Here is a 113,735-nt window from a genome sequence, read left to right as displayed (position 1 = left end):
CGGTGTCCGCGGGCACTATCCGCCATGCTGGTAGCCATCAGTACCGAGGACGACACCCCGACCGAGAAGACCGCCGGCGACACGCCGGACGGTGCGTCGAGTGTGCTCGGAAAGAGCTGGGAGCTGATCTGGCGGACCATCGTCAAGTCCTGGGACGACGGCATCGTCGGGTGGTCTGCGCAGGCCGCGTTCTGGCAGGCGCTGTCGCTGCCGCCACTACTGCTGGGGGTGCTGGGCAGCCTCGGCTACATCGGCGGCTGGTTCGGGCCGGACACGATGCAGATCATCACCGAGCGGATCATCGCGTTCGCCGGAAACATCTTCACCGAGCAGGTGGTCGACGATCTCATCCGGCCGACGGTGGAGAACGTTCTGGGCCGCGGCCGCGCCGCGGTCATCTCGGTGAGCTTCCTGATGTCCCTGTGGGCGGGCTCGTCGGCGATGTCGTGCTTCGTGGCCGCCACCTGTACCGCGCACGATCAGCATCAGGTGCGTAATCCGGTGTGGCAGCGGATCTTCGCTCTGGTGATCTACGTGTTCTTCCTGATCACCGCGGTGCTGGTGCTCCCGCTGGTGGCGCTGGGCCCCACGTATCTGCGCCGGATCATTCCCCAGGACTGGACGGGCTTCGTCAACCCGCTGATCGACTGGGCGTACTTCCCGTTCGTCGGACTGCTGCTGATCGGCGCACTCGTCCTGCTGTACCGGTTCGCGCTGCCGTACCCGCTGCGCTGGGCGCGGCTGGTGCCGGGCGCGTTCCTGGCCGGGGTCTTCTTCTGGCTGGCGACCTATGTGCTGCGCGCCTACCTGACCGCTCTCGCCAACGTCGGCTACACCTACGGCGCGCTGGCCACGCCGATCGCATTCCTGCTGTTCGGATTCTTCCTCGGCTTCGCGATCGTCGTGGGCGCCGAGTTCAACGCGGCCATCGAGGAACTGTGGCCCACCGAGAACAACGGGGCCGTAGTGCGCACGTGGGTAGCCGAGCAGACCAGTGAGCTCACCGACACACTGCGCCGGCGTGCGATCCGGCGAGAGGATCCGCCTACTTCTTGAGGCGGGCGTGGATCTTCTTGCAGCGCTCGCAGACCGGGGATCCCGGCTTCGGGGACTTGGTGACCGGGAAGACCTCACCGCACAGCGCCACCACATGGTTGCCCATGACGGCGCTCTCGGCGATCTTGTCCTTCTTCACGTAGTGGAAGACCTTCGGTGTGTCGTCGTCGAGTTCTTCCCGTTCGTCGATCTCCGGGCGCTCGATGGTCTTGGTGCTCATGGGTCCATTCTGCCCCGAGTGCGGCACGGGCGAAAGCGCTCGGCGTGGGCGCGTGTGCGCCGGGCCCCGCGAAGTGGGACAGTGGAGACATGAGTGCGACGGGAGACGGTGACGGAACCATTCGGCATCCGGACGCCGACACGTTCCTGATCACCGGCGCGGGCACCAGCCTGGAGGACCAGCACAAGGCCCGCGTCCGGAAATACGTGCTGATCATGAGTTTCCGGATCCCGGCGCTGCTGATCGCCAGTCTCGTCTACGTGACCACCCACAACGCCTGGTGGGCGGTGGGCATCCTGCTGTTCTCCATTCCGCTGCCGTGGATCGCGGTGCTGATCGCCAACGACCGGCCCGCCCGCAAGCGCGGCGAGGTGCAGTACTACAAGTTCGGCGCCGGCCGCACCGTCGGTCCGGCCGAGCTGCCCGCCGAGGCGACCCCGCCGGCCTCGGAGACGGCCCCGGACCGGGTGATCGAGTCCCGCGTCGTCGACGGTGACGTCGAGGATTCCCGCGACTCCTGATTCCTCAGCGACTTCTCAGTCTCAGCGGGAACCTTCGGGCACCCGGACGCGTTGTACGGGGTGAATGCGAGATCCCCTGATCACGATCGACGACGCTGAGGAGGCCGACATGTCCGCCACCACCACAACCCGCCCCCGCCCCACCCCGGAGGATCTGGACGCGCAGTCGCCGTCCGCGGATCTGGTGCGCGTCTATCTCAACGGCATCGGCCGCACCGCCCTGCTCAACGCCGAGCAGGAGGTCGAACTGGCCAAGGCCATCGAGGCCGGCCTCTACGCGAATCACCTGCTGGAGACCCGCAAGCGCATCTCGCCCGCCCGCAAGCGCGACCTGCAGATCCTGGTCCGGCAGGGCGAGCAGGCCCGTGACCATCTGCTCGAGGCCAATCTGCGTCTGGTCGTCTCGCTCGCCAAGCGGTACACCGGCCGCGGCATGCCGCTCCTGGACCTCATCCAGGAGGGCAACCTGGGCCTGATCCGCGCGGTCGAGAAGTTCGACTACGCCAAGGGCTTCAAGTTCTCCACCTACGCCACCTGGTGGATCCGTCAGGCCATCAGCCGCGGCATGGCCGATCAGAGCCGCACCATCCGCCTGCCCGTCCATCTGGTCGAGCAGGTCAACAAGCTGGCCCGGATCCGCCGCGAGCTGCATCAGCAGCTGGGCCGCGAGGCCACCGACGACGAACTGGCCGCCGAGTCGGGGATCCCGGCCGAGAAGATCGCCGACCTGATGGACCACAGCCGTGACCCGGTGAGCCTGGACATGCCGGTCGGCAACGACGAAGAGGCCCCGCTGGGCGACTTCATCGAGGACGCCGAAGCCACTTCGGCGGAGAACGTGGTGATCTCGAGCCTGCTGCACTCGGACATCCGCTCGGTTCTCGGCACCCTCGACGAGCGTGAGCGTGCGGTCATCACCCTGCGCTTCGGTCTCGAGGACGGGCAGCCGCGCACGCTCGACCAGATCGGCCGCGAGTTCGGGCTGTCCCGGGAACGCGTCCGCCAGATCGAGCGCGACGTGATGGGCAAGCTCCGCCAGGGCGACCGCGCGGACAAGCTGCGCGCCTACGCCAGCTGACGCCTCCCCTCAGGGGGAGATCAACCGAGCCGACGCGGCCCGGTATCGGCCAAGGTCGGTACCGGGCCGATCGTGATGCGGGCCCGCAGCACCGAGGCGGCGTTCGCGGAGGCGAGCACCGGGTTGAGTTCCACTCCCCTGATCTCCGGGATCTGATCGACCAGCGCCGACACCCGGAGCAGCAGATCGGAGACGGCGTCGACGTCGGCGGGTTCGTCCCCGCCCAACAGCAGATCCGCCGCCCTCGGCTCGCCGATCAGGTCCCGCGCGTCCTCCACACTCAACGGGATCGCGCGATAGCTGCGGTCACCGAGACGATCGAAGACGGTGCCGGACAGGCCGAACGACATGACGGGCCCGAAGGACGAGGTCTCGGACACCTCGATGCTCAGGCCCAGACCCTTGGGCGCCATCTTCTGCACCTGCAGCACCGAGTCTCCGGTGAGCGCGCTGAGCTCGCTGAACGCGGTCACCACCGAGGTGGCGTCCGACAGGTCCAGGCGGGCGCCGTCCCGGTCCAGGCGGCCGATCCACTCCGGTGAGGTCGCCTTGACCGCGACCGGGAAACCCAGTTCGCGCGCCGCGGCGGACGCCTCGTGCATGGTGTGCACCTCCCGGAACGGCACCACGTCGACGCCGTACCAGCCGAGCAGGGTGGCCGCCTCCGGTGCACTCAGGTCGCGGACGTCCTCGCCCATCGCCTCGCGGACGAAGCTGCGTGCGTGCTCGATGTCGACCCCCGCGAGATCGACCTCGGGAACCTCGGGACGCTCCCGCCACTGCGCGTACCGCCACGACTGCCCGAGGGCGCGCGCCGCGCGTTCCGGTGTCGGATAGGACGGAATGGAGCCGCGCGCCGGCACGCCGGCGTCACCGTCCACCGACAGTCCGTCCGGAATGCCTTCGACGGCCAGGAACGTCGACACCACCGGTTTGGCCGGCTCGCCGGCACGGTCGGCGGCATGGCGGATGGCGCGTGCGTACTCGGCGGCATCGACGGCGACCGGCGGCACGAACACCACGATCACCGAGTCGACGGCCTCGTCGGCGAGCGCCCCGGACACGGCCGCGGCCAGATCGTGCGAGGACACCGTGGGGCCCAGGTCACGCAGCGAGGTGATGTCCAGACCCACGCTGCGGCCGGTGTAGGCCGCCAGGGAGGCGATGACCGACGAGTTGCCGATCACCGCGGTCCGCGGTCCGGCGGGCAGCGGCTGGTAGGCCAGTACGGTGGCGGTGTCGAACAGGTCGGACAGCGAGTCGACCTGCAGCACGCCCGCCTGGGCGAGCAGCATCTGCGCGATCCGGTCGTCGACCGCTCCGTGCCGTTCGCCGTACTCGCCGACCCGGGTCATGGCGCCGCGACCGGACTTGATCGCGACGATCGGCTTGCTCCGGGTCACGCGGCGGGCGATGCGGCTGAACTTGCGCGGGTTACCGAAACTCTCCAGGTAGAGCAGGATCACGTCGGTCGCGTCGTCGGTGTCCCAGTACTGCAGGACGTCGTTGCCCGACACGTCGGCGCGGTTGCCGGCCGAGACGAACGTCGACAGTCCGAGCTGGCGCTGCGCGGCGGTGTCGAGGATGGCGATGCCCAGAGCACCGGACTGGCAGAAGAAGCCCACCCGGCCGTGTGCGGGGATCCGCGGGGCGAGGGTGGCGTTCAGTGCGATCTCCGGGTCGTTGTTGGCGACACCGAGAGCGTTCGGCCCGACCAGCCGCATGCCGTGCGCCCGGACCTGCTCGGCGAGTCCCCGTTCGGCGGCCAGCCCCTCGTCTCCCTGGTCGGAGAAGCCCGAGGACACCACCACCAGGGTCTTGACGCCTTTGGCGAGACAGTCGTCGAGCACGTCGCCCATCTCGGCGGCCGGCACCGCGACCACCGCCAGATCGACCGGGTCGGGGATGTCGCTGACGCTCGCATAGGTGCGGATGCCGCGCACCGCGCGCGCCTGGCCGGGGCCGTTGACCGGGTAGACCGGACCGGTGAAGCCGGCGGCGATGATGTTCTCCAGCAGCACGTGGCCGACCTTCTTCGGGTCGACGGAGGCGCCGATGACCGCCACCGACTGGGGGCGCAGCAGGTTCGCGATGCTGCGGGCCTCCGAGGCGCGTTCGCGCGCGTTGCGCACCGCGGTGAGCGCATCGGTGGGGTCGATGGCGAACTCGACGTGCACCGTGCTGCCGTCGAAGGAACGCTCCACCTGGTAGCCGGCGGCCTTGAAGACGGCCACCATGTTCGGGTTCTCGGACAGCACCTCCGCCTCGAACTCGGTGAATCCGTTCTCCGCGGCGGCGCCGGCCAGATGCTCGAGCAGAATGGGGCCCAGGCCGCGCCCCTGATGGGCATCGGCGACGACGAACGCGACCTCCGCCGAGTGAGGTTTGCCGGCGGACGCCAGCCCTTCGTAGAGCCCCATGGCGATCACCTCGCCGCCCAGCCAGGCGAGGATCGCCACCCGGTTCTTGTAGTCGACGGTGGTCATCCGGACCACCTCGCGCGGCGGCAGCGTCGGGGTGGGCCCGAAGTAGCGCAGGTAGCGGGTGCGTTCGGAGAGGCCCTCGTGGAACTTGACCAGGGCGTCGGCGTCGGCCGGCGTGATCGGCCGCAGGTGCACGACTCCCCCGTCGGTGGCGAGCACGTCGGCCGCCCAGTGCGCCGGGAAGCGCGTGTCGGGCTCAGTCACGAGGGTCCTCCGGGTCCAGTCCGTGCAGCGGGAACACGGCGCGTCGCGTCGCGAGGATCGCACGGTCGGTCTGCTGTTGTGCGGCCGCCGAGATTCCGTCCGGCGGGCTGACGCCATCGTCTCCGGACCACGGCTGGTAATCAACATGACCGTTGTCACCCATCATCGCCACCGGTGGCCGCACGTAGTCCGGGTAGACCAGCGGGGTCAGTTCGGCGGCCGTCTCGAGCCACTTCTCCCCGACCGGCGTGGCCGGATCGACGTCGCGGTCCAGGACGGTCGCGATCAGGTGGGTCCAGGCGCGCGGCACCACGTTGATGGTGCCGTAGCCGCCTCCGCCGACGGCGATGAGACGGCCCTCGCCGTACTTGTCGGCGAGGTCGCGCAGCGCCCGCATCGCCGCCATCTGCCCGTCGACGGTCAAGGAGAGATCGGTCAGCGGATCGGCGACGTGACTGTCCACGCCGACCTGCGCGACGATGATCTGCGGTTTGAACGCCGCCAGCATCGACGGCACCACGGCGTGGAAGGCCCGCAGCCACAATCGGTCGGACGCGCCCGGCATCAACGCCAGATTCACCATCGATCCGGCGGCCTCGCCCTCTCCCACCTCGGTCGGCCAGCCGGTGCCCGGCCACAGCGTGGCCGGATGCTGGTGCACCGACACGGTCAGCACCCGCGGATCGTGCTCGAACATCTTCTGGACGCCGTCGCCGTGATGGGCGTCGACGTCGACGTAGGCGATCCGGTCGTAACCCTGCTCGAGTAGCCAGCTGATCGCGATGGCGCAGTCGTTGTAGATGCAGAAGCCGGCGGCGTGACCGGGCATCGCGTGGTGCATGCCGCCGCCGATGTTGACCGCGCGCCGCACCGCCCCGGAATGCACGGCCTGCGCGGCGGCCAGGCTGCCGCCCACCAGCATCGAGCCCGCCTCGTGCATGCCGGCGAAGACCGGGTTGTCGTCGCTGCCGAGCCCGAACAGTCGCTCGAGCATGGGGCCGGACAGCTGTGCGGTGCCCGATCCGACGGCGCGGACGGCGTCGATGTAGGCGGGCGTGTGCACCCGTTGCAGGACGGTGTCGTCGACGGGCAGCGGCTCGGTGGTGTCGACGCCGTCGAGGACGCCGAGGTCGGTGGCCAGCGCCATGGTCAGTGCCAGCCGGACCGGATTCATGGGGTGGCTGTAAGCCCACTTGTAGTCCATGAACCGGTCGCTCCAGATGACCGCTGCACTCACCGTGTCTCACTTTCCGATGCCACACCCGCACGCTAGTGCCTCGAATGTCACGCTATCCGGGTAACGTGGACTTCGCGTAGGGCATAACGGCCCGTGGGCTCGTGGCGTCGAAAGGACAGCAGGACCGTGAACGATCTTGTCGATACGACAGAGATGTACTTGCGCACGATCTACGACCTCGAAGAGGAAGGGATCGTCCCCCTGCGTGCCCGCATCGCCGAGCGCCTGGATCAGAGCGGCCCGACGGTCTCGCAGACCGTGGCCCGCATGGAACGCGACGGCCTGGTGCGCGTCGCCGGCGACCGGCATCTCGAACTCACCGATACCGGGCGCGCGCTGGCCGTCCAGGTGATGCGCAAGCACCGGCTGGCCGAGCGCCTCCTGGTGGACGTCATCGGCATGCCCTGGGACGAGGTCCACGACGAGGCCTGCCGGTGGGAGCACGTGATGAGCGAGAACGTCGAGCGACGTCTCCTCGAAGTGCTCGACAATCCGACCACCTCGCCGTACGGCAACCCGATTCCGGGTCTCGCCGAGCTCGGTGCCGCCGTTCCCGCCGCACCCGACACCTCGCAGCGTCTGGTCGAACTCGATCAGGGCGAGTCGGCCGTGATCATCCGTCGCATGGCCGAGCACGTGCAGGCCGACCCCGAGCTGCTCGGCGAGCTGCGCGAGGCCGGCGTGGTGCCGAACGCCCGTGTCAACGTGGTGGTGAGCCCCCGGTCGGTCACCATCAGCACGCCGGGCCACGACGGCCTGACCCTGTCGTCGGAGATGGCGCACGCCATCTTCGTCGAGACCGTCTGACCGGCTCCCGTCAGGCGACCGGTCCCCGGATCTGCGGCGGGAGAACCACGCCGAGATCCTCGGCGAGCCGGAACGAATACGTCATCACCTCGGCCAGTCGCGACGGGCGCATGCCGTGGATCAGTGCCGTGTTCAACTGCCTGGCCAGGTTGTAGTCCGGATCCAGATTCAGGGCGTGCCCGATGGCGACCGCTGCGAACGCTCCCTCGCCCGCCAGATACCGGGAATGCCCGAACAGGGTGGCCGCGGCGGCCCCGGCCCGTCCGGGCAGGCCGCGCGCCAGCCGGCACCACAGTCGTTCGGCGTCCTCGCGGAGCTCGGTGACCGCCAGCGCGAGGAGGATGTCCCGGGCGTGAACGGCGCTCAGGGCTTCGGCGAGGCCATCGGCGTCGTCGCAGGAGAGCGGAGTGTCACCGGCGAAGCGGATCCGCGCCAGGACGCGTCGCACCCGTGCCGCGTCTTCGGGGCCCGCCGGAGCCGGCGGAGCCTGCGGCTCCCGGCCGTGGCAGACGTCGTCGTCGCAGTGCGGCAGCGGCGCGAACGCCTCGGCGGAACGGCGCGCCAGGACTCCGTGACCGCCGTAGACAGCCCGCTTGAGGGCCACCGGCGTCAGCATCGGATCGGTCAGCACACCGCGGGGAGCGAGGTCGCCGAGGAACGGTGCCGGCGGGATCAGTTCACCGTGCCGCGGCCGCGGCTGCCAGTGCAGCCGCCAGGGCGCCCCGGTGACGAACCCGGCGAGTACGACGCCGGCCGACAGGCCTCCCGCCTCGGCGAACAGCCGGTCGACGAGTCCGAACAGCGGCAACGGGTCGATCGCCGCCGCCCAGACCCGGTCGTCGACGATCACCGCGACCATCCCGGACACCCCGTACCCGGCCACGATCACGCCCAGATCGGCCAGCTGCGCCCGCAGCGCCGGTGACGGTCCCCCGTCGGCCGTGAGCGTCAGGTCGATCCGCACCGTGGCCGTCAGCGCGTTGCCGTCGTCGAACGCCATCAGGACGAGGGACCGTTCGGGCACGAAGCCGAGGAGCCCGGGGACGGCAGCGAGCAGTGGTTCCGGGTCCAGGACCAGGGCGGAGCCGTCGGGCAGCGGATGCGGCGAGTGCGTCATGACACTCACCGTGCGCGCCGCCGTCCTCGTCGGGCAGGGGCGCCGGACGCCCCTGTGCAGGCCCGGAGGGACCGGTGCCGTCTGTGGATTCGGTGCTGGTGATCGGCGGGGGCGGGGTCTAGCCTGCCCGAGGGCGCCGTCAGTCGCGGTACGCGTTGAGCGCGGCGGACTTCTGCGAGATCCAGTCGACGTAGGCGAGTCCGATCGCCGATGCGATGAACGCCATGTGGATGATCGTCTGCCACATCAGCTTGTCGTTCGCGATGTTCGAGGCGTTGATGAACGACTTCAGCAGGTGGATCGACGAGATGCCGATGATCGACATCGCGAGCTTCACCTTCAGCACGTTCGGATTGACGTGCGAGAGCCATTCCGGCTTGTCCGGATGCTCGTCCATGTCGATCCGGGACACGAACGTCTCGTAGCCGCCGATGATGACCATGATCAGCAGATTCGCGATCATCACGACGTCCACCAGACCCAGGACCAGCAACATGACCTGCGTCTCGTCCCAGTGGTTGAAGTGCTGGACGAGGTGGACGAGTTCCTTCCAGAACACCACGACGTACACCGCCTGGGCGACGATCAGACCGAGGTAGAGCGGTGCCTGCAGCCAGCGGCTGACGAAGATGGCACCGCCGATCACCCGGATGAAGCCGTTGCGGCCGGTCGCCACCCGCTCGACGGGTTCGAGGTCGTCGGTCACCGGCGTCGCCGGGGTCGCGGGTTCGGCGGGGGTCGATTCACTCATAACGGGCGCCAGCCTACCCGTACCGGACATTTCCGGCTCAGGCGCGGCCGAACGCCTTCGTGCGCGCGGCGGCGAACAGGTCTTCCGCCTTCTGCGCCTCGTCCGGCGTCATGGTTCCGCCGGTCCGCCGGTCCTGGACGTAGACGCGGACGTCACCGCCCTGAGCCACCCACTCCTCGATCACGGTCGGCGGCCCCTGATCGCCGGTGGAAGCGAGGGTGCGCCGCAGGTGGACGGTCGGCACCGGATCGGTGGTCTCGGGTCCCTCCACGATGTCGGTGGTGACCGTCTGGGCGCCGGTCGCACCGGTCCGGAAGCTCGCGCAGTCGCGGGCGGCGCCCACGAACTCGTCGAACGACTCGGCGGTCTGCGTGACGGCGGAGGTCAGCGTGCTCATCCCGTCGGTGCCGCCCGGTCCGACCAGGACGACGGCGTTGCCGGTCTGGACTCCGGCGGGCGTGCACCGCGACGGATCCACGTCGCCGCTCAGCGGCCGCAGCGTGATGTCGGCCAGGATCCCCGGAACCTGCGCGGTCGGAATCCGGTTCGCCGGACCGAACGGGAAGTCTCCCGGCGCCAGCGCGCGGCCCGACAGGTCTTCGGGCGTCGACGACGACGAGAAGGCCGAACAACCGGCCAGAACGAGGACCGCGGCGAGGACCGCGATCGCAGAAGCAGCGACACGCATGCCTCGAACTCTGCCACCACCGGTGCCCCGATGCCGGGAATGACGCACCCGTCCCGGGCGTTACATGCATTGAGTGTCCCGATACGGGACAATGAAGCATCCCCACCGATGAAGGGAGAACCCCTATGGACGAGCAGTCGCCCGAGAACCGCTCGCTGTATGAGCTCGAGTTCCCCGGCCCCGCCGTCTCCGGCCCGCAGGGCGACGGACCGGTTCTGGTTCACGCCCTCGAGGGCTACGCCGACGCCGGCCACGCCGTCTCGCTGGCCGCCGGACACCTGCGCGGCGCGCTCGAGTCCGAGCTGGTCGCCACCTTCGATGCCGACGAGCTGATCGACTACCGGTCGCGCCGGCCCACCATCACCTTCAGCGGCGAGAAGTTCACCGATGTGGACATGCCGCAGCTGACGATGCACGCCGTCCGCGACAACGACGGCGTGCCGTTCCTCCTCCTCGGCGGATCCGAGCCGGATCTGCGCTGGGAGCAGTTCACGGCCGCGATCGCCGGTCTGGCCGAGCGGTTCGGTGTCAGCAAGGTGGTCGGTCTGAACTCGATCCCGATGCCGGTGCCGCACACCCGTCCGACGGGGATCATGGCGCACGGCAGCGACACCGAGAGCGCCGGCGATCTGAACCGCTGGGGCAACGAGATGAAGATGCCGGCGAGCGCCTCGATGCTGCTGGAACTGCGGCTGGGCGAGGCCGGATACCCGACGGTCGGCCTGTCGTCGTGCGTCCCGCACTACCTGGCGCAGAACGACTACCCGGATGCGTCTGCCGCGCTGTTGAGCTCGCTGGGCCGCGTCACCGGACTCAACCTGCCGGTGTCCGCCTTGGAGAACGCCGCCACCCGTATGCGGGAGCAGATCGACGAGGAGGTGGCCGGCAACACCGAGATCGGGACCGTGGTGACCGCCCTCGAGCAGCAGTACGACTCCTACATGGAGGCCAAGGCCGGCCGTGAGCTCCTGGCGGCGGACGGCGACCTGCCGTCCGGCGACGAGCTCGGCGCCGAGTTCGAGAAGTTCCTGGCCGAACACGCCGGCGAGTTCGACGACCTCGACGACGGCGGAACGCCCTGAGCGACGCCGCCCCGGACTCCCCGACCCCGCTGACGCCCACCTCCGACGAGGACCTCGCCTTCGAGCGTTTCGTCGGATGGTGGGCCGATCGCGGCATCGACCTGTATCCGCACCAGGAGGAGTCGCTGCTGGAGCTGGTGTCCGGCGACAACGTCATCCTCGCGACCCCGACCGGTTCGGGTAAATCGCTGGTGGCATCCGGCGCCGTCTACTTCGCGCGGTGCCGGGGTGTGCGCGCCTACTACACCGCACCGATCAAGGCGCTGGTCAGTGAGAAGTTCTTCGACCTCTGCAGCCAGTTCGGGGCCGAGAACGTCGGGCTGCTGACCGGCGATGCGAGTGTGAACACCGACGCTCCGATCATCTGTGCCACCGCCGAGATCGTCGCGAACATCGCCCTGCGTGACGGCCCCGACGCGGACATCGGCCTGCTGGTGGCCGATGAGTTCCACTACTACGGCGAAGCCGATCGCGGCTGGGCCTGGCAGGTACCGCTCATCGAGTGCCCGCACACCCAGTTCCTGCTGATGTCCGCGACTCTGGGCGACGTGTCGTTCTTCGTCGACGACCTGACCCGGCGTACCGGGCGACGGACCGTCGAGATCACCGGCGCACAGCGTCCCGTGCCACTCGAGTACCGGTACGCGATGACGCCGATCCACGAGACGATCGAGGAACTCGTGGCGTCCGGCCAGGCGCCCGTGTACGTCGTGCATTTCACGCAGGCGCAGGCCGTCGAGCGGGCCCAGGCACTGCTGTCGGCGACCCTGAGCACCAAGGCGGAGAAGGCCGCCGTCGTGGAGGCGATCGGCGACTTCGACTTCCGCACCGGCTTCGGCCAGACCCTGTCCAAACTGCTGCGCGCCGGCATCGGCGTCCACCATGCCGGCATGCTGCCGCGCTACCGGCGCCTCGTCGAACGACTCGCTCAGGCCGGACTGCTCAAGGTGGTGGCCGGTACCGACACTCTCGGAGTGGGCATCAACGTGCCGATCCGCACGGTGCTGTTCGCCGGGCTCACCAAGTTCGACGGCCACCGGGTGCGCCGCCTGCGGGCCCGCGAGTTCCATCAGATCGCCGGCCGCGCCGGCCGCGCCGGCTTCGATACCGTCGGTTACGTCGTCGCGCAGGCGCCGGAGCACGACGTCGAGAACGCGCGCCTGCTGGCGAAGGCCGGGGACGATCCGAAGAAGCTGCGCAAGATGGTCCGGAAGAAGCCTCCGGAGGGGTTCGTCGGCTGGGGTGAGCAGACGTTCACGACGCTCGTCGACGCCCCGGACGAGCAGTTGCGGTCGCATTTCCGGATGACCACCGCCATGCTCATGGAGGTCCTCGAGCGGTCCGGTGACTGCTTCGCGTCCCTGCGGCATCTGCTCGAGGAGAACCACGAGCCCCGCGCCCGCCAATTGCGCCACATCAAGCACACCATCGCGCTGTACCGCGACCTCGTCGAGACCGGCATCGTCACACGCCGCGATACCCCGGCGGCGGACGGGAAACGCGTGGAGCTGGCGGTCGATCTGCCGGAGAACTTCGCGTTGACCAATCCGCTGTCCGCGTTCGCGGTGGCGGCGTTCGACCTGCTCGATCCGGCCTCGTCGACGTTCACTCTGGACGTCGTGTCCGTGCTCGAGTCGACCCTCGAGGATCCGCGACCGGTCCTGATGGCGCAGCGTAAGGCGGCGCGCGATGCCGCGATCGCCGAGATGAAACTCGACGGCGTCGAGTACGAGGAGCGGATGGAGCGTCTCGAGGAGATCAGCTGGCCGCAGCCGCTGGCCGAGGAGATCGGCTTCGCCTACGAGACGTATCGGCGCGGCCATCCGTGGCTCGCCAACACGCCGCCGTCACCCAAGTCGGTGCTGCGGTACATGCTGGAACGGAAGCTGACGTTCGCCGAGCTCGTCAGCGAGTTCGGCCTGCAGCGCAGCGAGGGCGTGGTGCTGCGGTATCTGACCGACTGCTATCGCGCGCTGCGCAGCGGGCTGCCGATGTCTGCGGTCACCGACGAGATCGAGGACGTGACCGACGATCTGGGCGATCTGATCCGCGGCGTCGACTCCAGCCTGCTCGACGAGTGGGAAGAGCTCACGGCACCAGGGACTTCGGCAGCGGGCTGACCTCCCCGGAGGCCAGCACCAGCTCGGCGATCTCGGCGGCCAGCTCCGTATACGCCGGCCCACGCCCCGACGACTCCCGATAGACCAGCCCGATCCGGCGTCCCGGACGCGGCTTGGTGAACTCGGCGGTATCGAGCTCGCCCGACGCGGTCTCGACGTCGACGGCGGTCCGCGGGATCAGGGTCACCCCCAATCCGCCTTCGACACATTGGACGGCGGTGGTCAGGGAGGCCGCTCGCGTCTGGCGCAGATCCGGGCTCACCCCGGCCGTCTGGCACACTTCGAGCGCCTGGTCGCGCAGGCAGTGGCCTTCGTCGAGCAGCAGCAGCGGCAGATCCGCGAGCATGGACGGGGCCAGCTTCTGGCGGCCCGCCAGCGGGTGCGCGGCGGGGAGCGCGAGAACGAAGTCCTCGTCGTACATGCCGATCTCGCCGAGACCCGGCGCGTTGGTCGGCAACGCCAGCACTGCGGCGTCGAGGGAACCTTCCCGCAACTGGTCGAGCAGCCGGCCGGTCTGGTCCTCCACCACCCGCAATTCGAGATCCGGATGTCGGTGGCCCAGTCCGCGCAGCACAGCGGGAAGGATGTACGGGGCGATCGTCGGAATCAGGCCGAGACGCAGACTCCCGCTGAGCGGATCACCGCCGCCGGCCGCTTCCGCGAGGACGTTGTCGACGGCGTCGCACACGGCCATCGCCGACGGAAGCAGGCGGCGGCCTTCGGCGGTGAGCATCACCCGGCGCGTCGTACGTTCCACCAGTTGGAGCCCGAGGCCCGCCTCGAGACCGGCGAGAGCCTGGGACAGCGACGGCTGGCTGACGCCGACCTCGTCGGCGGCCATGCCGAAGTGCAGCTTCTTCGCGACGGCGACGAAGGCCCGGAGACCGCCGATGGAGGGCTGATAACTCTGATCGACCATGCCTATGAATGTACACCGACCAAATGGGAATCGTGCGGACATCTACCACTTCCAGCGACGATGCCGATTCGTCACCCAGAGGGCCTTCTATGCAGTTCAGGGCATAAAGTCCCGGTTCCCACAATCGATAACTATCATAGGTGTTATCGATCAATAGAGTGCGTGTCATCACGTTTGTTTTTCACCATGTGTACGGCAGAATGGTTGTTACCACCGGGTAGCACCGCCCGGTACGACTACACAGTTGAACCACAACAAGGAGTGAGTGACATGGCGCTGCTGACCATCGGCGATCAGTTCCCCGAGTACAACCTGACTGCTGTCATCGGCGGTGACCTGTCGAAGGTCGACGCTCAGCAGCCGGACGACTACTTCACCACCGTCACCAGTGACGACTACAAGGGTCAGTGGCGCATCGTGTTCTTCTGGCCGAAGGACTTCACCTTCGTCTGCCCGACCGAGATCGCCGCCTTCGGCAAGCTGAACGACGAGTTCGCCGACCGCGACGCCCAGGTCCTCGGCGTGTCCGTCGACAACGAGTTCGTCCACTTCCAGTGGCGTGCGCAGCACGAGGACCTCAAGACCCTTCCCTTCCCGATGCTCTCGGACCTCAAGCGTGAGCTGGTCGAGGCCACCGGCGTTCTGAACGCCGACGGCGTCGCCGACCGTGCCACCTTCATCATCGACCCGAACAACGAGATCCAGTTCGTGTCGGTCACCGCCGGCAGCGTCGGCCGCAACGTCGACGAGGTCCTCCGCGTCCTCGACGCCCTCCAGTCCGACGAGCTGTGCGCCTGCAACTGGAAGAAGGGTGACCCGACCATCGACGCCGGCGAGCTGCTCAACGAGGCCGTCTGACGATGAGCATCGACAACCTCAAGGACGCCCTTCCCGACTACGCGAAGGACCTCAAGCTCAACCTCGGTTCGCTGAGCCGCACGACGGCTCTCGACGAGGAGCAGCTGTGGGGCACCCTGCTCGCCACGGCGGCCGCCACGCGCAACGCCACCGTGCTGAAGGAGATCGCCGACGAGGCCGCCGACAACCTGTCGGAGGAGGCCTACAACGCCGCCCTCGGTGCCGCCTCGATCATGGGCATGAACAACGTGTTCTACCGTGGCCGCGGCTACCTCGACGGCCGGTACGACGACCAGCGTGTCGGCCTGCGGATGAACATCATCGGCAACCCCGGCGTGGAGAAGAAGAACTTCGAGCTGTGGTCGATGGCCGTCTCGGCCATCAACGGCTGCGAGCACTGCGTCGGCGCCCACGAGGCCGTCGTGCGCGAGGCCGGTCTCGACAAGGAGGCCGTGTTCGAGGCCCTCAAGACCGCGTCGATCGTCCAGGGAGTCGGTCAGGCGATCACCATCGCCGAGGCGCTCAACTGAATTGAGACGTCAGGGCACCAACCCTGAACCGCAACGTGCCCCGTCCGGCGATCCCGGACGGGGCACAGTGCATCTCGCTCACGGGGGGCAGCCCGCTCACGGGGGCGGGTTCAGGACAAGGCGGCGGCGAAGCGGCTCGCGAGCTCGTCGACCTCGTCGGTGCCCATGACGAAGGCCGGAGACACCTGCAGGGCGCCCTGACCGGCTGCACGGGTGGCGACACCCTGTTCGCGAAGCTTCAGGACCATCGCGGGGGCGGTGGCCGGGTCGGCGAGCTGGACGGCGGTGACGGCGCCGAGCCCGGTGCGGACCTCGGAGACCGCATCCAGGTCGGCGAGCGGAGCGAAGGCCTTCGCCAGGTCGCCTTCCAGGCGCGCCGCCTCACCCAGCAGGTTTTCGCGCTCGAGGATGTCGAAGTTGGCCATCGCCGCCGCAGCCGCACCGTTGTGGCCGCCGTAGGTGTAGCCGTGACGCCACCAGACGCCGCCGGCGAAGAAGGGCTCGGCGATGTGCGGTGCGGCGATCATCGCGCCCATCGGCACGTAGCCGCTGGTCAGGCCCTTCGCGGACGTGATCATGTCGGGTGCGAGGTCGAATCGGCCGGACGCGAACCACTCACCGGCGCCGATACGGCCGTAGCCGGTGACGACCTCGTCGGCGACGAACAGGACGTCGTGGTCGCGGCAGATCTCCCGCACCTCACGCAGGTAGCCGTCCGGCGGCAGGTAGACGCCACCGGCGCCGATGATCGGCTCGGCGAAGAACGCGGCGATGTTGTCGGCGCCGATCCGCTCGATCAGGCCCAGCAGACTCTTCGCATCGTCCCAGTCGACCGTCTCGGTGTCGGGCATGAAGGTCTCCCCGTAGCCCTCCTTGTTCGGTGCGATGCCCGCCAGCGACGTGCCGGCGACGTGCATGCCGTGGTAGGCCTTGCTGCGGCCGACGACGATCTTCTTCTCCGGCCGCCCCTGCTCCACCCAGTACCGGCGGGCCAGTTTGACCGCCGTCTCCACCGAGTCGCTGCCGCCGGAGGTGAACATCACCTTGGATCCGGGCACCGGGGCCTTCTCGGCCAGGCGCTCGGCGAGCGCGATGGTCACGTCCGAGGCGTAGTCGCCGAAGTTCGAGAAGTGCGCCACCGTGGACAGCTGCTTGGCGACCGCGTCGGCGATCTCGGTGCGTCCGTGGCCGACGTTGGTGAACCACAGGCCCGCGGTCGCATCCAGGTATTCGTTGCCGTCGGCGTCGTAGACCTTGGTGCCTTCACCCTTGGTGATGACGAACGGTCCGGACGCGGTGACCGCGCCCATGTCGGCGAAGCCGTGCCAGAGAGAAGAAGCCATGCACTCAATATGACATGTCAGCCGCCACTCGGCGTGTCTGGGGGCGACCAGTAACCACGCATCAGTTCCGTCGCCCACGGGGGCTGCCGCAACCGGCCACGCGGCCCGAACTCCGTCATGTACGGCTTCACGTCCACCACGGGTGTGCCGTCCACCGCATCCAGGCCTTCGACCTCGATCGTCAGATCGTGCACTCGGAGCAGGCGGCACACCGAGACTCCGAGGCGGTTGGGCCGGTTCTTACCCCGTTGCGCGAAGATCCCGACCGACGGCCAGTCCATATTGCCGCGCGGACGACGTGCGCCGTACTCGATCTTCTCCGTCGACACCCGGTCGAAGAAGTAGACGACCTCCACATGACTGAAGCTGTCGAGCTCTCGCAGAGCGTCTGGCGTGAACCGGTCGCCGTCGAGGGTGATGCACGCGGTCTCCGCGTCCCATCCGTCATCGGTCACCTCACTGCGACTGCTGTGCACGGAGCCGATCGGTGTCAGGGTGATGTCCACCCGGCCAGTATCGCACCGCGATCAACTGCGGAAGCGGTCCTTCAGACGCGGATCCTGCTCCCACCACAGCCCGGTCGGGTCGGCATCGCCTGCGGCGGCGGAGTCGTCGATCAGTCCGTCGACCCGCTGCTGGGTCCGGGCGTCCTCACGGCGCAGCGCGGTCATCAGGATGATCAGGAACGGGATGCCGATGACGTCGGCGAGGATCCACAGCATCCCGGCACCGACCGTCTGCGACAGCCGCAGCTGATCGTGATCGGTGTAGCCCCGGCCGGCGTAGTAGCCGACGTACAGGATCGGCGCGAACCACACGACGATGCCGAGGATGCCGTCGCCGATGGATTCGACCACCGTCACCATCAGCGACAGTCCCTGCGGCCACCGGCGCGGTACCGGATCGGCCTGGATCCGCGTCCAGAAGTAGACGCATCCGAGGAGAAGCAGGACCACCCGGGTGACGACGTCCAGCCCGGGGTGACGCATCGCCGCCACATTCCATCCGGTGAAGAACAGTGCCCACGGAGCCGCCAGCAGCAGGCCGGACACGACGACCGGGTGGGTCAGTGCCCGCACGGTGCCGCTGGACAGGACCGCGATCGCCTCACCGACCCGGGCGACGGGCAACGCCTGGCCCAGCACCGTCAACGGCGTGCCCGACGCCAGCGCCAGCGGAACCAGATACAGCAGGACGGTGACCTGCAGAGCCCGCACCCAGAACAGATCAGCCGCATAGTGCGCCACCGGTCCGCAGCTCAGAACCAGCAGGACCAGGCAGCCCGACTGGAACGACACCCGCCGCGCCCACGGGACCGCCCCACCGCGTCGGCGCCGGCGGCTCGCGAACAGATACGCCGCCGACAGCAGCACGGCGACGACGCCGAGCGGGTCGACGGTCCAGTCGCTCACCCAGGCGGAGGCGGGAACGGTGATGCTCACCCCGGCGACCGTACGCCGATCGGCACGCACCTCGGCGGCCCGGGACGCGACGATAGACTCGGAGGATCATGACCGGGCCCACCCTCACCTTTCCACCGGAGCTTCCGGTCAGCGCCTGCCGCGACGAGATCGCCGAGGCGATCGAGAAGCATCAGGTGGTGGTGATCGCCGGTGAGACCGGGTCCGGCAAGACCACGCAGTTGCCGAAGATCTGTCTCTCGATCGGCCGCACCTCCATCGGGCACACGCAGCCCAGGCGTATCGCCGCGACCTCGGTGGCGCGCCGGATCGCCGATGAGACGAACACCGAGATCGGCGACCTGGTCGGCTACAGCGTCCGCTTCTCCGACGAGACGAGTGCACAGACACGGATCAAGGTGATGACCGACGGCATCCTGCTGCGTGAGATCACCGGTGATCCCCTCCTGCGCCGGTACGACACGATCATCATCGACGAGGCCCACGAACGCAGTCTCAACATCGACTTCCTTCTCGGCTATCTCAAACGGCTCCTGCCCCGGCGCCCCGATCTCAAGCTGATCATCACCTCGGCCACCATCGAGCCGGATCGGTTCGCGAAACACTTCGCGAACCCCGACGACGAGGTCCCGATCCTCGAGGTCTCCGGCCGGACCTATCCGGTCGAGATCCGGTACCGGCCCCTCGATCACGACGACGCCGACTCCGGCGATCTCGACCAGATCGCCGCCATCGACGCGGCCGTCACCGAACTGTGGACCGGCGCCGGGCGCGGCGACATCCTGGTCTTCCTGCCCACCGAACGGGACATCCGCGACACCGCCGATGCCCTGCGGCGCCGGCACAGCGAAGCGGAGGTCGTTCCGTTGTACGCGCGGCTGTCGGTGTCCGAGCAGCAGAAGATCTTCACGCCCTCCGACGGGCGGCGGATCGTGCTGGCCACCAACGTCGCCGAGACGTCCCTGACGGTGCCGGGTATCCGCTACGTGATCGACACCGGTACCGCCCGCATCTCGCGCTATTCGACACGCACCAAGGTCACGCGCCTGCCGATCGAGAAGGTCTCCCAGGCCAGCGCACGTCAGCGTGCCGGCCGTTGCGGTCGCGTCGCACCCGGAATCTGCATCCGCCTGTATTCGGAGGACGACTTCGATGCGCGCCCCGAATACACCGATCCGGAGATTCTGCGCACCAACCTGGCCGCCGTCATCCTCTCGATGATCTCGCTGCGCCTCGGCGACGTGGCCGACTTCCCGTTCGTGCAGCCTCCGGAGGCGCGGGCCGTCAAGGACGGCATGGCCTTGCTCTCCGAGCTCGGAGCGGTGACCGGCATCGACTCGGCCGACGCCCGCCTCACTCCGGTCGGCACCAGCCTGGCCCGGTTGCCGATCGATCCGCGCCTCGGTCGGATGCTGGTCGCCGGACGGGACAACGGCTGCCTGGACGACATGCTGGTGATCGTCGCCGCCCTCTCGCTCCCCGACGTCCGGGAGTTTCCGGCCGACAGACGCGAGGCCGCGCAGGCCGCACATCGCGAGTACGCCGTCCCCGGTTCGGAGTTCCTCAGCCGCCTGCGGCTCTGGCAGCACCTCCAGGACACCCGGGACGACCTGTCCGGGAACCGGTTCCGGCGCTGGTGCTCGGACAACTACCTCCACTATCTGCGTATCCGCGAATGGTGGGACCTGCATCGTCAGTTGCGGCGCACCGTCAAGGATCTCAAGTGGACGGTCTCATCGAGCGGAGGGTCCGGCGACGCCGACGCGATCCATCGCAGTGTCCTCGCCGGGCTGCTCACCAACATCGGTGCCAAGCAAGGCGACACGAAGGAGTTTCTCGGCACCCGGGGAACCCGGTTCCTGCTCTTCCCGGGCTCGGAACTGGCCAAGAAGCCGCCGGCGTTCGTGATGGCGGCCGAGCTGATCGAGACCTCTCGGTTGTTCGCGCACACCGTGGCCGCGATCGACCCGGAGTGGGTCGAGCAGATCGCTCCCGACCTGGTCACCCGCACCTACAGCGAGCCGGCGTGGTCGTCGCGCCGGGGCGCGGTGATGGCGAACGAGAAGGTCAGCCTCTACGGTGTGCCGCTGGTGGCCGCACGCCGCGTCAACTACGGGCAGATCGATCCCGTCGCGTCGCGCGAGATCTTCATCCAGGCCGCTCTCGTGGAGGGTCGCTGGCGGACTCGGCACGAGTTCTACGCCCACAACGCACGTCTGCTCCAGGACGCCGAGGACCTCGAACACCGTGCGCGCCGCAACCTCCGCCTGTCCGACCAGGACCTGTTCGACTTCTACGACGCGCGCATCGGCCCGAACGTGGTCTCCACCCGCCACTTCGACTCGTGGTGGAAGAAGGAGAGCCGGACGAACCCGACGCTGCTGCATCTGGACGACGCCGGCAGCGACGCACCCGATGTGCCGGTGGCCGCGGACTTTCCGCCCGCCTGGCAGCAGGGTCAGACACGTCTTGAGCTCCGCTACCACTTCGAACCGGGTGTCCGGGACGACGGCGTGACGGTTCTCATCCCGCGCCCCCTGCTCGACCACGTCCATGCCGGCGGCTTCGACTGGCTGGTGCCGGGTCTGCGGTCCGAACTGGCGACCGCTCTGATCAAGTCGTTGCCGAAGGGTCTGCGCAAGTCGATGTCCCCGGCACAGCGATACGCCGACCTCGCACTGTCGGGGCTCACTCCGCGATCCGAGCCGTTGCGCACCGGTCTGGCTCGCGAGCTCTCGAGGATCACCCGTATATCCCTGGCTCCCTCCGATTTCCGCGCGGACCAGTTGCCGGCGCACCTGCGCATGCACTTCGCGGTCGTCGATGAGAAGGGCGAGATCATCGCCCGGGACGATCGGCTCGATGCGCTGCGTGACGCGCTCGGCGGGGGCGAGCGTCCCGCGACGGCGGCGCCGATGCACACCGCGTGGACGGCCGACGGCATCGGCGTGCTGCCCGACAGCGTCGACGAGGTGGTCGCGGGGCAGCAGGTGGTCACGTTCCCGACACTGGAAGACTTCCCCGACGGCGTCCGGGTGGTGAGCGTGACCGGACCCGCCGCCCGCGACGCCGGAATCCGCGCCGGCGTCCAGCGGCTCCTGGAACTGTCCATCGCCCCGCTGAACCGCAAGATCGCGTCGAATCTGCCCCCGGTCAAGCGGCTCGCACTCAGCCAGAGCCCGTACCGCCGCGACGACGATCTGTTCGCCGACTGCACCCGGCGCGCCATCGCCGACGCCCTGGAGGCCGAGCCGGACGTCGCCGGGATCCGTACGCCGAAGCAGTTCGCGGCGTTGGCCGAACGGCTCTCCCCTCGGGTACGCGCCGCGGCCCCCGACTACTTCGATCTGGCGGTCGAGGCCCTCGGTGAGTCCTCCGCGGTGCGCCGCGCGGTCGACGACCACAGCGGCACCCTGGCCGCCGACGACGTCGCCGACCAGCTCGCCGACCTGATCTTCGACGGATTCGTCGGGGTCACGCCGCTGCGGCGAATGCGGAGTCTGCCGCGGTATCTGACCGCCGCACGCCTCCGGCTGGAGGCACTGCCGGGTTCCGCGGACCGGGACCGCGCCGGAACCGACGCCGTGGACCGGGTGATCACCCACTGGAATCAGCGCTTGACCCAGGTCCCGGACAGTCGTCAGGACGCCCTCAACGAGCAGGCACACTGGATGGTCGAGGAGTTGCGGGTGAGTCTGTTCGCTCAGCAGTTGGGAACCGACGGACCGGTGTCGGAGAAACGTGTGCTCAAGGCGCTGGACGCCTTCAGCTGATCGGCACCTCGCGGGCCTGGCGGTCCTTGCGGAGATCATCGATCTCACGCTGGAAGTCGTCGGCCGACTCGAACGACCGATACACCGACGCGAAGCGCAGGTAGGCGACCTCATCGAGATCGCGCAGCGGACCCAGGATGGCCAGACCCACTTCGTTGCTCGGAACCTCGGCCGAGCCGGACGCGCGCACGGTGTCCTCCACGGCCTCGGCGAGCTTGGCGAGCTTGTCCTCGTCGACCTGCCGGCCCTGGCACGCGCGGCGCACGCCCTTCATCACCTTCTCGCGACTGAACGGCTCGGTGACACCGTTGCGCTTGACCACGGCGAGCACCGCGGATTCCACGGTCGTGAAGCGTCGTCCGCATTCGGCGCACGCCCGGCGGCGTCGGATCGAGAGGCCGTCGTCGGAGGCACGTGAATCGACCACTCGGGTGTCTTCGTTCTTGCAGAACGGGCAGCGCATGCCCCCACGATACCCGGCGCACCCGGGCACCGATCGCAGGCGGTTCACCGGTAGTCCGGCACCACGAGGGCCTGTCCCGGACGCAGTCCGGCGGTCTGGAGGTCGTTGAGGTCGCGGACCGTCTCGATCACCGTGGCGGCCGGCAGCTCCGGCGCGATCCGCTGAGCCAGCGACGTCAGCGACTCGCCGCTGCGGACGTGCACCACCTGCGTGGCCGCGGGCGCACCGGTCGCCGCCTTCTCGTAGCCGTTGCCGACCACGGTGAAGAAGCCGACCAGCACCGCCAGACCGAGGCCGGCGAGGAGGCCGAGCGCCCAGGCCCGCCGACGGGTGACGACGGCGGCCGACGGCCGTTCGACTCCGTTCGAACGCAGACCCGGCTCGCCCGCAGTGTTCGACGTCTCCGTTCGAACATCCGAACGGTTCCGCGTCGTCTCCACCAGGCCACGCCGATGGGTGCGGGGGCTGCGTCCGGTCGGACGGCAGTCCGTCGCCGGCACCGCCGGGGTGCGCGGACGACGCGGCGTCACGATGGGAACATCGCAGGTCATCACGTTCTCCGGCGCCACGGCAGCACGGTTCGGCTTGCGGTTCGGGCGGCGGATCTCCAGCAGCTCGGTCATCACGATCTCCATTCGTTCGTCTGTTCGAAGAACCTATGTTCGATAGTTAACACCACACCTCCGACAAAGTCAGCAACACGTCGAACAAATGTTTGATTTCTGTGACCTAGTCGACTAACTTGGGGATCACCGAACCGAAAGGAACCGCGATGGACCGGACACCGGATAGCAGTTCGCACGGCAGCTCGCACGACTTCTCCGAGGCGTCGACCGCGACACTCGAGGCGTCGCTCACCGATCGCCAGCGCGAGGTGCTGGAGTTCATCCGCGCCTCCGTGCGTGAGCGCGGCTATCCGCCGAGCATCCGCGAGATCGGTGAAGCCGTCGGCCTCACGTCCACCTCATCGGTGGCACATCAGCTGCGCACGCTCGAACGACGCGGTCTGCTCAAGCGGGATCCGCATCGTCCGCGCGCGGTGAACGTCCGCGACGATCAGCGGACACCGCCGACCGGCGGCGCGGCCCTGGCCGAACCGGACGAGCAGATGCCCTCGCCGGCCTACGTTCCCGTGCTCGGCCGGATCGCCGCCGGTGGCCCGATCCTGGCCGAGGAGGCCGTGGAGGACGTGTTCCCGCTGCCCAAGGAACTGGTCGGCGAAGGATCGCTGTTCCTGCTGCGCGTGGTCGGCGAGTCGATGATCGACGCCGCCATCTGCGACGGCGACTGGGTGGTGGTCCGTCAGCAGAACGTGGCCGAGAACGGCGACATCGTCGCGGCGATGATCGACGGCGAGGCGACGGTCAAGACGTTCAAGCGCAAGGACGGCCACGTGTGGCTGATGCCGCACAACGAGCACTTCTCCCCCATCCCCGGTGACGACGCCGCCGTTCTGGGCAAGGTCGTGACGGTGATGCGGCGCGTCTAGCCGCCCAGTACCGCCCGCGCGGCGTCGCGGGCGGCGGCCGGGCTGGTCGCCGCGAGTGCGGCCGCAGCGGCCTGCGTGCACTGATCGAGGGTCACCGTGCTCAGTTTCAGACCTACCGCCGGGGCGGCTTTGGGCGCGGCGGACAGCGAGGTCACCCCGAGTCCGACGAGGACGCAGGCCAGGTTCGGATCGGCTGCGGCCTCACCGCACACGCCCACCTGCTTGTTCTGATCGGCGCCTGCGGCACCGACGCGTTCGATCAGGGCGAGGACGGCCGGCTGCCACGGGTCGGTGAGCGCGGCCAGTTCCGGCGACATCCGGTCCGCCGCCATCGTGTACTGGGTCAGGTCGTTGGTGCCGATGGACACGAAGTCCACCTGGTCGAGGATCGCCGACGCGTTGACCGCCGCCGACGGCACTTCGACCATCACCCCGGGAACCAGTCCACGGGCGCGGACCATCGCCGCGAACTCGGCGGCCTCGTCGACGGTCGCGATCATCGGCGCCATCACCCACGGAACCGCCTCGGCGCCCTGTGCAGCGGCCTGCAGCGCATCGAGCTGGTGTTCCCGGATCTCGGGGTGGTCGAGGGCAATGCGGTTGCCGCGCACGCCCATCGCAGGGTTGGCCTCGTCCGGATGCGTCACGAACTTCAGCGGCTTGTCCGAGCCCGCGTCCAGGGTCCGGATCACCACCTTCTGTCCGCTGAACGCGTCGATGACCTCGCGGTAGAGGGTGGTCTGCTCCTCGACGGACGGTTCGTCCGGGCGGTCGAGGAAGGCGAGCTCGGTGCGGAAGAGGCCGACACCCTCCAGGATTCCCGGCTCGGCGGCGGTCCGCGCCGAGGCCCCGTCGGCGACGTTCGCCAGGATGAGGACCGGGTGACCGTCGGCGGTCCGGCCCGGGCCGCGCCAGTCGGCCGCAGCCTGCGCCTGGCGACGGGCGTCGTCGACCGCGCCGGCGATCTTCTCCGGATCCGGTTCGGCACCGACCACACCGCGGGTGCCGTCGACGAAGGCCGGCACCCCGGTCGCGATGCGGTCCAGGTCGGCCACGGCCACCACACACGGGATCCCGAGTTGGCGCGCGATGATCGCGGTGTGACTGGTCGGCCCGCCGAGACGGGTGGCGAGCGCGATCACGACCGCCGGGTCGAGTCCGGCGGTGTCGGCGGGTGCGAGGTCGTCGGCGCACACGATGGACGGGACGTCGGGGTTCGGGATCCCCGGTTCGGGCAGGCCGAGGAGCTCGGACATCACCCGATCGCGCACGTCGTACAGATCCGTGACCCGCTCGGCGAAGAGCCCACCGGCCTGACGGAACTGGTCGGCGAACTGATCGATGGCGCCGGCGACGGCGGCCGGGGCGGGCGTGCCGCCGTCGATCAGCTTCTTGGCGGCGCGCGTCCAGCCGCGGTCCTTGGCGAGCGACGAGGTCGCGGCGAGCACCTCGGCCGAGGCTCCGGTGCTCTTGGACGCGCGGTCGGACAGACGCCCCGCCACGGTGGCCGAGGCGGCGTCCACCCGCTCCTTCTCCGCGTCGCGCTGATCCTCCGGCACGTCCGCCGCGCCGGCGACGTCGAAGTCCGGACGGTCTCCGGGTCTGATCACCGGGCCGTAGGCGAGGCCGTCGACCACCGCTGTACCGGTCACCACCGTCGTGGCGCCGAAGTCGTTCTCGTCGGTGCTTGTCATCGCTCCACCCTCGCTCATGTGACAGAGATTACTGAAAGCTCTTGACCAGTCAACACAGACACAGGTAAACAAAGACATAACCAAAGGTTCGCGGACCCGTGTCGCGCTCCTCCGAACACTACTCAGGACGGCGTCGTGTACGCAGAGGAACGCCAGCAGGCCATCGCCGACGAGGTCCGCGCTCGCGGCCGCGTTTCGGTCGCGGACCTGGCTGTTCGCTTCGACGTCACCGGAGAGACGGTGCGCCGTGATCTGGGTCTGCTCGCCCGCGCCGGTGTGCTGCAACGCGTGCACGGCGGGGCCGTCCGGCCGGATGTGGGATCGGTCGCGGTCGAAGCGGATCTGACCGAACGTGAACTCACCTGGCACGACGAGAAGGTCGCCATCGGCGCGGCCGCGCAACGCCTTCTGCCACCGTCGGGCGGCTCGGTCCTGTTCGACGCCGGAACCACCACCTACCAGGCGGCGGCCGCCGTCACCGGTGACCGGGAACTGAACGTGGTGACCAACGCCGTACCGATCGCCGCCGAACTGTCCCGTCTGCCGTCGTGCGAGGTGGTCCTCACCGGCGGCCGGATCCGCGGCAAGACCCAGGCCGCCGTCGGGCCCGACACCGTCGCGGCCCTGGCCCGGCTCCGGGTGTCCGTCGCGTTCATCGGCACCAACGGATTCAGTCTGCAGCACGGGCTGTCGACGCCCGACCCCGACGAAGCGGCCGCCAAACGCGCGATGATCGGCGCCGCCAACCACGTCGTGGTGCTCGCCGACTCGACCAAGATCAACCGGGAGGACCTCGTGAGTTTCGGCACGCTGCCCGACATCGGGACGCTGGTCACCGACGCCGGCATCGACCCCGCGTTCGCCGCGCAGCTGCGCGCACACGACATCGAGGTGGTGATCGCATGATCGTCACCGTCACCGCCAACCCCAGCATCGACCGCACGATCCAGCTCGAGGGCCCGCTGACCCGGGGCGCGGTGCTGCGAGCCGCGTCTGTGACCGATCAGCCGGGCGGCAAGGGCATCAACGTCGCCCGGGTGGTGACCGGAGCCGGTCTCGACGCGCTCGCGCTCCTGCCCGCCCGCACCGGAGACCCGCTGCTGACCCGTCTCGATGCGGCGGGACTGCCCTACCGCACGGTGGAACTCGACGACGACGTGCGCACCAACATCACTCTCGCCGAACCCGACGGCACCACCACCAAGGTCAACGAGCCCGGCGCCGCACTGACCGCCGACCGCATCGACGCCCTGGCCGACCTGGTACTCGACGCAGCGGCCGGAGCCCGATGGGTGGCCCTGTGCGGTTCGATTCCGCCCGGCATGCACGACGACTGGTACGCCGTCCTCACCGACCGTCTGCACCGCGCGGGACTCCAGGTGGCCGCCGACACCTCCGGTGCACCGCTCGCCGCACTCGGCGAGGCGCGTGCGGATCTGCTGAAGCCGAACGCCGTCGAGCTCGCCGGGCTCACCGGCCAGGACGGCGACGCGATGGAGGCCGCGGCGGCGGCCGGCGACCCCGCGCCCGCCGCGGCCGCCGCACAGGCCCTCGCCGACCGCACCGGGGGTGAAGTCCTCACGACCCTCGGCGGTGCCGGCGCCCTGCTCACCACTCCGGACGGCACCTGGCAGGCGTTCGCGCCGCCGGTGACGGTCCGCAGCACCGTCGGAGCCGGCGATTCGTCGCTCGCCGGCTACCTGATCGCCTCGCTGCGCGGCGACGGCCCCGACGAGCGGCTGCGCACCGCGGTCGCCTACGGCTCGGCGGCCGCAGCACTGCCCGGAACCACCCCGCCCGATCCCCACCACCTCGACCTGGCCGGCACCACCGTGCGCCGACTGTCCTGACCGCCGGAGACAAAGGAGTCACCATGCCGGACCCGATCATCACACCCGACCTCGTCCTCCTGGACGTCGACGCCGGTGACGACGCCACCGCCGTCATCAACCGGCTCGCCGACACCCTCGGTGACCACGGCCGTTGCAGCGATCCCGCTCAGCTGGCCGGCGCCGCACTCGAACGCGAGGCCAAATCACCGACCGGACTTCCCAGCGGCCTGGCCATTCCGCATGCGCGCGTCGACTCGGTGCCGACCGCTTCGCTCGGCATGGCCCGACTGTCGAAGAAGGTGGACTTCTCCGGACCGGACGGGCCGGCCGATCTGGTGTTCCTGATCGCCGCCCCGGCCGATGGCGGATCCGCGCACATGAAGCTGCTGAGTTCGCTGGCTCGGTCCCTGGTCAAGCCCGATTTCGTACAGGCGCTGCGCGACGCGCCCGATGCGCAGACCGTCGTCGACCTGGTCGGCGAGGCCGTCGATCCGCAATCCGCGAAGGACACGTCCACCGCCACGTCGGCCGCTGCCACGTCGTCCGCCGCCGCGACTGCGGCCACCACCGGCGATACCCCCGCCGGCGCCCGCAGCATCCTGGCGATCACCGCGTGCCCGACCGGTATCGCCCACACCTACATGGCCGCCGACGCACTGAAGCTGGCGGCCGAGAAGGCCAGGGTCGGATTCGCCGTCGAAACGCAGGGTTCGTCGGGTACCACACCGTTCACCGCCCAGGAGATCGCCGATGCCGACGCCGTCATCTTCGCCACCGACGTGGGGGTGAAGGGACGCGAACGATTCGCCGGCAAACCGGTCATCGAGTCCGGCGTCAAACGCGCCATCAACGAGCCGGACGCCATGATCTCCGAGGCGGTGGCCGCCGCCGGCGATCCCGACGCGCACCGCGTCTCCGGCGACGCATCCGCAGCGTCGACGGCTGCCGACGAGAGTGGCATCGGGTACGGCGGCCGCCTGAAGCAGGCACTGCTGACCGGTGTCAGCTACATGATCCCGTTCGTCGCGGCCGGTGGTCTGCTCATGGCGCTCGGCTTCCTGTTCGGCGGCTACGAGATCGCCAACACCACCGTGTGTGACGGCGCCAGCGTGCCGGCCGGCTGCGGAAAGATCACCGGCACCAACGGGTCGATGAACGACGCCTACTTCTACGCGCTCAACAACACCCTCTGGCATCTGCCGCCGGGCGGGATCATGCAGTACCTCGGCGCCGTGTTCTTCGCGATCGGCAGCCTGGCGATGGCGTTCATGGTTCCGGTTCTGGCCGGCTACATCGCCTTCGCCATCGCCGACCGGCCCGGCATCGCCCCCGGGTTCGTCGCCGGCGCCGTGTCCCTGGCCGTCGGTGCCGGCTTCATCGGCGGCCTGATCGGCGGCCTCATCGCCGGTGTCGTCGCCCTCTGGTTCACCAGACTGAAGCTGCCGCGCTGGGCGGCGGGCCTGATGCCGGTGGTGATCATTCCGCTCGGTGCCTCCCTGATCGTCGGCGGCGTCATGTACATGCTGCTGGGCCGTCCCCTGGGCGCCCTGAACGACGCGATGACCGACGGCCTGAACAGCATGAACGGCGGATCCAAGATCGCACTCGGCGTGGTGCTCGGCCTGATGATGTGCTTCGACCTGGGCGGTCCGGTGAACAAGGCGGCCTACGCGTTCGCCGTCGCCGGCCTCGGGCTGGCCAACGCCGCCACCCCGCAGTGGGAGATCATGGCAGCCGTGATGGCCGCCGGCATGGTGCCGCCGCTCGCGCTGGCTCTCGCCTCCACCGTGCTCCGCCCGAGCGTCTTCACCGAACCCGAACGCGAGAACGGCAAGGCGGCCTGGCTGCTGGGCGCCTCCTTCATCTCCGAGGGCGCCATCCCGTTCGCCGCGGCCGACCCCCTCCGGGTGATTCCGCCGATGATGCTCGGCGGCGCCGTGACCGGCGGTCTCGCCATGGCTCTGGGCACCCAGCTGCGCGCACCGCACGGCGGCGTCTTCGTGATGTTCGCGATGAACGGCACCTGGTGGAAGTTCCTCATCGCGCTGGCCGCCGGCGTCGTCGTCGGCGCAGTCGGCGTGGTGATCACCAAGCAGCTCGGCCGGACCGCCGCCGACGAGGAGGCCGTCAACGACGAGATGACTGCGATCGCCGCGACCGCGTAATAGATTCGGGGGCGGAGATCGCGCCCGACCGATGAACGAACCCCTCCACAGATCCCTCCCGAAAGGTGAATCCATGCCCAGCAAGACCGTGACCGTCGGCTCCTCCGTCGGCCTGCACGCCCGTCCCGCCGCGATCATCGCCGAAGCGGCCGCCGACCTCGACTCCGATGTGACCCTGTCCGTCGACGGCGGCGACCCGGTGGACGCCGGCAGCGCCCTGATGATCATGACCCTGGGCGCGGAGAAGGGCACCCAGGTGACCGTCGAGGGCGACGACCAGGCCGCCGTCGATCAGATCGCCGCGCTCGTCGAGAAGGATCTCGACGCCGAGTAGACCCTCGTCAGTGGCTGCGGGCCGTCAGCATCGACTTGTCGGTGCCGGCGGCCTGCTGCACGAGGTCGACGGCCGGGGTCCCCGAACCCTTCAAGTCCACACCCCGGATGTCCAGGCAGTAGTTCGTATCGACACGCAGGGCGGCGGTGCGGCCGTGGCCCTGACCGTCGGCATCCGACTTCGTCTCGTTGAGCTGCCACGTGCCGGGCGTCGATGACGCGTCCGAGTCGCAGGAGCGGACCGATCCCAGCACGCCGTGCAGCTCGGCGGGATCGGATTCCTCCGACGACTTGAGCACCGCATCCGCCGAGCGGGTCTCGGACGTCGGCAGCAGCATGAACGACGGCTCGCCGTCGTAGGTGACCGATTCGGACTTCCAGCCGTCCGGCGCCTTCACGGTCACGACCACGTCGTGTCCCAGGCTGTAGTCGACCCCCTTCGACGACCAGGGCTTGAGGATGAGCAGGGTCGCCAGCACGGCGAGCACGATGACGGCCGCCGCTCCCAAGCCGATCCAGAGTCCGGTCTTCGAGGTGCCCTGCTGCGGAGCCTGCGGCGCGTACTGGGGGTAGGCGCCGGGTGCGCCGGGAGCCATCGGGACCCCCGGCAGCGGCTGACCGAACGGCTGCGGTGCGACAGGCTGCTGGGCGACAGGCTGCTGGCCGAACGGCTGCTGTGCGAACGGCTGCTGGGGTGTGAACGGCTGGTGCGGCGGACCGCCCACCGGCGGGACAGGCGGCTGCTGGCCGACGCCGGGCTGCGGAGGCTGCTGGCCGAACGGCTGCTGACCGCCCACCGGAATCTGCGAGTAGTCGGGCTGTCGACCGGGAATCGGGACCTGCGTGGGCGCCGGTTCGCCGGCGCCCGGATTCTGCGGGTCAGCGGGGTTCGTCACGGTCATACCTTCCGTCGGGTTCACTCGGAAGCATAAACGGCGTGGTCGCCGGACCGGTCAGACGACCGTCAGATCCGCGTATTCGGCGGCCATCGCCGCCGGCAGCCGCACCCGGACGCGGGTGCCGTCCGCAGTGTGCTCGGTCTCCAGCACGTGGGCGTGCTGGTGCAGGCGGCTCATCACCTCACCCCGCGCGAACGGCACCTGCAGCACGGTGTCGACGTCGTCTTCCTCGACGAAGTCGGTGATCCGGGTGAACAGCTCGTCCAGGCCTTCACCGGAGCGCGCCGACACGAAGACCGCGTCGGGGTACTCGCCGCGCAACGCCGTCATGCGGGTCGCGTCGACGGCGTCGATCTTGTTGATGACCAGGAGTTCGGGCGGCGGTACGGCACCCTCCTCGGTGTACACCTCGCCGAGTACCTGCCGCACCGCGGAGATCTGTTTGCCGGGGAACGCATCGCTGCCGTCGACCACGTGGATCAGCAGGTCCGCATCCACCGCCTCCTCCAGCGTCGAGCGGAACGCTTCGACCAGCTGGGTGGGCAGGTGCCGGACGAAGCCGACGGTGTCGGTGAACACCACGTCATGGCCGTCGGCGAGGCGCGCGCGGCGCGTCGTCGGATCCAGGGTGGCGAAGAGCGCGTCCTGCACCAGGACACCCGAGCCGGTCATCGCGTTGACCAGGCTCGACTTGCCGGCGTTCGTGTAGCCGACGACGGTCAGCGCCGGCACCCCGCCTCGGCGGCGCGCGTTCCGCTTGACCACCCGGGCGGTCTTCATGCCGCGGATCTCCTTGCGGAGTTTGGCCATCCGTTCGCGGATACGACGGCGATCGGTCTCGATCTTGGTCTCACCGGGACCGCGCAGACCGACGCCGCCGTTGCTGCCGGCACGGCCGCCGGCCTGCCGGGACATCGACTCACCCCAGCCGCGCAGGCGAGGAAGCATGTACTCCATCTGAGCCAGCGACACCTGGGCTTTGCCTTCGCGGGACGTGGCGTGCTGGGCGAAGATGTCGAGGATCAGTGCGGTCCGGTCGATGACCTTCACCTTGACGATCTTCTCCAGCGCCGTCAGCTGGGCAGGCGTGAGCTCACCGTCGCAGATCACCGTGTCGGCGCCGGTGGCCACGACGATCTCCCGCAGCTCGTCGGCCTTGCCCGAACCCAGATAGGTGGCCGAGTCGGGTTTGCTGCGCCGCTGGATGAGGGCGTCGAGCACCTCCGAGCCGGCGGTTTCGGCGAGTGCGGCGAGTTCGGCCATGCTGGCCTGGGCCTCCGCCGAGGTGCCGGACGTCCAGACGCCGACCAGGACCACCCGCTCGAGGCGCAGCTGGCGGTATTCGACCTCGGTGACGTCGGAGAGTTCGGTGGACAGTCCCGCGACGCGCTGCAGTGAGGCGCGGTCGTCGAGCTGGAGTTCGCCGGTGGTCGGCGCGGCCGAGACGTGCGGATGTTCGGCGCCGGGTTCGTGGAGTTCAGTCATACGCCCTCCATCATGCCCGGTCCCCGGGCCGCGGCGCACCTCGATTTCCGCCGGGGCCTGTTCGCTAGCCGCCGAGGAAGCCGTCGATCAGTTCGCCGCGGGCCACCAGCCGGGACGGGCCGCGCAGGAACGTGCCGCCGGGTTCCACGGTGACGGTGACCTCACCGCCGGGGACGGTGATCGAGACGGTGCCGGCGGCACGCCCGATACCGTGCAGGGCCGCGGTGGCACCGGCCACCAGACCGGTCCCGCACGAGCGGGTCTCCCCCACACCGCGTTCGAAGACCCGCAGCTGCGCGGTGAAGGCGTCGCCGTCGGGCCGCAGCGGCGTCAGGATCTCCACGTTCGCGCCGTGCGGGAAGGCCGCCGGATCGAGGACCGGAGGCGCGGACAGGTCGAGGCCGGCGAGGGTGCCGGCGTCCAGTCCGTCCACGACGCACGCGAGATGGGGGTTGCCCACGTCGACGGCCTCGCCGGTCAGTTCGCGGCCGGCGACGGTGACCGTGGACGGCCCGTCCAGCCGGGCGGCCCCCATCGCGACGGTCACGTCGGCGGCACTGTCGTCGAAGGAGTGCACGACGACCGGCCGGGCGCCGGCCCGCGAACCGACGGTGAACTCGTCGGAGGCGACGAGACCGGCCGACCGGCAGTAGTGGGCGAAGACGCGGACACCGTTGCCGCACATCTCGGCGATCGAACCGTCACCGTTCCGGTAGTCCATGAACCAGTCGTCGGCGCGGACGCCCTCGGGAAGGGCGGTGAGGACACCGGCGTCGACGAGGGCGCCGGACCGCGCCACGCGCAGCAGACCGTCGGCACCGAGTCCGCGACGGCGGTCGCACAGCGCACGGACGACCTCGTCGTCGATCTCGAGTGTCGCGTCCGGGTCCGGCAGAATCACGAAATCGTTCTGGGTGCCGTGCCCCTTCACGAAACGCCCCGGGGTCGGCGTGGTCGTCACCGTCATGCCTCCAGGCTACTCAGCGCGTTCTCGGTCAGTCTCGGGTCGGCGGCGTCGAGCCACACCGCGCGATGGTCGCGGCGGAACCACGACCGTTGCCGGCGGACGTACCGGCGGGTGCCGATGACCGTCAGTTCGCGGGCCCGTTCGAGGTCGTACTCTCCGTCGAGGTGGGCCAGCACCTGCGCATAGCCGATCGCCCGCGAGGCGGTCTGTCCATCGCGGAGACCCTGCTCGCACAGACCGGCGACCTCGTCGACCAGACCACCGGAGAACATGGCGTCCGTCCGTCGTTCGATCCGTTCGTCCAGTTCACCGGTCTCCCGGTCGAGGGCGAGGATCCGGGTACCCCAGCGCGGCTCCCCGATCTCCGGTGCCGAAGCGGCGAAGGGCCGGCCGGTGAGTTCCACGACCTCCAGGGCACGCACGATCCGGCGACCGTCGGTGTTGAGGATGATCTGCGCGGCCGCGGAGTCGACGGCGGCGAGCTCACCGTGCAGGGCGAGCGGGCCGATCTGCGCGAGCCGCTCCTCGTACTTGGATCGGACCTGCGGATCGGTCGCCGGGAACGACCACTCGTCGAGCAGTCCCTGGATGTAGAGCATCGAGCCGCCGACGATGATCGGAGTCCGGCCGGCGGCGAGGATCTCCTCCACATCGCGAGCGGCGGCCCGCTGGTAGCGGGCGACGGTGGCCGTCTCGGTGACGTCCAGGACGTCGAGCTGGTGGTGCGGGATTCCGCGCCGCTCGGCGACCGGCAGTTTCGCGGTGCCGATGTCCATGCCGCGATACTGCTGCATGGCATCGATGTTGACGATCTCGCCGTGGCACCGTTCGGCGAGATCGAGGGCCAGATCCGATTTCCCGGACGCGGTCGGACCGATCACCGCGACGGGGACGGGTGCGGTCACGACCGGCCCCGCAGGGTGACCACCGTATAGCCGACGCCGAACGGCGCGGCGGCGTAGTGGACGTCCACCCGCGTCATCGGGCACACCTCGAGGATCCCGGCGAGGACCTGCCAGGCGGCACGCGAGGTGACGCCGTCGGCGCGGCAGGCGTCGACGGACAGTCCCGCCAGGCCGGCGGGATCACCGGAGGCGACGGCCTGGTCGACGGTGCGCTGCAGAACCCAGGCACTCTCCCGCTCCCCACCGCCGGGCGCCTTGGGGTGCAGAGCGTTGGCGCCGTCGGCGACGACGAGCAGCCCGATCGGTTCGCCGACGGGCAGGTTCTGCGCCGTCCGCCGGCCCAGGGCCAGACAGTCGGCGGGGTCCAGGTCGGGGTCGACGACCACGGGATCCACCCGATCGGGTGCCGGACTCACCTGGCCGGCCAGCCACGCGGCGATCAGCATCGACGCCGGCATCCGCCCACCGGCGGCGTCCGGCCCGGGCAGACGCACCGGCAGCGGCACCCCGAACCGCCCGAAGTCACCGGACGTCGCCACGCCGGTGATCGTGCCGGGATCGCCGACGCCCAGAGCGATCCAGTGCCGGGACGCCGCGGCCAGGGATCGGCCGGCGGCCAGCACCGACGCGCGAACGTCGTCGGTGTCGTACGCCTCCGGACCCGCCAGCTCCGGAACGAGCAGGGGTGCACCGGGGATCACCGCGACCTGTGTCAACACGCCCTCGACGCTACCGGCGACGGTGGGCAATGTCCGCGCTCGCCCCCGCGGCCGGGGCCGCCGGTGCTTGAATGAACAGCGGTAGACAAGAACGCCCAGCGTTCCGGCAGCCGTGTCGCGCGGCGCGCAGAAAAGGATTTCGCCATGAGCAACCCCGCAGCCCCCAAACCGGGTCCGCGTCCCGGCCCCCGACCGGGTCCGCGCCCCGGACCCGCCCCCGTCGCCGTCCACCACGTCGACGTCGGCGATCCGCACGAGTTCGGACGGATCGACGAGGACGGTGCGGTCTGGCTGAAGACCTCCTCGGGCGAACGGCAGATCGGTTCGTGGCAGGCCGGTACCACCGAGGAGGGGCTGCAGCACTTCGCGCGCAAGTTCGCGGACATGGCGACCGAGACCGAGGTCCTCGAAGAGCGCCTCGACGCCCGGTCGGGAGATCCGCGCAAGACGCAGGCCGCGGCCCAGCATCTCCTCGACGAATTGCCGACCGCCCAGGCCATCGGCGACGTCGACGGACTGACCGAGCGACTCACCGTGATCGTGCAGCGCGCCGAGACCCAGGCCGGCGAGGTCAAGGCCGAACGGGATGCCGCCCGCACCGAGGCCATCGCCCGCAAAGAGGCCCTGGCCACCGAGGCCGAGACGATCGCCGAGGAGACCACCTCATGGAAGAGCGGCGGCGACCGGCTGCGCGCCATCCTCGAGGAGTGGAAGACCATCAAAGGCATCGACCGCAAGACCGACGATGCTCTCTGGAAGCGCTACTCCCGCGCCCGGGACGCCTTCAACCGGCGGCGCGGCGCCCATTTCGCCGAGCTGGACCGGGAACGGGCCGGTGTGAAGGCCCGCAAGGAGGAGCTGATCGAGCAGGCCGAGGCCTTGTCGTCGTCGACGGACTGGGCCGAGACCACGGTCAGATACCGCGAACTGATGGCCGAGTGGAAGGCCGCCGGCCGTGCACCCCGGGATGCCGACGAAGCGCTGTGGAAGCGGTTCAAGGCCGCCCAGGACGTGTTCTTCTCCGCCCGCAACGCCGTCAACTCCGAGCGTGACGCCGAGTTCGCGAAGAACGCCGAAGCGAAGTCGGCGCTGCTCGACGAGTACGAGAAGTCCATCGATCCGGGTACCGACCTGGAGGCCGCCCGGGCGGCGTTCCGCACGTTCCGGGATCGCTGGGAAGAGCTCGGCAAGGTGCCCCGCGAACAGATGCGTCCGCTCGACGCCCGGGCTCGAGCGCTGGAGAAGCGTATCCGCGATGCGGAGGCCGCCGACTGGTCGCGGACCGATCCGGAAGCCCTGGCCCGCGCCCAGCAGTTCGCCGAGCGCGCCGCCAAGCTGACCGAACAGGCCGACCGGGCCGAGGCGGCCGGCAAGGCGAAGGATGCCGCGTCGCTCCGCGAGCAGGCCGCTCAGTGGAACGAGTGGGCGCAGGCCGCGCAGTCCGCGATCGCCGACCGCTGATCGCGTCCGGCGGTCAGGAGTCCGTGTCGCGGTCGCGGTCGGTGGGCTCCCCGAGCCGCTGCTGCAGGGCCAGGCCGAAGGCCTCCGCGCTGGCGGCGTGACGGCGTCGTTCGGCCTCCAGGGCCAGGTGGTAGCTGCTCCGCGCCCACACGACCCGGGACCAGTGGAAGGTCATCACGATGGCCACCAGGAAGCCCAGGATCAGTCCGGCGCCGGCACCGCTGGGCGGCTGCACCCCGCCGACGCCGATGGTGTTCCGGGTCCAGATCGCCAGCATGCCGGCGACCGAGGCGATCGCCGAACCGCTCAGCGCGATCCAGGCCACCACCCACCGCCGGCTGAGCAGCGCGAACGCGGAGAAGCCGATCACGAACACCACCAGCAGCCAGACGAAGATCTGCGACGGCAGGGCGATCCGCTGGGCGTGGGCGCGCGCGGTCATGGTCAGCACGTCCAGTCCGGTCGCGTCACCGGCGTGAGGCAGTATCAGCGACAGCATGGCGGCCAGGATGCCGACCGCCACGACCAGAGCGCGGGCACCGGGATCGATCTCCCCCGCCACCTTGCGTTCGGCCTTGCGCAGCTCCTTCTCGTACGCCCGCAGTGTTTCGCGGTCGCCGGCGCGGGAGTGGTCGTCGCTCATGGGGTACTCGTCTCCGTCGTGGGTCATGGTTCCTCGTCTCACCCACACCCGCCGCTGCCGCAGGCGTTCACGGGCTCGGGCAGGTCGCGTCGTCCGAGAGTGGGCAGGCCCAGTCCGACGCCCACCGGGGCGGTGGTCGGCGTGCTGCCCTGTTCGTAGGCGTCGCCGGCGCGGGTACGGCGGTGACCGGTGATCGGTCCGTCGGCGATGAGGTGGTGGGGGGCGCCCTCGGTGATCGTGGTCGTCACGATGTCACCGGGACGGATCGCCGCGGCCGCCGCCCCGTCGGCGCGGAAGTGGACCAGGCGCCCGTCGCGGGCACGGCCGGTCAGGCGGCCGGTCGCCGCGCTCTTGCGTCCCTCGTCGGCGACGACCAGGAGTTCGGCGTCGGTGCCGACCAGTTCCTGATTGGCTTCCAGGCAGATGCGTTCCTGCAGTGCGATGAGGCGCTGATAGCGATCCTTGACGACCTCAGGGGGCACCTGGTCGTCCATCGTCGCGGCCGGGGTGCCGGGTCGCGGCGAGTACTGGAAGGTGAAGGCGCTGGAGAACCGGGCGCGCTGCACCACGTCGAGCGTCTCGGCGAAGTCCTCCTCGGTCTCGCCTGGGAACCCGACGATGATGTCGGTGGTGATCGCCGCATGCGGCATCGCCTCGCGGACCCGGTCGAGGATGCCCAGGAACCTGGTCTTGCGGTAGCTGCGCCGCATCGCGCGCAGGACGCGATCCGAGCCGGACTGGAGCGGCATGTGCAGTTGCGGGCACACGTTCGGTGTCTGGGCCATCGCCTCGATCACGTCGTCGGTGAACTCGGCGGGATGCGGTGAGGTGAACCGGACCCGTTCGAGCCCGTCGATCTCGCCGCACGCGCGCAGCAGTTCGGCGAATGCGCCACGGTTCCGGTCGATCTCCGGATCGGCGAACGACATGCCGTAGGCGTTGACGTTCTGGCCGAGCAGGGTCACCTCCAGGACGCCCTGGTCCACGAGTGCCTGCACTTCGGCCAGGACGTCACCCGGCCGGCGGTCGACCTCCTTGCCTCGCAGCGACGGCACGATGCAGAACGTGCAGGTGTTGTTGCAGCCGACGGACACCGACACCCAGCCGGAGTACGCCGATTCGCGTTTGGCCGGCAGCGTCGACGGGAAGTTCTCCAGCGAGTCGAGGATCTCGACCTGGGCAGCGTCGTTGTGCCGGGCCCGTTCGAGCAGGACCGGCAGCGACCCGATGTTGTGGGTGCCGAAGACGACGTCCACCCACGGAGCCTTGGACAGAACGGTGTCCTTGTCCTTCTGCGCCAGGCAGCCTCCGACCGCGATCTGCATGCCCGGGCGACGGCTCTTGACCGGCGCGAGGTGCGACAGGTTGCCGTACAGCTTGTTGTCGGCGTTCTCGCGGATCGCGCACGTGTTGAAGACCACCAGGTCGGCGTCGTCGCCGTCCTGGGCGCGGACGTAACCGGCGTCCTCGAGGAGACCGGAGATGCGTTCGGAATCATGCACGTTCATCTGGCACCCGTAGGTGCGCACCGCGTACGACCGCGCCCCTTCCGGTGTGCGCTCTTCGATCCCGTTCGTCACCCTTCCAGGGTACGGCGGCACGCAAATCGGCTGTCCGGCCACCGGGTGTTGCGATTGCGTCAATGGTTTCGACGTCCCTGAGACATCGGCGATATGTCTGACTAGGGTTCGGTGCCATGACAGCTTCGAGCGATACCCCGATGATCGCCATGACGGACGTGCAGAAGCATTACGGCGATCTGCATGTCCTCAAGGACATCACCCTGCAGATCCCGAAAGGCCAGGTCGTGGTGGTTCTCGGACCGTCCGGATCCGGTAAGTCCACGCTGTGCCGAACCATCAACCGGCTCGAACCGATCGACTCCGGCGAGATCCGCATCGAGGGCGAACTGCTGCCGTCGGAGGGCAAGGACCTGGCACGTCTGCGCGCCGATGTGGGCATGGTCTTCCAGTCGTTCAATCTGTTCGCCCACAAGACGATCCTGCAGAACGTGACCCTGGGTCCGATCAAGGTCCGCAAGGAGAGCAAGGCCGACGCCGAGAAGAAGGCGGTCGAGCTGCTCGACCGTGTCGGCGTGGCGACGCAGAAGGACAAGTATCCCGCGCAGCTCTCCGGCGGGCAGCAGCAGCGCGTGGCGATCGCCCGGTCCCTGGCGATGTCGCCGAAGGTGATGCTGTTCGACGAGCCGACCTCGGCCCTGGACCCCGAGATGGTCAGTGAGGTCCTCGACGTGATGGTGTCCCTCGCCAAGGAGGGCATGACGATGGTGGTGGTGACCCACGAGATGGGCTTCGCCCGCAAGGCCGCCGACCGCATCCTGTTCATGGCCGACGGTGCGATCGTCGAAGACACCGATCCGGAGAGCTTCTTCTCGAACCCGGAGTCCGACCGCGCCAAGGACTTCCTGTCGAAGATCCTGGGGCACTGACATGCGTCTGAGGAGTCTGATCGCGGCGACGGTCGCGCTCGCCGCCGTCGCACCGGCGCTCAGCGCCTGTGGCAGTTCGCAGCCCCGGAACCTGCTCGAGGACATCCGAGCCGGTCACGTCGTGCTGGGCACCAAGTACGACCAGCCCGGTCTGGGCCTGCAGAATCCCGGCGGCGAGATCACCGGCTTCGACGCCGACGTCAACCGGTTCATCGTCGGGCACATCGCCGGACAGTTGGGGGTGCCCGAGCCGGCGATCACGTGGAAGGAGACGCCCTCCGCGCAGCGGGAGACGTTCATCCGCAACGGTGAGGTCGACACGATCGCCGCCACCTACTCGATCACCACGAGCCGCGCGAAGGAGGTCGACTTCGCCGGACCGTATTTCATCACCTATCAGGGGCTGATGGCGCGCAAGGACGATTCGAGCCTGAACCAGCTGACCGACCTGGAGAACGGCCGCAAACTCTGTTCCGCGGCCGGCTCGACCTCCGCGCAGAATGTGAAGGCACAGTTGCCGGGCGTGCAGCTCCAGCAGTACGACTCCTATTCGTCGTGTGTGGAGGGTGTCCGCCGCAGCAAGGTGGACGCGCTCACCACCGACGAGACGATTCTGGCCGGGTATTCGAGCCGGTGGGCCGACGAGTTCAAGCTGGTGCCGATGACGTACCCGCACGACACCTGCGTCAAGGATGCCCTGGAAGACCGCCGGCACCCCGTTCTCGACGGAGTACTACGGCGTCGGCATGGCCAAGAACTATCCGGACGCGGTGGCCGCGGTCAACGACGCGCTGCGCGCCATGATGACGGTGCCCGCCGGTGCGGCCCGCTCCCCGTGGGAGGACGCTCTCCGGAAGAACCTGGGCGATCAGGCCGTCGACGAGTGGGCCGCTCGGGCCGCCGCCCCGGGTTCGCTGTACAAGTTCACGCCGGAGCCGGGGAATCTGAGCTTCCTCGATTCCGAGCCGACGCCGTGCCCGGCAGGAGGTGGCAAATGAGCGAGCTCTGGAGTGACATGGGGCCGCAGCTGTGGCCCGCGTTCTGGATGACCATTCAGTTGACGTTCTGGTCGGCGATCGGCTCGCTGATCCTGGGCGTGGTCCTGGCCGGCATGAAGGTGTCGCCGGTGCCGGTGATGCGCTGGTTCGCCACCGCCTACGTCAACATCGTGCGCAACACGCCGCTCACCCTGATCGTCCTGATCTGTTCGATGGGCCTGTACCAGCAGCTCGGTCTGGCCCTGGCCAAGGAGGGGCCCGACTTCATCGCGAGCAACAACTTCCGGCTCGCCGTCCTGGGCTTCATCCTCTACACGTCGACGTTCGTCTGTGAGACGTTGCGCGCCGGGTTCAACACGGTGCCGATCGGTCAGGCGGAGGCCGCCCGGTCGATCGGTCTGGGCTTCACCCAGACCTTCGGGACGATCGTGTTGCCGCAGGCGTTGCGGGCCGTGATCGCACCGATGGGCTCGGTGCTGATCGCTCTGACGAAGAACACCACGATCGCCTCGGTGATCGGTGTGGCCGAGGCGTCGCTGCTGATGAAGGAAGAGCTGGAGAACTACTCGGCCGAGATCCTGGCGATCTTCGCGATCATCGCCGCCGGATTCATGATCATCACGCTCCTCGAGGGCGCCGCCTTCGGCTGGGCGGCCAAGCGATGGACGGTGAAGCGATGAGTACACAGGCAACGGTCCTCTACGACGCTCCGGGGCCGAAGGCGACGATCCGCAACAGGATCATCGCGGGCGTGTTCACGGTCGCGATCGTGGCGCTGATCGCCTGGATCGTGACGATTCTGGCTCGCAACGGGCAGATGACCTCCGAGAAGTGGTCACCGTTCGTGAAGCCGAGCACCTGGACCACCTGGTTGCTGCCCGGCCTGCTGGGCACGCTCGCCGCGGCGGCGTTGTCGATCGTGCTCGCGATCATCCTGGGCACAGTGCTGGGCATCGGGCGACTCTCCGACCACCGCTGGGTGCGCACGATCAGCGGTCTGCTGGTGGAGGTCTTCCGCTCCATTCCGGTGCTGGTGCTGATGTTCTTCGCGTACTACCTGTTCGCGCACTACGCGGTCTTCCCGTCGCAGTGGCTGGCGTTCGCCGCGGTGGTGTTCGGTCTGACCATCTACAACGGCTCGGTGATCGCGGAGATCCTCCGTGCCGGTATCAAGTCGCTGCCGAAGGGGCAGACCGAGGCCGCGCAGTCGATCGGCTTGCGCAAGACGCAGACGATGATGCTGGTGCTGCTCCCCCAGGCGGTGACCGCCATGCTGCCGGCGTTGATCGCGCAGATGGTGATCGCGTTGAAGGACAGCGCCCTGGGCTACGCCTTCGGCTATGTGGAAGTGGTCCGGTCCGGTTTGAAGTCGGCGTCGTTCTACGGAAACTATCTGCCGGCGCTGCTGGTGGTGGCGGCGATCATGATCGTCATCAACTTCGCGCTCACCGGCCTGGCGAACTATCTGGAGAAGCGATTGCGTGAAGGGCGCCGCAAGACCGAGGCGCCCGATCCGGATGTCGCCGACCTGAAGGCGATGGCCAACGTTCCCGGGTTCAGCGGCAGCGCCCACGCCCCCGGCAAGCCGAATCTGTGACGGTCGGGGTCAGGTGCGGCGGGCGTCGCCGATGACCTCGGCGACCACACCGGAGATCACGTCGGCCGGATAGCCACGGCGTCCGAGGACGCCGGCGAGACGGCGATAGGCCTTGGTCCGGTCGGCGTGGTCGTTGAGGTCGAGGTTCGCGGTCCGCAGCTTCTTGGCGGCCAGTTCGAGTGCCTGGGCGCGTTCGTCGGCGGGATCGATCCCGGAGAGCGCCTCGTCCACCGTGTGGTCCGCGACGCCTTTTGTCCGGAGTTCACGGCGCAGCGCGACCCGTCCCCGACCGGAATGGCGGGATCGGGACTGCACCCATTCGTGGGCGAATTCGGCGTCGTCGAGCAGGCCGGCCGCGTCGAGCCGCACCAGCACGTCGGCGACCTCGTCGGTCTCGAATCCGCGGCGCAGCAGCCGCTCGGCCATCTCGGAACGACTGCGCGCCCGAACGCCCAGGAGCCGCAGTGCGGCATCCCAGGCGCTCGGACCCTCGGTCATGGCTCCGGTCAGAACTCGACCGGAGCTGCGACGGGCTCGTCGAGCCCGGTCAGATCCGGTCCGACACCCAGCTTGCTCTTGATCTTGAGTTCGATCTCGGCCGCGATGTCCGGGTTCTCGAGCAGGAAGTTGCGGGCGTTCTCCTTGCCCTGACCCAGCTGGTCGCCTTCATAGGTGAACCAGGAGCCGGACTTGCGGATGAAGCCCTCGGCGACGCCGAGGTCGATCAGCGAGCCCTCCCGGCTGATGCCGTGGCCGTACAGGATGTCGAACTCGGCCTGCTTGAACGGCGGGGCCACCTTGTTCTTGACGACCTTGACGCGGGTGCGGTTGCCGACCGCGTCGGTGCCGTCCTTGAGCGTCTCGATGCGGCGCACGTCCAGGCGGACCGACGCGTAGAACTTGAGCGCCTTGCCACCGGTGGTGGTCTCCGGCGAGCCGAACATGACGCCGATCTTCTCGCGCAGCTGGTTGATGAAGATGGCGGTGGTGTTCGAGTTGTTCAGGCCCGAGGTCATCTTGCGGAGCGCCTGGCTCATCAGTCGGGCCTGCAGGCCGACATGGCTGTCGCCCATCTCGCCCTCGATCTCGGCCTTGGGCACCAGGGCGGCCACCGAGTCGATGACCAGGATGTCCAGTGCGCCGGAGCGGATCAGCATGTCCGCGATCTCCAGTGCCTGCTCACCGGTGTCCGGCTGCGACACGAGCAGGGCGTCGACGTCGACGCCCAGCTTGGCGGCGTACTCGGGATCGAGCGCGTGCTCGGCGTCGATGAAGGCGGCGACGCCTCCGGCGGCCTGGGCGTTGGCGACCGCGTGCAGGGCGACGGTGGTCTTACCCGACGATTCCGGGCCGTAGATCTCCACGACGCGGCCACGGGGCAGACCGCCCACGCCGAGGGCGATGTCGAGGGCGACGCTGCCGGTCGGAATGACCTCCATCGGCGGGCGATCGTCCTCGCCCAGTCGCATGACCGAGCCCTTGCCGTAGTTCTTCTCGATCTGTGCGAGAGCCAGGTCGAGTGCCTTCTCGCGATCCGCTGACAGTGCCATGGTGTCTCCTACGTTCTGCTGATTGCCGGGTGTGCCCACACCGTAGAAGCCGCCTACGACAATCGAGCTGATCCGGGTTCGGGCGGGGTCGCCCTGGTATGTATTTGACGCACCGAATCGGTGTTCGGTTCCATCCCAGGTTGACCGAACGGATGTTCGATTGCAAGCGACACGCCGACGCGTGTCGCCGACGAAGCCGCGGTCCGCCGGACTACCAGCGTTCGGGCGGCACGTCGAAGTCGCGGCAGAGCGCACGCCATACGATCCGCGGGTCCACGCCGTCGTCGATGGCCTGCGCACCGGTGCGCCCACCGAGGTCGACGATCACGTGGTCGACCAGCATGGCGTCGGCGGTGCGCTGCCCGAACTCGAGATGCATCATCTCGGTGAACTCGGTCAGTCTCATTCCCATGTCGTCGCTCCTCGCCTGTCGTCGAGGACTCGATGCACGAGTTCGACCGGATCCTCGGTCGCCGCCGCCGTGTCCCCCACTCGCCGTGCGGCGGCGCGATACGCATCGTCGCCGAGGACCCGTGTCACCGCGTCGGCGACGGCGTCGGCGGTCACCGGCCGGACCGGTACGCCGGCACCGGCCCGCTGCACGCGGCACGCCAGTTCCCACTGGTCGCCACCGCCCGGCACGGTCACGACGGGAACACCGGCGCTCAACGCCTTGGCGAGCATGCCGTGACCCGATCCGCAGATCGCCAGATCGGCGTCGGCGAGGGCGAGATCCTGACGGCCGGGCCCGGTCACCAGGCCGTCGGGCACCGCCCCGCCGGCCGACGGCGGTTGCAGCGCCGACCACACGACGCGGACGGGGCCGCCACGCTGCAGCGCGGCCAGCGCCGCGAGCGCCGCGGGGCCGAGATCGCCGGATCCGGTCTGCGCCGTCGACGGGCACACCAGGACGAGCGGTCCGGGGCCCGGCGGGATCGCGAACTCGGCGTCGGTGGGTTCGAAGAACAGCGGCCCGACCAGGTGCGTGTGCGGCGGCCAGTCGGGGCGCGGCACCTCCAGCCCCGGGAGGGTGGCGACGAACCGCGCGGCCGGCGACGGGTCGGGGGTCAGCCCGATCCCCCGGCGTGCCGCGCGGCGCTGGGCCCGGCCACGAGCCCGGGCGGGCGCGCTCAGCGCGCGCAGCGACAGGTCGCGCAGACGTCCACGCACGCCGGTGCCGGCTTCCAGACCGGCACCGATCGGCGGGAGTGCGCGCGACTGGTCGTAGAGCGGGTGCGGAGACAGCTCGATCCACGGGATGCCGGCGAGTTCTGCGGCCCATCCCCCGGCGACGGTGATGACGTCGCCGATCACCAGGTCGACGTCGTCGACCGCGATGCGGGGCGCCAGTTCGACGGCCATGCGGGCGGCACGGCTGCTCAGCTTGGCACCGGCGTCGGTGTCGTCTTCGTCGTCCCGCACCGCCAGACCGGGCAGTTCCCGGACGGTCAGGCCCCGCCGGGCGGCGACGTCGGTCCAGCCGGTACCGGTGTAGACGACGGTCTCGTGTCCCGCGGACTGCAATGCGGCCGCCAAGCCGAGCGCCGGGAAGGCATGTCCGGCGTCCGAGCCCGCGACCAGGGCGATACGGCTCAGTTCTCGGCGGCCTTGGTCTTCTTCGCGGCGGCGGCCGTCGTGCCGCCGGCCTCCACCTGCGCCTGGGCGGCACCGGTCGGCAGCTGATTCATGTCGGCGCGAATCTGTTCGAGACGTGCATGGCCGGCCATCTGTACGTTGGCCTGCTCGATCTCGGCCATGCGGCCGTGCACCGAGTTCTGCGCCAGTTCGGCCGACCCGAGGGCGTTGGCGTAGCGCTGCTCGATCTTCTCGCGCACCTGATCCAGGCTCGGGGTGTTGCCGGGCGCGGACAGCTCACTCACCTGGTTGAGGGACTTGCTGACCTGCTCCTGCATCTTGGCCTGCTCGAGCTGGCTGAGCAGTTTGGTCCGCTCGGCGAGCGTGCCCTGCAGGGCGGTCGCGTTCCGTTCGACGGCGGCCTTGGCCTGCTCCGCCGCAGTCAGCGACTGGTCGTGCAGAACCTTCAGGTCCTCCACGTTCTGCTCGGCCGTCACCAGCTGAGCCGCGAAGGCCTCGGCCGCATTGGTGTACTCGGTGGCCTTCTTGGTGTCTCCGGCGGCCGCGGCCTGATCGGAGAGGGTCAGTGCCTGCCGGACGTTGCCCTGGAGCTTCTCGATCTCCTCGAGCTGCCGATTGAGCCGCATCTCCAACTGCCGCTGATTGCCGATGACGGCGGCGGCCTGCTGGGACAGTGCCTGATGCTGACGCTGCGCGTCTTCGACGGCCTGCTGGATCTGGATCCGCGGGTCCGCCTTCTGGTCGATCGTGTCGTTGCCCCAGGCGGTCAGGTACTTCCACGCCTTCACGAACGGATTGGCCATGCCTTCTTCTTCCTTGACCTCAGGCCGCGACCAGCTCGGCCGCGGCAGTCGCGTCGGCGGGGATCACGTCGATGACGACCGGCGACAACGCCCGGCCGACCTCGGTGAGCACGTCGCCGATGGGGACGTCGAGGGCGTCGCAGATGGCGGCGAGCAGTTCGCTCGACGCCTCCTTCTGGCCGCGCTCGACCTCGGACAGGTAGCCCAGCGACACCCGCGCCGAGGTGGACACCTCACGCAGGGTGCGTCCCTGGTCCGTACGGACACGACGCAGTTGATCGCCGATGGCTTCACGCAAGAGAATCGCCACGCCTGTTCCTCCTTCAAGGGTCGTCGTGCCCGCGGCGGGCCGCGCCGACTCCTGTGTCGTCGACACTAGTCGAATTCGGCGCGGTGCGCCGCAGGCACCACTACGGTAAACTCCCCGTACTCGCGGCTTGTTCCCGCCGGGGAAAAGAATTTCAGTCCTCGCCCGCTCCGCGGCGCAGGACCAGGGCCCGGTAGACGTAATCGAGGCCGGTCACGACGGTGACGGCGACCGCCGCGTACATCAGCACCATGGCGACGGTGTGCACCGCTCCGCCGATCGGCAGGATCAGCAGTCCGATGGCGATCGACTGCAGCATGGTCTTGAGTTTGCCGCCCTGAGATGCGGCGATCACGCCGTGCCGCACCACCCAGAACCGCAGGAGCGTCACACCGATCTCGCGCACCAGGACGACCACCGTCATCCACCACGGCAGCAGTCCGAGGATCGACAGCCCCAGGAGGGCGGCGCCGATGAGCGCCTTGTCCGCGATCGGGTCGGCCAGTTTGCCGAAGTCGGTGACCAGACCGCGCGACCGCGCGATCCTGCCGTCGAGCTGATCGGTGACGGCGGCGACCGCGAAGACCACGAACGCCGCGATCCGCCACGGCGTCGAGTGGCCGGAGTCGACGAACAGGAGCACCACGAAGACGGGCACCAGGACGATCCGGAAGACGGTGAGCGCGTTCGCCACGTTGACCACGGGCACGACGGCGCCGGAGCCGGTCGCATCGCGCACGGATTCACTCACGCCCTCAGCCTATCTGCCGCACCACCCGCCCGGTGACCGTGGGCACGAGACGGGTGAGGACTATTGTGGTCTTCCATGTCCGCCGAGCCCGCCGCCACACCCTCCGCCGACGCCTCCGGTGTCACGGTGCGCCGCGCCCGGACCTCCGACGTCCCGCGGATCAAGGAGCTCATCGACATCTACGCCGGCAAGATCCTGCTCGGCAAGAACCTGGTCACGCTCTATGAGAGCGTCCAGGAGTTCTGGGTGGCGGCGGACTCGGACGGCGACGTCGTCGGCTGCGGTGCACTGCACGTCATGTGGGCCGACCTCGGCGAGGTGCGCACGGTGGCCGTGCACCCGGACGTGTCCGGTCAGGGCGTCGGGCACCGGATCGTCTCGCAGCTGCTCCGTGTGGCTCACGAACTCGAACTCGAGCGGGTGTTCGTGCTGACCTTCGAGGTCGACTTCTTCAGCCGGCACGGCTTCACCGAGATCGAGGGGACGCCGGTCTCCCATGAGGTGTACGAGGAGATGTGCCGCTCGTACGACACCGGTGTCGCCGAGTTCCTGGATCTGAGCTTCGTGAAGCCGAACACGCTGGGCAACACCCGCATGCTCGCCGTCCTGCGACCCTGACCGCCCGATCCCCGAGGAGCACGACCATGCCGACGTTCGCCGTCGAATACACCTACGACCCGGCTGCCGCCGCCCTCCGGGACGAACACCGTCCCGCGCATCGCCGATTCCTCGGCGAGGGCCACGAGGCCGGCCGGGTGCTGCTGTCCGGTCCGTACGCCGACGGCACCGGGGCGCTGCTGATGATCGCCGCCGACGACGAACAGGCCGTCGCCGACTACCTCGCGACCGACCCGTTCGCTCTGGTCGGGGCGATCGGCGCCACGCGCATCACCGCCTGGACGCAGGTGTACGGCCCGTTCTGACCGGATCTCCGGCGACTACGTCGCCCGGCGTTCCCGCCGGCGCGTGACGACCAGGCTGGCCACCGTCGTCACCACCAGCGTGACGCCGATGAACCCGAGACTGACCGGTGTCGAGATCTCCGGGACCGGCACGTGGTGGCCGCCGTTGATGAAGCCCAGCGTGTTCTCGTGCAGGGCGTGCAGCACCAGCTTCACGCCGATGAACGCCAGGATCAGCGAGAGTCCGTACGACAGGTAGATCAGCTTGTCGAGGAGTCCGCCGATCAGGAAGTACAGCTGGCGCAGGCCCATCAAGGCGAAGGCGTTGGCCGCGAACACCAGATACGGCTCCTGGGTGAGGCCGTAGATCGCCGGGATCGAGTCGAGGGCGAACAGGACGTCGGTGAAGCCGATGACGACCAGCACGATCATCAGCGGCGTCGCCATCGCGCGTCCGCCGACGCGGGTGAACAGGCGGTCGCCGTCGTAGGTGTCGGTGGTGCGCAGGAAGCGCTTGGCGAAGCGCTCGACCCGGCCCTCCCGCTCGCGTTCGTGCTCCACCGGTTCGTCGCTCTCGGTCAGGAGTTTGACGGCGGTGAGGATCAGGAACAGACCGAACAGGTAGAACACCCAGCTGTAGGCGGCGATGGCCGCGGCGCCGACGGCGATGAAGACGCCGCGCAGCACCAGCGCCATCACGATGCCCAGCAGCAGCACCTTCTGCTGGTAGACGCGCGGTACCGCGAACTTCGCCATGATGATGACGAAGACGAACAGGTTGTCCACCGAGAGCGCCTTCTCGGTGACGTAGCCGGCGAAGAACTCACCGGAATAGGTGCCGCCCCACTGCCACCACACGAACAGTCCGAAGACGACGGCGATGCCGATGTAGACGAGAGTCCAGAATCCGGACTCGCGGAGCGTGGGTTCGTGCGGCACCCGGACGTGGGTGACGAAGTCGAAGACGAACAGGGCGGCGATCACTCCGACGGTGATCAGCCAGGTGAGTACGGAGACGTCCATGGATATCCTTCAGCGCGCATAGCAGCGGTGCTGAAGGTCTCTCCCACCCGGCCCGGAGCGTCTCCGGGCGGGCCGGCGTCCCGGGCTCCGCGGCGACCGGACGATCGGCGTCCGGGGTTCGCGGCGCCGTACTGACGAGACGCCGTCGAGGGGATACTCCCCTTCAATCGCGTCTCACTCTACCGGATGCGGCGTGGCTCAGCGCGGAGTGACGGTGACGGTGAAGGCGATCGGCGCGATCCCGTCCGCACTCAACGTCACCGCGGTGCTTCCGGGTGCCACCGCGTTGATCCCCGGGTTGAAGGTCGCGGTCTGATCGACCCGTCCCGCGGTGAACGTCGCCACCGCGGTATCTGCGACGTCACCCCGATAGGCGTCGACGGGACGATCCACGTTGATGTTCAGCACCTGTCCGACCTTGAGTCCGACGGTCCGGCCGGGAAGGTCGCCGACGCTCATCGTGACCGGAGCGATCACGTTCCCACCCACCGGCTCGTCTTTCGCCTCGTCGTGGCTCGAGCACGCCGCGATCGAGGCGGCCAGTCCCGTCGCGACCAGGATGGTCGCCGTCTTCTTCAGCATGACTCCAGTATCCCCTGCCCCCGGCGCCGCCGGGTTCAGAACGGGTCCGCGTCGTCGACGTCGTCGGGTGCGCCGCTGGTGCCGCCGCCGGTGATCGACGCGATCACCCCGGCCAGGTCCTCCGGCTTGACCAGCACTTCGCGGGCCTTGCTGCCCTCGCTGGGGCCGACCACGCCGCGGGTCTCCATCAGGTCCATCAGCCGGCCGGCCTTGGCGAAGCCGACACGCAGCTTGCGCTGCAGCATCGAGGTCGAACCGAACTGGCTGGAGACGACGAGTTCGATCGCCTGCAGAAGATCGTCCAGATCGTTGCCGATGTCGGCGTCGATCTCCTTCTTGTCGCCGGCTTTGGCGGTGGTGACGCCGTCGACGAACTCCGGCTCGGCCTGTTCCTTGGTGAACTCGACGACCGCGTTGATCTCCTCGTCGGAGATGAAAGCACCCTGCAGCCGGATGGGCTTGTTGGCTCCCATCGGCAGGAACAGTCCGTCGCCCATGCCGATCAGCTTCTCGGCGCCCGGCTGGTCCAGAATGACCCGCGAATCGGTGAGCGAGGAGGTCGCGAACGCGAGGCGGGACGGCACGTTGGTCTTGATCAGACCGGTCACCACGTCCACCGACGGACGCTGGGTGGCCAGGACAAGGTGGATGCCGGCGGCGCGGGCCTTCTGGGTGATGCGGACGATCGCATCCTCGACGTCACGCGGCGCCGTCATCATCAGGTCGGCCAGCTCGTCGACGATGGCGACGATGTACGGGTACGGCTTGTAGACGCGTTCGGAGCCGAGCGGCGTGGTGATCTCGCCGGACCGCACCTTGTCGTTGAAGTCGTTGATGTGGCGGACGCGCGAGGCCTTCATGTCCTGGTAGCGCTGCTCCATCTCCTCGACCAGCCAGGCGAGCGCGGCGGCCGCCTTCTTGGGTTCGGTGATGATCGGCGTGATCAGGTGAGGAATGCCCTCGTACGGGGTGAGCTCGACCATCTTCGGGTCGATCAGGATCATCCGGACCTCGTCCGGCGTCGCCCGCGTCAGCAGCGACACCAGCATGGAGTTCACGAAGCTCGACTTGCCCGAGCCGGTGGAACCGGCCACCAGCAGGTGCGGCATCTTCGCCAGGTCCGCGGTCACGAAGTCGCCTTCGATGTCCTTGCCCAGACCGATGAGGGTCGGATGCTGGTCCTTGCGGGTCGCCGGCGCGTTGAGGACGTCGGCGAGCCGGACCATCTCGCGGTCGCTGTTCGGCACCTCGATGCCGACCGCGGACTTGCCCGGGATCGGCGCGAGCAGCCGCACGTTGTCGGTGGCGACCGCATAGGCGATGTTGCGCTGCAGCTGGGTGATCTTCTCGACCTTCACCGCCGGGCCGAGTTCCACCTCGTACCGGGTGACGGTGGGTCCACGGGTGTAGCCGGTGACCGCCGCATCGACCTTGAACTGCTCGAGCACGCCGTTGATGCGGTCGATCATCTCGTCGTTGGACGCGCTGCCGCGCTTGGGCGGGTCGCCCTTGATGAGCAGTTTGGTGGACGGCAGCCGGTAGCCGTTGGACCGCCGGCGGGCCGGGGCGGCCGGCTTCTTGCCGACGGCACGGGTCGCCGCCACGTCCTTGGCCGGATCGTGGTCGATGGGGCCGATCGCGGTGGTGACCTGCTGCTCGAGAGGAGTGTCGAGCAGGGGCTCGGTCATCAGATCGGTCATGTGCGTGTCCCGGTCGGTACCGGCGGTGGGCCGGGCCGGTCGGCGGGTCCGGTCGTTGCCGGTGAGCCGGGCGCGTGCGGTGCGTGCAGCCGGGCTGCGCCGCTCGTCGGGCGGGTAGTTGTCGTACGGGTCGCCCCATTCGGGCTCGGCATCCGGGTCGATCGCGGCATCGGCGTCGGCGTATCCGCCGGCCGGATCGAAACCGTCGTCGTACCCGTCGGCGTCCTCGTCGTACTCCGCGTACTCGTCGTCGTAGTCCGCGTATTCGTCGTAGGCGCGGCGGCCGTATGCGCCCAGGCCCAGGTAGGAGGCGGTGCCGTCGAGCACCTGGTGCAGCGTGCGACCGCTCAGGGCCAGCAGTCCGAGTAGGCCGGCGACGACCAGTGTCGGGACCGACAGCCACACGGTGATCGCCTGGGTCATCGGGCCGGCGACGGCGTAGCCGAGGAATCCCGCCGCGTGGGCGCGGGCCTCGGACAACCGCGGTGCGCCGCACATCAGGTGGGCGATACCGAGCACCGAGAGTCCGAGCAGCACCCCGCCGCCGACGTTGCGCAGCCGGCGTGCGGGGTTGGGGGCCTTGCGCATGAGGGCCACCGCGACGATCAGCAGGAGCACCGGCACCACGTAGGCGAGGGAGCCGACGCACCAGCGGGCGATCGTGTCGACGAAGGCGCCGACGGCGGCCGGTGCGGCGAACCAGACGCCCGCCGCGATGAGTCCGGCCAGGAGGGTCAGGGCCAGTCCGGCGCCGTCACGGCCAGGGCGGCGCTCGGGCTCGAGCAGGTACTCGGGATTCTCCGGGTCCACCTCGGCCTTCACGCCGACGCGAGCGACGGTGCCGAGTCCGCGTGCGGTCAGGTTCCAGATTCCGGCGACGCCACGACCGACCCCACGGCCGACCGAGCCGATCGGCGACGGGGCGTGGTGGATCTCCTGGGACCGGGTGTTCGCTCGCGGAGCCTGAGCGCGCGTGAGCCCGGTCGCGCCGGTGGTCTGTCGACGGTTCGACGATCCCCCGGAGGGTGCGGTGCGCGAACGCGGGGCGCCGCCCCGAGAGGTCGCGGACGTGCGGCTACGCGTGCTTGCCTGAGAAGCCATGGCTCTCAGCCTAGTGCCTTTACGTCACATCAGTCACATACGCAACACGCGGGAGGTCTGCGGCGTGATGAAGTCGTGACCTAGTTGTTCTTCCCCGTGAGGTTGGGAACGCGGTCGGCGGGGACTTGGCCTCCGATGCCGGTATGGGGTCGGTGATGATTGTAGTGATGAAGCCAGTCGACGTAGGTTGCTGCGCGGGCTTCCTCGCTTGAGTAGATGTGGGCGTAGGCCCATTCGGTGGCCAGTGTGCGGTTGAATCGTTCGACTTTGCCGTTAGTTTGCGGCCGGTACGGGCGCGTGTACCGGTGCGTGGTCTTCTCGCCGAGGGTTTTGTTGAACAGTGTCGAGCGGTAGCAGGAACCGTTGTCGGTCATCACCGCGGTCACGATGATCCCGTTGGCGGCGAAGAACGTCTTGGCCCGTAGCCAGAATCCGGCGGCGGTCTCTTTGCGTTCGTCGTCGAGGATCTCGCTGTAAGCCAGCCGGGAATGGTCATCGACCGCGTGGTGCAAGAACGCGTACCCGCGGCCCTTCCTACCGTTGTTGCGGTTGCCGATCGTGCGCCCGAGCATGCGATGACCACCACCATCAGGGATCCTGCCGAGTTTCTTGATGTCGACGTGCACGAGCTGACCGGGCTCATCGACCTCATACCGGTGTGGTGCAGGCTTGCGTACGGCCAACCCGGTCGCCTGGTCCAGGTGCGCCAGCAGCGGCATCTGGTAGCGGGCCAGGACCCGCCCGACGGTCGAACGGGCGATCTGCAGGTGATAGGCGATCCGGTGTGGACCCCAGCGGCGAGTGAACCGCAACCCGATGATCCGGCGTTCGAGCCTGCGGGAGATTCGTTGCGGACAGCGCCGCGGACGCGATGATCGATCAGTCAGTGGCAGGCCGGCCCGATACCGATCAGCCCATCGCTTAGCAGTCGATGGTGAGCACTGGAATCGTTCAGCAGCTCGCCGCAACGGCCAACCGTCCTCGACGATCAGAACAGCAAGACGACGACGCCCCTCGGGGGTCAAGGGTGCATTAGCGTGAGTCACGAAGGCCTCCGTGGTGTGGAACTGAGTTGTGGTAACCCAAATCCTGCCCGGAGGCCTTCGCCTACCTCACACGTTCACAACGTCCCGGGGAAGAACACCTAGTCGTCCCGGCCCGGACCGTCCACCTCGATGACCGTGGGAACGATCATCGGGCGGCGGCGATAGGTCTGCGCCACCCAACGGCCGACGACCCGGCGGATGGCCTGCGCGATGCGATGGGCGTCGGTGATGCCCTCGTTCGCGAGCTCCTCGAGGGTCTTGTCGACCAGTTCCGCGGCCTCGGACAGCGCATCCGGATCCTCGGAGAAACCGCGGCCGTTGATCTGCGGGCGCCCGGTGGCACGGCCGGTGTGCTCGTCGACGGCGACGGTGATCGCGATGAAGCCGCCCTCCCCCAGCACCAGTCGGTCCGAGAGCGTCGATTCCCCGACGTCACCGACCGAGAGACCGTCCACGTACACCTCGCCGATCGGCACCCGGCCGGTGATGCGGGCGCGCCCGTCGATCAGGTCGACCACCACGCCGTTCTCCGCGAGCACGATCCGATCGCTCGGGACACCGGTGGCCTCGGCCAGTGCGGCGTTGGCCCGCAGGTGGCGCCACTCTCCGTGCACCGGCATCACGTTCGACGGGCGGACGGCGTTGTAGAGATACAGCAGCTCGCCGGCCGAGGCGTGACCGGACACGTGCACCTTGGCGCTGGCCTGCGTGATGACCGTCGCGCCCCGCTTGGCGAGACCGTTCACCACCGCGAACACCGAGTTCTCGTTGCCGGGGATCAGCGACGAGGCGAGCACCACGAGGTCGTCGGCCCGGATGTTGATCTGACGATGTTCGCCGCGCGACATCCGTGACAGGGCAGCCAGGGGTTCGCCCTGGGATCCGGTGGTGATCAGCACGACGCGATGATCCGGCAGGGTGGCCGCGGTGTCCATGTCCACCACCACGCCCTCGGGGACGTGCAGGTAGCCCAGATCCTGTGCGATCTGCATGTTGCGGACCATGGACCGGCCGACGAAGGTGACCCGGCGGTTGTGGCGCTGAGCCACATCCACGATCTGCTGGATGCGGTGCACGTGGCTGGCGAACGAGGCGACGATCACGCGCTGGCGGGCCTTGCCGATCACCGTGTCCAGGACCGCGCCGATCTCCCGCTCGGGAGTCACGAAACCGGGGACCTCGGCGTTGGTCGAGTCGACCAGGAACAGGTCCACTCCCTCGTCGCCGAGCCGGTTGAAACCGCCCAGGTCGGTGAGGCGGTGGTCCAGCGGCAGCTGGTCGAGCTTGATGTCACCGGTGTGCAGCACGACACCGGCGTCGGTGCGGATCGCGACGGCCAGCGCATCCGGGATGGAGTGGTTGACGGCGAAGAACTCGAGGTCGAACTTCCCGTAGGTGTTGCGCTCCCCCTCGGAGACCTGGATCAGCTTGGGCCGCAGACGATGCTCGCGGCACTTCGCCTCGACCAGCGCCAGCGTGAAGCGCGCGCCGACGACGGGGATGTCCTGACGCATGCGCAGCAGGAACGGCAGGGCGCCGATGTGGTCTTCGTGACCGTGCGTCAGAACGATGGCGTCGATGTCGTCGACGCGGTCCTCGATCAGCCGGAAGTCCGGGAGGATCAGGTCGACGCCGGGCTGCTGGTCTTCGGGGAACAGCACACCGCAGTCCACGATCAGCAGGCGTCCGTCGTACTCGAAGACCGTCATGTTGCGGCCGACCTCGCTGATGCCGCCGAGGGCGACGATCCGCATGCCGCCCTTGGGGAGAGCACCCGGTGCGGGCAGGCGATCGATCACGTCACCGGTGACACCGGAACCGGTGGCCTTGTCCAGGCCGCCGACCGACTGGCCTCCGGAGGCCGCACCGTCACCGGACTTCTTGCCCTTGCTCCGCTTGCGGCGCTTCTTGGCGGGCGACGGCTCCGCGACAGGAGTGTCGGGCTTGTCGACGACGGGCTTGTCGACGACGGGATTCTCGACGACAGGACTCTCGACGACAGGATTCTCGACGACAGGGGCGGGGGCGCCGGCGGGACGGCGAGCCGCCCGGCGGCGGCGCGGCTGCTCCGGGCCGGTCATCAGGCGATCACCCCGGCCGCGTCGAGCAGACTCTTCAGCGTGGTGAGCTGATCGTCCGTCGGCGGTACCTGCGGCAGGCGCGGGTCACCGACGTCGCGCCCGAGCAGGCGCAGTCCGGCCTTCACCATGGTCACACCGCCGAGCGCGGAGAGGGCGTCGACCAGCGGAATCATCGACACGTGGATCTCGCGCGCCGTGGCGAGGTCTCCGGCGCCGACCGCGTCCCGCAGGGCCGCGAGCCGGTCCGGCACGAAGTGCCCGATCACGCTGACGAAGCCGGTCGCGCCGACCGACAGCCACGGCAGGTTCAGTCCGTCGTCGCCGGACAGGAACTGCAGATCGGTCTGTGCCATGATCCGCGAGCCCTCCACGAGGTCGGCCTTCGCGTCCTTGACGGCCTTGATGTTCGGGTGCTCGGCCAGCGCGATGATCGTGTCGGTCTCGATCGGCACCACCGAACGCGGCGGAATGTCGTAGAGCATGACGGGCAGGTCGGTGGCGTCGGCGACGGCCCGGAAGTGCGCGAGCAGACCGGCCTGCGGAGGCCGCGAGTAGTACGGGGTCACGATCAGCAGACCATGGGCGCCGATCTCGGCCGCCTCCTTGCACCGTTCGATGGTTTCGGCGGTATCGTAGCTGCCGGCGCCCTGGACGATCCGGGCCCGGTCACCGACCGCGTCGAGGACGGCGCGGAGCAGGTCGTTCTTCTCCTGCGCGGAGGTGGTCGGCGACTCGCCGGTGGTGCCCGAGACGACCAGACCGTCGCAGCCGTTGTCGACGAAATGCGTCGCCAGTTCGGCGGCCTTGTCCAGGTCCAGCTTCCCGTTCGGCATCGAACGGGGTCACCATGGCGACGGAGACGGTTCCGAAGGGAGCCGCGGGGCTCGCAGACACTGCCGAATTCATGCAGATGAGGCTACCGCACCGGGGCTCGCCGCCCAGCCGTCACCCGGGACGGTCAGCCTTCGAACACGTACGGCGACGTGGCGACCTGCGAACCGTCGGCGAGCTCGCCGATCTCGAAGTCTCCAAACGCCGTCGGAGCGAGTTCGGTGAGCTGGCGCAGGCATTCGACGGCCAGCTCGCGGATCTCGACGTCGGCGTGTTCGGTGGCCCTCATGCCGATGAAGTGCCGCCAGGCCCGGTAGTTGCCGGTCACCACGATCTTCGTCTCGGTGGCGTTCGGCAGCACCGAACGCGCGGCCTGCCGTGCCTGTTTGCGCCGCAGGATGGCGTTCGGCACGCCTTCGAACTTCTCCTCCAGCTTGTCGAGCAGCTCCGAGTACGCCTGCCGGCTGCTGTCGGTGGCCTGCGTGAACAGCTCTTCCAGCTCGCGGTCTCCACGGATCGCGGGCGGGGCGACCACATCGAAGTCGTGTTCGGGGACGAAGCGCTGGGACAGCTGCGAATAGGAGAAGTGGCGGTGGCGGATCAGTTCGTGGGTGCAGGACCGCGAGATGCCGGTGATGTAGAACGTCGCGTTGGCGTGCTCGAACAGCGACGTGTGACCGACTTCCAGAACGTGACGCAGGTAGCCGGCGTTGGTGGCGGTGCGCGGATTCGGTTTGTCCCAGCTCTCGTAGCAGGCACGGCCGGCGAACTCGATGAGCGCCTCCCCGCCGTCGGCGTCGGTCGTCCATGGGACGTCCGGCGGGGTGAACTGCGTCGACGCGATCAGTTGCACCTTCAGGGGCACCAGCTCGGACACGGCACGCCACCTTCCTCGAATCACGGGCTGCGGATCTCCCGGCCCATTCTTCCCCACCGCCCCGGACCGTCGATGATCAGCCCCTACGCCCATGACGAGCGCAAACAGCGCGGCGTTCACGGTTCTGCTCTACCATCACGTCCCGTGAAGAACCCGACACTGACCCAGCGTCTCGCGGCCGCCTCGCTCGGCGCCGCCGTCCTCCTCGCGCCCGTCACCGCCGCACCGGTGATCGCCGCGCCCTCCTCGACCGTTTCTCCCGGCGCCGGCGTGATCGTCCCCGGCCGCGAGATCGGTCTGTCCGGCACCACGAACACCCGGGTGCTGGCCGGCTACCGGACCACCGACGGCCGGGTCGTGAACAACCGCATCCTGCGGTCGGACAATCTGTCGAAGATCACCGCCGCCGACAAGAAGAAGCTGAAGGCGCGCAAGCTGGGCGCCATCATCGATCTGCGCACTGCGGCCGAACGCACCGTGCAGAAGGATCTGCCGATCGCCGGCACCCGCTGGGTGGGTGCCGACATCCTGGGCGGCGTGCCGCCGGTGCAGCTGGTCGATCTGCCGCAGGCCTACGCCTCGTTCGTCACCGACAAGCAGGCGCGCGACCAGTTCCGCACGGCGATCCTGAACATCGACATCTCACTGAAGGCCGGTCACACGCCGCTGTACCACTGCTCGGCCGGCAAGGACCGGACCGGATGGCTGACGGTCATCATCCTGAAGACTCTCGGGGTGGACGACGCCACCATCAAGGCCGACTTCCTGGCCAGCAACCACTACCGGCATGCGAACCCGCAGAATCCCCTGGACGGCGTGCAGGCCGCGTACCTGAACCGCTCCTACAGCGAGGTGCGCAAGCACTACGGGACGTTCACCAACTACCTGACCAAGGGCCTGAAGCTGACCCCGAACGATCTGAACACGCTGCGCAGCAACCTGCTCGGCTGATCGTTCGCGGTCAGCCGCGAACGATGGCCGACAGCTTGGTGTAGGTGTCCTCCCACCCGTGCACCGGGATGGAGTCGATGCCCAGCTCCATGACCGGGCGGTCGTTGCCGCCCTCGTCGAGGCGGTCACCGAAGAACAGGATGTCATCGGTGGTCAGGCCGAGGATCTCCATGAGCCGGCGGGCGCCGTACGCCTTGTCGATGCCTTTGGCGGTGATGTCGACCGACGTCGATCCACCGCTGCGGACCTCCAGGTCGGGCAGGCGCTGCGCCGCGTAGGCGCGCAGCGCCTCCTTCTTGCGGCCGTCCGGGTCCCAGGCGGCCTTCGCGTCGACGGGGGCGGCCTGACCGAGCGCGCTGAACGTCACCTGGCTGCCCCGGTCTTCGAGGATCGGGCCCCAGGTCTCCGACTCCCAGAGCCCGAGTTCCTTGGCGCCCTCCTCGACGACGGCCATCGCCCGGGCCTTCTGGTCGTCGGACAGGTCTTCGGCGTAGACGGTGATCCAGGCGCCATCGGACTCGGCTCCGTCGGCATCGGTGGCGTCCCATCTGATGTAGCGGGTGCCGTTGGTCGGCATCAGGTGCAGGTTGTCGCGGTCGTCGAACTCGCCGAGACGGTCGAGGACCTGTGCCTGGAACTGTCCGAACTGGCCGCCGGAGATGATGCAGCCCATCGCCTGGGAGAGCATGTCGCGGAAGAGGCCGACCATCTCGTCGCTCATCTGCGTCTTGGACGGCGCCAGCGTGTCGTCCAGATCGAACATGACGAGCTTGTAGGTCTTGCCGTCGTGGGTCAGTCCATCAGCCATGGCGGTCAGCTTACTGGCAGCCCGCACCGACAACGCGGTCCGCGCCGTCGGACGACGGTCAGCGCATCACCCAGGGGAACGCCTGCGCCTCGGAGTGGACGCCCTGCGCGGTCCGCGAGCGTGACGGCTCCCCGAGTTCGGCGAGCAGGTGTTCCCCGGCGGTGACGACGCGGGCGAGGACGTCCGGGGTGAGATAGGACGGCCGGGTCGCGAACAGCAGGTCTTCGGTGGCGGTGTTGCCGCTGGCGCCCGGCGCGAACGGGCAGCCGCCCAGACCGCCGAGGGCGCCGTCGACGACGACGGCGCCGGCCGCCGCTGCGGCCAGCGAGTTCGCGACTCCCTGACCCCAGGTGTCGTGACCGTGGAATCCGAGTCGGCGGTCGCCGGCGACCGGCCGCACGGCGGTGAACAGGTCGGCCACCTGGCCGGGCGCGGCCTGGCCGAGGGTGTCGGCGAGGACGACGTCGCAGGTGCCGTCGGTGCGCGGATCCCCGACGATGTCCAGGACCCGCGCCGGATCGACGGGGCCGTCGAACGGGCAGGTGAACGCGGTGGCCAGTGTGAGCTGCACGCGGCCGCCGACGGCGCGCGCGTGAGCCACCGCCTCCGGGAGTGCGGCGAGGCTGTCGTCGGTGAGCCGGCCGATGTTGGCCTTGTTGTGGGCGTCGGAGACCGAGAAGCAGTACTGGAAGTTGCGTGCGCCGGCGGCGGCCGCCTTCTCGACGTGCCGCGGCGTGGCGACCCATATCCAGCAACGGTCGAGTTCGTCGGGCGTCAGCGCGGCCACCACGTCGAGGCTGCCGGCCATCGGCGGCACCAGGTCCGGGCGGGCCATCGAGCCGATCTCGAGTTCCGGAATGCCCAGCGCCAGCAGGGTGCGCGCGAGTCGTGCCCGGTCACCGGCGTCAAGGGTCTTGCCGGTCAGTTGCAGTCCGTCACGGAGGGTGACGTCACGCAGCACGACGTCGGGTAGCGCCGTCACCGGCCGTCCTCGGAGAGGAGTCCGCGGCGGATCTCGTCGGTGTGTTCGCCGATCTCCGGGCCGAGGGTCCTGATCGGCAGTGATGCGTCGCCGAGGACCGGCACGATGCCGGGGAATCCGACACGGCTGGGCGCCTCGCCGCCGGCGTCGACGTCGAACTCCTGGATCATGTTCCGGGCCGCATACTGCGGATCCGCCACGATGTCGGCCGCGGTGTAGATGGGTCCGGCCGGTACCCCGGCCTGCTCCATGGCGTGCAGGACGTCGTCGCGGGTGCGGGCGGCGGTCCACTCCCCGATGGCACGGTCGAGTTCGTCGCGGCGGTCCCAGCGCCCGTCGTTGTCGGCGAGTCCGGGATCGTCGGCGAGGTCGTCGCGGCCGATGGCCCGCATGTAGCGACCGAAGATCGCGTCGGCGTTGCCGGAGATCACCACTGAGAAGCCGTCCGAGCAGGTGTAGGCGTTCGACGGGGCGATGCCCTGCATGCGGCCGCCGGTCCGTTCCCGCCGCACACCGTAGGCGCCGAGGTCGGGTACGAGTGACTCCATCATCGAGAAGATGGCTTCGTGGAGGGCGACGTCGACGATCCGGTCCTCCAGCGGCAGCGGCTCGTCGGAGGCGTCTCGGCGCCGCAGCCCGTCGTAGAGGGCCATGACCGCGCCGAACGCACCGTAGAGTCCGGCGATCGAGTCGCCGATGGAGACACCGGTGCGCACCGGTGGACGGTCGGGGTCGCCGATCAGCTCGCGGAATCCGCCGTAGGCTTCCGCGACGGCGGCGAAGCCGGGGCGCTGCGAGTACGGGCCGGTCTGGCCGAAGGCGGAGATCCGCACGAACACGAGGTCGGGATTGTCGCGGCTCAGTTCTTCCGGGCTCAGACCCCATTTCTCGAGGGTTCCGGGCCGGAAGTTCTCCAGCACCACGTCGCAGCGGGACGCGAGGCGTCGCACGTCGTCGCGGCCTTCCTCGGTCCGCAGATCCAGCACCATCGACTTCTTGTTGCGGTTGATGGTGTGGAAGAGCATGGACGTGTCGCCGGCGTACAGCCGCCAGTTCCGCAGTTCGTCGCCGGTGTCGCGCTCGATCTTGATGACTTCGGCACCGAAGTCGGCCAGCAGCCGGCCGGTGGTCGGGGCGGCGATGTAGTTGCCGAGTTCCAGGACCCGTACGCCGTCGAGTGGGAGACGGCGGCCGCCCGGCGTGGTCGGGGCGGCGTCAGCCATCGAGGCCTTCGGGCTGCAGGATGATCCGCACACCGGTGCCTTTGTCGGTGCGTTTGGCGACGGCGGTCCCGGCCCGGTCGACGCCGTCGAGCTTGATGAGGATGGGCGCCGGGTCGGGATAGAAGTTGCGCCACCAGGTCTTCTGGTCGGCGGCGGCGACGCCGACCAGGATCTCGTCGTCGGCTTTGCGCTTGTAGTTGACGACCAGGTGGAACGTCTTGCCGCTCTTGCGGCCGGTGTAGGTGATCTCGGCCATCGACTTGCCCAGCAGTGGACCGACCACGGGCGCGGACAGCAGCGGCGTCGTCACCCGGTTGATCTGTTTCGCGACCTTCTGGAAGGTGTTCACGCTTTTCAGGATAGTGCGAGCCGCGTCAGAACGGTGGTGGTCCGCCGTCGTCGAGGTCGGCGGGTACGGGGTGTCGTGCGCGGCGGTTGTGGGCGCGCAGGCGCCGCCGGTACGCGTGTTTGGCTTCCGTTCTCGACTGTCTTCTCACCGGTTCGGTGGTCGTGTCCACCTCTCCGGGCGGGTGGGTGGAGGGTGCCCGCACGGGACGAGTCCCGCATCCGGGAGCAGCCAGGTGTTGCGGGCCTTCGACCTCACCGTGTGTCCTTCCGGCGTGGTGACTTCGGTCCACACGGTTCCGTCGGCGTCGATGATCTGGTCGTCGATCCAGCCTTCGCCGAAGGTCTTCAGCAGGTGATGGAACGTGCATTTCGGGTTCAGGTTGCACAGGCAGGTCGGTCCGCCGGCGTCCGGGTCGTCCGCATTCCATTCGGTCACATGATCGAGTTCGCAGGCGGCGGCGGGTCGGGTGCAGCCCGGCCAGGAGCAGCCCCCGAAGAGTCCACGGACCACGGTGTCGAGTAGTGCCGTCGGGCGGTAGGGATTGCCCGCCTGCGCGGAACCCCGTCTCAGCTGCGTGAGGTCGAGTGGACGGACCAGGGTGCCGGGCCGCGCGGCGATGTCGCGGACGTGCGCCGCGTCGATCGCCCCGTGGCCTTCGAGATGCCCGGGCCGGTCCCCACCGTCGAGGGTCGAGCCGTCGGCGATCACGTGCACCACCACCCGGGCACCGGTGTGTTCGACGTCCGGGTCGGCGATCAGCGCGACCGCCGCATCCGCGAGCCGCTCGTCCTTGGTGCGCGTGTCGGCGTCGCCCTCGGCGCCGGAGTCCGTGGCGGTGTCGGCTTTCCTGTCGTGTTCTTCCTTCGCCTCGATCGCGGCTTTACTCAGGGCGATGTTCTCCACGGTGTTGGTGATGGCGAGGGTCGCCAGGCCTTCGCCCGCCGGCCAGACGCGGATGCCGCGGGTCTTCTTCGCCCGTTCTCGGGCATCGCGGGCGGCCTCCGCGTCCAGGGTCGTGACGACGGCCCTGGCCGTCCTCTGCACCCCGAAGTAGCCGACGTCACCGGAGGAGCGGAGCCGGTCGGCGATCTCACGATCGGCTTCGGCCAGCAGTCCGGGCTCCACGATGGCGGCGGTCTCGACGACCGCCGTACCGAACGCGGTGCAGGCGATCACACCGTCCCGCAGCAGGAGTCCGGTGTTCGGGAGCCGGTTGCGGATCGCGTCGGCCCTGTCCACCAGTGTCTCCCCCGCGTCCTGCCCCACATGCAGCGCTGTGGCGACACTGGCGGCGACCTGCTTGACCGGATCCAGGAACCGGGCGAACTCGTCGACCGCGGACTCGACCGCGATCGACCGTTTCGCGTCGATCATGTCGGCGATGTTCTGGAGCTGCTGCCACTTGAGGAAGCCCTCACCGGCCCGGATCGCGACGACACTCGCCAGTCCGTCCTCCACCGCGATGTGGTCAGGTGCATCCGCCGAGACCGGAGCGACGCCGAGCGAAGACAGGTCGGCGTCGCGCCACATGCGGTGTATCGTCGCCATGACCCCTCCGGAGTAGAACTGGTGTTTGATCTACCTGCAAGGCTACGCCGGGGGTACGACAAGAACGGTTCAGAGCCTCAACCGCCGGATGCTTCGGTGAATCCCCGGCTTCCGGAGATCGCGAGCAGTGCGTCGACCATGGCGATGAAGGCGTCGGCGGCGGCCGCCGAGACGAACTCCGCGATCTCACGGGGGTCGCCGTCGGGATTGAGCAGACCGAGGACGTCGCCGTCCGTGCTCGGCACCACCCACAACCGGTCGGTGCCGGGACCGGTGAGGCGGACGATCGGATCGGCGTCGGCGACCACCTCGGTCGGCACCACCCATTCGACGCCGGGATGGTCGGTGTCGAGGCCGGTGAGGATCCCGTCACCGCCGATCCGCAGGTGTTCGGGCATGGCGGCCAGCCTGGCGATCAGGTCGGCGGCGCGCTTCGCCGACTCCTCGTCGTACGCCTCGGCGATCGTCTCCCACTCGCCGTCGTCGACCCGGTGCAGAACCGCGAACCGGCCGTCGTCGCCGGCGACGGCCAGCTGCCCTCGGCTCCGGTCCGGCAGGACCGCTCCCCAGGCTCCGTAGACGTCCACCCGGTCAGCGCCGGCGGTAGTCGATGAAGCGGTACAGGGTGCCGGTGCGCGAGTACTGCCAGTCGGTGACGTCGGCGGCCTCCCACGACTCGGGATCGATCACCGGGGCGAACGCGTCGGCGCCGTCGACGAGCATGTCGATCTCGGTGACGCGCAGCTGCGTCGCGTGCTCCATGGCGGCGGTGTAGATCTGGCTGCCGCCGATGATCGCGGCGACCCGGCCCACGAGGTCGAGGGCATCCTCGAGGCTGGTGGCCACCTCGGCCCCGTCCGCGGTGAAGCCGGCGGATCGGGTGAGCACGATGTTGCGTCGTCCCGGCAGCGGCCGGAAGTTCTCCGGCAGCGACTCCCACGTCTTCCGCCCCATGATCACGGTGCCGCCGCCGGTGACCTCCTTGAAGCGCGCCATGTCTTCGGGCACGTGCCACGGGATGGTGTTGTCGCGCCCGATGGCGCCGACCCGATCCTGGGCCCACACGAGTGCGATCGTCATGAGTGTCTCCTCCGCCGCCTCAGACGGCGACCGGCGCCTTGATCGCCGGATGCGACTGGTAGCCGACCACCTCGACGTCGTCGTAGTCGTAGTCGAAGATCGAATCGGCCTTGCGCAGTGCGAGCCGCGGGTACGGATACGGGTCGCGGGACAGCTGTTCGCGGACCTGATCGACGTGGTTGTCGTAGATGTGACAGTCGCCGCCGGTCCACACGAACTCACCGACCTCCAGTCCCGCCTGCTGCGCCATCATGTGCGTGAGCAGGGCGTACGACGCGATGTTGAACGGCACACCGAGGAACAGGTCGGCGCTGCGCTGGTACAGCTGGCACGACAGTCTGCCGTCGGCGACATAGAACTGGAAGAAGGCGTGGCACGGCGGAAGCGCCATCTGCGGAATCTCGCCGACGTTCCAGGCCGACACGATGTTGCGGCGCGAATCCGGATCGGAGGTGAGGAGTTCGAGGGCACCGGCGATCTGGTCCACGTGCTCGCCGGACGGGGTCGGCCAGGCACGCCACTGGACGCCGTAGACCGGACCGAGGTCGCCGTTCTCGTCGGCCCATTCGTCCCAGATGGTGACGCCGCGGTCCTGCAGCCATCGCACGTTCGAGTCGCCGCGCAGGAACCACAGCAGCTCGTAGACGATGGACTTGAGGTGAACCTTCTTGGTGGTGACGAGCGGGAAGCCTTCGGCGAGATCGAATCGCATCTGGTGACCGAACAGGCTGCGCGTGCCGGTGCCGGTGCGATCGGACTTGGGGGTCCCCGTCTCGAGCACCAGTCTCAGCAGGTCCTCGTACGGGGTGGGGATGGTCTCGCTCACGGGTCCGAGTCTACTGATCGACGACCGCGAACGGTCAGTCGATGGGTTGCGCGCCGGGCACCGGCCGCTTACGCGGCTGGATGTACCGCTTGTCGACCCACGTCACGGTGCCGACGACGACGGCGGCGAGCAGCCATCCGAGCAGCACGTCGAAGACGTAGTGTTCGGCCGCGTACACCAGCGTGAACGCCATGATCAGCGCGTAGCCGACGAACACGGTTCTGCCGAGTGCGCGGGTGCGCGGCCACATGAACAGGGCGAGCAGCATGATCAGGCCGGCGTGCAGCGACGGGATGGCCGCGACCGCGTTCGATTTGCTGTCGCCGAACTCGATCAGCTTCGCCGCCTTGTGGATTCCCAGGACGTCCCAGCCGCGGCCGGCGATGCGTTCGACGTAGGGGGCGGCACCCGGGTGGTGCGGCTCGACGGGACCGAGCAGGTTGTCCGGTACGGCGTGCGGCGGCCGGTCCATGCAGGCCGGTTCGTGCGGGTGGGTCGCCACGTCGGCGGCGGTGCACTTGGCCGCCGCCCACGGCGGTGCGGCGGGCACGAGCGTGTAGACGACCAGTCCGAGGAAGCTGGCGGACAGGAAGCAGATCGCGAACCGGCGCCATACGGCACGGTTGCGCACCCAGAGGAACGCCGCGGTCGCGTACGGAACGATGAAGTACGACATGTAGACGACGCTGATGATCACTTCCCACCAGGGCGGCTTCGCCTGTTTGAGGTGCGATTGCAGCCAGACGGTGGGGTTGGTCCCGAACAGCCAGTGGTCGACGCCGGGGCTGAGGTGCCACTGCGTCGGCATGTTCAGCCAGACGGCCGCGTTCCGGGTCCAGTCGTAGAGCATGAGGATCAGCACGAACGGCAGCCAGTCGATGATCACCGTGATCAGCCGGCGCCGTCCGATGACCGCGACGGCCATCCCGATGGCCAGGTAGAGGATCAGCCGGGTGCGGTCGAACACGATGCCGTTGCGGGTGACGTCGACGGCGACGGCGATCGCCCACACCGCCAGCAGCCCGCGGCGGACCCATACCAGGCGCCGGTTGGTCTCGTCGACGATCTCGATGTCGCCGGCCGCGCGATCCGCACCCTCGGTGTCCAGGGCGGTGTCGTCCGGGGCGGCGTCGTCGGGCCGGGTCACGCGGGTCGGCCGGTGACGGTCAGAACAACCACGAGCGCTTTCATCGCACCGACTCTAGTCAGCCCATCAACGACGCGGCGACGGTGGCGCCGAGGTCCCAGCACATCTCAAGCTCGGACTTTCCGGGCTTGTTGGACACGATCACGTAGTCGGCGGCCTTGGTCCAGCCGAGCCCGGTGGTGATGGACGTCAGTGCACGTTCGGCGCCTTCGGTGCCTTCGTTGCCGTGCAGGTACGCACCGAACGGGCGCCCCCGGGTCGAGTCGAGGATCTGGTAGTAGCTCGTGTCGAAGGCGTGTTTGAGGGCCCCACTCAGATAGCCCAGGTTCACCGGGGTTCCGAGGAGATAGCCGTCGGCCTCCAGGAAGTCGGTGGCGCTGACCGAGAGCGCCGCGCGGCGCACCACCTCGACGCCCTCGATGTCGGGGTCGGTCGCGCCGGACACCACCGCCTCGAACATCGCCTGGCAGTGCGGTGACGGCGTGTGGTGGACGATCAGCAGCCTCATGACGCCGCTTTCGCCTCGCGGTACTGCTCGCTCGCGCGCTTCATCATCTGGCGAGCACGGCCCCGGTCACCGGCGTAGTCGTAGGCGCGGGCGATCCGGTAGGTGCTGACCCAGTCGGTGGGGTCGGCCTCCCATTCCTGCTTCACCTGGGCGAACAGCGCATCGGCGGCGTCGGGTTCGATCCGCCCGGACGGCCGGCGCGGCAGATCGTCGACGTCGAGCTCCCGGCCCAGGTCGGCGACGTCCGCAGCCATCCGCTGATGTTCGATGCCGGAGCGGAGGGTCTGCACGATCATCCAGACACCCAGCAGCGGCAGGATGAGGACGCCGACGCCGAGACCGATGCCGACCACTCCCCCCGCCTCGATGAGCCGGATGGCGGCACGCACGAGCAGCAGGCTGTAGACGATGATCGCGACGACCAGGAAGACGATCATCCAGACGATCGGCCGGGCGTCCTTCTTCTGTGCCATAGGGTCTACAGGTCCATGAAGTTCTCGAGGCCGATGGTCAGACCCGGTCGGCCGGCGATCTCCCGGACGCCCAGCAGCACGCCCGGAATGAACGAGGTGCGGTCCATCGAGTCGTGCCGGATGGTGAGCGTCTCGCCGAGCGTGCCGAACAGCACCTCCTGGTGGGCGACGAGTCCCGACACGCGAATCGAGTGCACGTGCACGCCGTCGACGTCGGCGCCGCGGGCGCCCTCGAGTCCCGTCGAGGTGGCGTCGGGCATGGGGGCGCAGCCGGCTTCCTTCCGTGCAGCGGCGATCAGCTGCGCGGTGCGGCCGGCGGTGCCCGACGGGGCGTCGGCCTTCTGCGGGTGGTGGAGTTCGATCACTTCGACGGAGTCGAAGAACCGGGCGGCCTGCTGTGCGAAATGCATCGACAGCACGGCGCCGATCGCGAAGTTGGGGGCGATCAGCACACCGACCTCCGGCTTGGCGGCGAGCCAGCCGCGCACCTGGTCGAGGCGTTCCTCGGTGAATCCGGTGGTGCCGACGACCGCATTGATCCCGTTGTCGATCAGGAACTTCAGGTTGTCCATCACCACGTCGGGGTGGGTGAAGTCCACGACCACCTGGGTATCGGAGTCGACGAACGCCGACAGCGGGTCGTCCCGGTCGACGCCCACGGTGAACTCGGTGTCGCCGGAGGCCTGCACGCCCGCGACGATCGCCTGGCCGACCTTGCCGTTGCTTCCCAGCACACCGGTACGAATGCCGCTCATTGCCCTCTTCTCTCCACGTTGACGCGTCTGCCATCCAGTCTAGAAGGCCCCCGACGGACGGCGGTGCGCGGTCGCCGCCGGGTGAGACGAACGGCGGAAACCGTCCACAGTGGTGTGACGGACGGCTAGCCTGAGGTCCCCCGACCGAAAGGCGACGACGTGAAGTCCGTACTCAAGGCCCTCCCGGTGGCCGCACTGTTCCTGCTGGTGACCGGCTGCGCCGCCGACTCCGGCTCCTCCGGCTCCGGCGAGAAGACCGAGCAGGTGACCGTCACGGCGGTGAACGCACAGGGTGCCCCACAGGACGGCTGGACCGTCTCCCCCGACCCGGCCGGTCAGGTCGACTGCAGTGCCGGCACCCCCAGCGACTCGGCGACCACCGCCGGGGTCTACTCGTGCGATCCGGTCGCGATGCACGCCAACGTCTGCTGGAAGGGTGCCGACGCCCGCACGCTGCTGTGTGCCGAGGACCCGTTCACCCCGACGCTGCGCACCATGACGACCACCGTCGACCTGCCGGCCGTCGGCAAGCCCGACAAGGCGCAGCCGTGGGCCGTCCAGCTCGACGACGGCACGCAGTGCGTGCTTCGGCACGGCGGCGGCTGGGGTGTCGGCGCCGACCAGGCGATGCCGGTGTACGGCTGTCTCGGCGCCGGGAACGAGGATCTCGCCGTCCTCCAGGGCGCCTCGGATGCGAGCGCCGTCGACACCAGCAAGGACGCCTGGACCGTCAAGGTGGGCAAGGTCGGCAGCGCCGACGCCCAACTGCCGGCTCCGACCGTGAAGAACGTCAGCAAGGCCTACTTCGCGGCCGCCGCCGGCCAGTAGTCACCGCCGGCCAGGAGCCCCGCGAACACGAAACGGCCCGCGACCCCCGAGGGGGTCGCGGGCCGTTTCAGCTCTGCGACGAGAGGTCGGGATCAGGCGTCCGCCTTCTCCTCGTCCTTGTCGTCGGCCTTGGCCGGGGCGTCGTCGCGCACCGGAACCAGGCTGATCTTGCCGCGCTCGTCGATGTCGGCGATCTCGACCTGGATCTTGTCGCCGACGTTCACCACGTCCTCGACCTTGCCGATCCGCTTGCCGTTGCCCAGCTTCGAGATGTGGATCAGACCGTCGCGGCCCGGCAGCAGCGACACGAACGCGCCGAACGCCGCGGTCTTGACCACGGTGCCCAGGAAGCGCTCGCCGACCTTCGGCAGCTGCGGGTTGGCGATCGCGTTGACCGCGTCGATGGCGGCCTGTGCCGACTCGCCGTCCGAGGCGCCGATGAACACGGTGCCGTCGTCCTCGATCGAGATGTTGGCGCCGGTGTCCTCGGTGATGCCGTTGATCGTCTTGCCCTTGGGGCCGATCAGCTCGCCGATCTTGTCCATCGGAATCTTGATGGTGGTGATCCGCGGAGCGTACGGGCTCATCTCGTCCGGCTCGTCGATGGCCTCGGCCATGACGTCCAGAATGGTCAGACGGGCCTGCTTGGCCTGGCTGAGCGCACCGGCGAGAACCTCGGAGGGGATGCCGTCGAGCTTGGTGTCCAGCTGCAGAGCCGTCACGAAGTCCTTGGTGCCGGCGACCTTGAAGTCCATGTCACCGAACGCATCCTCGGCGCCGAGGATGTCGGTGAGGGCGACGTAGCGGGTCTCCGACTTGCCGTCGATGGTGACCTCGTCGGACACCAGGCCCATGGCGATACCGGCGACCGGGGCCTTGAGCGGCACACCGGCGTTCAGCATCGACATGGTGGAGGCGCACACCGAGCCCATCGAGGTGGAACCGTTGGAGCCGAGGGCCTCGGAGACCTGACGGATCGCGTACGGGAACTCCTCGACGCTCGGCAGCACCGGCACCAGGGCACGCTCGGCGAGCGCGCCGTGGCCGATCTCGCGGCGCTTCGGCGAACCGACGCGACCGGTCTCACCGGTCGAGTACGGCGGGAAGTTGTAGTGGTGCATGTACCGCTTGCTGGTCTCTGGGCCGAGCGAGTCGATGCTCTGCGCCATCTTGACCATGTCGAGGGTGGTGACACCCAGGATCTGGGTCTCGCCGCGCTCGAACAGGGCACTGCCGTGGGCGCGCGGAATCACGCCGACCTCGGCCGACAGCGACCGGATGTCGGTGATGCCGCGACCGTCGATACGGAAGTGATCGGTCAGGATCCGCTTGCGGACCAGGCTCTTGGTGAGCGAACGGTAGGCGGCGCCCAGTTCACCCTCGCGGCCCTCGAACTTGTCGCCCAGGGCGTCGAGCATGTCGGCCTTGAGCTCGTCGGTGGCGTTGTCGCGGTCCTGCTTGTCCGCGATCGACAGCGCCTCGTTGAGACGGTCGGTGGCGTAGTCGGCGACGGCCTTGTAGGCGTCGTCCTGGTAGGCCGGGAACAGCGGGAAGTCGCGGGTCTCCTTGGAGGCCGCGGCGGCCAGCTGCTTCTGCGCCTCACAGAGCTGCGCGATGAACGGCTTGGCGGCCTCGAGGCCTTCGGCGACGATGGCCTCGCTCGGCGCGGTGGCACCGCCCTCGATGAGCTCGAGGACGTTCTCGGTGGCCTCGGCCTCGACCATCATGATCGCAACGTCGGCATCCTTGCCCGAACCCGAGACGACGCGGCCGGCGACGACCATGTCGAAGAGGGCGTTCTCGAGCTGGTCGACGGTCGGGAAGGCGACCCACTGGCCGGCCTTGTTGTCGTCCGAGGTGATCAGGGCGACGCGCACGCCGCCGACCGGGCCGGAGAACGGCAGACCGGCGATCTGCGTGGACGCGGACGCGGCGTTGATGGCCACGACGTCGTACAGGTCGTTCGGGTCGAGCGACAGGATGGTCTCGACCACCTGGATCTCGTTGCGCAGGCCGTCGACGAACGACGGACGCAGCGGACGGTCGATCAGACGGCAGGTGAGGATCGCGTCGGTGGACGGGCGGCCCTCGCGACGGAAGAACGAGCCGGGGATACGGCCCGCGGCGTACATGCGCTCCTCGACGTCCACGGTCAGCGGGAAGAAGTCGAAGTGCTCCTTCGGATGCTTGGACGCGGTGGTGGTCGAGAGGATCATGGTGCCCTCGTCGAGGTAGGCGACGACGGCGCCCGCGGCCTGCAGGGCCAGACGGCCGGTCTCGAAGCGGATGGTCCGCTTGCCGAACGAGCCGTTGTCGATCACACAGGAGACTTCGGTGATCGCGTCGTCGAAGTCGTCATTGACATCAGTCATGGATTGAAAAATCCCTTTCGTTGCGCAGGACGCACTCGCGCACCTGCGGATATGCAGCGGCAGACCGGCGCGGGTGCGCGAGTCTGCGAACGATGAACTGCTGCGGGGAACGGCCGACGGTGCGCCGCGCACCTGCGCGGCGGAGAGACGGCCTTCGATCAAAGCGGCCGGAACGAGAGCGAAAGGCTCATCGGGATTCCGGCTGCCATTACCGAGGACCGGTCTGGTAACACCTCGGACGCACCGTGATCAGTGCATCATCCGTCGTCAGTCTAACACCGACCGCCCCGGACACCGCCTGACCGGCGTCAGCGCGGCGGCGTGGCGAACGACGACGGCCACCGCACCGGAACGGTGCGGTGGCCGCCGTGGAGACGTCCGAGGAGGTCTAGACCTTCTTCTTGGTGACGAATCCCAGGATTCCCAGCAGGATCACTGCACCGAGGACCGCCGTGAACAGGGTGAACCACCAACCGCCACCCTTGACGTCCACGCCGAACAGGCTCAGCAGGAATCCGCCGACCAGCGCACCGACGATGCCGATGACGATGTTCCACAGGATTCCGGCTCCCCCGCCGCGCATGATGGTGCCCGCGATCCAGCCTGCGATGGCACCGATGAACAGATAGGCGATCCAGCCGACCGACGTGGTGAGCTCTACCGCGAGTACGTGCGTAGTCATCGTCGTTCCCCTTCGAAACATGGTGTCCCGACTGTCGGGATACTTGACAGCCTGACACCTTCCGATGACCGATTCCCCCGTTTTGGCCAAGCGCACGGCGACGATCCGGAATCGGCCGGGCGCCGTCGGGTATCTGACGACGAGAGCCGCCCCACCGGATGGCGGGGCGGCTCTCGACGGAAAGGGAAGGTCAGCGACGCAGGCCGAGGCGCTCGATCAGCGAGCGGTAGCGGTTGATGTCGACGTCGGCCAGGTACTTGAGCAGACGGCGGCGACGGCCGACCAGCAGCAGCAGACCGCGACGGCTGTGGTGGTCGTGCTTGTGCTGCTTGAGGTGCTCGGTGAGGTCGGTGATGCGCTTGGTCAGCAGCGCCACCTGGGCCTCGGGCGAACCGGTGTCGGTCTCGTGGATGCCGTACTCGGCGAGAATGGTCTTCTTCTGATCAGCAGTCAGCGACATGCGTGATTCTCCTTGTTTCAGTGCCGTGTCGTCGGTCCCGGATTCCGGGCTCCCCACCGGGGAGGGCGCGCCACCACGGACTGCAGCGATCGCCAGAGGACGAGGTTACCAGCGGGGAGCGGCTGCGGCGAAATCCGCCGGCGGCCGTCAGTCCTCGCCGGCCAGGATGGTGCGCGTGCGGTCGACGTCGTCGCCGATCGCGGTCACCAGGTCGTCGATGCTGTCGTAGGTCTCCATGCCGCGTAGCCGTGCCACGAAGTCGACGGCCACGTGATGGCCGTACAGATCGGTGTCGACGTCCAGGACGTACGCCTCGACCGTCCGGTTCCGTCCGGAGAACGTCGGATTGGTGCCCACCGAGACGGCGGCCGGATATCGCTCGCCGATCGTCATGCCCTCCGGCTCGGTGCCGCCTTTGAGGATCGTGAACCAGGCGGCGTAGACCCCGTCGCCGGGAATGGCCGAGTTGGCGGGTGCGGCGATGTTGGCGGTCGGATAGCCGAGATCGCGGCCGCGTCGTTCACCGTGCACCACGACGCCTTCGACCCGGTGCGGCCGGCCGAGGGCTTCGGCGGCCAGTTCGACGTCACCGGCGGCGATGCAGGAGCGGATGTAGGTGGACGAGAAGGTGACCGCGTGTTCGCCGAACAGCGAGATCGCGGTGACCTCGAACCCGAACCGGTCCCCCAGCTCGCGCAGCTTCTCGACGTTGCCGGCGGCCTTGTGACCGAAGGTGAAGTTGTCGCCGACCACCACTTCGGCGGCATGGAGTTCTTCGACCAGCACTTTGTGGACGAACTCTTCGGGCGACCACGACGACAGCTGCTGTGTGAACGGGATGACGCAGAAGACGTCGATGCCCATCTCCTGGGCCAGGTCGGCACGACGGCGCAGCGTGGACAGCATCGGCGGGTGCGAGCCGGGCCGGACCACTTCGGAGGGGTGGGGATCGAAGGTCATCAGGACCGATGGGACTCCGCGCTCGGCGGCGGCCTGGGTGGCCGCCGTGATCAACTGCGCGTGCCCGCGATGCACACCGTCGAAGACGCCGATGGTGACGACGCATCGCCCCCAGCCCGGCGGCACATCATCCAACCCTCGCCAACGCAACACGCGTCAAGCCTACTCGGCCTGACGGGTTCCCTCCCGGCGCCTTGTAAGCTCGACCTATGCCCCATTCACGCCCTGTCGGAGACCTGACGTCGGTCACCCAGGACTACCTCAAGGTGATCTGGACCAGTCAGGAGTGGTCCGACACCAAGGTGACCACCAAACTGCTGGCCGACAAGCTCGGCGTCTCGCCGTCGACGGCGTCGGAGGGCATCCGGAAACTGGCGGATCAGGGCCTGGTCGATCACGAGCGCTACGGCTCGGTGACCCTCACCGAGGAGGGCCGTGAGGCCGCCGTGGGCATGGTGCGCCGTCACCGCCTGCTCGAGACGTTCCTGGTGCGTGAGCTCGGCTACGGATGGGACGAGGTGCACGAGGAGGCCGAGGTGCTCGAGCACGCCGTCTCCGATCGGCTGATGGCGCATATCGACGCCAAGCTCGGGTTCCCGCAACGCGACCCGCACGGCGATCCGATCCCCTCGGCGGACGGCCAGGTGCCGCGGGCCGGGTCGGAGCAGCTTGCGGATCTGGACGTCGGCGAGGCCGGCACCATCACCCGTATCTCCGATGACGATCCGGAGATGCTGCGATATTTCCAGGAGATCGGCGTCGACCTGGATCGCACCGTGTCGGTGGTCGAGAAGCGCCCGTTCGCCGGCACCATCTCGGTGTGCGTGGACGACGGTGAACTGATCCACCTCGGCGACGTGGCGTCCCGGGCGATCTTCCTCGACCGCGGCTGAACGCGAGACCCGGGCCTGCCGTCAGCGGTCGTCCGTCAACGCAGCGTCGCGGGCCGGACCACCATCACCGAGGCGGCGCGCCGGCCCTTCTCCTGGACGAGTGCGATGGCCCTGCCTCGCGGATCGACCACCGTGTAGATTCCGGCCATCCCGATCGGGTCGAGCCAGCGGCCCTGACTGATCGATTCGGCCTCGTCGTCGCTGATCTCGCGGAGTGGAAAGCAGAGTTTCGCGGCTTCGTCGATGCCCAGGCTCACCGCCGGGTCGGCGATCACGGCATCCAGGGTCCGGGCCTGCTCGAGGGTGAAGGGGCCGACTGCGGTGCGGCGCAGCGCCGTGAGATGTCCGCCGACGCCGAGGGCGGCACCGAGGTCGCGCGCCAGCGACCGGATGTAGGTGCCCGACGAGCAGTCCACCTCGACGTCCAGGTCGATCGTCGGCCCGGCACGGCGGATGTCGGTGACGTCGAAGCGATGCACGGTCACCGGCCGGGACTTGAGCTCGAACTCGGCACCGTCGCGCACCAGGGCGTGAGCCCGGCGGCCGTCGACCTTGATGGCGCTGACCTTGGCCGGGATCTGCTGAAGGTCGCCGGTCAGGTCCACCACGCCGGCGGCGATCTGCTCGTCGGTGATCGCGGAGGCGTCGGCGGTCTCCAGGGTCTCGCCCTCGGCGTCGTCGGTGCTCGTCGACACGCCCAGGCGCACCGTGGCGGTGTACGACTTGGTGGTCAGTGACAGCAGGCCCAGCAGTTTGGTGGCGCGTTCGATACCGATCACCAGGACACCGGTGGCCATCGGGTCGAGGGTGCCGGCGTGACCCACACGCCGGGTGTCGACGGCTTTGCGGCACCGGGACACCACGTCGTGGCTGGTCATGCCGGCGGCCTTGTCGATGACGAGGAGCCCGGCGTTCTCGATGGAGGAATCGGCCATGCGTCGATCCTGGCAGAACTAGTTCTGTCCGCCGAGCCAGGGCTCGACGGCCGCCAGCTGCCGCTCGATGTACGGGGCCATGGTCCGCATGAACGTGCCGGTGAAGTGGTTCGAGTCCCGGTAGACCAGGACGTTGCCGACCACCACCGGACACCAGGTGGCGTTGCAGTGCAGATCGGTGAAGTCCACGTTGTGGACTCCGGGCAGACCGCCGAGGGCGGCATCCGCCGGGTTCTGCGGGGCCAGCGCGAAACTGCGCGACACCCCGCACGCGTTCGCGTCGTTCTTGACCGCCATGCAGTCGAACGGTTCGCGGGTGTTGCCCTGCTGATCCATCAGCCACGGCAGGTCACGGACGCCGATCGAGGTCAGCCCGGCGTCGGAGAACCGCTTGAAGACGTCGATGTAGAACTGCGGGGTCTGATCGGGATCACCCCAGTTGTTCCCGGGGCGGGTGGCGTTGGTGAAGACGGCGTCCGGCCGCTGGGCGACGACGTAGTCCATCACCTTGCGCTGCCATTCGAGACAACGAGGGCTCTCGCTGGACTCGGCGGCATCCGGTCCGGCGGCCATCCGGCAGCCCGCCATGATGACGGCGGACACGGTGAACCCGTTCTTCTTGCCGATCTGGTCGAGGGCGGGCAGGAAGTGCTCGGCGTGCGAGCCGCCCACCAGCATCAGCACCTTGCGGCCGGGTTCCCGTTTCGCGCCGTAGTCGCAGGCCACCACGTCGGAGTTCTTCTGGCCGTCGTTCATGCAGCCGGTCAGGCCGGTCGCCGGGAGGTCGGCGCGGGAGGCGGCGAGCGTCGGAACGAACGGAACACCGTCGGGCACCGGCGCGCCGTCGGCGTACGCGGCGGCACCCGGATGCTGCACCGGGTCGACGGGGGAGGCCGAGACCTCCGGGGCGGGGGCGGTCCACGCCTGGACGGCCACCACGACGGCGGCGACGGTGCCGGCGATCACGATCGGCGTCCGGACCCGGTATTTCAGGATCGGCGAATCCGGTTTGAACACGAAGTGCGCGGCCGAGGCCACCAGCAGCGACACGACGATGATCGCTGTCCCGGCCGCCAGGCTCACCGATTTGATCGGCGACGCGTGATAGTTCCGGTAGACGATGTACATGATCAGGATCGGCCAGTGCCACAGATACAGGTGGTAGGCGATGGTCCCGAGGTAGACCAGCGGGCGGGTCGACAGGATCCGCGAGACGACGCTGGTCCCGCCGGTTCCGGCGACGAAGACGAGAATCGCGCCGCCGACCGGCAGCAGCGCCTGCCAGCCGGGGAAGGTCGCGGTGCCGTTGACCACCAGACCGGTGATGCCCAGCATGATCAGGCCGACCACCCCGGCGATCTGGCGGATCCAGCCGGTCACCACTCGCCCGGTCAGCACCAGACCCAGCAGCCCGCCGAGCGAGATCTCCCAGAACCGCGCGAAGGTGTCGTAGTAGTTGAGCGTCTGATTCAGGTGCGCGAGCACGTTCGCGTAGACGAACGACGCGACGGTGACGGCCACGACCAGACCGATCAGGGACCGGCGCACCCGGGAGTCGGCGGACGTCGTGCCGGCGCGTCGTGCCAGGGTGCGCAGACCCAGACCGGCGAGCGTGATGCCGACGATCAGGAGCGCGAAGATCTGCGCCTGCACCGCCAGGGACCACAGGTGCTGGAACGGCGACGGCATGGCCGACGCGGCGGTGTACGACCGGCCGTTCAGCGCGAACGTCCAGTTGACCGCCCACAGATCCGACCACACGCCGTCGATCAGCGTCTCGGATCGTCGTGTCGACGGGTAGACGAACCAGGTCGCCAGCACGGTCACGGCGACGGTGGCGGCCATCGGGAGCCACAGTCGCTTGAGGACCCGCCACAGGCGCGGCAGCGGATTGTTCACCGGAGCGTCGCCGGTCTGCGCCTTGATCAGCGACGGGATGAGGAAGAAGCCGGAGATGAACAGGAAGGCGTCCACACCGCCGGAGACGGTGCCGACCCAGATGTGGAAGACGACCACCAGGAAGACCGCGACTCCGCGCAGGCCTTCGACGTCCGCCCGGCGGGTGGCCGGGATGTGCTTGTCTGTCATCAACTCAGCTCAGGGTGATCGTGGTCAGGATGAGGCCGTCGGCCACCATCCACCGGCCGGGAAGCTCGAGCAGCGGCGCACCACCGTCGACGGTGGTGCCGTCGATGAGGACCCGGGAGACGAATCGGCCGGTCGCCGGCTCGTCGTGGTCGCGGGTGAACGTGATGTGGGCGTCCTCGAAACCGAGCCAGCGCTGAGTGAGCGGGAACCACGCCTTGTAGGTGGCTTCTTTCGCGCAGAACAGCAGCCGGTCCCAGTGCAGCGAGTCGTCGCGTCCGGCGAGGACGTCGCGCTCGGCCGGCAGGCTCGTGTGATCGATGACGCCGTCGGGCAGCGGCAGGTGCGGTTCGGCGTCGATTCCGAGCGATCGCACCTGCAGGCTGTAGGCCGCCACCGCGGCCCGGTAGCCGTCGCAGTGCGTGAGACTGCCGACGACGTTCGACGGCCAGAGGGGCATCCCCTTGTCGCCGCGCAGGATCGGCACCGGCTCCACCCCCAGCTGTCCGAGGGCTTGCCGTGCACAGTGCCGGGCGGTGGTGAACTCGCGGCGCCGCTTCTCCACGGCGCGGGAGATCAGTCCCTCCTCGGCGGGGAGAAGGTGCGCGTCGTCGGGGTCGCCGAAGGCTTCGGCGGCGCCGACGCCCCGGGGGAACAGAACCTCGATCACGCCGTCACCTCCTCGTCTCGGCAGTGATTCCGACGTTCCATGGTGCCAGCAGCGACGACGGGGCAGCGAATTCCGCGAGTCTCATTCGCGCTCGGCGGAACGTCGGGCACGCCTCTCCTGCAGAGTGCGCACCCGCTCACGGAACTCCTTGGCGCGTTCCTCGTAGTCCGGCGGCAGTTCGAACCGGACACCCAGTTCGTTGAGGTCCGCCGGGGAGGTGCCGTCGTCGGGTGCGATCCGCCGCAGCAGCGGCTCGGGCAGGCCACGGCGTTTCCACTCGCGCGGATAGCCGACCGACACCTCCTCGAACCGGACGCCGTCGTACCAGGTGGTGCGCGGAATGTGCAGGTGCCCGTAGACGCAGGCGGCGGCATTGAACCGGGTGTGCCAGTCCCGGGTCGATTCGCTGCCGCACCAGAGCGAGAACTCGGGATAGAACAGCGCGTCGCAGGGTTCGCGGCGCAACGGCCAATGATTGATGAGGATCGTCTTCTCGGCCGGATCGATGGCTTCCAGTCGCCGGCGGGTGGCCTCCACCCGGGCCCGGCCCCAGGCGTCCCGCGTCCCGAACGGTTCGGGCGACAGCAGGAACTCGTCGGTGGCGACGACGTTCTTCTCCCGCGCCGCCGCCAGCGCCTGCAGGGCCGTCGTGCCGTCCGGGCGGAACGTGTAGTCGTACAGCAGGAACATCGGCACCACTCGAACCGGGTCGCCGCCGTCGCCCGGATCGAACAGCGGATAGATGTCTTCCGGGGTCACCACTCCGATGTCCCGGCAGGCCTGCACCAGGTAGTCGTAGCGTGCGACGCCGTGGATCTGCAGCGGATCCTTCGCGGTCGTGTACAGCTCGTGGTTTCCGGGCACCCACACCACGGTGTCGAAGCGCGCCGCGAGGCGCCGCAGGGTGTCGATGATGTCGTCGGTGCGTTCGGCGATGTCGCCGGCCGCGATCAGCCAGTCACCTGGATCGGTGGGGCGGATCTGATCGACGATGTGCTCGTTGCCCCGGTGTGCGACGTGCAGGTCGCTGATCGCCCAGAGCGTTGCCATGCGGCCAGTCTGCCAGAGGCGGTCAACCGTCAGTCGGCACCTATCGAAGGTTCGCGGTAGAGGATTCTCGCAGCGACGAACGCCGCGATCATCACGCAGATCAGAGTGAGCGACGGCCAGATCGCTGTGCGGGTGATCAGTGCGACGACGTATTCGACGACGACCGCGACGGCGAGAACGCGACCGATGAACGCAGCGATGTGAAGTTCATGTTCCTGCTGGCGCTCGTCGAGGCGCCCCCGGAGGAAGGCACCGTAGTCGGTGGTTCCGCTGGCCATGAAGTAGAAGAACAGAGCCAGAGCGAGGGAGATCGGGAGTATCGCAAGGGCGTGCACCCAGCCATGGGTCGCGCCGACGATCACGAAGACGATCGCTGTCACCACGGCGACGATGCCCGGCGCCCGCCATTCTCCCTGGATCGGACCTGCCATATCAATCTCCTTCTGTCGGTGTGAACAGTTCCTCGATCCGAACGTCGAAGAACTGAGCTATACGGAATGCCAGCGTCAGGGACGGCAGGTACCGGCCGTTCTCGATGGAGATGACCGTCTGACGCGAAACCCCCAGTGCCTCGGCGAGCGCTACCTGGGTGAGTCCGGCATCAGTCCGCGCTCGACGAACACTGTTCCGCATTGGTGTCAACCTACCTTTACATCTCGGCAGACGTCAAGGTTCCTTGACGTCCGGCTCTCCGGTTCGAGCAGAATCAGAAGACGAACGAGTACAGCAGCACGGCCACCGAGAAGGCCAGCAGGCCCAGGCAGTTGACCCAGAACGTCACGCCCAGGAAGCGGGACCGCAGGTGTGCCGCGCTCGCCGCCAGGAAGTAGGCGATGACGCCGGCGACGGCCGCCACGCCCACGCCGGGTTCCCAGAATGCCGACGATCAGTCCGGCCGTGGCCACCGTCTTGATCCACACCAGAGCCCAGCCCCAGTCCAGCGGGAAGCCGACGCCGTCCAGACAGTCCCGGATGAACGGGACCGGCTTGATCGAGAGCAGTGCGTCACCGGCGAGGACCGCGGCGAGCAGAATGACCGGCCACGCCGGATCGGGTACGCCGAACATGGATCTCTCCTTCGTTACTCATCGCCGGATGAGGACCCGGACGACGTCTTCGAGCTGGGCGCGGACCCCGCTCATGTCGGTGCCGATCCCGGCCGCCGCCAGGAGCAGGCCGAATGCGACAGGTAGGCGGCGCGGGCCGCCGGGACGGCGTCGTCACCGAGACCCGCGTCCTCGAAGACCTCGGTGAACTCGGTCATCAGAGTCGTCGCGAGCCCGGCGAAGACGGCGGTTCGGTGGGTGCCGCGGGCGAGGACCGCACCGTATTCCCGCGACAGCGGGAGGTCCCGGGCGAACAGATCCAGGAACGGCTGTACGCAGTCGCCGATGCGGACGGCGGGATCGCTGCCGTCGGGCGGGCCGGGCCGGCCGACGTGGATCTCCCCGATCCACCGGTCGTAGGCCGCGAGCAGCAGGGTGTCCTTGTCGCCCACCGCCATGACCGTGCCGACGCTGACCTGTGCGTTCTCCGCGATGGCACGGATCGTGGTGCCCGCGAAGCAGCGTTCGACGAACAGTCGCTGCGCGCACGTGATCACGCGCGTCCGGGTCAGCTCCCGCTGCTCCGCTCGCGGCGACTGAACGTGTTCACTGAACATGTTCATCACGGTACGCGCGGCAGTGTCGGGGCGCCGGGAATTTCGCCGGTCTCCCCTCATCGGATCAGGCGTAGCGTGGATGCATGGACGGTCAGCACGTGATCATCGGCGGCGGCCTGGCCGGAGCCAAGGCCGCCGAAGCCCTCCGCCGGCGCGGCTTCGACGGCGCGATCACGATCGTGAGCGCCGAAGCCCATCACCCCTACGAGAGACCGCCCCTCTCCAAAGGCCTCCTCGCCGGCCAGGACGGCACCGCGTCGGTGTTCGTGCATGACGGCGGCTGGTACGCCGACCACGACGTCGATCTGCGCACCGGCAGCACCGCGGTCGCGGTGAACCTCGGCGATCGACTCGTCCAGCTCGACGACGGCTCGGCCCTGCGCTACGACGCCCTTCTGTTCGCCACCGGCTCGGCGCCCCGGCGCTTTCCCGGAGACCCGGACGTCGCCTACCTGCGGACCCTGGACGACGCCGAGCGGCTCCGCGAGCGGCTCGGTGACGGCCGATCGCTCCTGGTGATCGGTGCCGGCTGGATCGGGTTGGAGGTGGCCGCGACCGCCCGGCAGGCCGGTACCGCGGTCACCGTGATCGAACCCGCCCGGCACCCGCTCGAAGAAGGTGCTGGGTTCGCGCCTCGGCGATCTGCTCGCCGGACTGCACCGGGACCGGGGTGTGGATCTGCGACTCGGTGTGGGCGTGACGTCGATCGATGTCGGTGACGCCCCCGGCGGCACGGTCACCACCGACGACGGACAGACTCTGACCGCCGGCACGATCCTCGTCGGCATCGGCGCGGTCCCGCGGACCGCACTGGCCTCCGACGCGGGCCTCGACGTCGGCGACGGGGTCCTGGTCGACGCCGGTCTGCGGACCAGCGACCCGCAGGTGTTCGCCGCCGGCGACGTCGCCGCCCACGATCATCCGCTGTTCGGCCGGATCCGTGTCGAGCACTGGGCCAACGCTCTCAACCAGCCGGAGGTGGCGGCGGCCAACATGCTGGGCGGCGACGAGGTGTACGAGCGGCTGCCGTACTTCTACACCGACCAGTACGACTTCGGCATGGAGTACCGCGGGCACGCCTCGGGATCGGACGACCTGGTGATCCGCGGCGATCTCGACGCGATGGACTTCCTCGCCTTCTGGCTCGACGACGAACAGCGGGTGCTCGCGGGTATGAACGTCAACCGCTGGGACGACGGCGAGGCGATCGCCGCCCTCGTCGGTGCACACCGCCCCGTGGACACCCGGGCGCTCGCGGACCCGGAGACGCCGCTCACCGACGTCTGAGACGAATCCGGACAGAGGTCTTTCGTCTCACCCGCAACACGGCTCACGCGGAGTAGCGTGAATTCCATGCCCCAGGACACACATCCGGAGACGCCGGTACCCCCGCCCACGGTCACCCTCGACCCGGCGCCCGCGCTGAAGAACAATCCCGATCGCGACCGCTACGAACTGTGGTCCGGGGACGATCTGGTGGGCGTCGAAGGCTACGAGAACGCCGACGACGGGAATCTCGTCCTGCTGCACACCGTGGTCACCCACGATTACGGCCGTGCCGGATTCGGCCGGTTGCTGGTCGCGCAGGTCCTCGACGACGTCACCGCGCAGGGCCGGAAGGTGGTTCCGGTGTGCACCTACGTGCAGAGTTTCATCGAGCGGTTCCCGCAGTATCAGGCGGTCGTCGCCGACTGAGTCAGTTCTTGTGCTCGCGGTAGTACGGGGCGTCGGGCAGCATCTGGCTGCGACCGGTGAGCTTGCCGTCCGGATCGTCGACGAACTCGCCGTCGCACTTGCCGGCCAGTGAATCGGCCACGGCCTTCCACACGTCGTGGTTCAGCGGTTCAGCGGTGTGCTGGTAGTCGGCCAGCACACCCTTCATCTCCGGGATCGGCGTGACCCGGCACTGCCCGCCGTCGAGGTGACCGTCGGCGTATTCGCGGGTGCTGCGGATGCCGTAGTACTCGGTCGGGCCCGGGGTGTCGTCACCGGCGTTCAGGGTGTTGATGAACGGCGTGTTCGGGCAGTTCTCCTTGGCGATGTCCTGCGTGCAGGATGCCGGCGAGCCGTACTGCGCGGTGCCGATCGCCACGTAGGTGGCGACCTTCTCGGCGCCGCCGTCCTCCTTCAGGTACCAGCGCGAGCTGATGCCGCTGATGCTGTGCGCGACGATCGCGATCTTGTCGTTCGGGTGCTCGCTGTGCAGCTTGTCGACCGCCTTGCCGATGGTCTTGGCGTCGGCCTTCAGATCCTCGCCGGGCACATCGACCAGAGTGGTCGGGTAACCGCGCTGATCGAGATCCTTGATCATCTCGTTGTAGGCCGGGGCGAGCGAGACGCCACCGACCGACTGGCCGGGGGTGACGATGACGCGGGTCTTCACCGGCTCGGCGGAGGCGACGCCTCCGGTGGCCGCGGCGAGCGCACTCGCTGCGACGGCGGTGCTGGTCAGGAGAATGGCGGTCTTCTTCATCACGGGCATGAGGGTACCCTTAGCGGCCGGTCGGATTCCAGTCGGCGCGCTATGTCGTCGGCCACTCAGTGCACCCAGGACCCGGACCGGACCCGCCACACGACCGCCGCGAGCCGGGTCAGCATGAACAGCAGCAGGCCCGCCCAGATCCCGGCGAGACCCCAGTCGAACACCAGGGACAGCCAGATCATCGGCAGGAAGGCTCCGAGTGCACCGGCCAGGGTCGCGGTCCGCAGATAGGCGACGTCGCCGGCGCCGAGCAGCACCCCGTCGAGCGCGAACACCACCCCGGCCACCGGCAGCATCGCGACCAGGAACCACCAGGGCGTGGTGACCGCGTGCAGGATGGCGGCGTCATCGGTGAAGATGCGCGGCAGCAACGACGCTCCCCCGGCGAAGACCACCGCGAGCAGACCCGATAGACCGAGCGAGGCGGTAGTGGCGCGACGCGCGTCGGATCTCGCCGCCGCGTAGGCGGCGGCGCCGAGCGCCGCACCGACCAGTTGCTGCGCGGCGATCGCCAGCGAATCCAGAAGCAGGGAGATGAAGTCCCACAGCTGCAGCACCAGCTGATGGGCCGCGACCTCGGCGACGCCGAACCGGGCGGCCACCGCGGCCGCGGAGACGAAGCAGACCTGGAACGACGCACTCCGCAGGATGAGGTCGCGGGCCATCGTCAGCTGGGCCCGCATGACCGGTCCGTCGACACCGAGCCGTCCGCCCGCCTCCCGGATCAGCCGTTGGGCGAACAATGCGCCGGTCAGCGACTGTCCGGTGACGTTGGCGATCGCACTGCCTTCCAGACCCAGATGCGGCGCACCGGCCAATCCGTGGACCAGACCGAGGCAGAGCACCGCGGACACGACGAGTCCCGCGAGCACGTAGTACACCGGGCGCCGCGTGTCCTGCACGCCGCGCATCCAGCCGTTACCGGCCATCGACAACAGGATCAGCGGCACCCCGAGGACCGCGATCCGCAACCAGCCGGCGGCATCGGAGGCCACCTGGTGATCGGGCACCAGCGCGCGCATGATCCACGGTGCGCAGACCCAGGCCACCGCCACGATCGCGGCGCCGACGAGGACGGCGATCCAGCTGGCCTGCACGCCCTCGTGCACGGCTTGCGGCCGATCGCCGGCACCGAAGGCGCGAGCGCTACGCGCAGTGGTGCCGTACGAGAGGAAGGTCAGCTGGGTGCTGATGATCCCGAGGACCAGGGTCGCGACGGCCAGGGCGGCCAGGTCGTGACCGCCTAGGCGTCCGACGACGGCGAGGTCGAACATCAGATAGAGGGGCGGGGCGATCAGCACCACCAGTGCCGACGCCGCCAGCCGCAGGAAGTTCTGCGGCGTCGCGGCCTGCTCCCCGCCTGACCGTCCGTCTACTGCAGTGCCTTCCGCAGCCGGCCGACCACCTCGTCGGGGGTGCCGGTGTCGCTGTAGCCCGCGGCGCGGGTGTGACCGCCGCCGCCGAGAGACCGCGCGATCGGGATCAGGTCCACCACCGACTTGCTGCGGAGCGAGACGTTCCAGGTGCCCGGAGTGGCCTCCTTGAAGACCGCGGTCACGTCGGCCTCACGCGCGGTCCGGACGATGTCGACGACGCTCTCGCCGTCCTCCCAGTCCATCCCCGCCAACAGGTCGGTGCCCATGACGGCGACCACCAGACCGGCACCGTCGCAGGCGTCCCGGTCGAGGTCGGCGGTCGCGAGGACCTGGGAGACCATCGGCAGCCAGCCGAACGGATGCGAGTCCAGCAGGACGCGGCTCCAGTGCGCGCTGTCGACGCCGGCCTCGGTGAGCCGGGCCGCGACCGCGAACGATGCGGGCCGGGCCCACTTGAACGATCCGGTGTCGGTGATCAGGCCCGCGTACAGACACGTCGCGATGTCCGCGGTCAACTCGACGCCGAGCGCATCGAGCACGTCGAGGACGAGCGCGGCCGTGCAGTCGGCCGTCGGGTCGATCAGGTTCAGATCGCCGAAACCCTCGTTGGACACGTGGTGGTCGATGCATACCGTGGTGTCCGACGCCGAGTAGACGTCCTGCAGACGGCCGAGCCGTTCCAGGTTGGCCGCATCCACGGCCACCGCGACCGGTGCCGCCGGCAGTGCATCGTCGACGACGATGAGTTCGGCACCGGGCAGCGATCGCAGAGTGCCGGGCAGTTCCTCCGGACCGGAGAACGACACCGCGACGTCCACCCCACGACCCCGGAGCGCGAGCCCCAGCGCCAGAGCGCTGCCGATGGTGTCGGCGTCCGGACGGACGTGGCTGATGATCGAGACCGACTCGGCGCCGCTCAGCGCGGCGCCGACCGACTCACTCGTCGCCGTCGTCATCGTCGTCGTGACGGTACGGATCGGCCTCACCGGCCGGTGTCGCATCCTTCGCCGCGCGGGCCACCAGCTCGTCCTGGGCGCGAGCCCGGGCCAGAAGCTCCTCCATGGCCCGCGTCGCGTCCGGGACGGTGTCCAGCTCGAAGCGCAGCGTCGGCGTGAAACGCACACCGGTCCCCGCTCCCACCAGGGAACGGAGTGCGCCGGTGGCGGCGGCCAGACCGGCCGCCGCCCCGTCGTAGTCCGGTTCGACGTCCACCGCGGGACCCATCACCGTGTAGAAGAGCGTCGCATCGTGCAGATCGCCGGTCACCCGGCAATCCGTGATGGTCACACCCTCCAGACGCGGATCCTTGATCTCGCTGTGGATCGCCGACGCGACGATCGTGGAGATCCGCTTGGCGAGCCGTGCGGCCCGTGCGTGATCGACCATCAGTCGCGTGCCTTCTCCACCATCTCGTAGGACTCGATGACGTCACCGACCTTGATGTCCGAGTAGGTGACCGTCAGACCGCATTCGAAGCCCTCGCGGACCTCGGTCACGTCGTCCTTCTCGCGGCGCAGCGAGCTGATCGTGAGGTCCTCGGCGACGACCGTGTTGTCGCGCAGCAGTCGCGCCTTGGCGTTGCGCTTCACCAGACCGGACTGCACCATGCAGCCGGCGATGTTGCCCACCTTGGACGACTTGAAGATCGCCCGGATCTCGGCGCGGCCGAGCTCGGACTCCTCGTAGATCGGCTTGAGCATGCCCTTGAGCGCGGCCTCGATCTCCTCGATGGCCTTGTAGATCACCGAGTAGTAGCGGATCTCCACACCTTCGCGGTTCGCCCGCTCGGTGGCCTTGCCCTCGGCGCGCACGTTGAAGCCGATGATGATCGCATCCGAGGCGGTCGCCAGGTCGACGTTGGTCTCGGTGACGCCACCGACACCGCGGTCGATGATCCGTAGCTGCACCTCGTCGTCGATCTCGATACCCATGAGCGCCTCTTCGAGCGCCTCCACGGTGCCCGAGTTGTCGCCCTTGAGGATCAGGTTGAGCTGGCTCGTCTCCTTGAGCGCCGAATCCAGGTCCTCGAGGCTGATCCGCTTGCGGCTGCGGGCCGCCAGTGCGTTGCGCTTACGCGCGGCACGACGATCCGCGATCTGACGCGCGGTGCGGTCCTCGTCGACCACCAGGACGGTGTCGCCGGCGCCCGGAACGGACGTGAAGCCGATGACCTCCACCGGACGCGAAGGCAGTGCCTCCTCGACGTCCTCGCCGTGCTCGTCGACCATGCGTCGCACGCGGCCGTAGGCGTCGCCGGCGACGATCGAGTCGCCGACACGCAGGGTGCCGCGCTGGACCAGGACGGTCGCGACGGGGCCGCGGCCACGGTCGAGGTGGGCCTCGATGGCCACGCCCTGAGCGTCCATCTCCGGGTTGGCCCGCAGGTCGAGGGCCGCGTCGGCGGTCAGCAGCACCGATTCGAGCAGCTGCTCGATGTTGGTGCCCTGCTTCGCCGAGATGTCGACGAACATGGTGTCGCCGCCGTACTCCTCGGGCACCAGACCGTATTCGGTCAGCTGGCCGCGGATCTTCGACGGATCGGCGCCTTCCTTGTCGATCTTGTTGACCGCCACGACGATCGGCACGTCGGCCGCCTGCGCGTGGTTCACGGCCTCCACCGTCTGCGGCATGACGCCGTCGTCGGCGGCCACGACCAGGATCGCGATGTCGGTGGCCTTCGCACCGCGGGCACGCATGGCGGTGAACGCCTCGTGACCGGGGGTGTCGATGAAGGTGATCGGACGGATGTTGCCGTTGAGGTCGGTGACGACCTGGTAGGCGCCGATGTGCTGGGTGATGCCGCCGGCTTCGCCTTCGCCGACGTTCGCCTTACGGATCGTGTCGAGCAGTCGGGTCTTACCGTGATCGACGTGACCCATGACGGTCACCACCGGCGGACGCTGTGCGAGATCGTCCTCGCCGCCCTCGTCCTCGCCGTAGGTGAGGTCGAAGCTCTCCAGGAGCTCGCGATCCTCGTCCTCCGGGCTGACGACCTGGACGACGTAGTTCATCTCCGAGCCGAGCAGCTCCAGCGTCTCGTCGTTCACCGACTCGGTGGCCGTGACCATCTCGCCGAGGTTGAACAGTGCCTGGACCAGCGAAGCCGGGTTCGCACCGATCTTGTCGGCGAAATCGGACAGCGATGCGCCGCGCGCGAGGCGGACGGTCTGGCCGTCGCCGTGCGGCAGCCGGACGCCACCGACGGTCGGAGCCTGCATCGAGTCGTATTCCTGGCGCTTCTGACGCTTGGACTTGCGGCCCTTGCGGGGTGCGCCGCCGGGACGACCGAAGGCGCCTGCGGCACCGCCGCCGCGACCGCGACCACCGCCACCGGGACGACCGCGGAAGCCGCCGCCGGCCGCGGGAGCACCGCCGCCACCGCCACCGGGGCCGCCACGGTAACCACCGCCGCCGCCACCGCCGGGACCGCCACGGCCCTGGCCGCCGCCGGGACGACCGCCGCCGCGACCGTCAGGACGGGCGGCGCGTGCCGGCATGGCACCCGGGTTGGGACGCGGGGGCATGCTGCCCGGGCTGGGACGGGGACCGCCCTGACCGGGCGCCGGACGGGCGCCACCGGGGCCGGGACGACCGGCCGCCGGGCGCGGACCGCCCTGGCCGGGAGCCGGACGGGGGCTCTGCGGACGCGGAGCGACCGGAGCCGACGAATACGGGTTGTTGCCGACGCGCGGCGGGCGCGGGGCGGCCGGGCGCGGCGCGGCGGGGCCGGGACGCGGACCCGCCGGTGCGGCCGGAGCCGCCGCCTCGGGGGCGGCGGGTGCGGCCGGAGCCGGAGTCTCCGGCTTGGGCGCCTCCGGGACCGGCGCCGCGGGGGCGGCCGCGGCCGGGGCGGGTGCCTCCGGGGCTGCCGGAGTCGGCGCGCTCGGGGTGGGCGCCGCCGGGGTCGCCGCCTTCGTGGCGGCAGGCTTCTTCTCCGCCGCGGGTGCGGCGTCGGATGTGGTGCCGGACTGACCGGCGAAGGACTCACGGAGTCGACGGGCCACGGGGGCCTCGACCGTCGACGACGCGGATTTGACGAACTCGCCCTGTTCCTTCAGACGCTCCAGCACTGTCTTGCTGGGAACGCCGAGTTCCTTGGCCAATTCGTGGACGCGGGCCTTTGCCACTGCTCTCCTCACTTGGAGGCCGAGCGGGCTCCCGCTACGGCCTCGGTTTAACTAAAAAACGTGCTCATCGTGGCGACTTCACGGTGTGCTCATGTCTTTCACTCACCTTCTCCGGCTCCCCAGGGAGCCATTTCAGCCGATCCGGCCGTGATCTCGGCCAGATCTTCCGGACGCACCGTCAGGCCGGGCGTCCGAAGTGCCGGTCCGAAAGCTTTGCGCCGCACCGCAGAGGACACACAGTCCTCGTTCGGGTGCAGCCAGGCGCCTCGTCCCGGCAGGTTCTTCCGGTGATCGACGATCAGGGCGGGCTGTTGCCGTTCCGGGTCGTCGTGCACTGTCACCCTGACCAGCTCGATGACCGGACTGCGCTTGCGGCAGCCCAGGCACATGCGGATCGGATGTGTCGACTCTGGAAGAACCACCGATCAGTCTAGCTCATCGGCGGCACTGCCGGAGACAGCCGACTCCGGGGCCGCGTCGCCGGTCTCGCCGGCGACGTCCGCATCCGATCGGATGTCGATGCGCCATCCGGTGAGGCGGGCCGCCAGTCGGGCGTTCTGGCCCTCCTTGCCGATGGCCAGCGAGAGCTGGTAATCGGGCACCACGACGCGGGCGGCCTTCTGCTCGGGGTCGACGACGGTCACCGAGACGACCTTCGCCGGCGAGAGGGCGTTGCCGACGAAGACCGCCGGATCGGCCGCGTAGTCGATGATGTCGATCTTCTCGCCGCCCAGTTCGCTCATCACGTTGCGGACCCGCTGCCCCATCGGGCCGATGCAGGCACCCTTGGCGTTGAGGCCCGCGACGCCGGTGTGGACGGCGATCTTCGACCGGTGTCCGGCTTCCCGGGCCACCGACACGATCTCGACCGAACCGTCTTCGATCTCCGGCACCTCGAGGGCGAACAGCTTGCGGACCAGGTTCGGGTGGGTGCGCGACAGGGTGATCTGCGGACCGCGCACGCCGCGGGTGACGCCGACGACGTAGCACTTGATGCGGTCGCCGTGCTCGAACTTCTCCCCCGGCACCTGCTCGGCGGGGGGGATGACGCCTTCGGTGGCGTTGGCGTCGGTGCCGATCTGCACCACGATGAGGCCCTTGGCGTTGGCGCGGGCGTCGGCCTGCACCACACCGCCGACGATCTCACCTTCGTGAGCGACCAGTTCGCCGAAGTTCTTCTCGTTCTCGGCGTCCCGCAGACGCTGCAGGATCACCTGGCGCGCGGTGGTCGCGGCGATGCGGCCGAAACCTTCGGGGGTGTCGTCCCATTCGCGGACGACGGTGCCGTCGTCGTCGAGCTCCTGGGCCATCACCCGCACCTCACCGGTCTTGCGGTTGACGTCGATGCGCGCATGCGGCTGGAAGCCTTCGGTGTGCCGGTAGGCGGTGAGCAGCGCGGTCTCGATCGCGGTGATGACCGTGTCGGTCGGAATGCCTTTGTCGGCTTCGATGAGTCGCAGGGCGGCGATGTCGATGTGCATGGGGATGGCTCCTATTCGTTTGTCGGTTTGAGTTGTCGGTGTTCTGTTGTGGATCGTTCTGCCGCAGACCGTTCGGCCGTGGACCGGGGCCCCGACGTCACTCTGCGGGCCGGCGGCGGCGCTCGATCTCGTCGTCGTCGAGGCCGCAGGCGCGGAGTTCGGCCGGGCCGGGCCGGGTGAACTCGACCTCCAGCTTGGCCTTCTCGACGCCGGAGAGCGGGATGTCGGTGGTCGTGAACCGGCCTTTGTCGTTGTGAAGAAGTGTGGCGGACGTGTCGTCGGAGCCGGCGATCCTTCCGGTGACGGTGTCGCCACCGGCCAGCCGGACGGTCACGGTGCGGCCGCGGGCGCGACGCCAGTGGCGGGGCGCGGTCAACGGGCGCCCGATCCCCGGGGTGCTGACCTCGAGGTCGTAGGGCGTGTCACCGAGGACGTCGGAGGCGTCGAGGACGGTGCCGAGTTCACGGCTGACGTCGGCGAGGTCGTCCAGGCTCGCGCCGCCGTCGCGGTCGACGAGGATTCGCAGGTCACGCTTGCCTCCAGCGGGCGCGGACACGTCTTCGAGGTCGTAGCCGAGTTCGGCCAGGACCGGGCGCACCAGGTCGCCGATGGCGTCGTCGGTTGCCGGGATCACCGGTGTCCTCCTGTCGTGTCGTGCTCTCGTGTCGTGCAGGCCGCCGCACCGTGGCAGCAGGGCTTCCATCCTAGTAGACCACCGAAGCTGGCAGAATCGGCCGATGTGACCTCCCCGCATGCGTCGCCGGACGCCCGCCCCGCCCCCAGCCGCCGCACCGTTCTGCGTGCCGGTGCCGGCCTGACCGTCGCCGCGGCGACGGTCGGCGCGGTGTCGGCGTGCAGCACCGGACCGTCGCAGCGTGAGCAGGACGCCCGCGCGCTGCTGCCGCTGGCGCAGACCGCGGCGCGGCAGCAGAAGCAGGCCGAGTATCTGGCGCCCCGCCAGACCGACTACACGAGCGTGCTCAAGCAGGTGGCGGCCGAGCGCGGCGACCATCTGACGGCGCTGACCGACGAGATCAACCGTCTGCATGCGCCGGTGGCCCAGGAGATCACGACGTCGCCGGGCGAATCGACGACGACGCTGGAGAAGCTGCGCACCGATCTGCAGTCCGCGGCGAAGGAGGCCGGCGACGTCGCCACCGACGCCGACGGCTACCGCGCGGGACTGACCGGTTCGATCGCCGCCTCCTGTGCGGCGCTGCGAGAGGTGGCCCTGGCATGACGAACGCCGACGCCCTGAAGAACGCGATCGACGCCGAGAACGCGGCGATCTTCACCTATGGCGTGACCACCGCGTTCATCGGTCCGGCCGAGCGGGGCACGGTCGCCGAGTTCATCGCCGATCACCGGATCCGCCGCAACGAGCTGAACGACGACCTCACCGCGGCGGGCGGCGGCACCGAGCCGCCGGCTCCCGGCTACGACCTGCCGACGCCGGTGACCGACCCCAAGTCGTCGGCCACCGTGCTGCTGGCGGCCGAGGAGGACTGCGCCCGCGCCTACCGGGCCATGCTGGAGCAGGTGGACGACGCCGGTCTGCGCCGTCGCGCCGTCGACGCGCTCACCAGCAGCGCCAAGCGGTCCGCGCACTGGCGCGGAGTCCTCGGACAGTCGCCGGCGACCGTGCCGTTCCCCGGCCAGCCGTCCTGACCGACATCAGTTGCCGTTGACGGCCTTCGTCACGGTGGCGACGGCGTCGGCGATCGGGACGGCCGTGGCCTCACCGGTGAACCGGTCGCGGATCTCGACGGTGCCGTCCGCCCAGCCGCGGCCCACGACCACGACCGTCGGGATGCCGAGCAGTTCGGCGTCTTTGAACTTCACGCCCGGCGACGCCTTGCGGTCGTCGAAGAGCAGGTCGATGCCGGCGGCGTCGAGCTCGTCGGCGATCTGCTGGGCTCCGGCGACGGCGGCCTCGTCCTTGTTGGCGATCACCAGGTGCACGTCGAACGGCGCGATCTCACGCGGCCAGCGCAGGCCCTTCTCGTCGTGGAGCTGCTCGGCGATCACCGCGACCAGTCGCGAGACGCCCACGCCGTAGGAGCCCATGGTCACGCGCACCGGCTTGCCGTTCTCGCCGAGCACGTCGAACTCGAAGGCGTCGGTGTACTTGCGGCCCAGCTGGAAGATGTGCCCGATCTCGATGCCGCGGGCCGCCTGCAGAACACCCTTGCCGTCCGGCGACGGATCGCCGTCCCGCACCTCGGCGGCCTCGATCACTCCGTCGGGTGTGAAGTCGCGGCCGGCGACCAGGTCGACGACGTGCTTGCCCTTCTCGTCGGCGCCGGTGATCCAGCGGGTGCCGGTCACCACGCGCGGATCCACGAGGTAAGTCCCGCCGGCGGCCTGCACACCCTTGGGGCCGATGTAGCCGCGGACCAGTGCCGGATTCGCGGTGAAGTCGTCCTCGGTGAGCAACTCGACCTCGGCCGGTTCGACGGCCGCCTCGAGGCGCTTCATATCGACCTCGCGGTCACCGGGGACGCCGACGCCGGTGATCACCCAGTCCTCGCCGGGCTGACGGATCTTGACCATCACGTTCTTGAGGGTGTCGGCAGCGGTGTAGTCGCCGTCCAAGGCTTCGTTCGCCCACGCGACGAGGGTGTCGATGGTCGGGGTGTCACCGGTCTCGTGGACGGTCGGGGCGGGCAGTCCGTCGAGCGGCTGCTCGGCCGGCGCCTGCGTGACGACGGCCTCGACGTTGGCGGCGTAGTCCGACTCCGTACTGCGCACGAAGGTGTCCTCACCGACCTCGCATTCGGCCAGGAACTCCTCCGAGGCACTGCCGCCCATGGCGCCGGACGTGGCCGCGCAGATGACGTAGGTGATCATCAAACGGTCGAAGATGCGCTGGTAGGCGGACCGGTGGTCGGCGTACGACTTGCGCAGGCCGTCGTCGTCGAGGTCGAAGGAGTACGAGTCCTTCATGACGAACTCGCGGCCGCGCAGCAGGCCCGCACGGGGGCGTTCCTCATCGCGGTACTTGGTCTGGATCTGGTACAGCGTGACCGGCAGATCCTTGTACGAGCTGTATTCGCCCTTCACCAGCTGGGTGAAGATCTCCTCGTGGGTGGGGCCGAGCATCATGTCGGCGCCCTTGCGGTCCTGGAGACGGAACAGCGCGTTGCCGTATTCGGTCCAGCGCCCGGTGGTCTCGTACGGGTCGCGCGGCAGCAGCGCGGGCAGCAGGATCTCCTGCGCGCCGATCGCGTTCATCTCCTCGCGCACCACGTTCTCGATGTTGCGGAACACGCGCAGCCCGAGCGGAAGCCACTCGTAGACGCCCGGGGCGGCACGCCGGATGTAGCCGGCGCGGACGAGCAGCTTGTGGCTGGGCACCTCGGCGTCGGCCGGGTCGTCGCGCAGGGTCCGCAGGAACAGGTGAGACATACGGGTGATCACGCAGGTAACTGTATCGGTGTAACCCCCCGTTAGAGTGTTCGGGTGCTGGTGATCCTGCCTCCCTCCGAGACCAAGTCCGACGGCGGAAAAGGCGCCCCGCTCGACCTGGACCGACTCTGCCTCCCGGAGCTGAATCCGGTGCGTCGCCGGGTCGCCGACGCGATCGTCGCCCTAGCGTCGGACCTGGACGCCTCCCGGAAGGCGCTGGGTCTCGGCGAGTCGCAGCTGACCGAGGTGGATCGCAACGCCGATCTGTTCGAGTCCCCCACCCGCCCGGCGATCGAGCGGTACACCGGCGTCCTCTACGACGCTCTCGACTATCCGGGACTGTCGCGTGCGAGCAAGGCGAAGGCAGCCGACCGTCTGATGATCGGTTCGGCGCTGTTCGGTGTGGTGCGGTCCGGCGATCCGATCCCGGCCTATCGGCTGTCGGGCGGCTCGAAGCTGCCCGGCTTCGGCACGCTCGCCTCGACCTGGAAGCCGGTGCTCTCCTCCGCCCTCGACGCGATCGACGACTTCGTCCTGGATCTGCGTTCGGGCGCCTACCTGAGCCTGGGCCCGGTGAAGAACTCGGTCACCGCCACCGTGGTCACCGAGCAGCCGGACGGCTCTCGCAAGGTGGTCAGCCACTTCAACAAGCACTACAAGGGCCTGATCACCCGCAGCCTCGTCGAAACGCGTGCGAACGTGACGAACATCGACAAGCTGGCGGCGGTCCTGTCAAACGCGGGTCACCGTGTGGAGATCACGTCGCCGCGCGAGATCACGGTCGTCACCGACTGACCGAGCCGGTCTCGACCGGTCAGCGGTCCTCGCGGCTGAAGGTGCGCAGCCACTCGTTGGGGTCGATCTCGTCGTCCCCCGGATCCTGCGCGGCGCCGTACTGCTGCTCGGCCTGCTGAACCTTCTGCGCCCGGACACGCCCGTACCCGTAGGCGGCGGCCATGAACACGACACCGGTGGCGAAGCCGATCAGCAGTTCGGTGCCGACCGAACCGTGATCGTCGGCGTCGCGGGACACCTGCATGATCCAGCCGTTCAACGCGGTCACGGCCAGGGCCCCGAACAGGACCGGAACACCGATCGTCACCCAGTTCGACGTGGAGACCGGAGCGATCCCGCGACGGCGCCGCAACCACTGCCACACCGACATCACCACGACGGCGACGCCGACCAGGACGGCGGTCCACAGCGGCGGCATCGCCCACGACCCGGCGGCGGCCACCACCAGAATCAGGCCGCACAGCGTGCCGACGATCCACCCGGCCTTCATGCGCGTTGCACCTTATCCCCCTCGGTGAAGCCCGCGACGGGGCCGATCACGATGATCGCCGGCGACCGGAGCTCCTCGTCGACGGCGGTCTGTGCGCAGTGCGCCAGGTCGCTGCGGAGAAGCCGCTGATCGCCGAGGGACGCGTTCTCGATCATCGCCACGGGCGTCGCCGGGTCGCGGCCGCCGTCGAGCAGCGCACGAGCGAAGGCGTCGACGCGCTGCACCGCCATCATCAGCACCAGAGTGCCCTGCAGCTTGGCGAGCGCGTCCCAGTCGGTCAGCGACGCCGGATCGTCGGGGGCCACGTGACCGGAGACGATGACGATCTCGTGAGTGACGCCGCGGTGCGTGACCGGAATCCCGGCGAGACCGGGTCCTGCGATCGGCGAGGTGATGCCGGGAACCATCGTGACCGGCACGCCCGCGTCGACGCAGGCCTGCAGTTCCTCGAAGCCGCGGCCGAACACGAACGGATCACCGCCCTTGAGGCGCACCACGAACTTCCCGGACGTCGCCCGGTCGACCAGCAGCTCGTTGATCTTCTCCTGCCGCATGGCGCGCCCGTACGGGATCTTGGCGGCATCGATCAGTTCGACCTGTGGACCCAACTGTCCGAGCAGCGCCGACGGACCGAGGTGATCAGCGACGACGACGTCGGCGCGGGCCAGCAGGCGACGGCCACGCACGGTGATCAGGTCCGGATCGCCGGGACCGCCGCCCACCAGCGCGACACCCGGGGCGTGAGGTGCGTCGGCGTCGGGCAACCCGCCCTCGGCCAGCGCCTGAGCGATCGCGGCGCGGACCGCCGCCGAACGCCGGTGGTCGCCGCCGGCCAGCACACCGAACTGCAGGCCGTCGAAGCGGCCTGTGGCCGGAGTGACCGCGGTACCCGAACGTGCCTGATCCGAACGCACACAGAACACGCGCCGCCGCTGCGCCTCGGCCGCGACCGCCGCATTCACCACCGGATCGTCGGTGCACGCCATCGCATACCAGGCACCGTCCAGATCGCCGTCACGGTAGGCGCGTCGGTGCACCGTGAGGCGGGTGTCGGCCTCCACGGCCGGGGTCGGGTCCACAGCGATCACCTCGATGCGGGCACCGGCGGCCAGCAGGGCCGGGAAGCGGCGCTGCGCGACGCTGCCGCCGCCCACCACCACGACCTTCCGGCCGTTCAGGTCCAGCCCGGCCAGATAGTGCCCCTCACTCATTCCTCCGAGCCTACTTTCCTTTCGACAGGCTCAAGGAGCGGAGGTTCGACGGGCTCAAGGAGCGGAGGTTCGGCAGGCCCAGGGAGCGGAGGTCTCAGGCGGTCTGCGTGCCCTTCGCCTGTTCCCGGGCGATGGCGCGGGCGCGGGCGGCCTCGAACTTCTCGACCTTGATGTTCATGTCGTCGAGGAACGCGGCCAGCTTCTCGCGGTACATCTCACCGATCGGGCCGAAGTCCTCACGTTCGAAGATCCGCCACTTGCGCAGCACCGGCATGACGACCTCCTCCATGTGCTGCGGGAGGTCGTAGATGCCGCCCTTGGCGATCAGCACCGCGTTGCGGCGGAAGTTCGGCATGGTGGCGCCGGGCATCTGGAAGTTGGAGACGATGGCGTAGATGGCGGCCATCGCCTCGTCGGGCACCACTTCGAGGGCTCCGGACACGATGTTCCGGTAGAAGAGCATGTGCAGGTTCTCGTCGGCGGCCACGCGCTGCAGCATGCGGTCGGCGATCGGATCGCCGCAGGCCTTACCGGTGTTGCGGTGGCTCACACGGGTGGCCAGCTCCTGGAACGAGACGTAGGCGACGGCGAACAGCATGTCGTAGCTGTGGTCACGCTGCCCGTCGTCCTCGGGCAGCGGGTTGAAGCCGGAGGTCATGTGCGCCATGCGGATCTCTTCGAGCTCCACCGGGTCGACGCCGCGGGTGACGACCAGGTAGTCACGCATGACCGTGGAGTGGCGCATCTCCTCGGCCGTCCACCGGCCGACCCAGAATCCCCAGGCGTCGTCGAGGCTGAAGTTCTCGGCGATCACCCGGTGGTAGGACGGCAGGTTGTCCTCGGTCAGCAGGTTGGTGATCATCGCGGCCTTGGCCGTCTCGGACAGCTGCGACTGCTCGGGATCCCAGTCGGTGCCGCCGAGCATGGCGAAGTTGCGGCCTTCGTCCCACGGCACGTAGTCGTGCGGATGCCAGTCGCGGGTCATCTTCATGTGCCGCTCGACTTCGGTCTCACAGACGGGAAGCAGCTCGCGCAGGAGGTCGGAGCCGCTCATTTTCTTACCGATCAGTGCAGTCATGCCCTTGATCCTCGCCGCTGTGACGGCTGTGACGCCTGAGCCGAAGGTCCCGAACCGGGTGGGTCGCTCGTCGGGATTTCACCGGGCCCTGAGGTACCGTTTCCCTATGTCCAGCCAGCCCTCCGCTCCGCAGCCGAAAGCGGTTCGAGTGTTCCTTGTCGACGACCACGAGCTGGTCAGGCGCGGTCTGCGTGACCTGCTGAGCACCGAGCCCGGGCTGCAGGTGATCGGCGAGGCCGCCACGGTGCGGGAGGCGATGACCGCGATCGGGACCGCACGCCCCGACGTCGCCGTCCTGGACGTGCGGCTCCCCGACGGCAACGGTGTGGAGCTGTGCCGGGATATCCGTTCCCGCTACCCGGACATCCGCTGCCTGATGCTCACCAGTTACGCCGACGACGACGCGTTGCTGGCCGCGGTGATGGCCGGTGCCTCCGGCTTCGTGCTCAAGCAGATCCTGGGCCAGAACCTGATCGCCGCCGTCCGAACGGTCGGCAACGGCGGCTCTCTTCTCGACGACCGCAGCACCGCCGCCCTGCTGGCCAAGCTGCGCGACGAGAAGAAGGAGAAGAACGACCCGCTCGCCGACCTCACCGGTCAGGAGCGCGAGGTCTTCACCCTGATCGGCGAAGGGCTGACGAACCGGCAGATCGCCGAACGCATGTTCCTGGCCGAGAAGACCATCAAGAACTACGTCTCGCACATCCTGGCGAAGCTGGACATGCAGCGACGCACCCAGGTCGCGGTGATGGCCACCGAGCTTCGCGAACGCGAACGCTGACCGGCAAGCCGATCCGGTGAGCACCGCCCCGCCGAACGACCCCGACGACGCCGCCGAGGACGCCGAGGACATCGCCGACGACGTCTCGGCCGACGACGCCGCCCGCGACCGACGGTTCGACGTCGAACTCGGCACCACCGCCGCCGTGGTCGTGCTGTTCCTGGTGCTCCGGCTGCTCGCCGTCTCCCACTGGCACTGGAACACGGTCGCCGCCGTCGCCGACACCTTCGACTTCAGCGACTCGTTCGCGATCGCCTTCGGCACGATCGCCGGCCAGCCGTGGGTGACCGGTGTCTTCGTCGCGATCCTTCTGCCCCTCGCGCTGATCCGCCTGCTCTGGCCGCTGCCGGAGCACAAGGGACAGATCACGGTGTCGAACGTGCTGGCGGTCGTGGCGCTGGCCGTCGTCGCCTTCGCGATGACCTACACGTACCGCAATCCGTGGACCCTCGTCGGCGCGGCGGCGTTCGGCCTGGTTCTGGTGCTGATCCGCGTGTTCGTGCACGCCGGCGTCCTGCGGCGTTTCGCGGTCGGCGCGATCACCCAGATCGCACTGATCGCCGGGATCGGGATCCTGGTGCTGGCGGCCGTCGACGATCATCCGTGGATGAGCGAGGAACGCATCGCCACCACCACGCACGGCACCATCGACGGCTGGGTGCTCGACGAGGCACCCGGATTCGTGCACGTGCTCACCGCCGACCGCGACGTCCTGATCCTGCCGACCGGCGACATCACCGACCGACGACTGCTCGACTGAACGAAGCCGACATGGCCGAATTGATCATCGAGCGCACCATCGCCGCCACCCCGGATCGGGTGTTCGCGTGGCTCACCGATCCGTCGCATCTGACGGCGGCACCGCTGGCGGTGAAGGCCGGCTGGGCCGGCGGCACCACCGCCCCGGGCGTCGGCGCGGTCCGCGAGGTGTTCGCGCTCGGCCTGTGGGCCCGCGAGCAGATCACCGCCTACGACCCTCCGCACCGCTACGACTACCGGATCGTCACGTCGGTGCCGGCCATCGACCACCAGGACGGCTCGGTGACGCTCACGCCCACCCCCGACGGCACGCATGTGCGTTGGGTGTCGGTGTACAGCCATCCGCGCTCGGGCGGCGGCAAGCCCATGGAGGCGCTCACCTCCCGCCTGTTGCCGGGCAGCTTCGACGCGATCCTGAACGCCTGCGCCGCCGACCTCGAATCCTGACCGGCTCGCACGTCAGGGCAGCGGAACCTCCCAGATCAGGGTGGTGCCCTTGTCCGGGTGGGTGTCGACGGTGAAGTTGCCGTCGCATTCGTCGGCCCGCTTGGTGAGGTTCCGCAGCCCCCGGTAGGCGATGTCGGTCGGGATGCCGTGACCGTTGTCCGACACTTCGACGGTCAGCACGTCGTCGGCCACGATCCGCACTCCGATCCGATCGCCGCCGGAGTGCCGCAGCGCATTCGACAACCCTTCCCGCAGCACCGCCTCGATGTGCGGGGCGAGCGAGTTCGGCACCAGCGTGTCGACGGGGCCGGAGAAGCTGACGCTCGGCACGATCGGCGCATGGCGGCCGAGTTCGGCGACCACGTCGAGCACCTTGCGGCGCAGGGTGGCCGGCTCCCCCTCGATGGATGCGTGCTGCAGGTCGAAGATCGATGTCCGGATCTGCGCGATGGTGGCGTCGAGGTCGTCGAGCACCTGCGCCATCCGCTCCTCCACCTGGTCCGGGGAGGCCTGCATCGTCTGCAGTGACATGCCGATCGCGAAGAGCCGCTGAATGACGTGGTCGTGCAGATCCCGGGCGATCCGGTGCCGGTCCTCGAGCATCTCCAGGTCCCGGGCGAGCCGCTGCTGCTCGGCGTAGGCGACCGCGAGCGACGCGACGCGTGCGACACCGGACAGGCCGGCGACCTCCTCCGGTTCCCATTGCGGGCGATCCTTGTGGGTCAGGACGATGGCGCCGTAGTCGCCGGCGGCGCTCGGCATCGGCTGCGCCGTCTTCCACCGCGCGCCGCGCCGCATCCAGTCGGCGCCGGAGGCCTCGCCGACGCTGAACGACAGTCCCGGCCAGGTGATGTGCTCGGGATCGACCGGACGCCCGGTGTGGCCGGCGAGGCTGAGCTCGCCCGCGTCCGAGTTCACGATGAACACGTCGACGGCGCCGGTGAGACTCGCGACATCCGCACACAGGCCGTTGAGGGTGTCCTCCAACGCGATGCCCGCCATCGGTTCGGAGCCCCGGTGCGCGAGGATCTCCATCCACCGATGCCGGGTGCGCTGCCGTTCGAACAGTCGCGCGTTGTCGACGGCGATACCCGCGGCCACCGCGAGCACCGAGACGATCTTCTCGTCCTGTTCGGTGAACTGCGGCAGCGACTGCTTCTCGGTCAGATAGATCGAGCCGAACAGTTCGCCGCGCACGATGATCGGGGCACCGAGGAAGGTGTCCATCGGCGGATGATGAGGCGGGAATCCCACCGATGCCCGGTGCTGCGACAGGTGCGGGATGCGCAGCACCTCCGGATGGTGGAGCAGTTCACCGAGCACGCCCTTGCCGACCGGCAGCGGCCCCATCCGGGCGCGCACCTCGGCCGAGATTCCGGTGTAGACGAAGGCCTGCAGCCCCAGTTCCGGTCCCCGCACGCCGAGCGCACAGTACTGCGCGTCGAGCACCGAGGCCGCGACCTCGACGATGCGTTGCAGAGCCTGGTCGAGTTCCAGTTCCTGGCCGACCAGCAGGACCGCTTCGAGGAGCTGGCGCAGGACCGCGGGATCGTTGTCCTGTTCGGTGAGGGCGTCGAGTGCCGTCCGCAGGGCGAGGGTGCCCGGGCGCGGTTTCTCGGCGTCGTTGGTCACCACATCACCCTAACGAGCGACGGCCGGCCTCCACGCGGGAAGCCGGCCGACGAACACTCGGTGCGGTCAGGCCTTGGCAGGCTTGTCGGCGCCGGTCAGCTGCAGGCTGCGGTTGGTCCAGTCCCACATCTCGCGGAACAGGGCCGGGTTGTCGTTGAGCTTCTGACCGAACGACGGGATCATCTCGGTGAGCTTCGGCTTCCAGCCGTCCCACCGCTGGCCGAAGCACTGCTCCAGCACCGACAGCATGGCCGGAACCGCGGTGGAGGCGCCCGGCGAGGCACCCAGCAGACCGGCGATCGTGCCGTCACCGGCAGCGACGACGGCGGTGCCGAACTCGAGGCTGCCCTTGGCGGGACCGTTCTTGCGGATCACCTGGACGCGCTGGCCGGCGGTGATCATCTCCCAGTCGCCGCCGGTGGCGCGCGGAACGAACTCGGACAGCGTCTTGACCCGGTCGGCGCGGGTCGAGGCCAGCTCGCCGATCAGGTACTTGAGCAGACCGAACTCCTGCGGGGCGATCGACATCATCGGCAGCAGGTTGCTCGGCTTCACCGACTTCGGCAGATCCATCACGCCGCCGGTCTTGAGGAACTTGGGCGACCAGCCGGCGTACGGTCCGAACAGCAGGCCCTTGTCGTGGTTGATGACGCGGGTGTCCAGGTGAGGCACCGACATCGGCGGGGCGCCGACGGCGGCCTGGCCGTACACCTTGGCCGAATGCTGCTCGATGAGGTCCGGATTGGTGCAGCGGAAGAACTCGCCGCTCACCGGGAAGCCGCCGAAGCCCTTGGCCTCGGAGATACCCGACTTCTGCAGCAGGTGCAGGGCACCGCCGCCGGCACCGACGAACACGAAGTTCGCGTGCACACGGGACACCTCACCGGTGCGGGTGTTCTTGACCTTGATGATCCAGCTGCCGTCGGACTGCTGGGACAGGTTCTTGACGTCGTGGCCGAAGTACAGGTCGGCGTCGCGCCCGACGTAGTTCAGGAGCTGCTGGGTGAGCGCACCGAAGTCGACGTCGGTGCCCTCGGTGTACCAGTTCAGCGCGACCGGGTCGGAGTAGTCACGGCCCTCACCCATCAGCGGGAGACGCTCAGCGAACGTGTCGTCGTCGGTGATGTACTCCATGCCCTCGAACAGGGTGTTGGACGACAGCGCGGCATGACGCTTCTTGAGGTAGTCGACTCCGGACTCGCCGTGGCAGAAGCTCACGTGCGGGATCGGGTTGATGAACTCGTCCGGGTTGTCGAGGAGCTTGTTGTCCACGCCGTACGCCCAGAACTGGCGCGACTGCTGGAACTGCTCGTTGATGTTGAGCGCCTTGGTGATGTCGATCTCGCCGTCGGCGCCCTGCGGGGTGTAGTTGAGCTCGCAGAGGGCCGAGTGGCCGGTGCCGGCGTTGTTCCACGGATCCGAGCTCTCGGCGGCGGCGGCGTCGAGCCGCTCGAAGAGGCTGATCGACCAGTCCGGCTCGAGCTGCCGGATCAGCGCACCCAGGGTGGCACTCATGATGCCCGCGCCCACCAGCGCGACGTCCGTCTTGATCACCGTCTGCGACACGTACTGCTCACTTCCGCCAGTCGAAGATTCACCGGTGCGCATGCGTCTGCGGCCCCGATGTCATTGCGTCGGCTCTCATTGTCCACCATGACCGGTCGCCCGCCCGAATCAGGGTGCCGCCGATGCTTAAGGTGGAACACGTGACCTCGCACCGCAAGACATCGCCCAGCAAGACATCGCCCCACACGACATCGCGCGCCACTGGGAGCCACGACTGGCAGCCGGACCGCTTTCTCGACCGCTATGAGACGTTGACCATTCCGCTGCGCGCGGATCGGGACGGCGAAGGCCCGATCGACGCGACCCTGATCCGCAAACCGGGGGCCGTCGACGCCCCGAAGGGTGCGGTGCTCTACGTCCACGGCTTCACCGACTACTTCTTCCAGGAGGATCTGGCCGACTTCTTCCATGACCGCGGCTACGCCTTCTACGCCCTCGACCTGCGCCGCTGCGGGCGATCGCTGCGCGACGGACAGACTCCGCACTTCACCTCCGACCTCGAGGTGTACGACGAGGAGCTGACCGCGGCACTCGACGTGGTGGTCGACGAGATCGCCGCGGCCGGGGGCGACGACCGGGTGATCGTGGCCGCCCACTCCACCGGTGGACTGATCACACCTCTGTGGCTGGACCGGTTGCGCCGCACCGATCCGGACCGGCACGCCCACGTCGGCGGTCTGCTGCTCAACAGCCCGTGGCTGGATCTGCAGGGTGAGGCGGTTCTGCGCAGCGCGCCGGTCGGCAAGGTGATGTCGGTGGCCGGTTCACTGCGCCCGAAGTCGGTCGTCCCGACGGGCCTGTCGACGGCGTACGGCGAGAGCCTGCACGAGTCGGCTCACGGCGAATGGTCCTACGACCTCGACCGCAAGCCGCTCGGCGGATTCCCGGTCACCTTCGGCTGGATCAGCGCGGTCCGCAAGGGCCACGCCGCCGTGCATCGCGGCGACATCGATGCGGGTGTCCCGACCCTCGTGCTCCGCTCGGACAAGAGCCGGTTCCGGTCGCAGTACGACGTGTCCGCGGACTCGGCGGACTGTGTGCTGGACGTCAAGCAGATCGCGCAGTGGTCGCCGTTCCTGAGCCGCCGGGTGCTCGCCGTCGTGGTGCCGGACGCCCGGCACGACGTGTTCCTGTCCAAGCAGGCCCCGCGCGAGACCGCCTACGAGACGGTGGACGGCTGGCTGTCCTCGGAGTTCGGGAAGTGACCACGGATCCCGCCGTCTCGGTCGACGTCGCGATCATCGGATCGGGCAGCGGCAACTCCGTCCCGGACGAACGGTTCGACGGTCTGTCGCTGGCGATGTTCGAGGAGGGCGTCTACGGCGGGACCTGCCTGAACGTCGGGTGCATCCCGACCAAGATGTTCGTCTACCCGTCCGATGTGGTCGCCGAGGTCGCCGAGGCCGGTCCGCTGGGCGTCGACGCGCATATGGATGCGGTCCGCTGGCCGGACATCGTCGCCCGCGTCTTCGGCCGTATCGACCCGATCTCGGCCGGCGGCGAACGGTACCGCGAGCAGGACTGCGACAACATCACCGTCTACCGCTCGCATGTGCGGTTCGACGGCCGCGACGGTGAGCGATACCGGCTGGTCACCGACGCCGGTGACATGGTTCTGGCCACGCAGGTGGTTCTGGCGGCCGGCGCCCGCCCGGCGATTCCCGCTGTGGTCGCCGACTCCGGGGTCCGGTATTACACGAACAACGACGTCATGCGGGTCCCCGCACCGCCGCGCCGTCTCGCGATCCTGGGCAGCGGCTTCATCGCGGCCGAGTTCGCACACGTCTTCTCGGCCGCCGGGAGTGAGGTGACCGTGATCGCGCGCGGCCCCGCGCTGCTGCGCCGCATGGATGCCGACATCGCCGACCGCTTCACCCGGGTGGCATCCGAACGCTGGACCGTGCTGCTCGACCACACCCTGGAATCGGTCACGCAGACCCCGGACGGCGGTGTGCGGCTGACCTTCGCCGACGGCGAGCCGGTGGAGGCCGATGCGCTGCTGGTCGCGACCGGCCGCACCCCGAACGGTGACCGGCTCGGACTCGACTCGATCGGGGTCGCGCTGACCGACGACGGCCGGGTACCGGTGGACGAGCACGGCCGCACCCCGGCGCGCGGCGTCTGGGCGCTCGGCGACGTCTCCTCGCCGTACCAGCTCAAGCATGTCGCCAACCACGAGCAGCGGGTGGTTCAGGCCAATCTGCTCAAGGGCTGGGACGCCGCCGATCTCGAATCCTTCGACCACCGGTACGTGCCGGCCGCGGTGTTCACACACCCGCAGGTCGCGTCCGTCGGACTGACCGAATCCGAGGTGGTCGATCAGGGGCACGACTACACCGTCAAAGTGCAGAACTACGGCGACGTCGCCTACGGCTGGGCCATGGAGGACACCACCGGAATCTGCAAGGTCCTCGCCGACCGCGAATCCGGCCGGCTTCTGGGCGTCCACTTCTTCGGCCCGCAGGCCAGCGCCCTGATCCAGCCGGCGATCACCGCGATGTCGTTCGGGATCGACGCCCACACTCTCGCCCGCGGCCAGTACTGGATCCATCCGGCACTGCCGGAGGTCCTGGAGAACGCACTTCTGGGCCTCGAGTCCCCTCACCCGGACGCCTGAAGCCGATTCCGTTCACGCGCCGGTCAGCGGCCCCGCGGGACGGTCGGCGGGTGCGATGTCTGCGGGGTTCACCCAGTAGTGCGCGTCGCTGAAGAAGGTGTGCACAAAACCGCAGCGATCGCAGATGACCCCGTCGCCGACCTTGTTGAACGCATCCCATCCCATCAGTGACATGCCCTGGGTGTTCATCATGACTTCCCGCTGAGTGAAGTCGACGCCGGAACACACCAGGCAGGTCAGGTATCTGCTGTCCGGCTTCAGATAGACGTACATGCATAGATCCTGACAGATGGCGGTGGTCGGGAGAACGCACTCCGGTGGGTTCGAGCCCTCCCTACAGGAGCTCCGGCAGTTCCAGCAGCGAGTCGATGATCGTGGCGCGCTGCGCATCGGGACGGGCGGCGTGCAGGTGGCCCCACGGCCCGCGGCGGATGAGGACCGGCATCATTCCGGCGTCGGCGGCCGGCAACACGTCGTTGTCGGTGCGGTCCCCCACGTAGGCGATTTGCTCGGGGCGCACGCCGGCCAGATCGGCGACGGCCGCGAAGAACTCCGGGGACGGCTTCTCGCAGCCCAGCTCGGCGGAGTTGCGGATCTCGTCGACCGGAAGATCCATCGCCCGCAGCGCCGCCAGGGCCCGCGGCGGCTGATTGCCGGCGATCACCAGCCGCAGACCCTGCTGCTTGAGTGCGGCCAGGGCCGGGCGGACGTCCGGGTACAGATCGTCGGCGTCGAAGCCGTTGCGGAGCCCGCCGGGATCCTGTGCCGCCCACGCGTCTTCTTCGGCGGCGACGTCCAGGCCGGGACGCACCAGCTCGAAGGCGGCCGGCACCTCCTGGTCGGTGGCCGCGCAGGCGCCGATCAGGCCGAGGAAGGTCAACCGGGTCACCCCGAGCCGATCGGCCCAGCGCTCCCAGATGCGGGTCTCGTCGATCAGGGTCTCCCCGACGTCGAAGACCACGGCCTTCACGTCGCGCTCGATCACCTCGCCCTCAGTCACCATGGCCCCGAGGCTAGCCGGTCGGCCCGGACGGGAGTTACACACGTTTAACTCCGTCGTGCGGTTCCCGGAAACCCGGGGTGACGACACTGGGCGTATCAGGATCGACCGAGATGCGAAGGAGGCCGGCATGCAGCACATCGATCTGCGTGACCTCGCCCACCGCAGCGTGTGGGTCCCCGGCCGTGTCGCGCACGGTCCCAGGCTGCGCTGATCGCCCACCGTCACCCAGCCCCCTTGCGCGCGGAATGCCTCCGCGCGCACCGTCAGAAAGACCTTTCCGATCATGACGATCACTCCTGTCCGCGAGCCGCTCGCGACCCCGCTGACCCTCCCCCGCGAATGCACCTTCCACGAGCAGGACTGGCAGATCCTCGCCCGGTCCTGGTATCCCGTCAGCCGCTTCTCCGACGTCGGTGACGGCCCCGAACACGTTCGGCTGCTCGACGCGCCGCTCGTCGTCTACCGGTCCGGTGACGAGATCGTCGTCGCCGACGACATCTGTCCGCATCGCGGCGTGCCGCTGTCCGCCGGTACCGGTGACGGCACCGGCATCACCTGCCCGTACCACGGCCTTCGCTTCGGGGCGGCCGGTCAGTGCGTGAAGATCCCCGCCCACCCGACCGACAAGATCCCCGCACGGATGCACCTCAAGCCGTACCCGGTGGTCCAGCGGTACGGCCTGGTGTGGACCAGCCTGGACCGCGACGCCGATCCCGATGCGCTCCCGGTGCTGCGGTACTGGGAGCAGCCGGGCTTCCAGAACATCAACCTCGCCCCGTTCGACGTGAAGGCGTTCGCCGGCCGACAGGTGGAGGGATTTCTGGACGTGGCCCACTTCGGGTTCGTCCACGAGGCGACGTTCGGCGATCCGGAGAACGCCGAGGTCCCGCCGTACAGCCCGCAGAAGACCGACTACGGGTTCGAGGTCGACTACTGGAGCACCGTCGGCAACTATCCGAAGGGCGGGGTCACCGAACACCCCGGGTTCGAATGGCTGCGCCACTTCGAGCTGTTCACCCCGTTCACCGCGACCATCACCGTGCATTTCCCCGACGACGGAATCCTGAACATCATGAACGCGGCCTGCCCGGTGTCGGCGAAGCAGACGCGGATGTTCGCACCCCTGTCCCGCAACTTCGACACCGATCGCCCCGAACAGGAGGTGCACGACTTCAATCTGCGGGTCTTCGAGGAGGATCGCGCCGTCGTCGAGATCCAGAAGCCGGAGAATCTGCCGCTCGATCCGCGCCTCGAGGTGCACATCCCCGCGGACCGCAGTTCCATCGCCTACCGCCGCGCGCTGCGCGACCTCGGGCTGAGCGAATTCTTCACCGCATGAGCACCGGGACCGTCGACGCCTACGTCCACGCGATCACCTACGCCGGTACCGATCTGCTCAGCTACGACCTGCGGCCGGTCGACCCCGATGCCGGCCTTCCGCCGTTCGATGCGGGCGCGCACGTCGACGTGCACGTCGCGCCGGGCCTGATCCGGCAGTACTCGCTGTGCAACGACCCGTCCGAACGTCACCGCTATGTGGTGTGCGTCCACCGGGATGCGTCCGGCCGCGGCGGGTCGCGCACCCTGCACGACACGGTCCGCGTCGGCCAGGCCCTGCGGGTCGGTGAACCCCGCAACCATTTCGCCCTGCGATCCGCCGACCGGTACGTCCTGATGGCCGGCGGCGTGGGCGTCACCCCGCTCGCAGCGATGGCGGCGCGACTCCACGACGACGACGCCGACTTCGAACTGCACGTCTACGCTCGCGACCGCGCCCACGTGCCGCTGCGCGAGCTGCTGACCTCGTCGTCGTTCGCCGGCCGCACCACCGTGCACCTGTCGTCCGACGGTGACGGTCTGCGCGACGGTCCGCCGCCCGCACTGGCACAGCACCGGCCCGGCACGGTCGTCTACACGTGCGGCCCGGCGGGCTTCATGGACGCCGTCGCCGGGTATGCCCGCACGGCCGGCTACACCGACGACGACGTGGTGACCGAGCGGTTCGCTCCGTCCGCCGCGGCCGCCGGCGATCCGGCCGCCGACGGCTCGTTCGACGTCGTGGTGGCCAGCACCAGTCAGCGCATCCCGGTCACCCCGGAGTGCTCGATCGCCGAGGCACTCGCCGAGAGCGGTATCCAGGTGGATCTGTCCTGCGAGCAGGGCATGTGCGGTGCCTGCCTGACCCCGGTGATCTCCGGTGTCCCCGATCACCGCGACGACGTGCAGTCCGCCGCCGAGCAGGCGGCGAACACCCACATCACCCTGTGCTGTTCGCGGGCCAAGACCGCCGAGTTGGTCCTCGACCTCTGACCGCGCAGACCACGGGCCGGTCTCCCGTGGGAGACCCGCCCGTGGTCGTCGTTGCTCGCCTGTGCACGCTCAGGCGAGCGCGATGTTCCCGGCGCCCTTGCCCCGCTGGTACACCTCCGACAGGTCGGCGTACACCCGCTCCAGTTCGGCCACCCTCTCCGGCACGGTCCGCCGCGCCGCCGGCATCAGATCGGTCGAGGTGAAGTAGGCGTTCGACCGGTTGTACAGATCGCGGTCCGGCGCGGCGGCCGTCCGGTCCGGGTCGGGCACCGCGTACACCTCCTTCAGGATCGCGATGTCGTACGGGATCGCGAACGACTCCGCCGAATCGCTGTGGCTGAAGAGGTACGCGAACTCGTCGAACCCGGACCAGGTGATCCCGGACAGGCACAGTGAGCACGGCTCATGCGTGGCCAGGAACAGGCAGTCCGAGGGATCGGGCCGGTCGGTCAGCTCGAAGAACCGGTTGATGGCGGTGATCTCGCCGTGCCACAGCGGATTGGCGGTCTCGGTGTTGGTGGCCGCCACCACGGTCGACAGGTCGTCCTTGGCGAGGATCGCCGCCCCGAACAGCTTGTTCCCGGCGGCGACCCCCTCCCTCGTCAGCGGCACGATCTCGTCGGCGATCACCGCGAGCAACCGGTCCACGCGGTCAGTAGCGGACACGGGCTGCCTCGGCATTCCAGGCGGCGAACGGCGCGAACGCGTCGGCGGGCCGCACCGATTCGACCGTCATATCCCACTCGGCCCGGGGCCGGGCGAACAGTTCGTAGAACGCCCGGTCGTCGAACCCGCCGCGGGCCGCATCCTCCCGATCGGCGGCGAACACCACCCGGTCCAGCCGCGCCCACAGCGACGCGGACAGGCACAGCGGGCAGGGTTCGCACGACGTGTAGAGGGTGCAGCCGGCGAGCGAGAAGTCCTCTAGCACCCCGCACGCCTCCCGGATCGCGGTCACCTCGGCGTGCGCGGTCGGATCGTTGTCACGGGTCACCCGATTCTGGCCGGTCGCCAGGGCCGTGCCGTCGCGGACGATGATCGCCCCGAACGGCCCGCCGCCGTCGGCGACGCTTTCGGTGGCCAGTTCGACCGCCGACGCCAGCCACACGCGATCCTGCGGCTCGGTCATCGGGTCACCTCCTGAAAACGCTGGAACTGGGCGGTGGAGATCGGATTGGCGTCGGCGACCAGCTTGTTGAAGCGGTGGTTGACGATCTTCGAGATCTCGATGAGCGTCTGCTGACGTTCGGCGGCCTGCGAGTCGTCCATCCGCGACCAGCAGGAGGCCACCATCTGCGGATACGACGCGGCGTCGCGTTCGGACACGATCAGCGGATAGCCGAACTTGTCGCGGTGCGCGGCGGCCACCTCGGCCAGTTCTTCCTTCTCGATCTCCGACGGCGGACCGAACACCGGATCGACGCTGGCGAACGCCTTCTCCGCCTCGGTCGGGTCCGGCGAGCCGAAGTCGGCGTAGGAGCCGATCAGCGCGTCCTGTTCGTCGTCGTTGGCGGCGAGCAGCGCGTCCTGGAACGCTTCGCCCAAGGCCATCGGCGACGAGAACGGGCGCAGCCGGTACACCACGTCCAAGGCCCACTGCTGGTTCTGGACCACCGGTCCGAACGTCTCGCCGAACTGTTCGCGGTCCATGCCGTTCACCTCGTCGAGGTGGACGGGCTCGCCGCCGGTGGTCGCGACCGCCGGCCCCGAGTTCCGGCCGATGTGGAAGAACACCAGGTTGAGCAGGATCGCGGTGAACGCGCCGGCCGCGATGCCCCCGGAGAAGTACCAGTGCAGCCACGACGGGACGGCGTCGACGACGGCGGGGAACGCCATCACGTACATGCCCATCGCCAGACCCGTGCCGGCGACGATCAGGTTGCGGTGGTCGTTGAAGTCGACACCGCCGAGCAGCTGGATGCCGACGACGGCGACCGCGGCGAACAGCACGAGGGACGCACCGCCGAGCACCGGCTCGGGAATCATCGAGACGAGCGCCGCCGCCTTCGGGAACAGGCCGATCACGATCATCATGGCCGCGGCGGCCGCGACGATCCAGCGGCTCTTGACGCCGGTCATCCGGACCAGGCCGATGTTCTCGCCGAAGCAGGTGTACGGGAACGATCCCATGCTGCCGCCGATCGCCGTGGACACACCGTCGGCGCGCAGTGCGGCCGCGATGTCGTCCTGGCTGATGCGCCGGCCCACGACCTCACCGGTCGCGTACAGGCTTCCGACGGTCTCGACGGTGGTGATCATCATGACCAGCAGCACCAGCACCACACCGGACAGCGTGACGTGCGGCATGCCGTAGTGGAAGGGGGTGGAGATCCAGAACCATCCGGCCTCCTTCACCGGGGTGAAGTCGGTGGGCTGGGTCAGGAACCACAACGCCGATCCGGCCACCAGTCCGACCAGCACCGCGATGGTGGCGAGGAATCCGGTGAAGAACCGCTGCAGCAGCAGGATGAACGCGATGGTGCCGACCGCGAACCAGAAGTTCCGGGCACTGGTCGGATCACCGGTGCCGCCCTGGGACGCGCCCATCACCGAATACGACCAGTCGAAGCCGGGCAGGCCCAGCTGTCCGCCGATGGCGTGATTGGCGGCGGTCGGCATCAGGGTGACGCCGATCAGCGTGAGCACCGTGCCGGTGACCACCGGCGGGAAGAAGCGCACCGCCTTCGCGATCAGCGGCGACAGCAGGAAGAACAGGATGCCGGACACGACCACCGCGCCGAACACGTACGGCAACGATCCGGCGCCTCCGCCGTGCGCGCTGCCGATCGCGATCAGCGGTGCGACACCGGCGAATGCGACACCCTGCAGCAGCGGCAGTTGCACACCGATGCGGAACCGTCCGAAGCGGATGCCGACGGCCTGCAGCATCGAGGCGATACCGCAGGTCAGCAGGTCGGCCTGGATCAGCTTGACCATGTCGGCGCCGGACACACCGAGTGCGCCGCCGATGATCAGCGGCACGATGACGGCGCCGGCGTAGAACGCCGCCACGTGCTGGAAGCCGTAGGTCAGCAGTTTCGGGACGGGCGGCACCTCGTCCACCGGGTCCCGGCGCGGCGTCGTGCGCGCCGCGGTCGCTGTACTCATCAAAGTTCTCCTTCGTCGAACGGACTGTGCGACCGGGGCGACGTCGAGGCGTTCCGGCCACCTGATCAGCACACCGTGTGCACGTCACCGATCCGTTGCGTCGATGTGGAGTTCTGGGAACCACCCGTTCACATCGGAACGCTCGGCCGTGGAGGAATCTCCATCGGCCGCGCTCGCCGCGCGTATCGAGGTGGAGGAATGCAGCGTCAGTCGGACTGCAGCGCCAGATAGAAGTCGATGCGGTCGGGCAGCCGGGCCAGGTCGCGGCCGGTGAGCTCCTCGATCCGTTCGAGTCGCTTGCGCACCGTGTTCACGTGCACCCCGAGCGCGGTGGCCGTGGCGGCCGGAGAACCGTCGTGGTCCAGGAAGGCGACCAGGGTGGCGATAAGCTGGCCCTGGGGGTCGTGCTCGCGGACGGTCCGCAACACCCGGTCGGCGAAGACGGCACGGACCTCCGGTGCCACGGTCGCGAGCAGGACTGCGGCCGACGCGATCTCGTCGCCGCCGGTCAGCCGCACCGGCCCGCTGCCCCGCTGCGCCACCGTCAGCGCGTGCCGTGCCTCCTCGGCGGCCCCGGCCAGACCGGCGGCCGTCGCCGGCTCGCTCACGCCGAGACTCAGCGGGTTCGCGACCAGTCCGGGGGCGAGGCGCTGCACCGCACGGTGCAGGCGGTGACGGTAATCGTCGTCGGACACCTCGACGACGGCCACCGTGCTGCCGTCCACCCAAGTGCCGCTGACGAAGGGACCGAGGTGCGCGACGGCGTCCGCGATCAGCACCTGCTCGTCGCCGGGCAATGCGCCGTCGGCGGTGCTGCCCGCGATCACGGCCAGGACCGCGTCGGGATCGATACCGCAGTGGGTGAGCCGCAGCGCCACGTCCGCGGGGGTGGCGGCACCGCCGGCCAGCGCGTGAAAGAGTGCCGACGCCGCCTGCGACAGGGCGTGACGGCCCTCGTCGCGACGGGTTCGATCGAGTTGCGCCAGGGCAGCCAGTTCTCCGACCGCCTCGACGGCCGGCAGATCCCAGCCGGCGACATCGCCGTCGGCCACCGGCATCCAGTAGGTGAGGCGGTTGCCGAGACCGGGGCCGACGCTGAACACCGAGTAGTCGCGGTCCGCCCCGTGCACGAGTGCCGGCAGATCGGCGGCGGTGACGAATCCGGCGGTGACCGCGTCCAGGTCGGCCTCCGGCAGCGGTTCGCCGGTGGCGGTGACCGGCAGACCGGTGGCGGTCACCACCCGGCACCGGTGCCCGGTGTCCGCGGATACTCGGTCGACCAGGACGTCGAGAGGTTCGCCGGCGGCCAGCAGGGAGAGCAGTTCGCGGTGCCGTCCGCGTGCCGCCGCGCGGCGTTCGGTGCGTTCGGTGCGCACCTCACTGGACACGACCTCGCTGACGGTGACGAACGAGACGGCCGAGTCGAGACCCAGCACCGGAACGCCGTGACGCCGGCACGCGTCGACGACGTCGTCGGGCACGTCACCGAAGACGAGATCGCCGGCCACCACCCCGGCGACGCCGGCGGCATCCATCGCCGCCGCGAACGTCTCGGCGTCGTCCGGCGAGCTGCGCCAGGCCAGTCCGCTGAGAATCAGCTCGCCGCCGCTCAGATACCGCCCGGGATCGATGAGGTCGGACGGGTACGTCCACCGGACGTCCCGGTCGAGGTGCTCGGGCGTGGCCCACAGCACGCGCAGCCCGAGCTCCGGATGCTCCAGGAGGTCACCGAGCCGCATGAGGGTCAGAACGTGGCCGAGCGCAGGGCGATCTCGGCGGCCAGTGCCTCCGGCGCATTCTGCGGAATCCAGTGATCGACGCCGTCGAGTTCCGAGAAACGGTAGTCGCCGTAGACATACCGGCCGGTCAGCTCGGCCTGAGTGCGTCCGAGGGTCGCGTCGCCGTTGCTCCACAGCATGGTGGTGGGGACGTCGATCGGCGGGCACTCGAGGGTCTCGGCGATGTCGCCGGTGAAGTTGGCCCGGTACCAGTTCAGCGGTCCGGTGAGCGCTCCCGGTTCGAGCAGTGGAGCGAGCTCGTCCTTGGTGAGTCCGGCCCGGCGGAGCAGTACTCCGTTGCGGGCGGTCAGCAGTTCTTCGGCGCCGGGAGCGACGAACTCCTTGATGTACGACGACTTCTCGCGCTGGTCGTCGCCCTGCTGCAGGGCGTCGCGGGTAGCCGACGGATGGCCGGTGCTGACGGCGACCAGACCGGTGAACCGTTCGGGGTGCTTGCCCGCCAAATGCCAGGCGACGATCCCGCCCCAGTCGTGGCCGACGAGCAGGGAGTACGGGATCGACAGTTGATCGAGCACACCGATCACGTCGCTCACCAGGAGGTCGAGACGGTAGTTCTCGAC

111 protein-coding genes and 4 pseudogenes (1 of these 115 running past the window's edge) are annotated in these 113,735 nt (G+C 69.0%); 36 read left to right on the top strand and 79 right to left on the bottom strand.

Going from position 1 to position 113,735, the window contains the following annotated elements; translation table 11 throughout:
* Positions 1 to 24 precede the first annotated feature (24 nt).
* Positions 25 to 1,056, top strand: coding sequence for a YihY/virulence factor BrkB family protein (locus QM774_RS03590; protein WP_414974577.1), 1,032 nt, complete (start codon positions 25 to 27; stop codon positions 1,054 to 1,056).
* Here QM774_RS03590 and QM774_RS03585 read toward each other — a convergent pair.
* Entirely contained in the window at positions 1,046 to 1,276 is a 231-nt protein-coding gene (locus QM774_RS03585) for a DUF3039 domain-containing protein (protein WP_414974576.1), read from the bottom strand. The two genes, QM774_RS03590 and QM774_RS03585, sit on opposite strands and share 11 nt — an antisense overlap.
* A gap of 89 nt (positions 1,277 to 1,365) precedes the next feature.
* On the opposite strand from QM774_RS03585, the gene QM774_RS03580 reads away from it, so the two are divergent.
* On the top strand, positions 1,366 to 1,797 hold the full coding sequence (locus QM774_RS03580; RefSeq protein ID WP_414974575.1) for a DUF3099 domain-containing protein: 432 nt from the start codon (positions 1,366 to 1,368) through the stop codon (positions 1,795 to 1,797).
* A 109-nt stretch (positions 1,798 to 1,906) separates the two neighbouring features.
* Positions 1,907 to 2,875 carry a sigma-70 family RNA polymerase sigma factor gene (locus QM774_RS03575; protein ID WP_414974574.1) on the top strand — a complete coding sequence of 323 codons (969 nt, stop codon included), beginning with the start codon at positions 1,907 to 1,909 and terminating at the stop codon, positions 2,873 to 2,875.
* Between the two features lie 20 nt (positions 2,876 to 2,895).
* Here the strand turns inward: QM774_RS03575 and QM774_RS03570 are convergent, their stop codons facing one another.
* Positions 2,896 to 5,562: a GNAT family N-acetyltransferase gene (locus QM774_RS03570; protein WP_414974573.1), complete on the bottom strand. Its 2,667-nt coding sequence runs from the start codon at positions 5,560 to 5,562 to the stop codon at positions 2,896 to 2,898.
* A complete protein-coding gene (locus QM774_RS03565) occupies positions 5,555 to 6,799 on the bottom strand; it encodes an acetoin utilization protein AcuC (RefSeq protein WP_414974572.1) in 1,245 nt (414 codons plus the stop codon). Before QM774_RS03565 ends, QM774_RS03570 begins: the two co-directional genes overlap by 8 nt.
* Before the next feature lie 126 nt (positions 6,800 to 6,925).
* Between QM774_RS03565 and QM774_RS03560 the strand changes: the two genes are divergently transcribed.
* A complete protein-coding gene (locus tag QM774_RS03560) occupies positions 6,926 to 7,606 on the top strand; it encodes a metal-dependent transcriptional regulator (protein WP_414974571.1) in 681 nt (226 codons plus the stop codon).
* A gap of 10 nt (positions 7,607 to 7,616) precedes the next feature.
* On the opposite strand, the gene QM774_RS03555 is transcribed toward QM774_RS03560, so the two are convergent.
* The 3 genes from QM774_RS03555 to QM774_RS03545 all read right to left on the bottom strand — a co-directional run bounded on the left by QM774_RS03555 (position 7,617) and on the right by QM774_RS03545 (position 10,162).
* On the bottom strand, positions 7,617 to 8,723 hold the full coding sequence (locus QM774_RS03555; protein ID WP_414974570.1) for a DUF4192 domain-containing protein: 1,107 nt from the start codon (positions 8,721 to 8,723) through the stop codon (positions 7,617 to 7,619).
* A 139-nt stretch (positions 8,724 to 8,862) separates the two neighbouring features.
* Positions 8,863 to 9,474 (bottom strand): TIGR00645 family protein, encoded by a 612-nt coding sequence (locus QM774_RS03550; protein WP_414974569.1) that lies wholly within the window; start codon positions 9,472 to 9,474, stop codon positions 8,863 to 8,865.
* A gap of 37 nt (positions 9,475 to 9,511) precedes the next feature.
* Positions 9,512 to 10,162, bottom strand: a complete 651-nt coding sequence (locus tag QM774_RS03545; RefSeq protein ID WP_414974568.1) for a hypothetical protein — start codon at positions 10,160 to 10,162, stop codon at positions 9,512 to 9,514.
* A 125-nt stretch (positions 10,163 to 10,287) separates the two neighbouring features.
* Here QM774_RS03545 and QM774_RS03540 point away from each other — a divergent pair, with 125 nt between their 5' ends.
* Positions 10,288 to 11,244, top strand: a complete 957-nt coding sequence (locus QM774_RS03540) for a proteasome assembly chaperone family protein (protein ID WP_414974567.1) — start codon at positions 10,288 to 10,290, stop codon at positions 11,242 to 11,244.
* A complete protein-coding gene (locus QM774_RS03535; protein WP_414976579.1) occupies positions 11,241 to 13,364 on the top strand; it encodes a DEAD/DEAH box helicase in 2,124 nt (707 codons plus the stop codon). Before QM774_RS03540 ends, QM774_RS03535 begins: the two co-directional genes overlap by 4 nt.
* On the opposite strand, the gene QM774_RS03530 is transcribed toward QM774_RS03535, so the two are convergent.
* A complete protein-coding gene (locus tag QM774_RS03530) occupies positions 13,333 to 14,283 on the bottom strand; it encodes a hydrogen peroxide-inducible genes activator (protein WP_414974566.1) in 951 nt (316 codons plus the stop codon). The two genes, QM774_RS03535 and QM774_RS03530, sit on opposite strands and share 32 nt — an antisense overlap.
* A 270-nt stretch (positions 14,284 to 14,553) precedes the next feature.
* Between QM774_RS03530 and QM774_RS03525 the strand changes: the two genes are divergently transcribed.
* Entirely contained in the window at positions 14,554 to 15,141 is a 588-nt protein-coding gene (locus QM774_RS03525) for a peroxiredoxin (RefSeq protein WP_414974565.1), read from the top strand.
* Positions 15,142 to 15,143: 2 nt separating this feature from the next.
* Positions 15,144 to 15,671 (top strand): carboxymuconolactone decarboxylase family protein, encoded by a 528-nt coding sequence (locus QM774_RS03520; protein ID WP_414974564.1) that lies wholly within the window; start codon positions 15,144 to 15,146, stop codon positions 15,669 to 15,671.
* Between the two features lie 110 nt (positions 15,672 to 15,781).
* Here QM774_RS03520 and QM774_RS03515 read toward each other — a convergent pair whose 3' ends face one another.
* The 3 genes from QM774_RS03515 to QM774_RS03505 are packed head-to-tail and all read right to left on the bottom strand — an operon-like array spanning position 15,782 to position 18,456.
* A complete protein-coding gene (locus QM774_RS03515; RefSeq protein ID WP_414974563.1) occupies positions 15,782 to 17,014 on the bottom strand; it encodes an aspartate aminotransferase family protein in 1,233 nt (410 codons plus the stop codon).
* Between the two features lie 17 nt (positions 17,015 to 17,031).
* Positions 17,032 to 17,520, bottom strand: a complete 489-nt coding sequence (locus tag QM774_RS03510) for an SAM-dependent methyltransferase (RefSeq protein WP_414974562.1) — start codon at positions 17,518 to 17,520, stop codon at positions 17,032 to 17,034.
* A 21-nt stretch (positions 17,521 to 17,541) separates the two neighbouring features.
* Positions 17,542 to 18,456 (bottom strand): cytochrome c oxidase assembly protein, encoded by a 915-nt coding sequence (locus QM774_RS03505; protein WP_414974561.1) that lies wholly within the window; start codon positions 18,454 to 18,456, stop codon positions 17,542 to 17,544.
* Positions 18,457 to 18,524: 68 nt separating this feature from the next.
* On the opposite strand from QM774_RS03505, the gene hrpA reads away from it, so the two are divergent.
* Positions 18,525 to 22,208: an ATP-dependent RNA helicase HrpA gene (gene hrpA / locus QM774_RS03500; RefSeq protein ID WP_414974560.1), complete on the top strand. Its 3,684-nt coding sequence runs from the start codon at positions 18,525 to 18,527 to the stop codon at positions 22,206 to 22,208.
* On the opposite strand, the gene nrdR is transcribed toward hrpA, so the two are convergent.
* Complete coding sequence (nrdR, locus tag QM774_RS03495) at positions 22,201 to 22,671, bottom strand: transcriptional regulator NrdR (protein ID WP_414974559.1); 471 nt, start codon at positions 22,669 to 22,671, stop codon at positions 22,201 to 22,203. The genes hrpA and nrdR overlap by 8 nt on opposite strands.
* 44 nt (positions 22,672 to 22,715) lie before the next feature.
* Positions 22,716 to 23,294, bottom strand: a complete 579-nt coding sequence (locus QM774_RS03490) for a LysM peptidoglycan-binding domain-containing protein (protein WP_414974558.1) — start codon at positions 23,292 to 23,294, stop codon at positions 22,716 to 22,718.
* 149 nt (positions 23,295 to 23,443) lie between these two features.
* Between QM774_RS03490 and lexA the strand changes: the two genes are divergently transcribed.
* Positions 23,444 to 24,160 carry a transcriptional repressor LexA gene (lexA, locus tag QM774_RS03485; RefSeq protein WP_414974557.1) on the top strand — a complete coding sequence of 239 codons (717 nt, stop codon included), beginning with the start codon at positions 23,444 to 23,446 and terminating at the stop codon, positions 24,158 to 24,160.
* On the opposite strand, the gene QM774_RS03480 is transcribed toward lexA, so the two are convergent.
* A complete protein-coding gene (locus QM774_RS03480; RefSeq protein ID WP_414974556.1) occupies positions 24,157 to 25,854 on the bottom strand; it encodes a phosphoenolpyruvate--protein phosphotransferase in 1,698 nt (565 codons plus the stop codon). The two genes, lexA and QM774_RS03480, sit on opposite strands and share 4 nt — an antisense overlap.
* Before the next feature lie 135 nt (positions 25,855 to 25,989).
* Here QM774_RS03480 and QM774_RS03475 point away from each other — a divergent pair, with 135 nt between their 5' ends.
* The 4 genes from QM774_RS03475 (at position 25,990) to QM774_RS03460 (ending at position 30,185) form a co-directional block, all read left to right on the top strand.
* Positions 25,990 to 26,760, top strand: coding sequence for a DeoR/GlpR family DNA-binding transcription regulator (locus QM774_RS03475; protein ID WP_414974555.1), 771 nt, complete (start codon positions 25,990 to 25,992; stop codon positions 26,758 to 26,760).
* Entirely contained in the window at positions 26,757 to 27,704 is a 948-nt protein-coding gene (locus QM774_RS03470; protein WP_414974554.1) for a 1-phosphofructokinase family hexose kinase, read from the top strand. The genes QM774_RS03475 and QM774_RS03470 overlap by 4 nt, the downstream gene beginning before the upstream one ends.
* Positions 27,705 to 27,727: 23 nt before the next feature.
* Positions 27,728 to 29,851 carry a fructose-specific PTS transporter subunit EIIC gene (locus QM774_RS03465; RefSeq protein WP_414974553.1) on the top strand — a complete coding sequence of 708 codons (2,124 nt, stop codon included), beginning with the start codon at positions 27,728 to 27,730 and terminating at the stop codon, positions 29,849 to 29,851.
* Positions 29,852 to 29,924: 73 nt separating this feature from the next.
* The gene (locus tag QM774_RS03460; RefSeq protein ID WP_414974552.1) at positions 29,925 to 30,185 is read left to right on the top strand and encodes an HPr family phosphocarrier protein; all 261 of its coding nucleotides are present in this window, start codon (positions 29,925 to 29,927) and stop codon (positions 30,183 to 30,185) included.
* Between the two features lie 7 nt (positions 30,186 to 30,192).
* On the opposite strand, the gene QM774_RS03455 is transcribed toward QM774_RS03460, so the two are convergent.
* The 5 genes from QM774_RS03455 to QM774_RS03435 form a co-directional block, all read right to left on the bottom strand.
* Positions 30,193 to 31,080 (bottom strand): hypothetical protein, encoded by an 888-nt coding sequence (locus tag QM774_RS03455; protein ID WP_414974551.1) that lies wholly within the window; start codon positions 31,078 to 31,080, stop codon positions 30,193 to 30,195.
* A 57-nt stretch (positions 31,081 to 31,137) separates the two neighbouring features.
* The gene (gene hflX, locus QM774_RS03450) at positions 31,138 to 32,568 is read right to left on the bottom strand and encodes a GTPase HflX (RefSeq protein WP_414974550.1); all 1,431 of its coding nucleotides are present in this window, start codon (positions 32,566 to 32,568) and stop codon (positions 31,138 to 31,140) included.
* A gap of 64 nt (positions 32,569 to 32,632) precedes the next feature.
* Positions 32,633 to 33,535, bottom strand: a complete 903-nt coding sequence (gene dapF / locus QM774_RS03445) for a diaminopimelate epimerase (protein WP_414974549.1) — start codon at positions 33,533 to 33,535, stop codon at positions 32,633 to 32,635.
* Complete coding sequence (gene miaA, locus QM774_RS03440; protein WP_414974548.1) at positions 33,532 to 34,440, bottom strand: tRNA (adenosine(37)-N6)-dimethylallyltransferase MiaA; 909 nt, start codon at positions 34,438 to 34,440, stop codon at positions 33,532 to 33,534. Before miaA ends, dapF begins: the two co-directional genes overlap by 4 nt.
* A complete protein-coding gene (locus tag QM774_RS03435; RefSeq protein WP_414974547.1) occupies positions 34,437 to 35,159 on the bottom strand; it encodes a hypothetical protein in 723 nt (240 codons plus the stop codon). The genes miaA and QM774_RS03435 overlap by 4 nt, the downstream gene beginning before the upstream one ends.
* Before the next feature lie 144 nt (positions 35,160 to 35,303).
* Here QM774_RS03435 and QM774_RS03430 point away from each other — a divergent pair, with 144 nt between their 5' ends.
* Positions 35,304 to 36,620: a DUF349 domain-containing protein gene (locus QM774_RS03430; protein ID WP_414974546.1), complete on the top strand. Its 1,317-nt coding sequence runs from the start codon at positions 35,304 to 35,306 to the stop codon at positions 36,618 to 36,620.
* Between the two features lie 13 nt (positions 36,621 to 36,633).
* On the opposite strand, the gene QM774_RS03425 is transcribed toward QM774_RS03430, so the two are convergent.
* The gene (locus QM774_RS03425; protein WP_414976578.1) at positions 36,634 to 37,263 is read right to left on the bottom strand and encodes a hypothetical protein; all 630 of its coding nucleotides are present in this window, start codon (positions 37,261 to 37,263) and stop codon (positions 36,634 to 36,636) included.
* Between the two features lie 38 nt (positions 37,264 to 37,301).
* Positions 37,302 to 38,843, bottom strand: coding sequence for a tRNA (N6-isopentenyl adenosine(37)-C2)-methylthiotransferase MiaB (gene miaB / locus QM774_RS03420; RefSeq protein WP_414974545.1), 1,542 nt, complete (start codon positions 38,841 to 38,843; stop codon positions 37,302 to 37,304).
* Positions 38,844 to 38,983: 140 nt separating this feature from the next.
* Between miaB and QM774_RS03415 the strand changes: the two genes are divergently transcribed.
* The 4 genes and pseudogenes from QM774_RS03415 (at position 38,984) to QM774_RS03400 (ending at position 42,307) form a co-directional block, all read left to right on the top strand.
* The gene (locus QM774_RS03415; RefSeq protein ID WP_414976577.1) at positions 38,984 to 39,712 is read left to right on the top strand and encodes an amino acid ABC transporter ATP-binding protein; all 729 of its coding nucleotides are present in this window, start codon (positions 38,984 to 38,986) and stop codon (positions 39,710 to 39,712) included.
* Between the two features lies 1 nt (position 39,713).
* Positions 39,714 to 40,710 (top strand): annotated as a pseudogene (locus QM774_RS03410) (glutamate ABC transporter substrate-binding protein).
* Positions 40,707 to 41,390, top strand: coding sequence for an amino acid ABC transporter permease (locus QM774_RS03405; protein WP_414974544.1), 684 nt, complete (start codon positions 40,707 to 40,709; stop codon positions 41,388 to 41,390). Before QM774_RS03410 ends, QM774_RS03405 begins: the two are co-directional and overlap by 4 nt.
* On the top strand, positions 41,387 to 42,307 hold the full coding sequence (locus QM774_RS03400) for an amino acid ABC transporter permease (protein ID WP_414974543.1): 921 nt from the start codon (positions 41,387 to 41,389) through the stop codon (positions 42,305 to 42,307). The genes QM774_RS03405 and QM774_RS03400 overlap by 4 nt, the downstream gene beginning before the upstream one ends.
* A 9-nt stretch (positions 42,308 to 42,316) precedes the next feature.
* Here QM774_RS03400 and QM774_RS03395 read toward each other — a convergent pair whose 3' ends face one another.
* The 7 genes from QM774_RS03395 to pgsA form a co-directional block, all read right to left on the bottom strand.
* Positions 42,317 to 42,805, bottom strand: a complete 489-nt coding sequence (locus QM774_RS03395; RefSeq protein ID WP_414974542.1) for a regulatory protein RecX — start codon at positions 42,803 to 42,805, stop codon at positions 42,317 to 42,319.
* Positions 42,806 to 42,813: 8 nt separating this feature from the next.
* Positions 42,814 to 43,857, bottom strand: coding sequence for a recombinase RecA (gene recA, locus QM774_RS03390; RefSeq protein WP_414974541.1), 1,044 nt, complete (start codon positions 43,855 to 43,857; stop codon positions 42,814 to 42,816).
* A 211-nt stretch (positions 43,858 to 44,068) separates the two neighbouring features.
* Positions 44,069 to 44,263 (bottom strand): DUF3046 domain-containing protein, encoded by a 195-nt coding sequence (locus QM774_RS03385; protein ID WP_414976576.1) that lies wholly within the window; start codon positions 44,261 to 44,263, stop codon positions 44,069 to 44,071.
* Positions 44,260 to 45,453: a glycosyltransferase gene (locus QM774_RS03380; protein WP_414976575.1), complete on the bottom strand. Its 1,194-nt coding sequence runs from the start codon at positions 45,451 to 45,453 to the stop codon at positions 44,260 to 44,262. The genes QM774_RS03385 and QM774_RS03380 overlap by 4 nt, the downstream gene beginning before the upstream one ends.
* Complete coding sequence (locus QM774_RS03375; RefSeq protein ID WP_414974540.1) at positions 45,450 to 46,256, bottom strand: PspA/IM30 family protein; 807 nt, start codon at positions 46,254 to 46,256, stop codon at positions 45,450 to 45,452. Before QM774_RS03375 ends, QM774_RS03380 begins: the two co-directional genes overlap by 4 nt.
* Before the next feature lie 19 nt (positions 46,257 to 46,275).
* Entirely contained in the window at positions 46,276 to 46,566 is a 291-nt protein-coding gene (locus QM774_RS03370; RefSeq protein ID WP_414974539.1) for a helix-turn-helix domain-containing protein, read from the bottom strand.
* 151 nt (positions 46,567 to 46,717) lie between these two features.
* Positions 46,718 to 47,314: a CDP-diacylglycerol--glycerol-3-phosphate 3-phosphatidyltransferase gene (gene pgsA, locus QM774_RS03365; RefSeq protein WP_414974538.1), complete on the bottom strand. Its 597-nt coding sequence runs from the start codon at positions 47,312 to 47,314 to the stop codon at positions 46,718 to 46,720.
* A 75-nt stretch (positions 47,315 to 47,389) separates the two neighbouring features.
* On the opposite strand from pgsA, the gene QM774_RS03360 reads away from it, so the two are divergent.
* Both QM774_RS03360 and QM774_RS03355 read left to right on the top strand, forming a co-directional pair.
* Entirely contained in the window at positions 47,390 to 47,932 is a 543-nt protein-coding gene (locus QM774_RS03360) for an amino-acid N-acetyltransferase (RefSeq protein WP_414974537.1), read from the top strand.
* Between the two features lie 26 nt (positions 47,933 to 47,958).
* Positions 47,959 to 48,237 (top strand): YciI family protein, encoded by a 279-nt coding sequence (locus QM774_RS03355; RefSeq protein ID WP_414974536.1) that lies wholly within the window; start codon positions 47,959 to 47,961, stop codon positions 48,235 to 48,237.
* Between the two features lie 15 nt (positions 48,238 to 48,252).
* Here the strand turns inward: QM774_RS03355 and QM774_RS03350 are convergent, their stop codons facing one another.
* From QM774_RS03350 to thyX, 7 genes and pseudogenes are all read right to left on the bottom strand, one after another.
* Positions 48,253 to 49,239: a TerC family protein gene (locus tag QM774_RS03350; protein WP_414974535.1), complete on the bottom strand. Its 987-nt coding sequence runs from the start codon at positions 49,237 to 49,239 to the stop codon at positions 48,253 to 48,255.
* Positions 49,240 to 49,437: 198 nt separating this feature from the next.
* Positions 49,438 to 49,821 carry a hypothetical protein gene (locus tag QM774_RS03345; protein WP_414974534.1) on the bottom strand — a complete coding sequence of 128 codons (384 nt, stop codon included), beginning with the start codon at positions 49,819 to 49,821 and terminating at the stop codon, positions 49,438 to 49,440.
* Positions 49,822 to 49,856: 35 nt separating this feature from the next.
* Positions 49,857 to 52,622 (bottom strand): DNA translocase FtsK 4TM domain-containing protein, encoded by a 2,766-nt coding sequence (locus QM774_RS03340; RefSeq protein WP_414974533.1) that lies wholly within the window; start codon positions 52,620 to 52,622, stop codon positions 49,857 to 49,859.
* An 80-nt stretch (positions 52,623 to 52,702) separates the two neighbouring features.
* Entirely contained in the window at positions 52,703 to 53,668 is a 966-nt protein-coding gene (locus QM774_RS03335) for an IS481 family transposase (protein WP_414974532.1), read from the bottom strand.
* A gap of 98 nt (positions 53,669 to 53,766) precedes the next feature.
* Positions 53,767 to 55,749, bottom strand: a complete 1,983-nt coding sequence (locus QM774_RS03330) for a ribonuclease J (protein WP_414974531.1) — start codon at positions 55,747 to 55,749, stop codon at positions 53,767 to 53,769.
* A pseudogene (dapA, locus tag QM774_RS03325) lies at positions 55,749 to 56,655 on the bottom strand (4-hydroxy-tetrahydrodipicolinate synthase). Before dapA ends, QM774_RS03330 begins: the two are co-directional and overlap by 1 nt.
* Positions 56,656 to 56,707: 52 nt before the next feature.
* Complete coding sequence (thyX, locus tag QM774_RS03320; RefSeq protein WP_414974530.1) at positions 56,708 to 57,457, bottom strand: FAD-dependent thymidylate synthase; 750 nt, start codon at positions 57,455 to 57,457, stop codon at positions 56,708 to 56,710.
* Positions 57,458 to 57,601: 144 nt separating this feature from the next.
* On the opposite strand from thyX, the gene QM774_RS03315 reads away from it, so the two are divergent.
* On the top strand, positions 57,602 to 58,408 hold the full coding sequence (locus tag QM774_RS03315; protein WP_414974529.1) for a tyrosine-protein phosphatase: 807 nt from the start codon (positions 57,602 to 57,604) through the stop codon (positions 58,406 to 58,408).
* Between the two features lie 10 nt (positions 58,409 to 58,418).
* Here the strand turns inward: QM774_RS03315 and QM774_RS03310 are convergent, their stop codons facing one another.
* From QM774_RS03310 to dapB, 12 genes are all read right to left on the bottom strand, one after another.
* Complete coding sequence (locus tag QM774_RS03310; RefSeq protein WP_414974528.1) at positions 58,419 to 59,216, bottom strand: HAD-IIB family hydrolase; 798 nt, start codon at positions 59,214 to 59,216, stop codon at positions 58,419 to 58,421.
* Positions 59,217 to 59,274: 58 nt separating this feature from the next.
* Positions 59,275 to 60,198: a hydroxymethylglutaryl-CoA lyase gene (locus tag QM774_RS03305; protein ID WP_414974527.1), complete on the bottom strand. Its 924-nt coding sequence runs from the start codon at positions 60,196 to 60,198 to the stop codon at positions 59,275 to 59,277.
* Positions 60,195 to 61,421, bottom strand: a complete 1,227-nt coding sequence (locus QM774_RS03300; protein WP_414974526.1) for a CaiB/BaiF CoA transferase family protein — start codon at positions 61,419 to 61,421, stop codon at positions 60,195 to 60,197. Before QM774_RS03300 ends, QM774_RS03305 begins: the two co-directional genes overlap by 4 nt.
* Entirely contained in the window at positions 61,414 to 61,770 is a 357-nt protein-coding gene (locus QM774_RS03295; protein WP_414974525.1) for a hypothetical protein, read from the bottom strand. The genes QM774_RS03300 and QM774_RS03295 overlap by 8 nt, the downstream gene beginning before the upstream one ends.
* A 144-nt stretch (positions 61,771 to 61,914) precedes the next feature.
* Positions 61,915 to 63,318, bottom strand: coding sequence for a DUF222 domain-containing protein (locus tag QM774_RS03290; RefSeq protein ID WP_414974524.1), 1,404 nt, complete (start codon positions 63,316 to 63,318; stop codon positions 61,915 to 61,917).
* Positions 63,319 to 63,395: 77 nt separating this feature from the next.
* Positions 63,396 to 63,905 (bottom strand): hypothetical protein, encoded by a 510-nt coding sequence (locus QM774_RS03285; protein WP_414974523.1) that lies wholly within the window; start codon positions 63,903 to 63,905, stop codon positions 63,396 to 63,398.
* Between the two features lie 4 nt (positions 63,906 to 63,909).
* A complete protein-coding gene (locus tag QM774_RS03280) occupies positions 63,910 to 64,398 on the bottom strand; it encodes a dihydrofolate reductase (protein WP_414974522.1) in 489 nt (162 codons plus the stop codon).
* A gap of 19 nt (positions 64,399 to 64,417) precedes the next feature.
* Entirely contained in the window at positions 64,418 to 65,224 is an 807-nt protein-coding gene (locus QM774_RS03275) for a thymidylate synthase (protein ID WP_414974521.1), read from the bottom strand.
* 34 nt (positions 65,225 to 65,258) lie between these two features.
* Positions 65,259 to 66,371, bottom strand: coding sequence for a phosphatase PAP2 family protein (locus tag QM774_RS03270; RefSeq protein WP_414974520.1), 1,113 nt, complete (start codon positions 66,369 to 66,371; stop codon positions 65,259 to 65,261).
* Positions 66,372 to 66,429: 58 nt separating this feature from the next.
* Positions 66,430 to 66,879, bottom strand: a complete 450-nt coding sequence (locus QM774_RS03265) for a flavodoxin family protein (RefSeq protein WP_414974519.1) — start codon at positions 66,877 to 66,879, stop codon at positions 66,430 to 66,432.
* Positions 66,876 to 67,352, bottom strand: coding sequence for a hypothetical protein (locus QM774_RS03260; RefSeq protein ID WP_414974518.1), 477 nt, complete (start codon positions 67,350 to 67,352; stop codon positions 66,876 to 66,878). The genes QM774_RS03265 and QM774_RS03260 overlap by 4 nt, the downstream gene beginning before the upstream one ends.
* A 5-nt stretch (positions 67,353 to 67,357) precedes the next feature.
* Complete coding sequence (dapB, locus tag QM774_RS03255) at positions 67,358 to 68,098, bottom strand: 4-hydroxy-tetrahydrodipicolinate reductase (protein ID WP_414976574.1); 741 nt, start codon at positions 68,096 to 68,098, stop codon at positions 67,358 to 67,360.
* Positions 68,099 to 68,266: 168 nt separating this feature from the next.
* Here dapB and QM774_RS03250 point away from each other — a divergent pair, with 168 nt between their 5' ends.
* Complete coding sequence (locus QM774_RS03250; RefSeq protein WP_414974517.1) at positions 68,267 to 68,935, top strand: hypothetical protein; 669 nt, start codon at positions 68,267 to 68,269, stop codon at positions 68,933 to 68,935.
* A gap of 92 nt (positions 68,936 to 69,027) precedes the next feature.
* Here the strand turns inward: QM774_RS03250 and QM774_RS03245 are convergent, their stop codons facing one another.
* The 4 genes from QM774_RS03245 to QM774_RS03230 all read right to left on the bottom strand — a co-directional run bounded on the left by QM774_RS03245 (position 69,028) and on the right by QM774_RS03230 (position 73,562).
* Positions 69,028 to 71,307, bottom strand: coding sequence for a polyribonucleotide nucleotidyltransferase (locus QM774_RS03245; protein ID WP_414974516.1), 2,280 nt, complete (start codon positions 71,305 to 71,307; stop codon positions 69,028 to 69,030).
* 388 nt (positions 71,308 to 71,695) lie between these two features.
* On the bottom strand, positions 71,696 to 71,989 hold the full coding sequence (locus tag QM774_RS03240; protein ID WP_414974515.1) for a GlsB/YeaQ/YmgE family stress response membrane protein: 294 nt from the start codon (positions 71,987 to 71,989) through the stop codon (positions 71,696 to 71,698).
* 190 nt (positions 71,990 to 72,179) lie between these two features.
* Positions 72,180 to 72,449, bottom strand: coding sequence for a 30S ribosomal protein S15 (gene rpsO, locus QM774_RS03235; protein WP_414974514.1), 270 nt, complete (start codon positions 72,447 to 72,449; stop codon positions 72,180 to 72,182).
* Positions 72,450 to 72,596: 147 nt separating this feature from the next.
* The gene (locus QM774_RS03230) at positions 72,597 to 73,562 is read right to left on the bottom strand and encodes a bifunctional riboflavin kinase/FAD synthetase (RefSeq protein ID WP_414974513.1); all 966 of its coding nucleotides are present in this window, start codon (positions 73,560 to 73,562) and stop codon (positions 72,597 to 72,599) included.
* A 56-nt stretch (positions 73,563 to 73,618) separates the two neighbouring features.
* Here QM774_RS03230 and QM774_RS03225 point away from each other — a divergent pair, with 56 nt between their 5' ends.
* Positions 73,619 to 74,302 carry a metal-dependent transcriptional regulator gene (locus tag QM774_RS03225; protein ID WP_414974512.1) on the top strand — a complete coding sequence of 228 codons (684 nt, stop codon included), beginning with the start codon at positions 73,619 to 73,621 and terminating at the stop codon, positions 74,300 to 74,302.
* A gap of 35 nt (positions 74,303 to 74,337) precedes the next feature.
* Here QM774_RS03225 and truB read toward each other — a convergent pair whose 3' ends face one another.
* The 8 genes and pseudogenes from truB to QM774_RS03185 all read right to left on the bottom strand — a co-directional run bounded on the left by truB (position 74,338) and on the right by QM774_RS03185 (position 80,705).
* Positions 74,338 to 75,237 carry a tRNA pseudouridine(55) synthase TruB gene (truB, locus tag QM774_RS03220; protein WP_414974511.1) on the bottom strand — a complete coding sequence of 300 codons (900 nt, stop codon included), beginning with the start codon at positions 75,235 to 75,237 and terminating at the stop codon, positions 74,338 to 74,340.
* Positions 75,238 to 75,255: 18 nt separating this feature from the next.
* Positions 75,256 to 77,325 carry an acyltransferase family protein gene (locus tag QM774_RS03215; protein WP_414974510.1) on the bottom strand — a complete coding sequence of 690 codons (2,070 nt, stop codon included), beginning with the start codon at positions 77,323 to 77,325 and terminating at the stop codon, positions 75,256 to 75,258.
* 4 nt (positions 77,326 to 77,329) lie between these two features.
* Positions 77,330 to 77,992, bottom strand: coding sequence for a 4'-phosphopantetheinyl transferase family protein (locus QM774_RS03210; protein ID WP_414974509.1), 663 nt, complete (start codon positions 77,990 to 77,992; stop codon positions 77,330 to 77,332).
* An 81-nt stretch (positions 77,993 to 78,073) separates the two neighbouring features.
* Positions 78,074 to 79,042: a metallophosphoesterase family protein gene (locus QM774_RS03205; RefSeq protein WP_414974508.1), complete on the bottom strand. Its 969-nt coding sequence runs from the start codon at positions 79,040 to 79,042 to the stop codon at positions 78,074 to 78,076.
* Between the two features lie 29 nt (positions 79,043 to 79,071).
* Positions 79,072 to 79,473, bottom strand: coding sequence for a hypothetical protein (locus tag QM774_RS03200; RefSeq protein ID WP_414974507.1), 402 nt, complete (start codon positions 79,471 to 79,473; stop codon positions 79,072 to 79,074).
* Position 79,474: 1 nt separating this feature from the next.
* A complete protein-coding gene (locus QM774_RS03195) occupies positions 79,475 to 79,675 on the bottom strand; it encodes a helix-turn-helix transcriptional regulator (RefSeq protein ID WP_414974506.1) in 201 nt (66 codons plus the stop codon).
* Positions 79,676 to 79,748: 73 nt separating this feature from the next.
* Positions 79,749 to 80,109 (bottom strand): annotated as a pseudogene (locus QM774_RS03190) (DoxX family protein).
* 71 nt (positions 80,110 to 80,180) lie between these two features.
* Positions 80,181 to 80,705, bottom strand: coding sequence for a TetR/AcrR family transcriptional regulator (locus QM774_RS03185; protein WP_414974505.1), 525 nt, complete (start codon positions 80,703 to 80,705; stop codon positions 80,181 to 80,183).
* Positions 80,706 to 80,788: 83 nt separating this feature from the next.
* Between QM774_RS03185 and QM774_RS03180 the strand changes: the two are divergent.
* Both QM774_RS03180 and QM774_RS03175 read left to right on the top strand, forming a co-directional pair.
* Positions 80,789 to 81,992, top strand: a pseudogene (locus QM774_RS03180) (NAD(P)/FAD-dependent oxidoreductase).
* A gap of 66 nt (positions 81,993 to 82,058) precedes the next feature.
* Entirely contained in the window at positions 82,059 to 82,400 is a 342-nt protein-coding gene (locus tag QM774_RS03175; RefSeq protein ID WP_414974504.1) for a GNAT family N-acetyltransferase, read from the top strand.
* A gap of 1 nt (position 82,401) precedes the next feature.
* Here the strand turns inward: QM774_RS03175 and QM774_RS03170 are convergent, their stop codons facing one another.
* The 8 genes from QM774_RS03170 to rimP all read right to left on the bottom strand — a co-directional run bounded on the left by QM774_RS03170 (position 82,402) and on the right by rimP (position 90,805).
* A complete protein-coding gene (locus tag QM774_RS03170; protein ID WP_414976573.1) occupies positions 82,402 to 83,178 on the bottom strand; it encodes an esterase/lipase family protein in 777 nt (258 codons plus the stop codon).
* 65 nt (positions 83,179 to 83,243) lie between these two features.
* Positions 83,244 to 84,461, bottom strand: coding sequence for an MATE family efflux transporter (locus tag QM774_RS03165; protein ID WP_414976572.1), 1,218 nt, complete (start codon positions 84,459 to 84,461; stop codon positions 83,244 to 83,246).
* 98 nt (positions 84,462 to 84,559) lie between these two features.
* Positions 84,560 to 85,519: a DHH family phosphoesterase gene (locus tag QM774_RS03160; RefSeq protein ID WP_414974503.1), complete on the bottom strand. Its 960-nt coding sequence runs from the start codon at positions 85,517 to 85,519 to the stop codon at positions 84,560 to 84,562.
* Complete coding sequence (gene rbfA / locus QM774_RS03155; RefSeq protein ID WP_414974502.1) at positions 85,500 to 85,949, bottom strand: 30S ribosome-binding factor RbfA; 450 nt, start codon at positions 85,947 to 85,949, stop codon at positions 85,500 to 85,502. Before rbfA ends, QM774_RS03160 begins: the two co-directional genes overlap by 20 nt.
* Complete coding sequence (infB, locus tag QM774_RS03150; RefSeq protein ID WP_414974501.1) at positions 85,949 to 88,702, bottom strand: translation initiation factor IF-2; 2,754 nt, start codon at positions 88,700 to 88,702, stop codon at positions 85,949 to 85,951. Before infB ends, rbfA begins: the two co-directional genes overlap by 1 nt.
* A gap of 86 nt (positions 88,703 to 88,788) precedes the next feature.
* Positions 88,789 to 89,031, bottom strand: a complete 243-nt coding sequence (locus tag QM774_RS03145) for a YlxR family protein (protein ID WP_414974500.1) — start codon at positions 89,029 to 89,031, stop codon at positions 88,789 to 88,791.
* Between the two features lie 84 nt (positions 89,032 to 89,115).
* On the bottom strand, positions 89,116 to 90,171 hold the full coding sequence (nusA, locus tag QM774_RS03140) for a transcription termination factor NusA (RefSeq protein WP_414974499.1): 1,056 nt from the start codon (positions 90,169 to 90,171) through the stop codon (positions 89,116 to 89,118).
* A gap of 97 nt (positions 90,172 to 90,268) precedes the next feature.
* Entirely contained in the window at positions 90,269 to 90,805 is a 537-nt protein-coding gene (gene rimP / locus QM774_RS03135; RefSeq protein WP_414974498.1) for a ribosome maturation factor RimP, read from the bottom strand.
* 15 nt (positions 90,806 to 90,820) lie between these two features.
* On the opposite strand from rimP, the gene QM774_RS03130 reads away from it, so the two are divergent.
* Entirely contained in the window at positions 90,821 to 91,411 is a 591-nt protein-coding gene (locus tag QM774_RS03130; RefSeq protein WP_414974497.1) for a hypothetical protein, read from the top strand.
* Entirely contained in the window at positions 91,408 to 91,839 is a 432-nt protein-coding gene (locus QM774_RS03125) for a ferritin-like domain-containing protein (protein ID WP_414974496.1), read from the top strand. Before QM774_RS03130 ends, QM774_RS03125 begins: the two co-directional genes overlap by 4 nt.
* 6 nt (positions 91,840 to 91,845) lie before the next feature.
* Here QM774_RS03125 and QM774_RS03120 read toward each other — a convergent pair whose 3' ends face one another.
* Positions 91,846 to 93,591, bottom strand: a complete 1,746-nt coding sequence (locus tag QM774_RS03120) for a proline--tRNA ligase (protein ID WP_414974495.1) — start codon at positions 93,589 to 93,591, stop codon at positions 91,846 to 91,848.
* A gap of 42 nt (positions 93,592 to 93,633) precedes the next feature.
* On the opposite strand from QM774_RS03120, the gene yaaA reads away from it, so the two are divergent.
* Positions 93,634 to 94,374, top strand: a complete 741-nt coding sequence (gene yaaA / locus QM774_RS03115) for a peroxide stress protein YaaA (RefSeq protein ID WP_414974494.1) — start codon at positions 93,634 to 93,636, stop codon at positions 94,372 to 94,374.
* Positions 94,375 to 94,393: 19 nt separating this feature from the next.
* Here the strand turns inward: yaaA and QM774_RS03110 are convergent, their stop codons facing one another.
* The 3 genes from QM774_RS03110 to QM774_RS03100 all read right to left on the bottom strand — a co-directional run bounded on the left by QM774_RS03110 (position 94,394) and on the right by QM774_RS03100 (position 97,153).
* Positions 94,394 to 94,864, bottom strand: coding sequence for a hypothetical protein (locus tag QM774_RS03110; RefSeq protein WP_414974493.1), 471 nt, complete (start codon positions 94,862 to 94,864; stop codon positions 94,394 to 94,396).
* Positions 94,861 to 96,075, bottom strand: a complete 1,215-nt coding sequence (gene cobA, locus QM774_RS03105; RefSeq protein WP_414974492.1) for a uroporphyrinogen-III C-methyltransferase — start codon at positions 96,073 to 96,075, stop codon at positions 94,861 to 94,863. Before cobA ends, QM774_RS03110 begins: the two co-directional genes overlap by 4 nt.
* Positions 96,076 to 96,169: 94 nt before the next feature.
* Positions 96,170 to 97,153, bottom strand: coding sequence for an acyl-ACP desaturase (locus QM774_RS03100; protein ID WP_414974491.1), 984 nt, complete (start codon positions 97,151 to 97,153; stop codon positions 96,170 to 96,172).
* A 106-nt stretch (positions 97,154 to 97,259) separates the two neighbouring features.
* Between QM774_RS03100 and QM774_RS03095 the strand changes: the two genes are divergently transcribed.
* Genes QM774_RS03095 through QM774_RS03085 form a run of 3 tightly spaced genes read left to right on the top strand, consistent with a single transcriptional unit; the run spans position 97,260 to position 99,140 of the window.
* Complete coding sequence (locus QM774_RS03095) at positions 97,260 to 97,934, top strand: response regulator (protein ID WP_414974490.1); 675 nt, start codon at positions 97,260 to 97,262, stop codon at positions 97,932 to 97,934.
* A 16-nt stretch (positions 97,935 to 97,950) separates the two neighbouring features.
* Positions 97,951 to 98,694 (top strand): hypothetical protein, encoded by a 744-nt coding sequence (locus QM774_RS03090; protein WP_414974489.1) that lies wholly within the window; start codon positions 97,951 to 97,953, stop codon positions 98,692 to 98,694.
* 11 nt (positions 98,695 to 98,705) lie between these two features.
* Positions 98,706 to 99,140 (top strand): SRPBCC family protein, encoded by a 435-nt coding sequence (locus tag QM774_RS03085; RefSeq protein ID WP_414974488.1) that lies wholly within the window; start codon positions 98,706 to 98,708, stop codon positions 99,138 to 99,140.
* Positions 99,141 to 99,152: 12 nt separating this feature from the next.
* Here the strand turns inward: QM774_RS03085 and QM774_RS03080 are convergent, their stop codons facing one another.
* Complete coding sequence (locus QM774_RS03080) at positions 99,153 to 100,772, bottom strand: GAF domain-containing protein (protein ID WP_414974487.1); 1,620 nt, start codon at positions 100,770 to 100,772, stop codon at positions 99,153 to 99,155.
* 66 nt (positions 100,773 to 100,838) lie between these two features.
* Positions 100,839 to 102,380 (bottom strand): malate dehydrogenase (quinone), encoded by a 1,542-nt coding sequence (gene mqo / locus QM774_RS03075; RefSeq protein ID WP_414974486.1) that lies wholly within the window; start codon positions 102,378 to 102,380, stop codon positions 100,839 to 100,841.
* An 80-nt stretch (positions 102,381 to 102,460) separates the two neighbouring features.
* Here mqo and QM774_RS03070 point away from each other — a divergent pair, with 80 nt between their 5' ends.
* Complete coding sequence (locus tag QM774_RS03070) at positions 102,461 to 103,543, top strand: alpha/beta hydrolase (RefSeq protein ID WP_414974485.1); 1,083 nt, start codon at positions 102,461 to 102,463, stop codon at positions 103,541 to 103,543.
* Positions 103,540 to 104,955, top strand: a complete 1,416-nt coding sequence (locus QM774_RS03065) for a mycothione reductase (RefSeq protein WP_414974484.1) — start codon at positions 103,540 to 103,542, stop codon at positions 104,953 to 104,955. The genes QM774_RS03070 and QM774_RS03065 overlap by 4 nt, the downstream gene beginning before the upstream one ends.
* Positions 104,956 to 104,967: 12 nt before the next feature.
* Here the strand turns inward: QM774_RS03065 and QM774_RS03060 are convergent, their stop codons facing one another.
* Both QM774_RS03060 and QM774_RS03055 read right to left on the bottom strand, forming a co-directional pair.
* The gene (locus tag QM774_RS03060; RefSeq protein ID WP_414974483.1) at positions 104,968 to 105,228 is read right to left on the bottom strand and encodes a hypothetical protein; all 261 of its coding nucleotides are present in this window, start codon (positions 105,226 to 105,228) and stop codon (positions 104,968 to 104,970) included.
* A 61-nt stretch (positions 105,229 to 105,289) separates the two neighbouring features.
* Entirely contained in the window at positions 105,290 to 105,958 is a 669-nt protein-coding gene (locus QM774_RS03055; RefSeq protein ID WP_414974482.1) for an HAD family hydrolase, read from the bottom strand.
* A gap of 283 nt (positions 105,959 to 106,241) precedes the next feature.
* Between QM774_RS03055 and QM774_RS03050 the strand changes: the two genes are divergently transcribed.
* Complete coding sequence (locus QM774_RS03050) at positions 106,242 to 107,297, top strand: Rieske 2Fe-2S domain-containing protein (RefSeq protein WP_414974481.1); 1,056 nt, start codon at positions 106,242 to 106,244, stop codon at positions 107,295 to 107,297.
* On the top strand, positions 107,294 to 108,268 hold the full coding sequence (locus QM774_RS03045; protein ID WP_414974480.1) for a PDR/VanB family oxidoreductase: 975 nt from the start codon (positions 107,294 to 107,296) through the stop codon (positions 108,266 to 108,268). The genes QM774_RS03050 and QM774_RS03045 overlap by 4 nt, the downstream gene beginning before the upstream one ends.
* Before the next feature lie 69 nt (positions 108,269 to 108,337).
* On the opposite strand, the gene QM774_RS03040 is transcribed toward QM774_RS03045, so the two are convergent.
* The 5 genes from QM774_RS03040 to QM774_RS03020 form a co-directional block, all read right to left on the bottom strand.
* Positions 108,338 to 108,934 (bottom strand): nucleoside deaminase, encoded by a 597-nt coding sequence (locus tag QM774_RS03040; protein ID WP_414974479.1) that lies wholly within the window; start codon positions 108,932 to 108,934, stop codon positions 108,338 to 108,340.
* Positions 108,921 to 109,397, bottom strand: a complete 477-nt coding sequence (locus QM774_RS03035; RefSeq protein ID WP_414974478.1) for a nucleoside deaminase — start codon at positions 109,395 to 109,397, stop codon at positions 108,921 to 108,923. The genes QM774_RS03040 and QM774_RS03035 overlap by 14 nt, the downstream gene beginning before the upstream one ends.
* Positions 109,394 to 111,376, bottom strand: coding sequence for a solute carrier family 23 protein (locus QM774_RS03030; protein WP_414974477.1), 1,983 nt, complete (start codon positions 111,374 to 111,376; stop codon positions 109,394 to 109,396). The genes QM774_RS03035 and QM774_RS03030 overlap by 4 nt, the downstream gene beginning before the upstream one ends.
* 206 nt (positions 111,377 to 111,582) lie before the next feature.
* Positions 111,583 to 113,115 carry a PucR family transcriptional regulator gene (locus QM774_RS03025; protein ID WP_414974476.1) on the bottom strand — a complete coding sequence of 511 codons (1,533 nt, stop codon included), beginning with the start codon at positions 113,113 to 113,115 and terminating at the stop codon, positions 111,583 to 111,585.
* A gap of 5 nt (positions 113,116 to 113,120) precedes the next feature.
* Positions 113,121 to 113,735 carry the 3' portion of an alpha/beta fold hydrolase gene (locus tag QM774_RS03020; protein ID WP_414974475.1) on the bottom strand. 228 nt of this gene lie beyond the right edge of the window, so the window shows 615 of its 843 coding nt (coding positions 229–843); the start codon falls outside the window, past its right edge; it ends in the stop codon at positions 113,121 to 113,123.

It is taken from the genome of Gordonia sp. (in: high G+C Gram-positive bacteria), assembly GCF_047600565.1.
Lineage (GTDB): Bacteria > Actinomycetota > Actinomycetes > Mycobacteriales > Mycobacteriaceae > Gordonia.
The sequence above is the reverse complement of the archived record's forward strand: the minus strand, read 5'-3'. Positions and strand labels throughout refer to the sequence as shown.

Coding starts and splice junctions, on each gene's coding strand:
- QM774_RS03185 (WP_414974505.1), bottom strand. CDS start 80,705: ATGTTCAGTGAACACGTTCAGTCGCCGCGAGCGGAGCAGCGGGAGCTG.
- QM774_RS03225 (WP_414974512.1), top strand. CDS start 73,619: ATGCCCCATTCACGCCCTGTCGGAGACCTGACGTCGGTCACCCAGGAC.
- QM774_RS03085 (WP_414974488.1), top strand. CDS start 98,706: ATGGCCGAATTGATCATCGAGCGCACCATCGCCGCCACCCCGGATCGG.
- QM774_RS03400 (WP_414974543.1), top strand. CDS start 41,387: ATGAGTACACAGGCAACGGTCCTCTACGACGCTCCGGGGCCGAAGGCG.
- truB (WP_414974511.1), bottom strand. CDS start 75,237: ATGGCCGATTCCTCCATCGAGAACGCCGGGCTCCTCGTCATCGACAAG.
- hflX (WP_414974550.1), bottom strand. CDS start 32,568: ATGACTGAACTCCACGAACCCGGCGCCGAACATCCGCACGTCTCGGCC.
- QM774_RS03405 (WP_414974544.1), top strand. CDS start 40,707: ATGAGCGAGCTCTGGAGTGACATGGGGCCGCAGCTGTGGCCCGCGTTC.
- QM774_RS03530 (WP_414974566.1), bottom strand. CDS start 14,283: ATGGTCGATCAGAGTTATCAGCCCTCCATCGGCGGTCTCCGGGCCTTC.
- QM774_RS03585 (WP_414974576.1), bottom strand. CDS start 1,276: ATGAGCACCAAGACCATCGAGCGCCCGGAGATCGACGAACGGGAAGAA.
- QM774_RS03425 (WP_414976578.1), bottom strand. CDS start 37,263: ATGAGCGACGACCACTCCCGCGCCGGCGACCGCGAAACACTGCGGGCG.
- QM774_RS03360 (WP_414974537.1), top strand. CDS start 47,390: ATGTCCGCCGAGCCCGCCGCCACACCCTCCGCCGACGCCTCCGGTGTC.
- QM774_RS03240 (WP_414974515.1), bottom strand. CDS start 71,989: ATGACTACGCACGTACTCGCGGTAGAGCTCACCACGTCGGTCGGCTGG.
- rpsO (WP_414974514.1), bottom strand. CDS start 72,449: ATGTCGCTGACTGCTGATCAGAAGAAGACCATTCTCGCCGAGTACGGC.
- QM774_RS03350 (WP_414974535.1), bottom strand. CDS start 49,239: ATGGACGTCTCCGTACTCACCTGGCTGATCACCGTCGGAGTGATCGCC.
- cobA (WP_414974492.1), bottom strand. CDS start 96,075: ATGAGTGAGGGGCACTATCTGGCCGGGCTGGACCTGAACGGCCGGAAG.
- QM774_RS03095 (WP_414974490.1), top strand. CDS start 97,260: ATGTCCAGCCAGCCCTCCGCTCCGCAGCCGAAAGCGGTTCGAGTGTTC.
- dapF (WP_414974549.1), bottom strand. CDS start 33,535: ATGACGGTGACGACCACGCCGACCCCGGGGCGTTTCGTGAAGGGGCAC.
- QM774_RS03415 (WP_414976577.1), top strand. CDS start 38,984: ATGATCGCCATGACGGACGTGCAGAAGCATTACGGCGATCTGCATGTC.
- QM774_RS03355 (WP_414974536.1), top strand. CDS start 47,959: ATGCCGACGTTCGCCGTCGAATACACCTACGACCCGGCTGCCGCCGCC.
- QM774_RS03520 (WP_414974564.1), top strand. CDS start 15,144: ATGAGCATCGACAACCTCAAGGACGCCCTTCCCGACTACGCGAAGGAC.
- QM774_RS03035 (WP_414974478.1), bottom strand. CDS start 109,397: ATGACCGAGCCGCAGGATCGCGTGTGGCTGGCGTCGGCGGTCGAACTG.
- QM774_RS03480 (WP_414974556.1), bottom strand. CDS start 25,854: ATGACAAGCACCGACGAGAACGACTTCGGCGCCACGACGGTGGTGACC.
- QM774_RS03290 (WP_414974524.1), bottom strand. CDS start 63,318: ATGGCGACGATACACCGCATGTGGCGCGACGCCGACCTGTCTTCGCTC.
- lexA (WP_414974557.1), top strand. CDS start 23,444: ATGGACCGGACACCGGATAGCAGTTCGCACGGCAGCTCGCACGACTTC.
- QM774_RS03330 (WP_414974531.1), bottom strand. CDS start 55,749: ATGACCGGCCCGGAGCAGCCGCGCCGCCGCCGGGCGGCTCGCCGTCCC.
- QM774_RS03545 (WP_414974568.1), bottom strand. CDS start 10,162: ATGCGTGTCGCTGCTTCTGCGATCGCGGTCCTCGCCGCGGTCCTCGTT.
- QM774_RS03055 (WP_414974482.1), bottom strand. CDS start 105,958: ATGGTGACTGAGGGCGAGGTGATCGAGCGCGACGTGAAGGCCGTGGTC.
- QM774_RS03395 (WP_414974542.1), bottom strand. CDS start 42,805: ATGACCGAGGGTCCGAGCGCCTGGGATGCCGCACTGCGGCTCCTGGGC.
- QM774_RS03030 (WP_414974477.1), bottom strand. CDS start 111,376: ATGAGTACAGCGACCGCGGCGCGCACGACGCCGCGCCGGGACCCGGTG.
- QM774_RS03205 (WP_414974508.1), bottom strand. CDS start 79,042: ATGGCAACGCTCTGGGCGATCAGCGACCTGCACGTCGCACACCGGGGC.
- QM774_RS03245 (WP_414974516.1), bottom strand. CDS start 71,307: ATGACTGATGTCAATGACGACTTCGACGACGCGATCACCGAAGTCTCC.
- QM774_RS03375 (WP_414974540.1), bottom strand. CDS start 46,256: ATGGCCAATCCGTTCGTGAAGGCGTGGAAGTACCTGACCGCCTGGGGC.
- QM774_RS03265 (WP_414974519.1), bottom strand. CDS start 66,879: ATGAGGCTGCTGATCGTCCACCACACGCCGTCACCGCACTGCCAGGCG.
- hrpA (WP_414974560.1), top strand. CDS start 18,525: ATGACCGGGCCCACCCTCACCTTTCCACCGGAGCTTCCGGTCAGCGCC.
- QM774_RS03060 (WP_414974483.1), bottom strand. CDS start 105,228: ATGTACGTCTATCTGAAGCCGGACAGCAGATACCTGACCTGCCTGGTG.
- QM774_RS03160 (WP_414974503.1), bottom strand. CDS start 85,519: ATGACGACGGCGACGAGTGAGTCGGTCGGCGCCGCGCTGAGCGGCGCC.
- QM774_RS03165 (WP_414976572.1), bottom strand. CDS start 84,461: ATGTTCGACCTCGCCGTCGTCGGACGCCTAGGCGGTCACGACCTGGCC.
- QM774_RS03540 (WP_414974567.1), top strand. CDS start 10,288: ATGGACGAGCAGTCGCCCGAGAACCGCTCGCTGTATGAGCTCGAGTTC.
- QM774_RS03465 (WP_414974553.1), top strand. CDS start 27,728: ATGCCGGACCCGATCATCACACCCGACCTCGTCCTCCTGGACGTCGAC.
- QM774_RS03430 (WP_414974546.1), top strand. CDS start 35,304: ATGAGCAACCCCGCAGCCCCCAAACCGGGTCCGCGTCCCGGCCCCCGA.
- nrdR (WP_414974559.1), bottom strand. CDS start 22,671: ATGCGCTGCCCGTTCTGCAAGAACGAAGACACCCGAGTGGTCGATTCA.
- QM774_RS03385 (WP_414976576.1), bottom strand. CDS start 44,263: ATGAGACTGACCGAGTTCACCGAGATGATGCATCTCGAGTTCGGGCAG.
- QM774_RS03025 (WP_414974476.1), bottom strand. CDS start 113,115: ATGCGGCTCGGTGACCTCCTGGAGCATCCGGAGCTCGGGCTGCGCGTG.
- nusA (WP_414974499.1), bottom strand. CDS start 90,171: ATGCACATCGACATCGCCGCCCTGCGACTCATCGAAGCCGACAAAGGC.
- QM774_RS03070 (WP_414974485.1), top strand. CDS start 102,461: ATGCTTAAGGTGGAACACGTGACCTCGCACCGCAAGACATCGCCCAGC.
- QM774_RS03460 (WP_414974552.1), top strand. CDS start 29,925: ATGCCCAGCAAGACCGTGACCGTCGGCTCCTCCGTCGGCCTGCACGCC.
- QM774_RS03280 (WP_414974522.1), bottom strand. CDS start 64,398: ATGACGATCGCACTCGTGTGGGCCCAGGATCGGGTCGGCGCCATCGGG.
- QM774_RS03125 (WP_414974496.1), top strand. CDS start 91,408: ATGACGAACGCCGACGCCCTGAAGAACGCGATCGACGCCGAGAACGCG.
- QM774_RS03175 (WP_414974504.1), top strand. CDS start 82,059: ATGCCCCAGGACACACATCCGGAGACGCCGGTACCCCCGCCCACGGTC.
- QM774_RS03340 (WP_414974533.1), bottom strand. CDS start 52,622: ATGGCTTCTCAGGCAAGCACGCGTAGCCGCACGTCCGCGACCTCTCGG.
- QM774_RS03590 (WP_414974577.1), top strand. CDS start 25: ATGCTGGTAGCCATCAGTACCGAGGACGACACCCCGACCGAGAAGACC.
- QM774_RS03550 (WP_414974569.1), bottom strand. CDS start 9,474: ATGAGTGAATCGACCCCCGCCGAACCCGCGACCCCGGCGACGCCGGTG.
- QM774_RS03110 (WP_414974493.1), bottom strand. CDS start 94,864: ATGAAGGCCGGGTGGATCGTCGGCACGCTGTGCGGCCTGATTCTGGTG.
- QM774_RS03260 (WP_414974518.1), bottom strand. CDS start 67,352: ATGGCACAGAAGAAGGACGCCCGGCCGATCGTCTGGATGATCGTCTTC.
- QM774_RS03200 (WP_414974507.1), bottom strand. CDS start 79,473: ATGGCAGGTCCGATCCAGGGAGAATGGCGGGCGCCGGGCATCGTCGCC.
- QM774_RS03470 (WP_414974554.1), top strand. CDS start 26,757: ATGATCGTCACCGTCACCGCCAACCCCAGCATCGACCGCACGATCCAG.
- rbfA (WP_414974502.1), bottom strand. CDS start 85,949: ATGGTCGATCACGCACGGGCCGCACGGCTCGCCAAGCGGATCTCCACG.
- QM774_RS03345 (WP_414974534.1), bottom strand. CDS start 49,821: ATGCTGAAGAAGACGGCGACCATCCTGGTCGCGACGGGACTGGCCGCC.
- recA (WP_414974541.1), bottom strand. CDS start 43,857: ATGGCACTGTCAGCGGATCGCGAGAAGGCACTCGACCTGGCTCTCGCA.
- QM774_RS03100 (WP_414974491.1), bottom strand. CDS start 97,153: ATGACTGCACTGATCGGTAAGAAAATGAGCGGCTCCGACCTCCTGCGC.
- mqo (WP_414974486.1), bottom strand. CDS start 102,380: ATGCGCACCGGTGAATCTTCGACTGGCGGAAGTGAGCAGTACGTGTCG.
- QM774_RS03300 (WP_414974526.1), bottom strand. CDS start 61,421: ATGGCTGACGCCGCCCCGACCACGCCGGGCGGCCGCCGTCTCCCACTC.
- QM774_RS03490 (WP_414974558.1), bottom strand. CDS start 23,294: ATGACCGAGCTGCTGGAGATCCGCCGCCCGAACCGCAAGCCGAACCGT.
- QM774_RS03215 (WP_414974510.1), bottom strand. CDS start 77,325: ATGACAGACAAGCACATCCCGGCCACCCGCCGGGCGGACGTCGAAGGC.
- QM774_RS03515 (WP_414974563.1), bottom strand. CDS start 17,014: ATGGCTTCTTCTCTCTGGCACGGCTTCGCCGACATGGGCGCGGTCACC.
- QM774_RS03575 (WP_414974574.1), top strand. CDS start 1,907: ATGTCCGCCACCACCACAACCCGCCCCCGCCCCACCCCGGAGGATCTG.
- QM774_RS03170 (WP_414976573.1), bottom strand. CDS start 83,178: ATGAAGAAGACCGCCATTCTCCTGACCAGCACCGCCGTCGCAGCGAGT.
- QM774_RS03045 (WP_414974480.1), top strand. CDS start 107,294: ATGAGCACCGGGACCGTCGACGCCTACGTCCACGCGATCACCTACGCC.
- QM774_RS03555 (WP_414974570.1), bottom strand. CDS start 8,723: ATGACGCACTCGCCGCATCCGCTGCCCGACGGCTCCGCCCTGGTCCTG.
- QM774_RS03310 (WP_414974528.1), bottom strand. CDS start 59,216: ATGGCTGATGGACTGACCCACGACGGCAAGACCTACAAGCTCGTCATG.
- QM774_RS03525 (WP_414974565.1), top strand. CDS start 14,554: ATGGCGCTGCTGACCATCGGCGATCAGTTCCCCGAGTACAACCTGACT.
- QM774_RS03195 (WP_414974506.1), bottom strand. CDS start 79,675: ATGCGGAACAGTGTTCGTCGAGCGCGGACTGATGCCGGACTCACCCAG.
- QM774_RS03050 (WP_414974481.1), top strand. CDS start 106,242: ATGACGATCACTCCTGTCCGCGAGCCGCTCGCGACCCCGCTGACCCTC.
- QM774_RS03580 (WP_414974575.1), top strand. CDS start 1,366: ATGAGTGCGACGGGAGACGGTGACGGAACCATTCGGCATCCGGACGCC.